Genomic DNA, 112,889 nt, shown 5'->3' on the forward strand with positions numbered 1-112,889 from the left:
TCCTCCGGGCTTTCCCTTCGGTCTTTCGTGTTTCCGACTCTATCAGACTCTTTCGTGTCCGATTCCCCGTCGGAGCGGGGCTTGCCTTCCAGTTCCTCGCTTTCGCGTTTCCCTTTCCGGCGATTCCGACTCTATCAGATCCTTTCGGGCCTGATTCCCAGTCAGAGGGGATTGCCTTTCCGGCTGTTGGGCCGTTCCGACGAGTGAGACTTTAGCGAATCACTGCCCCCGACGCTAATCGGGGGTGCGTCCCTTCGAACGCGGATTCCTCATTTCGCAAAAGCGCACGGAAAGCAGAACGACAACGATGCGTCGTTCGCTTCTGGTGGTCTTGCGGAATGGCTGTCCGGGGCCGACCGGGGTCGGTGCTCACGTCGGACAACTCGGAGAACACTACGGACGGCGGAATCCCGTGTCAACCTGGGGCCTGCCCCGGACCCCCAGGCATGTCAACTGGCTTCTGGGTGACGGAAAGCGGCGCGGTAGTCCCGGGGGCTGGTGGCCAGGTGGGCGGCGAAGTGCTGGCGCATGGTGACGTCGCTCCCGAAGCCCGCCCGGCGGGCGACCTCAGGGAGGGGATGGTCCGTGAGCTCCAGGAGCTTCTGGGCGGCGGCCACCCGCTGGGTGATGAGCCAGTGGAGCGGGGTGGCGCCTGTGGTGGCCTGGAAGTGGCGGGCGAAGGTGCGTGCGGACATGCCGGCGCGTGCGGCGAGCGTCGCGACGGTGTGGGGTTCGTCGAGATGGGCGAGGGCGTAGGCGCGGACGGTGGCGAGCGTGTCGGCCTCGCGGTCGGCGCGTGGCGTGGGGTGCTCGATGAACTGCGCCTGGGTGCCGGAGCGGAAGGGCGCCGTGACCATCGAGCGGGCGATGGTGGCGGCGGCTTCGGCGCCGTGGGCCGTACGGACGAGGTGGAGGCAGAGGTCGATGCCGGCGGCGGTGCCGGCCGAGGTCCAGATGTTCTCGTCATGGAGGAAGAGGGCGTCCGGGACGACGGTGACCTGGGGGTGGTGCGTGCGGAGGAGGTCGGTGAGGTTCCAGTGGGTGATCGCCCGGCGCCCGTCGAGGAGGCCGGCCTGGGCGAGGGTGAAGGCGCCTCCACACAGGGCGGCGAGGGGGGTGCCTCGCTGGTGGGCCGCGCGCAGGGCTTCCAGTACGGGAGGCGGTGCGGGGCTGAGGTGGTCGTCCAGGCCGGGGACAACGATCAGGTCGGCGGAGTCCAGCCAGTCGAGGGTGCGGTCCGGCGTGAGGGTGAGGCCGCCGCGCATGGGGACGGGCCCCCGGTCGACGGCGGCCCTGCGGAGGTCGAAGGAGGGGACCCCCCGGTCAGTGCGGTCGACGCCCCACACCTCGGTGATGACGGAGACGTCGAAGGCGCGGATGCCGGGGAAGGTGAGGAGGCCGATCCGCTGGGGGGCCGTGGGGCGGTTGGACGCGGGCGGTGTCACCGGGGCTGTCGCGGGGGTCGCCATGGTTGGCAGTAAACCATCGGTCGATGGCATCCATACCTCTGGGACGCGGGGCCTCCTGGCGGCACCATCGAGGTATGGAGATCAACGAGAACGCAGCGCTGGTGGTCGTGGACGTGCAGAAGGGGTTCGAGGAGGAGGACTTCTGGGGGCCGCGGAACAACCCCGGCGCGGACGACAACATCGCCGCGCTGATCGACGCGTGGCAGACGAGCGGGCGGCCGGTCGTCTTCGTACGGCACGACTCGGTGAAGCCGAGCTCGCCGTTGCGGACGGGATATGAGGGCAACGGCTTCAAGGAGTACGTGGAGGAGAGGAGAGGGAAGGGCGCGGGCGACGAGCTGTTCGTGACGAAGAGCGTGAATTCCGCGTTCTACGGGACGCCCGATCTGCACGCGTGGCTGCGGGAATCGGGGGTGCGGCAGATCGTGGTGGCCGGCATCCAGACCAATATGTGCGCGGAGACGACGGCCAGGATGGGCGGGAACCTGGGGTACGAGGTGTTCTTCGCGCTGGACGCGACCTACACCTTCGATCAGGCGGGGCCGTTCGGGTGGGCGCTCACCGCGGAGGAACTGGCGCGGGCCACCGCCGTGTCGCTGCACGGCGGTGGTTTCGCACAGGTCGTGGCCACGGAGGAGCTGGTCGGTGCCGCGAAGAAGTGACGACCCGTGCCGCCTCCTGTCTGGCGTCAGCCGTTGCCGGAGGCGAGCTCGCGGCTGCGGTCGCGGGCCGCTTCCAGGGCGGCGATGAGGGCGGCGCGGACGCCGTGGTTCTCCAGCTCGCGGATGGCGCTGATGGTCGTGCCGGCCGGGGAGGTCACGGCTTCGCGGAGCTTGACCGGGTGTTCGCCGCTGTCGCGGAGCATCACGGCGGCCCCGATGGCGGCCTGGACGATCAGGTCGTGCGCCTGGGCGCGGGGCAGGCCGAGGAGGATGCCTGCGTCGGTCATCGCCTCCACCAGGAAGTAGAAGTACGCCGGGCCGGAGCCGGAGAGGGCGGTGGCCGCGTCCTGCTGGCTCTCGGGGACGCGGAGGGTCTTGCCGACGCCTCCGAAGATTTCCTCGGCGTGGGTGAGGTGTTCGGTGGTGGCGTGGCTGCCGGCCGAGATGACGGACATGCCCTCGTCGACGAGTACGGGTGTGTTGGGCATGACGCGGACGACGGGGGTGCCGGTGGTGAGGCGCTCCTCGATGAAGGAGGTCGGGATACCGGCGGCGGCGCTGATGACGAGGCGGTCCGCGGTGACGTGAGGGGCGAGCTCGTCGAGGAGCTTGCCCATGTCCTGGGGCTTCACGGCGAGGATGAGGGTGTCGGCGCGCTTGGCGGCCTCGGCGTTGGTGACGGGCTCGACGCCGTAGCGGGCGCGGAGTTCCTCGGCGCGTTCGGTGCGGCGGGCGGTGACCAGAAGGTTGGCGGGGCGCCAGCCGGCTCGGATCATGCCGCTGAGAAGGGCTTCGCCGATCTTGCCGGTGCCGAGGACTGCGACTGTCTGGGTCATGGCTCTGTTCACCTCGCCGGTGGGGGTACGTGTCGCCATCCTCGCACCGTGGGCGGGGGGCGGGGCGGGGTGTCCGAGGGGCGGTACGGGTCCGGCGGGCCGTACGGCGCCGGTCCGGTCAGGCCGTACGGCGGCGGAGGGTGGCCGCGCCCAGGATGAGGACGAGGACGGCGCAGGCGGCGACCACGAGGGCGTCGCGGATGAAGTCGCCGGTGACGTCGGTGTGCTGGAGGACCTCGTTCATGCCGTCGACCGCGTACGACATGGGCAGGGCGTCGGAGATCGTCTCCAGAACCGGCTGCATGGTGTCGCGCGGGGTGAACAGGCCGCAGAGGAGGAGCTGCGGGAAGATCACGGCCGGCATGAACTGGACCGCCTGGAACTCGGAGGCGGCGAAGGCCGAGACGAAGAGTCCGAGAGCGGTGCCGAGGAGCGCGTCGAGCAGGGCCACCAGGAGCAGGAGCCAGGGCGAGCCGACGACATCGAGGCCGAGGAGCCAGAGGGCCAGGCCGGTGGCGAGGGCGGACTGGACGATGGCGAGGAGTCCGAAGGCGAGGGCGTAGCCGCCGATGAGGTCGCCCTTGCCGAGCGGCATGGCGAGGAGGCGCTCCAGGGTGCCGGAGGTGCGTTCGCGCAGGGTGGCGATCGAGGTCACCAGGAACATCGTGATCAGCGGGAAGATGCCCAGCAGCGAGGCGCCGATGCTGTCGAAGGTGCGGGGGCTTCCGTCGAACACGTACCGGAGCAGGAAGAGCATCACGCACGGCACGAGGAGCATGAGGGCGATCGAACGCGGGTCGTGACGCAGCTGGCGCAGGACGCGGGCGGCGGTGGCGAGGGTACGGGCGGCGCTCATCGGGGGGTCTCCTGGCGGGCGGTCTCCGGGCGGGTGGTGTCCGTGTCCGTGTCGGTGGCGGTGGTGGCCGTGCCGGCGGTTCGGTCGCGGGCGGCGGCCGCGTCGACAAGGTGGAGGAACGCGTCCTCGACGGTCGCGGTGTCGTTGCGGCGGCGCAGGGCGTCGGGGGTGTCGTCGGCGAGGATCTCGCCCTCGCGCATGAGCAGGAGGCGGTGGCAGCGTTCGGCCTCGTCCATGACGTGCGAGGAGACGAGGAGCGCCGCGCCGCGCTCGGCGGCGATGCGGTGGAAGAGGTTCCAGAGATCGCGGCGGAGTACGGGGTCCAGGCCGACGGTCGGCTCGTCGAGCACCAGGAGCTCCGGAGTGCCGAGGAGGGCGACCGCGAGGGAGACGCGGCTGCGCTGTCCGCCGGAGAGGTTGCCGGCCAGGGAGTCGGCGTGGGAGCCGAGGTCGACGTCGTCGATCGCCCGGGCGACGGCGGCGCGGCGGGTGTCGTGGTGCCGGCGGCCGGGCTGGAGGACGGACGCGAAGTAGTCGAGGTTCTGGCGGACGGAGAGGTCGTCGTAGACGGACGGGGCCTGCGTCACGTACCCGATGCGCGAGCGCAGCGACGCGTCGCCCGCGGGGCGCCCGAGGACCTGGAGGGTCCCGGTGACTTTGGCCTGGCTGCCGACGATCGCGCGCATGAGTGTCGACTTCCCGCAGCCGGAAGGGCCGAGCAGCCCGGTGATCTGGCCCGGCGGCACAGTGAAGTCGAGGCCGCGGAGGACGGTGCGGTCGCCGCGGACGACGGTGAGGGCGTGGGCCGAGATGGCGGGGGTGGCGGGACGCGGGCCTGCTTCGGGCGGGGCGGCGGCGCCGGAGCTCCCCGGGTCACCGGAGTAATTCATCATGCGATGAATAGTGCGCCTGGCGGGTGGGCGCGTCAAGGGTGGCGGTGGGTGGGGTTGGGGCTTTGGAGGGTTGGGTGGAGCTCGGCGGCGCTCCTCGCGGACGCCGGCGCGGCGCGGGGGCGTCGACGCGGACGTGCGAGCGCTTCGTCGCGGCCACGCGGGCGCGGGAAGCCAGCCGTCGTACGTCGTCACCCGGGCATGCGGCCGACGAACTCGGCGATCTCAGGAAGGGCACGTCCAAGACGTCTGGAGCACGAGCGCGGTGCGTTCGGCGGCGGGGATGAGCCGTTCCGGGACGGTGAGGACGGCGATACCGATGGACTCGTCGAAGGGTTGCGGGGTCCTCCGGGCCGGTCTCGGTGAGTACGGGTGCGGGGAGCCAGGGGGCGGCGTACCTCTCGGCGGGCACGCACGGATGCCGGCTGGCCGGAGCAGATGCGGGTGACGCGGTCGTCGGAGGGGCGCGCGGGTCGGTGGCGTGGCCCTCGGGCAGTGCCTGCCGGGTCGGCCACGACTCCTGCGCCGGCGTCGTCGGTGGCGGCGACCGAGCCGGTGACGCGGCACGCGACCCCCCCACGGGCGGGGGCGGCACGGCTGAAGACTGCCGGGGCGGCCTGGACGCGCCCGCCTGGCCGTTTGCGGGGCCTACTTGCGCTTCGGCTTCTTGCGGGGCGCCGGTTTGCCCGTTCTGGTCGCCCGGCGCTTCTCGTACCGGGCGCGCGCCGTCTCGTACTCCTCGCGCCGCAGCTTCTCCCCCGGCGCCTCGACGAGCGAGCGGAAGAAGTAGGCGAGGAGCGAACCGATGAAGCCGATCGCCTTGAGGCTGCGCAGCGAGTCCTCGCGCGCGGGGTCGGCCGGGCGGCGCGAGAAGCCCTCCCAGGTCTTGCGGAAGGCGATGGCGCTGCAGACCGCGAACATGACGACGACCAGGGCGTTGACGAAGCCGCCGACCTCGGCGACCTCCAGGCCCTGGTAGGCGAAGCGGAGCACGAAGCAGCCGGCGACTGCGGCGGCGAGCGAGCCGAGGGCGACGGCGGCGCGGCGCAGGCCGTACCGGCCGTCGTGGTCGACCCATGTGGTCCCGAAGAAACGGATCTCCTCGGGGTGGGGGCCGGGGGCCGAGGTCGGTGCGGCGGGCCGGGCCGGCGCCGGGTGCTCGTTCTGGTCGTCGCTCACCCGTCGATTATCCCCGGGGCGCCGCGCTCGCCGACCCCGGCCGGCCGCTGGGCCCGTGGGGCTCGGCCCGGGCAGCCCGCCGCGTCGGGTCGCCCGGTCAGGAGCAGCGCGGGGCCACGTACCCGTCGCTGCCGGTCTTCACGTACGCGTCGGAGACGTACTCCCCGCTCGCGATGTTGTCCCAGAGCGCTGTGGTGCCGTACGGACCGCTGACGCGCTCGCCCGGACGCTGGCAGTGGATCGCGACCGTGGAGCCCTCCGGGAGCGTGCGCACGATCCGGTACTGGGTGCCCGGGCCGCTGCGGACGTTGACGCGGTAGCCGGGTGCGATCGGATAGCGCGTACCGGTGGCGGTCTGCGCGAGCGCCCCGGCCTCTTCGATGGACATGTGGTTCTCCCCCGTGGACATGTGGTGCTCCTGTGTACGACGCGCGCAGGCTAGCAAGCTCCCCCGGGCTTCGACGCACCATGGACTAGGCTCCGTGCGTCGTGCGCGCGCACGAATAAAAGGGGAAAAATACGGGGTGGGGCTATGCCACCGTTGCGCGGTACCGGCAGGAGCCGGGAAGCGGAGGATCCGGAATACGCCGGCACATACCGTCTCGAAGCCTGCCTCGGCTCCGGCGGGATGGGGGTCGTGCATCTGGCCCGCTCCGCCTCGGGACTGCGGCTCGCGGTCAAGGTCGTCCATGAACACTACGCGTCGGACCCGGAGTTCAGGGCCAGGTTCCGGCAGGAGGTGGCGGCCGCGCGCCGGGTGAGCGGCGCCTTCACCGCGCCGGTCGTCGACGCGGACCCCGACGCGGCCCGCCCGTGGATGGCCACGCTCTACGTACCCGGGCCGACGCTCGCCGCGCAGGTGAAGCGGAACGGGCCGCTGGCTCCGGCCGAGTTGCGGCGGCTGACCGCGGGACTGGCGGAGGCGCTGCGCGACATCCACCGGGCCGGTGTCGTCCACCGGGATCTCAAGCCCGGGAACGTTCTGCTCACCGACACCGGGCCGAAGGTCATCGACTTCGGCATCTCACGGCCGGTGGACAGCGATCTGCGCACGGAGACGGGGAAGTTGATCGGCTCGCCGCCGTTCATGGCGCCCGAGCAGTTCCAGCGGCCCCGGCAGGTGGGGCCTGCCGCGGACGTGTTCGCGCTCGGGTCGGTGCTGGTGCACGCCGCGACGGGGTGCGGGCCCTTCGACTCCGACAGTCCGTACATCGTCGCGTACCAAGTGGTGCACGACGAGCCGGACTTGACGGGCGTACCCGAGGACCTGGCGCCGCTGGTGGCGCGCTGCCTGGCCAAGGAGCCCGCGGAGCGGCCCACTCCGGACGAGATCATGTCGGCGCTGCTGCCGCCGTCGTACGAAGCGGCGGCGTTCATACCCGCCCAGCGGCGGCCGGAGAGCGCGCCGGCCCGCGACTTCGACACGCGGGCGCTGATGCCGCCCGGCGGGCCGGGTGCGGGTGCGGGGGCTGGGCCGGGGGTTGGGCCGGGGACCGGTACGGGGGCGGCGCGGAGCGTGCGCCGGCGCCGGTGGCCGTTCGCCGTCGCCGCGCTCGCGGTACTGGCGGCGGGAGGCGTCGTCGCGGTGCAGCAGGCCGGATCCGACGCGCGTACGGCCCGGCCGCAGCAGGCCGGGATGGCGGAGCCTTTCGGCACCTGGCAGACGCCACTGGTGACGCGGGGCGACTCGGCGCCGGTCTGCGACCACACGAACGGCGCGCTCTACTGCACCGCGCGCGGCATCGGCGCCGCCCGGCTCGATCCGGCGACCGGGCGGATCCTCTGGTCGCGGCCCGCCGGGACGGAGGTGGAGATCGAGGCCCCCGCGTTCTCGGGCGGGCTGGTCGGCACGACGACCGCCGACGGGCGGTACCGGACCTACGATCCGGCTCGCGGCACGCCCGGGTGGAGCACGGACGTCTCCGGCTTCCTGGACGGCGTCCACCCCGCGGGCGACACGCTGCTGTTCGGCTCCCGCTCCGGGACGGTGACGGCCGTCGACGCGGCCACCGGCAAGCAGCGCTGGCGGCACGCCCTGCGCGGGCACGCGGAACCGCGCTTCGGCCCGTACGACGCCGGGACCGGGCTCGTCCATGTCTTCGAGGCGTCGGGCAACGGCGGCGGGACGCTGGTCAGCGCGGTACGGGCGCGGACCGGGGAGACCGTCTGGCAGCGGCGGCTGGACGGGACGCTCTTGCCGGTCGGCACGGGCGCGGGCGGCGCGCTGTTCCTGACGTCCTCGCAGCGCGACTCGGGGGCCGACGCTGTGGTCCGCTACGACCCCGAGCGGCGCAGCGCGCGCCGCGTGGCGCTGCCCTTCCGGATGTCGGAGGCGCAGGCCGCCGTGCGCGGGGACACGGTGTACCTCGTCTCCGGTGGCGGCACCCTCCTGGCCGTCGACACGGCCGGCGGGCGCGAACTGTGGCAGCTGGAGATGGGCGGCCGCGTGTCGGCGCCCGCCGTCGGCGAAGGCGACCGCTTGTACGTGTCGTCGGCGGACGGACGCCTCCTGGCGGTGGACACCGCACGCGGCGCGCTCCTGGGCCAGACGAAGCCCAAGCTCCGCGAGGGAAAGCTGGGTTACGCTCCGACTCTGCCCTCCCCGGTCGCCGCCTCGGGCGCCGTCTTCGCGACGGCCCCGGACGGCTCGGTCTTCGCGGTGCCGGCGAGCGACCCGGCGTCGTGGTGAGGGGGCGGTGGAAGCGGCGGGCCCGGGGGCGCCCGACGGCCCGCCACACGGCCCGCCGGCCACGGCACCGCGGCGGGCTCACCGGCCGGGGACTCCGAACACACGGGCACTGACGTAACCCCGCGGGCCGGCGTCAGCGGCGGTGACCCCGCCGCCACGCACACAATCGGGCACGGACCACCCAGACAGTTCCGGCACCGCACCGGGCACAGCCCCGCGGGCCGGCGTCAGCGTCGGTAGCTCCGCCGCCACGCACACGGTCGGGCACGGGGCGCCCTCCGCCGAGCCGATCGCAGCGAACCGGGCGAGGCGCGCCGGGCGGGTGGGGACGCAGCCGCGAGCGGGCGGGGGGCGTCCCACGCCGGGCGCCGCGGCGAGGAAACCGGACACCACTCCCCACCGCGGCCGACCGGCTGCCGTGAACGAGGCCGCCGCGACCGGGCCAGGCGCACCCGGGCCGTGACCCGGGACAGCGCCTCCCACGCGGCCTGGCGTCGCCTCTCGCACAGGAGGCGTACGCCCGTCAGGCCGAAACGCGGGCGTGAAAACACGAAGAAGCGGGGAGGGGCGTCGTCCGCCCTCTCCCCGCTTCGGAAGTCGGTTGTCCGGGCTCAGGCGAGCTTCGACACGTCCCGCACCGCGCCCTTGTCCGCGCTCGTCGCCATCGCCGCGTAGGCCCGCAGTGCCGCCGAGACCTGGCGGTCGCGGTTCTTCGGGGCGTAGACGCCCTTCAGGGCCTCACGACGAGCCGTCAAGTCCTCATCGGAGACGAGGAGTTCGATCGAACGGTTCGGGATGTCGATCCGGATCCGGTCGCCGTCCTCCACCAGCGCGATCGTGCCGCCCGACGCCGCCTCCGGCGAGGCGTGGCCGATCGACAGGCCCGACGTACCGCCCGAGAAGCGGCCGTCCGTCACCAGGGCGCAGGCCTTGCCGAGGCCCCGGCCCTTCAGGAAGGACGTGGGGTAGAGCATCTCCTGCATGCCGGGGCCGCCGCGCGGGCCCTCGTAGCGGATGACGACGACGTCGCCCTCCTTGATCTCCTTGAGGAGGATCTTGTCGACCGCGTCGTCCTGCGACTCGCAGACCACCGCCGGGCCCTCGAACGTCCAGATCGACTCGTCGACGCCCGCCGTCTTCACGACGCAGCCGTCGACCGCCAGGTTGCCCTTGAGGACCGCCAGGCCGCCGTCCTTCGAGTACGCGTGCTCCGCGGAGCGGATGCAGCCGCCCTCCGCGTCCAGGTCCAGGCTGTCCCACCGCTCGGACTGGGAGAACGCGGTCGCGGAGCGGACGCAGCCGGGCGCCGCGTGCCACAGCTCGACGGCCTCGGCGGACGGCGAGCCACCGCGGACGTCCCAGGTCTTCAGCCAGTCCGCCAGGTTCGGGGAGTGGACGGAGTGGACGTCCTCGTCGAGCATCCCGCCGCGGTAGAGCTCGCCCAGGATCGCGGGGACGCCGCCGGCCCGGTGGACGTCCTCCATGTAGTACGTGCCGCCGGGGGCGACGTTCGGCGCGACCTTCGCCAGGCAGGGCACCCGGCGCGAGACGGCGTCGATGTCCTTGAGGTCGTAGTCGAGCCCGGCCTCCTGGGCGGCGGCCAGCAGGTGCAGGATCGTGTTGGTCGAGCCGCCCATCGCGATGTCGAGCGCCATGGCGTTGTCGAACGCGGCGCGGGTGGCGATGTTGCGCGGCAGGACCGACTCGTCGTCCTGCTCGTAGTAGCGCTTGGCGATCTCGACGACCGTGCGGCCGGCGTCCTCGTACAGCGCCCTGCGGGCGGTGTGCGTGGCGAGGACGGAGCCGTTGCCCGGCAGGGAGAGGCCCATGGCCTCGGTGAGGCAGTTCATCGAGTTGGCGGTGAACATGCCGGAACACGACCCACAGGTCGGGCAGGCGTTCTCCTCGATCCGCAGGACGTCCTCGTTCGACACGTTCTCGTTCGCCGCGTCCACCATGGCGTCGATCAGGTCGAGCTTGCGGACCGTGCCGTCCACGAGGGTGGCCTGGCCGGCCTCCATCGGGCCGCCGGAGACGAAGACGACCGGGATGTTGAGGCGCAGGGCGGCCATCAGCATGCCGGGGGTGATCTTGTCGCAGTTGGAGATGCAGATCAGCGCGTCCGCGCAGTGCGCCTCGACCATGTACTCGACCGAGTCGGCGATCAGGTCGCGCGACGGGAGGCTGTAGAGCATCCCGGCGTGGCCCATGGCGATGCCGTCGTCGACGGCGATCGTGTTGAACTCGCGCGGGACCGCTCCGGCCGCCTTGATGGCGTCGCTGACGATCCGGCCGACCGGGGCGAGGTGGGTGTGGCCCGGGACGAACTCCGTGAAGGAGTTGGCGACGGCGATGATCGGCTTCCCGATGTCCTCGCTGGCTACGCCCGACGCCCGCATAAGGGCGCGGGCGCCCGCCATGTTGCGGCCGTGGGTGACAGTGCGGGACCTGAGCTCGGGCATCGTCGCTCGCTCCTTAGACAGATAGGGCTGTCTTCGAGCGTACGCCGCGTCTCCAAGATCTGGACAGTCTGTCCGGCATGCGGGACGGGTGGCTCAGCCTTCGGTCACCGTCCGGGACGGCCCCTGGATCCGGGGTCCGGGACCCCCTCACGCCTCCGTCAGGTAGCGCTGGAGCGTCGGCGCGACCATCCGCACGATCTCCTCCGGGTCCGCCGAGGCCAGCGGCTCCACCTGGATCACATACCGCACGATCGCGATCCCGATCATGTGCGAGGCCGCGAGCTCCGCCCGGAATTTCGGGTCCGGAACGTGCAGGTCAGCCGCCACGCGTTCCAGTAGCCGGCGCAGGACGAACCCCCGCAGCACCTTCGCGGCCGCCTCGTGGGTCAGTGCCGACCGGATGACCGCCACCAGCGGGGCGCGTGTCGTCGGATTCTCCCAGACCCCGAGGAAGTACCGGGCCAGGCGCTCGCCCACGGCGTCCTTCTCCGCCTCCGCGCCGATCAGGGCGGGGATGGTCAGGGCCGGCTCGAAGGAGACCTCGATGGCGGCGGCGAAGACCTCGTCCTTGGTACCGAAGTAGTGATGGACGAGCGCCGGGTCCACACCGGCCGCCTTGGCGATGCCGCGCACCGACGTCTTGTCGTAGCCGCGCTCCGCGAACTGGGCCCTGGCCGCCTCCAGGATCCGCTCACGGGCGCTGGGGCCGCCGTCCTCGGCCGCGCGCGCGGGCCGGCCGCGGCGCCGGGGAGCCGACGCGCCGGTCATGAGCGGCGGGCGCGGGAGGACGAGGCGGACGCGAGGTGCAGACGGGTGAAGGCCAGCGCCTCGGCGAGGTCGGCCTCACGTTCGGCGGCGGACATCGCGCGGCGGGTGTTGACCTCGATGACGACATGGCCGTCGAAGCCGTTGCGGGCCAGCCGTTCGAGGACCTCCGCGCACGGCTGGTCGCCGCGGCCGGGGACGAGGTGCTCGTCCTTGGCGGAGCCCTTGCCGTCGGCGAGATGGACGTGCCCGAGCCGGTCGCCCATGCGGTCGAGCATCGCCAGGGTGTCGGTGCGGGCGGTCGCGGTGTGCGAGAGGTCGATCGTGTAGTGCCGGTAGTCGTCCTTGGTGACGTCCCACTCGGGGGCGTACGCCAGCATCTCGCGGTCCTTGTAGCGCCAGGGGTACATGTTCTCGACGGCGAACCGGACGTCGGTCTCCTCGGCCATGCGCCAGATACCGGTGACGAAGTCCCGGGCGTACTGGCGCTGCCAGCGGAACGGGGGGTGCACGACGACCGTGGACGCCCCGAGCTTCTCGGCCGCGGCCTGCGCGCGCTGGAGCTTCACCCACGGGTCGGTGGACCAGACGCGCTGGGTGATCAGCAGACAGGGCGCGTGGACGGCGAGGATCGGGACCTGGTGGTAGTCGGAGAGGCGGCGCAGGGCCTCGATGTCCTGGCTGACGGGGTCGGTCCAGACCATGATCTCGACGCCGTCGTAGCCCAGGCGCGCGGCGATCTCGAAGGCCGTCGCCGTCGACTCCGGATAGACCGAGGCCGTCGACAGGGCGACCTTCGCATCCGGGATGCGCACCACTGGTTTTGCCACGAGGGACAGCGTACGGGCCGCCGCCGGGGGACGGGGAGGCGGTCCGCACGCCGAGCGGTGGCACGGGCGGGCGCGAAGCGGGGCGGGCCGCGGACCGGCTACGGACCGGGCGGGGAGTCGTACGGGCCGCGCACGGGCCGGGGCTGGTGCGGGCCGACCGGGGGACGGGGCGGAGATGCGTACGGGCCGCGCGCGGGCCAGGCTGGTGCGGGCCGACCGGGGTACGGGGACGGGAAGCGGGCCCGCGCCGACGCCTTCAGCCCGTCGGGGCACGTGGTCCGTGCGGCGCGGGATCACCTTCTCGCCTTCTCGACGATCGCCGAGGACCACCACGTCGCCGGCGGCTGGACCGCCCGAACGACCGGCGGCGCCGCGCGACCTCAGCCCGTCGGCAGGTGGTCCAGGCGGCGCAGGATGACGCCCTCGCGGAGCGCCCAGGGGCAGATCTCCAGCTCGTCCACGCCGAACAGGTCCATCGCCCCCTCGGCCACCATCGCTCCCGCCAGCAGTTGTGGTGCCCGGCCCTCGGAGACACCCGGGAGGCTCGCGCGCTGGCCCACCGTCATGGCCGCGAGCTTGGGCACCCACTCCTCCAGGGCCTTGCGGCTCAGTACGCGCCCCACGTAGAGCCCTTCGCCCGAGCCGGGCGCCCCGGCGATCCGGGCCAGTTGCTTGAAGGTCTTGGACGTGGCCACGACGTGATCCGGCTTTCCGAAGCGGCTGAACTCGCCGACCGTACGCGCGATCTCGGCCCGCACGTGGCGCCGCAGGGCCCGTATGGCGGTGGTGTCGGCCGGGTCCCCGGGCAGCCACGCGGCGGTCAGCCGGCCCGCGCCGAGGGGGAGGGAGACGGCCGCGTCCGGTTCCTCGTCCATGCCGTACGCGATCTCCAGCGAGCCGCCTCCGATGTCGAGGAGCAGCAGCTTGCCCGCGGACCAGCCGAACCAGCGGCGCGCGGCGAGGAAGGTGAGGCGTGCCTCCTCCTCGCCGGTGAGGACCTGGAGGTCCAGGCCTGTCTCGTCCTTCACCCGGGCCAGTACGGCCTCGACGTTGGTCGCCTCGCGCACCGCGGAGGTCGCGAAGGGCAGGACCTCCTCGCATCCCTTGTCCTCGGCGGCCTGCACGGCGTCGGCGAGCGTGGCGATCAGCCGGTCGACCCCGTCGTCCGCGATGGCGCCCGACGCGTCGAGGAGTTCGGCGAGGCGCAGCTCCGCCTTGTGCGAGTGGGCGGGCTGGGGGCGAGCGCCGGGGTGGGCGTCCACCACCAGGAGGTGCACTGTGTTCGAACCGACGTCGAGGACTCCGAGTCTCATGGGCGGAACGCTACTGCGCTCGCGCGCATACGCTTGGCGTGTGCCAAAGACGAAAAAGGCGAAGCCGGGCAAAGCCGATATCTCGACGGTCCCGATGACTTCCAAGGCCTCCAAGAAGCCGATCAAGACCCTCGAACCGGACGAGAAGGGTCTGGATTTCGCGCGCGCGTGGGTCGAGTTCCCCGATCCCGCCGACGACGAACAGGTCTTCCGCTGCGACCTGACGTGGCTGACCTCGCGCTGGTCCTGCATCTTCGGCAGCGGCTGCCAGGGCATCCAGGCGGGCCGCGCGGACGACGGCTGCTGCACGCTGGGCGCGCACTTCTCCGACGAGGACGACGAGAAGCGCGTCGCCTCCCATGTGGAACGCCTCACTCCGGATCTGTGGCAGTTCCATGACGTCGGCACGTCGAGCGGCTGGGTGCAGAAGGACGAGGACGGCGAGCGTCAGACCCGCCGCTGGGAGGGTTCCTGCATCTTCCAGAACCGGCCGGGCTTCGCCGGTGGCGCGGGGTGCTCGCTGCACATCCTGGCCCTCAAGGAGGGCAGGGAGCCGCTGGAGACCAAGCCGGACGTCTGCTGGCAGCTGCCGGTGCGCCGGACGTACGACTGGATCGACCGGCCCGACGACAGCCGGGTGCTCCAGATCTCGATCGGCGAGTACGACCGGCGGGGCTGGGGCCCCGGCGGGCATGACCTGCACTGGTGGTGCACCTCCGCCACCTCGGCCCACGGCGCGGGCGAGCCGGTCTATGTGACCTACCGGCCGGAGCTGACGGAGCTGATGGGCAAGGAGGCGTACGACGTACTGGCGGGGCTGTGCGCTGCCCGCCTGGCGTCCCAGCTGCCGCTGGTGGCCCCGCACCCGGCCGACCCCACCGCCTGAGGCCGGCCTCCGGCCCGGTCCTCCTGAGGTCCGGTTCGGTCCTCCCGAGTCCGGCCTCCGGATCAGTTCGACTGCGATGGTGACTCCGGTTCGCTCGGCGCCGGCGTCGAGTCCGACGGAGTCGGGTCCGGCCCGGGCGGGGTGGGTGTGGGATCCGGCCCCGGTGGCGTGGTCGACGTCGGGTCGGGGTCCGGCGGCGTGGGTGTCGGGTCCGGGTCGGGCGGGGTCGGCGTGGGGTCCGGGTCCGGCGGCGTGGGCGTCGGCGGCCGATCCGGGCCGTATCCGTCGATCTCGACGATCGCACCGGCCGGGTCGATGCCCACCCGCGCGGTCCACGGGCCCTGCGGCTCGCGGCCGTGGTCCACGGCGATGTAGATCGTGACGGACTCTCCGGGGCGGAGCGTGCCCGAGGTCCGGCTCACGAACAGCCAGGACGCGTTCGTCCACAGCGACCAGGCGACCCGGGCGCCTCCCGAGGCGGTGAGCGTGAGGGTCGTCGTGTCGCCGGCCGGGTGCGCCGCGACCGTGATGCGGCCGGGACCCTGCCCGGCGTGGCCGGGAGGAGCGGGAGTACCGGCGCTGATCACCTCGACCGACACGTCCGGGGAACGGCTGCCCTGGGTGAAGCGCGGTTCGGCCCGGGCGCTGGCGTTGCCCGCGTTCTCATAGTGCTGGTAGGGCCGGCCCTCGCCGCCGGGCACGTCCGCCTCGCTCGCCGTGACCGTGGAGCCGTCCCGGCCCTCGCCGGTCAGCGGCGCGCCCCGGTAGGCCGCCCACAGCGCGAGCACCGGCGCGGCGACCACGGCCGCGACGACCGTGGTCGTCACCGCCCGGGCTCTCATCCGGTCGCGGCGCGCGGCGTGGTCCTTGGGGTCCATCGGGAAACCGGTCGGCCCGAAGCGGGGTGCGCCGGCACGAGCCCGGGGGACGTGCAGCATCGCCACGTACACGGCCGCCCTGGGCGCCTCGACCAGCGGGAGCTTCGCCGGGCTGACGGTCGCGCCCGGCCAGGGGGCCGCGGCGCCCGCGCGCTCGGCGGCGCGCCTGCAGCGGGGGCAGTCGTCGACGTGGCGGACCAGCTCGCGGCGCAGTGTCGCGGAGAGCAGGACCCGATGGTCGCCGGTGAGCTGGGCGACGCTCGGGCAGGTGCCCGTCTCGACGACCGCGAGCGCGGCGCGGGTGCGCTCGACCTCGCACGCGGCGGAGGCCAGCAGTTCGCGTGCGGCGAGGGCGCCGAGGCCGAGGACGGAGGCGACCTCCTGGGGGGCGAGCTGGTGGCGTACGGCGAGCTCCAGGGCCTCGCGCTGCTCGGGGGTCGTACCGGCCGCCTCGGGCCAGGCGAGCAGGGCGAGCTCCGCGTGGCGTCGCTCGGCGGTCTCCTCGGAGACCGGGGGGGCATGAGGCGGGACGACGGCGGGGCGGCCGGTGTGGGCGCCCGGACGGTGGCGGCGCTGCTCTCCGAGCGTGCGCAGACAGGCCCAGCGCGCCAGGGCGTAGAGCCAGGCCTTGCGTCCGGAATCGTCCTGCGCCGGACATCGGCCGTGGTGGCGTTCCGCGATGGCGAGTACGTCTCCGAGGACGGTGGTCGCCGTGTCGTGGTCGCACAGCACCGCGAGGCAGTAGGTGAACAGGCCGTCCAGGTGGGCTTCGTAGTGGGCGGGCGGCTGCTGTGCGAGCGTGCGGGGGCCCGCACCGGCCGCCGCGGTCGTGTCCGCGGCGGTGGGAACGCGGTCCTCGACGGCCCGGGGGGCGGCGGCGGACGCGGTGGCCGTCGGGCGCGAGCCGGCCGGGGTGTCCGAGGTCGACCGGGGCGCGCGACGGTGCGCCCGGTGTGCGCCGGTGGTGTGCGTGGGGGGTTCCAGCCTGCTGCTCGTCACCCGGCGACGGTAGGCAGGCGAAGGCACACTCTTCGTACCTCTTCGACTCTTTTAACACTTACGGGTGAACGTATCCCTCAAAAGGGGACAGTCGCGGTTGCCTTGGTCCTGGCCGAGGCGTTATGGGACAACGGTGGCGGACGGGGGCGGAAAGGGACCGTGGGACGGAGTGTCAGTGGGTGCGGCTACGGTTTCCGCATGGCTGCCCGTACTAAATCCGCCAAGGACAGGCCGTCCTACCGCTGCACCGAGTGCGGGTGGACGACCGCCAAGTGGCTCGGCCGATGCCCCGAATGCCAGGCGTGGGGCACGGTCGAGGAGTACGGCGCGCCCGCTGTCCGTACGACCGCCGCGGGCCGCGTTTCCACCGCCGCGCTGCCCATCGGCCAGGTCGACGGCCGCCAGGCCACGGCCCGCAGCACCGGCGTGCCCGAGCTCGACCGGGTCCTCGGCGGGGGGCTGGTGCCGGGCGCGGTCGTGCTGCTCGCGGGCGAGCCGGGCGTCGGCAAGTCGACGCTGCTGCTCGACGTCGCGGCGAAGGCGGCCAGCGACGAGCACCGGACGCTCTATGTCACGGGCGAGGAGTCGGCGAGCCAGGTGCGGCTGCGCGCGGACCGGATCAAGGCGCTCGACGACCATCTGTATCTGGCGGCGGAGACCGACCTGTCGGCGGTACTGGGGCACCTGGACGCGGTCAAGCCGTCGCTCCTGATCCTCGACTCCGTGCAGACGGTGGCATCCCCGGAGATCGACGGGGCGCCGGGCGGTATGGCCCAGGTCCGCGAGGTGGCGGGCGCGCTGATCCGCGCCTCCAAGGACCGCGGCATGGCCACGCTGCTCGTCGGCCATGTCACCAAGGACGGCGCCATCGCGGGCCCCCGGCTCCTCGAGCACCTCGTCGACGTCGTCCTCTCCTTCGAGGGCGACCGTCACGCGCGGCTGCGGCTGGTGCGGGGCGTGAAGAACCGCTACGGCGCGACGGACGAGGTCGGCTGCTTCGAGCTGCACGACGAGGGGATCACCGGGCTCACCGACCCCTCCGGGCTCTTCCTGACGCGGCGCGACGCGCCTGTGCCGGGCACCTGCCTGACGGTCACCCTTGAGGGACGCCGGCCCCTTGTCGCCGAGGTGCAGGCGTTGACGGTGGACTCGCAGATCCCCTCGCCCCGGCGGACCACCTCGGGTCTGGAGACCTCGCGGGTCTCGATGATGCTGGCGGTCCTGGAGCAGCGCGGCCGGATCACGGCGCTCGGCAAGCGCGACATCTACAGCGCGACGGTCGGTGGCGTGAAGCTCTCCGAGCCGGCGGCGGACCTGGCGATCGCGCTGGCCCTCGCCTCGGCCGCGAGTGACACCCCGCTGCCGAAGAACCTGGTCGCGATCGGCGAGGTGGGCCTCGCGGGCGAGGTCCGGAGGGTCACCGGCGTCCAGCGCCGGCTGGCGGAGGCGCACCGCCTCGGCTTCACCCACGCCCTGGTCCCCACCGACCCGGGCAGGGTCCCTCCGGGCATGAAGGTCACGGAGGTCGCCGACATGGGCGACGCCCTGCGGGTGCTGCCCAGGAGCCGCAGGTCGGCCCCGAAGGACTCGGCGGAGCCGAACGGCTGAGGCGGGGACCGGGACCGGAGGAGCGGGCCGGTGCTGAGGCGAGCCCGGGTACGCGCAGGACGGCGACCGCCCGCCCCGGCTCCGGCCCGGTGAGCGCGAGGACCCGACGCCCGGGCCGGACGCAAGTCCGCACGGATCGGATCCCGACCGCCCCTGCCCACGGGCGCAGGGCGGCGCCCGACCCCCCGGCCGGGCCCCAGTCCGCGCAGATCCCGACCACCCCGGCCCACGGGCGCAGGGCGGCGACCCGACCCCCGGCCGGGCCCGAGTCCGCGCAGATCCCGACCACCCGGGCCCCGGGCGCAGGGCGGCGACCCGACCCCCGGCCGGGCCCGAGTCCGCGCAGATCCCGACCACCCGGGCCCCGGTTCGCGGTCCCGCCCCCGGGGTAGGGGCCGCCCGCGGGACCGGGTCCGCAGGGGGCGGCGCGCGGTCCCCCGTCCCGGTCGACGACGTCCTCGGAGCACCCCGCTGTGCCGCGGCGCAGCCCGGGGGCGGGCGGGGTCGCTAGACTTTGCCCTGGTCTCGCCCATCCGTACGAGCCGGAGGAGTGCAGTGGCAGCCAAGGACGGGGCATCAGCTCCCGGAAAGTCCGGCGGAGGCTCCGGCAACGAAGCCCTGATGCGTGCGTCCCTGAGCGCTGTCGCCCCCGGCATGGCCCTGCGTGACGGTCTGGAGCGCATCCTTCGCGGAAACACCGGCGGTCTGATCGTTCTCGGCATGGACAAGACCGTCGAGTCGATGTGTACGGGCGGGTTCGTGCTCGACGTGGAGTTCACCGCGACCCGGCTGCGCGAGCTGTGCAAGCTCGACGGCGCGCTCATCCTGGACAAGGACATGTCCAAGATCCTTCGGGCCGGCGTCCAGCTCGTCCCGGACGCGTCCATCCCCACCGAGGAGACCGGCACCCGCCACCGCACCGCCGACCGGGTCTCCAAGCAGTGCAACTTCCCGGTGGTCTCCGTGTCCCAGTCGATGCGGCTCATCGCCCTGTACGTGAACGGCGAGCGCCGCGTCCTGGAGGAGTCGGCCGCGATCCTCTCCCGGGCCAACCAGGCGCTCGCGACCCTGGAGCGGTACAAGCTCCGCCTCGACGAGGTCGCCGGCACCCTCTCCGCCCTGGAGATCGAGGACCTGGTGACGGTCCGGGACGTCACGGCCGTCGCGCAGCGCCTGGAGATGGTGCGCCGGATCGCCACCGAGATCGCCGAGTACGTCGTGGAGCTGGGCACGGACGGCCGGCTGCTCTCCCTCCAGCTCGACGAGTTGATCGCCGGCGTGGAGCCGGAGCGGGAGCTCGTCGTACGGGACTACGTGCCGGAGCCGACGGCCAAGCGGTCCCGCACGGTCTCCGAGGCGCTCACCGAGCTGGACGCCCTGAGCCACACCGAGCTGCTCGAACTGCCCATCGTGGCCCGCGCGCTGGGTTACAGCGGGTCGCCCGAGACGCTGGACTCCGCGGTCTCGCCGCGCGGCTACCGGCTGCTGGCCAAGGTGCCCCGGCTGCCGGGCGCCATCATCGAGCGGCTGGTGGAGCACTTCGGGGGTCTGCAGAAGCTGCTGGCCGCGAGCGTCGACGACCTGCAGACGGTCGACGGCGTCGGCGAGGCCCGGGCCCGGAGCGTCCGCGAGGGCCTCTCGCGGCTCGCCGAATCGTCCATCCTCGAGCGGTACGTGTAGCGCGGTCCGCAAGGCAGGCGAAGCGCGGCGGGCGCCCGGCCCGCCACCGCCCCGTCCTCGCCGGGCCTAGTCCTTCGCCAGCGTGAACGACGCCGGCAGCACCTTCGCGCCCGGCACCTGCGCCTCGACCAGGTACGTTCCGGGGCCCGCGGCCGCCGCGGGCGGCGTCGCGCACTGCGGCGCGCTCCGCCTGCGGTCCCACTCCACGGTGTACGTGGCGGTCCCGCCCGCGGGAACACTCAGCAGCACGCTGCCGGCGCCGCGCGGGCAGTCCTTGGACGACCACACCTCGTGGCCCTGGTTGTCGCTGATCGTCAGCACGGCGCGGACCGGTCCGAAGTCGGCCTTGCAGCCGACGGTGGACGTGTTGCGGGCGACCAGCTGGAACTGCGGCTTCTCGCCGGACTCGTACGAGACCTTCATGGAGCGCAGGGTGAACTGAAGGCTCGTGGGCGCGCAGTTGGGCAGCGGCGAGTTCGCCGGGACCTGCTGGCCGGTGCCCGCGCCGCCGCCGGTGCCGCCCGTACCAGTGGTGTCGCCGTTCTTGGCGCCGCCGGCGCCGCTCGCCGTGCCGCCCCCGGTGCTGCCCCCGGTGCCGCCGCCGTCGCTCGCGCCGGAATCGCCCGACTCGTCGCGTCCGCCCGGCTGTTCGCTGATCGCGGGTCCCGACGAGGGGGGCCCCGGGGTGATGGCGGGCGGCTTGGGAGAGGCGCCGTTGGCACCGTCGCTGCCCTGCTTCGAGCCACCGCCGATGGTGGAGACGGACCACACCGCGAGCAGGGCCAGCAGGGCGATCAGGCACAGCGCGACCGCCCTCCGTCGCCAGTAGATGGAGGAGGGAAGCGGCCCGACCGGATTGCGCATAGATCCCACGGACGGAACCTTACGAGAGATCGCCGCCAACTCCCGCCCCACCCGCCGCCTCGCGGCCCAAGTTTTACGGATGATCACATCCGAACGTCCGTCAACGGGGCCCGGGGGCCGTCGGGGCGCTTCGGGCGGCCGTCGCGCCGAGGCGGCGCGTGAGGTCCTGTCCTGGCCAGGTACGGTCCATCAGATGAGCCAGGACCTCTATCTCGACATCACCGACTTCGCCCGCACCACCCCCTCGTGGTTCCAGACGCTCGCCGAGCTGTGGACCGAGGCCGGACTGCTCCTGTTCGGACTGCTCTTCGTGGTCGGCTGGTGGCTGGCGCGTTCCGCCGGTTCGCGGGTGATGGCGCTCGCGCTGCTCGCCCCGCTCGCGACCGCCTTCGGCTATGTGGTGAGCGAGGCCCTGAAGTCCCTGGTCGATGAGGAGCGGCCGTGCCGGGCCGTCGCCGGCGCCGGCCGCCCGCTGGTGGAGTGCCCGCCACACGGGGACTGGTCGTTCCCCAGCAACCACTCCGCGATCGCGGGTGCCGCCGCGGTCGCCGTGACCTTCGCCCTGGTCGCCTTCTGGCGGTGGATCGCCTGGCCGGCCGCGGCGATGGCCGTACTGATGGCGTTCTCCCGGGTGTTCGTGGGTGTGCACTACCCGCACGACGTGGCGGCGGGCCTCGCCCTGGGCGCGGCCTTCGCGTTCGTCTTCGTACGGCTGCTGACCCGCCCTGCCCTGGCACTCGTCGAGACGGCCCGGACCAGCCGCAACACTCTCGCCGTGTGGTGCGTGGGTCGCGGGCCGCGCGCACACGCCTCCGTGCGCCCTGAGCGGGTGCCGCACCGGTCGTTGTGAACGTGTCAGGATCGGAGGTGCCATGACTGCCACTGACGCCCCCATCCCGGTCGACGCCCCCCTCGACGTCCCCCTCGACGCCCCCGCGGCTGCCCGCCTCCATGCGCCCGTGCTCGCGTGGTTCGAGCAGCACGCCCGTGACCTGCCCTGGCGCCGCCCCGAGGCGGGTGCCTGGGGCGTGATGGTCAGCGAGTTCATGCTGCAGCAGACCCCGGTGGCCCGGGTCCTGCCGGTGTACGAGCAGTGGCTGGCCCGCTGGCCGCGCCCGGCCGATCTGGCCGCCGCCGCGCCGGGGGACGCCGTGCGCGCCTGGGGCAGGCTCGGCTATCCGCGCAGGGCCCTGCGGCTGCACGGGGCGGCCGTGGCGATAACGGAGCGGCACGGCGGAGACGTACCGAAGGACCACGCCCATCTGCTCGCCCTGCCGGGCATCGGCGAGTACACGGCGGCGGCGGTGGCCTCGTTCGCCTACGGGCAGCGCCACGCCGTGCTCGACACCAATGTGCGCCGGGTCTTCGCCCGGGCCGCGGCCGGGATCCAGTACCCGCCGAACGCCACCACGGCCGCCGAGCGCAGGCTCGCCCGCGCCCTGCTGCCCGACGACGACGCGAGGGCTGCCCGCTGGGCGGCGGCCTCGATGGAGCTCGGCGCGCTGGTGTGCACCGCGAAGAACGAGGACTGCGGGCGCTGCCCGATCTCGGGTCAGTGCGCGTGGCTGCGGGCCGGGAAGCCCGCCCACGACGGGCCGGCGCGGCGCGGCCAGACGTACGCGGGTACCGACCGCCAGGTGCGGGGGCGGCTGCTGGCCGTCCTGCGTGACGCGGTGGGCCCGGTGTCGCAGGCGGCGCTGGACTCCGTGTGGGACGAGCCGGTGCAGCGGGCCCGGGCGCTGGACGGGCTGGTCGCCGACGGGCTGGTGGAGCCGCTGGCGAACGGCGCGTACCGGCTGCCCGCCTCACGGCCCGCCCAGCCGGGAACCGCTCCCGCGTCCCCGCCCGGATCGCGGCCCCGCGAAGCCTGACACAAACGCTGTTACACAACCGATGGGCAGCCGTGCGTCCGCCGACGGCTGCCCCGGACAGCCCCGTGACAACCGCTCCGTAGCTTCAGTGACGCAACGGAAAACGGGCTGTATCACGGGGATCGGAGGCGGTTGAGAATGGCGCACGGCGAGGTGCTCGAATTCGAAGAGTACGTACGCACGCGACAGGAGGCCCTGCTGCGCAGCGCCCGCCGCCTCGTCCCCGACCCGGTCGACGCCCAGGACCTGCTCCAGACCGCGCTGGTCCGTACCTACGGCCGATGGGACGGGATCGCGGACAAGTCGCTCGCCGACGCGTACCTTCGCCGGGTGATGATCAATACGCGTACCGAGTGGTGGCGCGCCCGGAAGCTCGAAGAGGTGCCCACCGAGCAGCTTCCCGACGCGAGCGTCGACGACGCCACCGAGCAGCACGCCGACCGGGCCCTGCTGATGGACGTACTGAAGGTCCTCGCGCCCAAGCAGCGCAGTGTCGTGGTGCTGCGGCACTGGGAGCAGATGAGCACCGAGGAGACCGCCGCCGCGCTGGGCATGTCGACCGGTACGGTGAAGAGCACGCTTCACCGGGCACTGGCCCGTCTGCGCCAGGAACTGGAGAGCCGCGGCATCGACACCGACGCCCGCGCCCTGGAGCGGTCCGGTGGACGACACGACGAAGGGTGGCGGGAGCGGTGCGCGGCCTAGGGTCTGTCTTCTGGATCAGCCCGGCAGGATCCGAAAGACAGGGCCTCGCTGCCAGACGCGAGAGCGACGGCGCGAGCCACACGACGACGAGCCCCGGCCGCACGGCGGACCAGGGGCTCCCGCATGGCGGCGGCAGCCGGCACGGCGGCGGGGTCAGGGCGGCGGGCACCACGGCACTGGCCGGGCTCGCCGCCATCGGTCTGCTCGTGAGCGGATGCTCGTCCGGCGGGACGGGCTCGCGCGACGAGGGCGCGGCGCGGCCCGACCAGGGGACGCCCACGGCTTCCCTGCCCTCCCCGTCGGCCTCGTCGCCCGCGCCCTTCAAGAAGGTCGACGCGGCCCGGCTGATCAAGAGCGACCCGAAGGTCAGCGACCGGGTCAAGGACGATCTGAAGCCCTGCGCGGCGCATGCGTACCCGGTGGACACCTCGTACGGGAATCTGACGGGCGGCTCGTCCCCGGATGTGGTGGTCAACGTGGTGACGTGCGGTGATGCCGTGGGCATCGGCACGTATGTGTACCGCGCGGAGAACGACACCTACAAGAATGTCTTCGCGGTGGAGGATCCGGCGGTCTACGCCACCATCGACCGGGGCGACCTGGTGGTCACCAAGCAGGTGTACGCCAAGGGTGACCCGGTGGAGTACCCCTCCGGCGAGGACGTCGTGACGTACCGCTGGTCGGGGAACAAGTTCATCCAGCACGACTGGGTGCACAACGACTACAGCAAAGCGGTCGGCGACGGCGACGGTCCCGCGCCGTCCGCGCCGAGCGAGAACTGAGAGCGGACGATGGCCGAGACTCATGTCCTGTTCGTCGAGGACGACGACGTCATCCGCGAAGCCACCCAGCTCGCCCTGGAGCGGGACGGCTTCGCGGTCACCGCCATGCCGGACGGTCTGTCCGGGCTGGAGGCGTTCCGGGCGCGGCAGCCGGACATCGCCCTGCTGGACGTGATGCTGCCGGGCATGGACGGCGTCAGTCTGTGCCGGCGGATCCGTGACGAGTCGACCGTCCCGGTGATCATGCTCTCGGCGCGGGCCGATTCCATCGACGTGGTGCTCGGCCTGGAGGCGGGGGCCGACGACTACGTCACCAAGCCGTTCGACGGCTCGGTGCTCGTGGCCCGGATCCGTGCCGTTCTGCGGCGCTTCGGCCACGCGGGCGGGCCGGCGGGCGGCGCGGCGGACGGGGGACAGCCGGCGCGCGACGAGCAGGGCGGTGTGCTGGTCTTCGGCGACCTGGAGGTCGACACGGACGGCATGGAGGTCCGTCGCGGCGGCGCCCCGGTGGGTCTGACGCCGACCGAGATGCGGCTGCTGCTGGAGTTCTCGGGCGCGCCCGGGACGGTCCTGTCACGGGACAAGTTGCTGGAGCGGGTCTGGGACTACGGCTGGGGCGGTGACACCCGGGTGGTGGACGTCCATGTGCAGCGGCTGCGGACGAAGATCGGGCAGGACCGGATCGAAACGGTCCGCGGTTTCGGATACAAGCTGAAGGCGTGAGCTGAAGGCATGAAGCGACACGCGGTACGCGTCGGGGCCCTCCTCGCGGAACGGGACCCAGTCGTATGAGGCCGCTCGCCCTGCGCACCGGGGTCCGCTGGAAGATCGCCATCGCCATCGGGGCGGTCGGCGCGCTGATCGCCGTGACGCTGAGCCTCGTCGTGCACAGCGCCGCCCGTATCTCCATGCTCGACAACGAGCGCGAGGTGCAGATGGAGCGGCTGCTCTTCGCGCAGCGGATGTATGAGACGTCCAAGCCGAAAGAGCCCAAGTTCAACACCGAGATCAACGACCGGGCCCTGCCGCCGCAGCTCCACCGGCTGATGCGGGACAAGCGGCGCGGCACGTTCGTCCAGGAACAGAAGGACGGCGGCCCTCCCGACATCTGGGCGGCCGTACCGCTGGCCAACGGCGATGTCCTGTCCCTGCACACCCGTTTCACCGACCGCAGCACGACGATCATGAAGGATCTCGACCGGGCGCTGATGATCGGCTCGGTGGCGGTCGTCTTCGGCGGCTGCGCGCTCGGTGTTCTGATCGGCGGACAGCTGTCCCGCAGGCTCCGCAAGGCCGCCGCGGCGGCCGGGCGGGTCGCCCAGGGCAACACGGACGTACGGGTACGGGACGCCATCGGCGGAGTCGTACGCGACGAGACGGACGAGCTGGCCCGGGCGGTCGACGCACTGACCGACGCGCTGCAGGAGCGGATCGAGGCGGAGCGGCGGGTCACCGCGGACATCGCGCACGAGCTGCGCACCCCGGTGACCGGGCTGCTCACGGCCGCCGAACTGCTGCCGCCCGGCCGCCCCACGGAGCTCGTACGGGACCGGGCGCAGGCGATGCGCACGCTGGTCGAGGACGTGCTGGAGGTGGCCAGGCTCGACAGCGCGTCGGAGCGGGCCGAGCTCCAGGAGATCTCGCTCGGGGAGTTCGTGGCCCGTCGGGTCACCGCGCTCGACCCGGAGATCGTGGTGCGGGTGGTTCACGAGTCGTGGGTGAGCACCGATCCGCGTCGGCTGGAGCGCATCCTGATCAACCTGCTGGCCAATGCCGCCAAGCACGGCAAGCCCCCGGTGGAGGTGACCGTCGAGGGCCGCGTGGTGCGGGTCCGCGACCACGGACCGGGCTTCCCCGAGGCGCTGCTGCGGGAGGGGCCGAGCCGTTTCCGCACGGGCGCGAGCGACCGGGCGGGGCAGGGGCACGGCCTCGGCCTGACGATCGCGGCGGGCCAGGCCCGCGTCCTCGGTGCCCGGCTGACCTTCCGCAACGCGGCGCCGGAAGGGGCGGAGGGCTCGGCCGGAGCGATCGCCGTCCTCTGGCTCCCGGACCACGCCCCGACGAACACCGGCAGCTTCCCCATCCTCCAGCTCCCTGAGGGGACGCTGCCGTAGGCGCGGAGCTCGCGCCGCCCCCGCTGCACCGGGAAGGCCCCGGGCGCTCGTGCGCCCGGGGCCTTCCCTTGCTGTTCCCTCACGTCCTCGCCGGTCAGACCGTCTCCGCGACCTTTCCGTCGGACGTCGGGCTCGGTGTGGCGGCAGGCTTCGGGCCGGCGCCCCTCAGCGGGACCTCCTTGACGAAGAAGGCCGCGAGGAAGCCGACGATCGCGATGGCCGAGCCGAGCAGGAAGGCCCCGTGCGTCCCGGACGCCACCGCCATCTGGTACGCCTCACGGAGGTCCTCCGGGAGCCGCGCCAGGCTCGCCGCGTCCAGCTGAGCCGACTGCTGCGTCAGCTGACCGCCGCCGTGTCCCGCCATCTCCGACTGGACCCGACTGGTGAAGAGGGCGCCCATGATCGCCACGCCGAAGGAGGAGCCGAGCGTACGGAACAGGGTGGCCGACGAGGAGGCGACGCCCATGTCCTTCATCTCGACGCTGTTCTGCGCGACCAGCATGGTGATCTGCATCAGGAAGCCCATACCCGCGCCGAGCACCGCCATGTAGAAGCCGGAGGTCAGCCGCGAGGTGCCGGTGTCCATCTGGGCGAGCAGGAAGAGCCCGACCACCATCAGCGCACCGCCCACGATGGGGAAGATCCGGTACTTGCCGCTGCTGGTGGTGACCCGCCCCGCGATCAGCGAGACGACCATCATCGACATCAGCATGGGCAGGAGCAGCAGGCCGGAGTTGGTGGCCGACGCACCCTGCACCGACTGCTGGAACAGCGGCAGGAAGAGGACCGCGCCGAACATCACGAAGCCGGTCAGGAAGCCGATCACCGACATCAGCGAGAAGTTGCGGCTGCGGAAGATGTGCAGCGGCATGATCGGGTCGGCGGCGCGGGTCTCCGCGTACAGGAAGCCGGCGAGCGAGACCACGCCGACGGCGATCAGGGCGAGGATCGTGGCGGATCCCCAGGCGTACTCGGTACCGCCCCAGGTGGTGACCAGCACGGTCGAGGTGATGCCGACGGTGAGCAGCGCGGCGCCGAGGTAGTCGATCCGGGTCTTGCCGGTCCGCTCCTTCTTCGGCAGGTGGAGCACGGCGGTGACCATGGCGAGGGCGACGACGCCCAGCGGCAGGTTGATGTAGAAGGACCAGCGCCAGCCCCAGTGGTCGGTGATCGAGCCGCCGACCAGCGGTCCGCCGATCATCGCGAGCGCCATGACGCCGGCCATCATGCCCTGGTACTTGCCGCGGTCACGGGGCGGGATCAGGTCGCCGATGATCGCCATCACGCCGACCATGAGCCCGCCGGCACCGAGGCCCTGCACGGCCCGGAAGCCGATGAGCTGGCCCATGTCCTGGGCCATGCCGCTCAGCACAGAGCCGATCAGGAAGATCACGATCGAGGTGAGGAAGATGCCCTTCCGGCCGTACATGTCGCCGAGCTTGCCCCAGATCGGCGTGGACGCGGCGGTGGCGAGGGTGTAGGCGGTGACGACCCAGGAGAGGTGCTCCAGGCCACCGAGCTCGCCGACTATGGTCGGCATCGCCGTGCCGATGATCATGTTGTCTAGCATCGCGAGCAACATCGCGATCATCAACGCGAGCAGAACCACCCGCACGCTGCGGGGCGCGGCCGAGCCGTCCGCCTCTTTTCCGGTGTCCGTCGCTGTTGCCATGGTCCCTACTCCCCTGTGGTCCCGGTACGTGGTGCCCGCCGGGCACTTACTTGCCGCCCGGCTAGTTGACTACAATGGGGAAGGTAGCCCCGTAACTAGCCGGGCGTCAAGTAAGTTTGTGGGATGTAGGAGAGCAGCATGGCCCGAGGCAATACCCGCCAGCGCATCCAGGACGTAGCCCTCGAACTCTTCGCCGAGCAGGGATACGAGAAGACCTCTCTACGGGAGATCGCCGAGCGGCTCGACGTCACCAAGGCCGCTCTCTACTACCACTACAAGACCAAGGAAGACATCCTGGTCAGCCTCTTCGAGGACCTGACACGGCCCATCGACGAGCTGATCGCCTGGGCCCAGGACGAGCCGCGCACGCTCGAGACGAAGCGGGAAGTGCTGCGCCGCTACAACGACGCGCTCAGCGGCGCGGCTCCGCTCTTCCGCTTCATGCAGGAGAACCAGGCGACCGTGCGCGAGCTGAGCGTCGGGGAGTCCTTCAAGGACCGCATGATCCGGATGCTGGCGCTGTTCAAGGAGCCGGACGCCGCCCTGGTCGATCAGGTGCGCTGCGTCAGCGCGCTGTTCACCCTGCACGCGGCGCAGTTCGCCATGAGGGACGTCGAGGGCGACCCCGAGGAAAAGCGCGCGGCTGTCCTCGAGGTCGCCCTCGATCTGATCACTCAGGCTCACACCCCGTAGGGCCCGGGCCGCGTCAGACCACGACGCCCGCGGAGCGCAGGAAGGCGACCGGGTTCAGCGCGGAGCCGTAGTTCGGGGTGGTGCGGATCTCGAAGTGCAGGTGCGGGCCGGAGGAGTTTCCGGTGTTGCCGGAGCGGGCGATGACCTGGCCGGCCTTCACCTTCGAGCCCACGCCCACGTTGATCTTCGACAGGTGCGCGTACTGCGAGTACTTGCCGTTGGCGTGCCGGATGACGATCGCGTTGCCGTACGCGGGGCCGTCACCGCCACCGTTCGGTCCGGCCTTCACCACGGTGCCGGAACCGGCGGCCTTGACCGCGGTACCGATCGGCACGGCGAAGTCCTGGCCGGAGTGCTTGTGGGACCACATGGAGCCGCCCTGGTTGAAGCTGGCGGTCTTCGTGTACGAGCTGACCGGCTTCACCCACGCCGGGTTCTTCTTGGCCTTCACGACGGCCTTCTTGACCTTCGCGACAGCCTTCGCCTTCGCGACAGCCTTCGCCTTCGCGACAGCCTTCGCCTTCGCGACAGCCTTCGCCTTGGCGGCGGCCTCGACCTTCGCCGCGGACGCGGCGTGGGCCTGGGCGTTCGCCTGGGCGGCGATGGCGGCGGACGTACCGGCCACAGCGGCCCCGGCCTGGCTCTCGGCGGCGAAGGCGTTCCCGGCTCCGGACACGACGGTCGCTCCGAGGCCGGCGGCGATCAGGGAGACGACGGCGGTACGGGCGGGATGCTTGGCGCGCTTCGACATACGGGGGAGACCTCCGGACATGAACGGACCCGACGCGAGCAGTGCGCCGGGCGGTGGTGCCATCCCTTGGTAACCCGAGCCCCCATCTCCGCTCAAACACCCCATCTACGACATCGTGTCGTAGCGATCTCCTCCGAATGGAGGGTCTTGACGCCGCCGGACACGCTTCCCCACATTCGGGCAAAACGCCTGCGAGGACGGGTTTAACCCCATGTCGGGCCTGCCCGTATTCGTCAGCGGGGCGGGCCTGTCGGACCCATGGGGCCCGGGGGCCCGACGACCCCCTCGCGGGTGCGCCAAAAGTCCCGAATCGGTACTTAACATGTCGACTATTCCGGCTAGTACCGCCGAAATCGGCTGTGCGCCTTGTCACGGCCCGCGGGCCGAAAGACCCCCGATCCCGGGTCCTCCGGCCGCGACCGTCGCTAGGCTGGCGACCGGACACACAGGGGAACGGCTTCGGGGGAACGCACGTGGATCCAGCGCTGATCGGCACCCGTCTGGCGTCGAGCGCGATCGGCCCGCTGATCAAGAAGCTGCTGGTCCAGGAGGCCCCCGGCGCCGGGCTCACCGAGCGCCGCATCCGGCTCTCCCGGCTCGTCTCCTTCCGCGGCGAGAAGCGCACCCTCACCGAGCGGGACGTCCGCACGCTCGCCGCGACCCTGGTCCGGGACTCCCTCGCGACCCCTGGCGAGCAGCCGTTCCCGCCCGACGAGGCCGAGGCCGTCGCCGCCGCCCTGAGCCGTACGCTGCTCTCCCTCGGCGACCTCGACATGGACGACGTCCAGGCCGTCCGCCTCGGCCACCGCGAACTGGCGCGCCGACTGCGTACCGCGGGCCCCGGCCCCGACGGCCTCTCCACCGACGCCGCGCTCTACCTGGACTCGGTCACCGAGTGGGCCTGCCTGCACATCCTGCACTTCTTCACCCAGCGCTCGACCTTCGTGGCACGCACCCTGGTCGAGCAGAGCCGCGACCAGGCGGAGCTGATCGCCAAGGTCGACGAGCTGATCGCGCGCACCCCGAGGGCGGACGCGCGCGACGGGAAGTTCGAGCGCCGTTACCTCTCGTACGTGGCGAAGAAGCACGGCAGGCTCACCATCTACGGCATCGACCTGCACCACTCGCCCGACGCGTGGCCACTGGACGTGGCCTACCTGTCGCTGGAGGCGAGTGTTCCGGAGCGCGACCCGGTCCTCAGCCAAGACCAGGTCGCCGACGCGCCCGAAGCCACCGCCGCCTACACCCGTGCCCTTGCCCCGGGAGCGAAACCGGTCCTCGTCCGCCACCAGGGCCACTTCCGGGACATCGGCCACTTGATCCCCCACACCGCCCCGGTCTCCGCCGACCAGGCCCTCGCCCGCCACGACCGCGTCCTGCTGCGCGGCGTCGCCGGCTCCGGCAAGACGACCCTCGTGCAGTGGCTGGCGGTCTCCGCCGCCCGCCAGGACCTCGACGAGCGGATGGCCTACCTCCGCGACCGCATCCCCTTCGTCCTGCCCCTGCGCACCCTGACCCGCCACGGCGGGCGGCTGCCCGCGCCCGACGCCTTCCTCTCCGCCGTGGGCTGCCCCCTCACCTCGCCCGAGGGCTGGGCCGACCGCGTCCTGGCCGCCGGACGCGCCCTGATCCTCATCGACGGCATCGACGAGGTCCCCGAGGCGGAGCGAGACCGGACCCTGCGCTGGCTGCGCGACCTCCTCCTCACCTACGAGGGCAACCGCTGGCTGGTCACCTCCCGCCCCTCCGCCGTCCGCGACGACTGGCTCACCCCCGACGGCTTCACCGAGCTCACCCTCTCCGCCATGAGCACCGCCGAGGTCACCACCTTCGTGCGGCGCTGGCACCAGGCCGCCGGCCCTGCCTCGGAGTCGTACGCACACCCCCTCCTCGACGCCCTGCGCACCACCAAGGACCTCGCCCTCCTCGCCACCAACCCGCTGATGTGCGGCCTCATCTGCGCCCTGCACCGGGACCGGCGCGGGTATCTGCCGCACGGCCGCAGAGCCCTGTACGAAGCCGCCCTGTCGATGCTCCTCAGCCGCCGCGACCGGGAGCGGGACATGGGGGCGCCGTACGGTGTCGAACTGGGCGAGGCCCCCCAGATCCAGCTGATCCAGCGCCTGGCCCACTGGCTCACCGTCAACGGACGGGCGGTGATGGACCGTTCACGCGCCGAGTCGATCGTCCGGAGTGCCGCCCCGTCCATCAGGGAAGCCGCCGCGCACGACGCCGGGGCGGTCTTCGCGCACCTGCTGCACCGCAGCGGCCTGCTGCGCGAACCGGGCCCGGGCCAGGTCGACTTCATCCACCGCACCTTCCAGGACTACCTCGCCGCGAAGCACCTGGTGGACGAGTGGCACATCGGCGTCCTGGCGGAACGCGCCGCCGACGACCAGTGGGAGGACGTCATCCGCATGAGCGTGGCCCACGCCAGGCCCCGCGAATGCGCCGAGATCTTCGAGGAGTTGATGGCGGCCGCTGACCGCGCGAAGGACCGCTCCACGCAGCTGCGCGTCCTGGTCGTCGCCGCGACGGCGCTCGACCACGCGACGGAGGTGGCCCCGGCCGTGGAGCGGGCGCTGCTGGAACGCACCTCGGCGGTGATCCCGCCGAAGTCGGCGGACGAGGCACGGCAGTTGGCGACGGTCGGGCCGCTGGTGCTTGACCTCCTGCCCGGCCCGGACGGCCTGAGCGACGACGAGGCGGAGATGGTGGTCGTCACGGCCTCCCACATCGAGGGCGACGCGCCGCTGCCGTTCCTCGCGCGGTTCACGGGCCATGCGTCGCTCGGCGTGCGGTCCCAGCTGATGTGGGCGTGGGGGCGCTTCGACGCGACGCAGTACGCGGACGAGATCATCGCCCACCTCGACCCGAGGGACCTGGACTTCACGATCCGCGCCGACGACCGGGCCGGTCAGATCGCCCGCCTGGGCCTGCGACCGGAGCGCCTGGACATCCGCAGGGACCTCTCCGACGCCGGGCTGGCCGCACTGCTCGCGGGGCTCTCCCCGACGTCGCTCAGTCTGGAACGCCCCACCGAGCATCCCGACCTGCGTCCGCTCGCCGCTCTCGAACGGCTGGACCAGCTGACCCTGACCCTGTCACCCCGGGCGTCCTGGAGCCTCGAGGCCCTTCCTGTCGCGGCTCCCCTGCGACGGCTCTACTTCCACCCCCGCCCGCAGGGCGGCCTCGCCGGGCTGGCCCGCCACTCACGGCTGCAGGACCTCGACCTGACGGAGGCCGGCGGGCTGACGGCCGACGACTGGCACGAACTGGCTCGGCTGCCGGCCCTGACCGAGCTGAGCTTCAGGTCCCACGGCCTCCGCTCGCGCCCACCGGGACTCACGCTGCCGACCGTCACGCGGGTGTTCCTGTACGCGGCGGAGGACGAGGAGCTCCAGGGCCGCCTGGACGAGGTCTTCCCGTCCCTGCGCCAGCTGGTGGTCCACGAGGGCTGACGCCCGGCCCGAGGGACACCCAGCCCCCGGCAAAGGCCCTGGTTGGCGCACAAACAGAAGGCTGCCCCGGCCCGTACGTCTCCGTACGGGCCGGGGCAGCCCTTCAACCACTCAGCGAAGTGTCACGCGTCCTTCGAGAGGTTCGGCCCGGCTCCGCCGGCCGCCTGCTCGATCGGCGGGACGTCCGGCAGCGCCGACTTCTCCTCGCCGCGGAAGGTGAACTTCTTCGCCTCACCCTCGCCCTCGGTGTCCACGACCACGATGTGACCGGGGCGCAGCTCGCCGAAGAGGATCTTCTCCGACAGCGAGTCCTCGATCTCACGCTGGATCGTCCGGCGCAGCGGACGGGCGCCCAGCACGGGGTCGTAGCCCTTCTTGGCGAGCAGCTGCTTGGCGTCCGCGCTGAGCTCGATGCCCATGTCGCGGTCCTTCAGGCGCTCGTCCACCCGGTTGATCATCAGGTCGACGATCTGCAGGATGTCGTCCTCGGTCAGCTGCGGGAAGACGATGACGTCATCCACACGGTTGAGGAACTCCGGGCGGAAGTGCTGCTTCAGCTCGTCGCTGACCTTGTTCTTCATCCGCTCGTAGTTGGACTTCGTGTCGCCCTGGGCCGCGAAGCCCAGGTTGAAGCCCTTCGAGATGTCCCGGGTCCCGAGGTTGGTCGTCATGATGATGACCGTGTTCTTGAAGTCCACCACTCGGCCCTGGGAGTCGGTCAGACGACCGTCCTCCAGAATCTGGAGCAGGGAATTGAAGATATCGGGGTGGGCCTTCTCGACCTCGTCGAAGAGGACGACCGAGAACGGCTTCCGGCGCACCTTCTCGGTGAGCTGGCCACCCTCTTCGTAACCCACGTATCCGGGCGGGGAACCGAAGAGACGGGAAACCGTGTGCTTCTCGCTGAACTCCGACATGTCGAGGGAGATCATCGCGTCCTCGTCGCCGAAGAGGAATTCCGCGAGCGACTTGGAGAGCTCGGTCTTACCGACACCGGACGGGCCGGCGAAGATGAACGAGCCACCGGGACGCTTCGGGTCCTTCAGACCGGCACGGGTACGGCGGATCGCCTTGGAGAGGGCCTTGACCGCGTCCTGCTGGCCGATGACGCGCTTGTGCAGCTCGTCCTCCATGCGCAGCAGTCGCGAGGACTCCTCCTCGGTCAGCTTGAAGACCGGGATGCCGGTGGCGGTCGCGAGGACCTCGGCGATCAGCTCGCCGTCGACCTCGGCGACGACGTCCATGTCGCCGGCCTTCCACTCCTTCTCCCGCTTGGTCTTCGCCGCCAGCAGCTGCTTCTCCTTGTCGCGGAGAGACGCCGCCTTCTCGAAGTCCTGGGAGTCGATCGCGGACTCCTTGTCCCGGCGCACGCCGGCGATCTTCTCGTCGAACTCGCGGAGGTCCGGCGGCGCGGTCATCCGGCGGATGCGCATCCGGGAACCGGCCTCGTCGATCAGGTCGATCGCCTTGTCCGGCAGGAAGCGGTCCGAGATGTACCGGTCGGCCAGCGTCGCGGCCTGGACCAGTGCCTCGTCCGTGATGGAGACGCGGTGGTGGGCCTCGTAGCGGTCGCGCAGACCCTTGAGGATCTCGATGGTGTGCGGCAGCGACGGCTCGGCGACCTGGATCGGCTGGAAGCGGCGCTCCAGCGCGGCGTCCTTCTCCAGGTACTTGCGGTACTCGTCGAGCGTGGTGGCGCCGATGGTCTGGAGCTCACCGCGCGCGAGCATCGGCTTCAGGATGGAAGCCGCGTCGATCGCGCCCTCGGCGGCGCCCGCACCCACCAGGGTGTGGAGCTCGTCGATGAACAGGATGATGTCGCCGCGGGTGCGGATCTCCTTGAGGACCTTCTTCAGGCGCTCCTCGAAGTCACCGCGGTAGCGGGAGCCGGCGACCAGCGCGCCGAGGTCGAGGGTGTAGAGGTGCTTGTCCTTGAGGGTCTCGGGCACCTCGCCCTTGACGATGGCCTGCGCCAGGCCCTCGACGACGGCGGTCTTGCCGACGCCGGGCTCGCCGATGAGAACGGGGTTGTTCTTCGTCCGGCGGGACAGCACCTGCATGACCCGCTCGATCTCCTTCTCGCGCCCGATGACCGGGTCGAGCTTGGACTCACGGGCGGCCTGGGTGAGGTTCCGGCCGAACTGGTCGAGGACCAGGGACGTGGAGGGGGTGCCCTCGGCAGGGCCGCCCGCCGTGGCGGCTTCCTTGCCCTGGTAGCCGGAGAGCAGCTGGATGACCTGCTGCCGCACCCGGTTGAGATCGGCGCCGAGCTTCACGAGGACCTGGGCGGCGACGCCCTCGCCCTCGCGGATCAGGCCGAGCAGGATGTGCTCCGTGCCGATGTAGTTGTGGCCCAGCTGAAGAGCCTCCCGGAGCGACAGCTCCAGGACCTTCTTGGCACGAGGGGTGAAGGGAATGTGCCCGGACGGGGCCTGCTGGCCCTGACCGATGATCTCCTCCACCTGCTGTCGGACCGCCTCGAGCGAAATCCCGAGGCTCTCCAGGGCCTTAGCGGCGACACCCTCACCCTCGTGGATAAGGCCCAGGAGGATGTGCTCGGTGCCGATGTAGTTGTGGTTGAGCATCCGGGCTTCTTCCTGAGCCAGGACGACAACCCGCCGCGCGCGGTCGGTGAACCTCTCGAACATCGTTAATCGCTCCTCAGAGCGGTCAGTCAGTTAGGGGTCGATCCCCTCCCTGTCCTTCCGCAGCTTAGTCCCGCAAGCGGGGACCGCTCATTCCAACTGCCGACACCGTCCTTGGCCTCCTGACCCCGAACGCCGACATCTGCTCCAACCCGATGGTGCGAGACGATGTTCCCGCAGGCCAAGCAGTTACCCGCGCCTGGTGTACGCCCATGGCGAACGTAAGACGTGGAAGCCTGCGTGTCGCCCCTTCCCACTAGGAATGTCTTACCCGTAAGCACGGACACTCCATGCGGCATACCCGGGTTCCCTCCGCTACGGGCGAACATCCTTGCGCTGCCGAATGCGTTCGCGCACCCCCGTGGCGGACACGCTTCGCACACGCGCGGGAACGCTGTGTAGCGGACCGCGTAACCAAGAGTCCCGCTCGGCAGTTGCCCCGGGTATGGCCATCACTGTTCCGCTCCCCCGGTCGCCCCTCGACGGCGGCAGCGCCCGGTGGTACGAGAACGAGCTCGGCTGGGCCACCCTGAGCGGTCCCCCGGTGCGGCTGCTCACGGGCCTGCGTTTCGATGTGCTGGAACTACCGGCGGCTGCGGGCTTCGCCGTGCTGCGACGGGTGGGCGGCACGGGCCCTGTGGCCCTCTTGGGGCACCGTATGGGGCTGCTGGTTGCCGCGGGGAGCGCGGAGGAGCTGCCGGGGCTGCTCGACTGGCTCGAGTGGGGCGGCATCACCCTCGATCTCACGATCCGCGGCGCGGGCGGCCGGATCACCGCCCCGGTTCCCCCAGGAGAGAGCGGTTCCGGCTCGCGGGGGGCCGCCGTGTGGCTGCGGCCCCCCGAGCCCGGACGCGAGGTCGAGTCGTCCCTGCCCGCCCTGCCCTCGATCGGGGGCGGCGGCGCGCCGCACTGCGGCTCCGGTCTTGTGCGACTCGTGGACGCGGCGGCGACGGAATGCCACCGGGCCCGGTTGCTGCGAACTCAGCCGTTGGCCTTCTCGTAGGCCTCACGCACCGTGGCAGGAACGCGGCCGCGGTCATTCACCTCAAAGCCGTTCGCCTTCGCCCATGCGCGGATTTCGGCGGTGTCCTTGTTCCCGCCGGTGGCGACACGGCCCTTGCCACGGCCGGTGGCGGAACGGCCACCAGTACGCCGGCCGCTCTTGGTGTACGGCTCGAGCAGGCCGCGGAGCTTGTCCGCGTTGGTGGTGGTGAGGTCGATCTCGTAGGTCTTGCCGTCCAACGCGAACGTCACGGTCTCGTCCGCCTCGCCACCGTCGAGGTCATCGACAAGAAGGACCTGAACCTTCTGTGCCACCGGATTTCCTTTCATCGAAAATGCAGTACGCGGAAAGGAAACCGCTTTTCCCTGAAAAACACAAACCCCTGGGAGAGGTTCAGAACCCCGGGAACGCGGGAAACGTGCGCGATTCGGACATAGGGTTCCGCGCGATCGATACGATCACAGGTGCAGAAGCATCCGGCTGTTGCCCAAGGTGTTCGGCTTCACTCGTTCGAGACCGAGGAACTCCGCGACACCCTCGTCATAGGAACGCAGCAGCTCGCTGTAGACATCTCCGTCGACCGGTGTCTCACCGATCTCGACGAAGCCGTGCTTCGCGAAGAAGTCGACTTCGAAGGTGAGGCAGAAAACCCGGCGCACACCGAGCCAGCGGGCCGTGTGCAACAACTTGTCCAGCACCTGGTGACCGACGCCTGCGCCACGGAAGTCGGGGTCCACCGCGAGAGTGCGGACTTCCGCCAGGTCTTCCCACATCACATGCAGTGCGCCGCAGCCGACGACCAGTCCGTCCTCGTCGCGTTCGGCGACCCAGAACTCCTGGATGTCCTCGTAAAGCGTGACCGTCGCTTTGTCGAGCAGGATGCCTTCGGTGACGAACGGATCGACGAGTCGGCGGACCGCCGCGACATCGCTGGTCCGCGCCCGCCGTACGGTGACGGCTTTCGCTGCGGGATTGGGCGTGTGGGGCGTCGGAGGCGGAGGCACGGAGGACGGCATGGGTGGACGCTATCGCCCCGGCTCCGCCTCGCCGTCGGCGCCCTCCGGCGGAAGTGGGGAAGGCTCTCCGGGAGGTTCGGGGGCCGACTCGGTGGGCAGTTCCGGGGCGTCGGGCTGGACCATACGGACCGCGTCGTTGAGTGCCACGCGCTGCTCGGCCGACATCATGCCGAAGAAGGCCACCAGAGCGGCGGCGGGGTTGTCGCTCTGCGACCAGGCTTCGTTCATCAGTGCGGCCGCGTAGGCGGCTCGGGTGGAGACCGCGGTATATCGATAGGCGCGGCCGTCGACTTCCCGGCGCACCCAGCCCTTCTGATGGAGATTGTCCATTACCGTCATGACGGTGGTGTAGGCGATGGAGCGTTCCTGCTGCAGATCTTCCAGGACTTCCCGGACCGTCACCGGCCGGTTCCATTGCCAGACGCGGGTCATGACGGCGTCTTCCAGCTCTCCCAATTGACGGGGCACAGCGCCACCATAGTGGGCGATGTCGGAATGGCCCACTATTGACGTAACAAAAAGGACGTACGACTTGAACGCAGTCGTACGTCCTCGGAGGGGGCGCCCGGAGCTACGGGGTGCCGTCCGCCTGGCGGGTCGCCTCGGCGCGGGCGAGCGCCGCGTCCACGGCGGCGTCCTCCTTGGCCTTGTTCGGGCCGCCCTGGCTCTTGACGATCGTCACGACGAGGCCGATGAAGAAGGCGGCCATCACGACGGGGGGCAGGAGCGCGGATACGTATTCCATGCCGTCCAGGGTAGCTATCCGGCGGCGCGCTGTGCGGGCGGGGGCGCGGGGCGGCGGCGCGGCGGGAAGACCTCGGACGGTTTGGGGACCGGCTTCTCGGTGGGGGCGGGCTCCGGCGGCTTCGGCGCGGGCTTCGGCTTCTCCCCCTCGCCCGACCGGCCGCCCTGCAGGGCGAAGAGCCGGGTGCGGGGCGCCGTGACACGGGCCAGGCGCCCGCGCACGGAGTGCTCGGCGAGGAGCCGGCAGCGATCGAGGAGCGTCGCGGCGACGGGCGTGGAGCGCAGGGTGCGCAAGGCGCCGAGATCCTCCGGCTGGGGGTCGTAGCCGGCGGCCAGGGCGTCCTGGAGCAGCTCCAGGTAGCCGGCGGCGGTGCCGGGCAGGGCGTCGCGGTAGCGGGCCAGATCGGCGAGGAGGAAGGCGCGCAGCCGTCCGGCTTCGCGGACCGCCTCGTCCAGGGAGTCGGCGAGGCGCAGGCAGTCCTGGACGTCCTCGTCCTCGAGGGTGGTCGGGTGGAGGGCAACGGCCAGGGCGCGTCGGAGCACACGCAGCTCGTCTGCGCCGAACGCCATGCCGCCGCGGGATCCGTAGGGCGTGGGCATGGGCCGACGATACGCGCTAATCAGACAAAATTCCCTTAACGGACTTTCCCTGGCGCGCCTCGCCGGCCCGTCCGCCCGCGCGGCCGTCACATCCGGGAGACGTTCCGTTCGTAGACCAGGCGCAGACCGATCAGGGTCAGCCAGGGCTCGTGCTCGTCGATCATCGACGACTCGCTCAGCACCATCGGGGCGAGGCCGCCCGTCGCGATCACCGTGACGTCCGACGGGTCCCCGCCCGGGCCGGTCAGCTCGCGCTTCATCCGCTCCACGACGCCGTCGACCTGACCCGCGAAGCCGAACACGATGCCCGCCTGCATCGCCTCCACCGTGTTCTTGCCGATCACGCTGCGCGGCGGGGACAGCTCGATCTTCCGCAGCTGGGCGCCCTTCACGCCCAGTGCCTCGACCGAGATCTCGATTCCGGGGGCGATGACGCCGCCGGTGTACTCGCCGCGCGCGCTGACCGCGTCGTACGTCGTCGCCGTACCGAAGTCGACGACGATCGCCGGGCCGCCGTAGAGCTCGACGGCGGCGACCGAGTTGATGATGCGGTCCGCGCCGACCTCCTTCGGGTTGTCCGTCAGGACGGGCACGCCCGTCTTGATGCCGGGCTCCACCAGGACGGCGGGGACGTCGCCGTAGTACCGGCGGGTCACCTCGCGCAGCTCGTGCAGGACGGAGGGAACGGTCGAGCAGATCGCGATGCCCTCGATGCCGTCACCGAGCTCCACGCCGAGCAGCGGGTGCATGCCCATCAGGCCCTGGAGCAGGACCGCCATCTCGTCGGCGGTGCGGCGCGGGTCCGTGGAGATGCGCCAGTGCTCGACGATCTCCTCGCCGTCGAAGAGGCCGAGGACGGTGTGGGTGTTGCCGACGTCGATGGTGAGCAGCATCAGACGTTCGCCTCGTTCGCCTCGCGCAGGTCGAGGCCGATGTCCAGGACCGGGGCGGAGTGGGTGAGCGCGCCGACCGCGAGGTAGTCGACGCCGGTGGCGGCGTACGCGGCGGCGTTGTCCAGGGTGAGGCGGCCGGAGGACTCGAGCGCGGCGCGGCCCGCCACCAGCGTGACGGCCTCCTCGGTCTCCAGCGGAGTGAAGTTGTCGAGCAGGATCAGGTCGGCGCCCGCCTCCAGGACCTCGCGGACCTGGTGCAGCGTGTCGACCTCGACCTCGATCGGGACGTCCGGGGTGCCCATCTCGGCGAGCGTCTCCCGGACGGCCTTGAAGGCCTGCGCGACGCCGCCCGCGGCGACCACGTGGTTGTCCTTGACCAGGGCCGCGTCCGAAAGCGACATGCGGTGGTTGACGCCGCCGCCGCAGCGCACCGCGTACTTCTCCAGGGCCCGCAGGCCCGGCGTGGTCTTGCGGGTGTCGCGGACCCGGGCGCCGGTGCCTTCCAGGGCGTCGGCCCACGCGCGCGTCGCGGTGGCGATGCCGGAGAGGCGGCCCAGGATGTTCAGCGCGCTGCGCTCGCCGGTGAGCAGGTCGCGGGTGCGGGTGGTGACGGACAGCAGCTTCTGGCCGGGCTCGACGCGCGCGCCGTCCTCGACGTGCCGCTCCACCTCGAAGGCGTCCGTGCAGACGATGGAGAGCACCGCCTCGGCGACGCGCAGGCCCGCCACCACGCCGTGCTCGCGGGCGGTGAAGTCGGCGGTGGCGACGGCGTCCTCGGGGACGGTCGCGACGGTGGTGACGTCCACACCGCCGTCGAGGTCCTCCTCGATGGCGAGGTGCGCGATGTCCTCGACCTGTACGGGGTCCAGGCCCGCGTCGGCCAGGAGCTGGGCGAGCGCCGGGTCGAGCCCGCACTCGTACACCTCGTCGCCACCGCAGCCGCAGCCGTCACCGCAGCCGGCCTCCTCGGCCTGGGCGCTGGGGGCGCTGATCTGGATCAGCGGTACGTCCACGGGGCGCGGGCGTTCTTCTTCGGGCGTGCTCACGGTTACGGCTCCCTGGGGGCGTCGGCGGCGGTCGGGGGGAAGTCTTGGGTGCCGGTGGGCCGGACGTCCAGGGTCCGGTCGGGGCTGAGGCGTACGACGAGGTGGCGGCGCCAGGTGGTGTCGTCGCGGTCGGGGTGGTCCTCGCGCCAGTGGCAGCCGCGGGTCTCCTCGCGGCGCCGGGCGGCGGCGACCAGGACCCGGGCGACGCACAGCAGGTTGGTGGTCTCCCAGGACTCGACGCCGGGCTCGGAGGACTTGTGGTCGTCGCTGTCCCCGGCGACGGCGTCGGCGTGGAGGTTCTCCAGGGCCTCGGCGGCGGCGGCCAGGCTCGCGGCGGAGCGCAGTACTCCGGCCCCCCTGGTCATGATCCGCTGGATACGGACGCGGGCGCCCGGGTCGGGCAGCGGCAGGGCCACCGGGGCCGGGTGCGGGACCGGCGCGCCGGGGGCGGCGACGGTCGCCGCGGTGATGTCGTCGGCGATGCGCTCGGCGAAGACCAGTCCCTCGAGCAGGGAGTTGGACGCCAGCCGGTTGGCGCCGTGGACGCCGGTGCAGGCCACCTCGCCGCAGGCGTACAGGCCGGGGACGGTGGTGCGGCCGTGCAGATCGGTACGGACACCGCCGGAGGCGTAGTGCGCGGCGGGGGCGACCGGGATCGGCTCGGTGACCGGGTCGATGCCGTGGGAGCGGCAGGCGGCCAGGATCGTCGGGAAGCGGTGCTCCCACATCTCGGCGCCGAAGTGCCGGGCGTCCAGGTACATGTGCTCGGCGTCCTGCTCCCGCATCCGCCGCATGATCGCCTTGGCGACGATGTCCCGGGGGGCGAGCTCGGCCAGCTCGTGCTGCCCCAGCATGAAGCGGGTGCCGGACGCGTCGACGAGATGGGCGCCCTCGCCCCGTACCGCCTCGGAGACCAGCGGCTGCTGGCCCTCGGCGTCCGGGCCGAGGAAGAGCACAGTGGGGTGGAACTGCACGAACTCCAGGTCGCTGACCTCGGCGCCGGCCCGCAGCGCCAGCGCGACCCCGTCGCCGGTGGAGACGGCCGGGTTGGTCGTCGCGGAGAAGACCTGGCCCATGCCGCCGGTGGCGAGGACCACGGCGGGGGCGTGGACGGCGCCGACGCCGTCGTGCTGGCCCTCGCCCATGACGTGCAGGGTGACGCCCGCCGTACGGCCCTCGGCGTCCGTGAGGAGGTCCAGGACCAGCGCGTTCTCGATGGTGCGGACGGAGTCGGCGCGGACCGCCTCGACCAGGGCGCGGGAGATCTCGGCGCCGGTCGCGTCGCCTCCGGCGTGCGCGATACGGCGGCGGTGGTGGCCGCCCTCGCGGGTGAGCGCGATGTCTCCGTCGGGGTCCTTGTCGAAGTCCGCGCCGGTGGCGATCAGCCGGCGCACGGCGTCGGGGCCCTCGGTGACCAGGGTCCGTACGGCCACCTCGTCGCACAGGCCCGCGCCCGCGACGAGCGTGTCGTCCAGGTGCTGCTCGGGGGTGTCGCCGTCGCCGAGGGCGGCCGCGATGCCGCCCTGCGCCCAGCGGGTGGAGCCGTCGTCCAGGCGGGCCTTGGTGACGACGACCGTACGCAGCCCGGCGGCACTGCAGCGCAGGGCGGCGGTGAGTCCCGCGACGCCGGAGCCGACCACGACGACGTCGGCGTCGATGGCCCAGCCCGGCGCGGGCGCGTGCAGCCGTATTCCGGTCACTTGGGGGCTCCGAAGGTCAGGGGGATGTTGTCGATGAGCCGGGTCGAGCCGACGCGGGCGGCGACGGCGAGGATCGCCTCCCCGCTGTGGTCGTCGGGAACCTCGGTGAAGTCGGACGGGTCGACCAGCGCCAGATAGTCGAGGACCAGCGGCGGGTCGGCCTTGGCCGCGTCGTCGAGAACCGTGCGGGCCGCTGCCCGCACGGCGCCGGCGCCGCCGCTCTCGGTGGCCTGGGCGACCGCGTGCGCGTCGGCGGCCGCGCGGGCCTCACCGATCCGGGACAGCGCTGCGGCCCTGGCCTGCGGGGCGGGCAGCGACTCGGCACGCGCGCGCAGTGCCAGCTGGGCGGCAAGCCGGTCCTGGGCGGCGAACAGGGCGCCGGACAGCGCGAGCGCGGTGTGGCGCTCGGCCGGTGAGAGGTAGCGGTTGCGGCTGGAGAGCGCGAGACCGTCCGGTTCGCGCACGGTCGCGACGCCGGCGATGTCGACCGGGAAGTTGAGGTCGTGGGCCATGCGCCGGATCAGGGCGAGCTGCTGGGCGTCCTTCTGGCCGAAGAGGGCGACATCGGGGCGGGTGAGGTGGAGCAGCTTGGCGACGACGGTCAGCATGCCGTCGAAGTGGCCGGGCCGGGAGGCGCCTTCGAGTCGCTCGCCCATGGGGCCCGCGGTGATCCGGACCTGCGGCTCCCCGCCGGGGTAGACCTCGTCGACGGAGGGGGCGAAGACGGCGTCGGCGCCCGCCTCCTCGGCGGTCCTGAGGTCGGCGTCCAGGGTGCGGGGGTAGCGGTCGAGGTCCTCGCCGGCGCCGAACTGGAGCGGGTTGACGAAGACGGTGACGACGACGAAGCCCTCGGGGCCGACCTGCCTGCGGGCGTCGCGGACGAGGGTGGCGTGGCCCTCGTGGAGGGCGCCCATGGTCATGACGACGGCGCGCCTGCCGCCGTTGCCCAGCGCGTGGAGTTCGGCCGCCGTGCGGACCGGTACGAGGCTCATCGGTCGTCCTCCTCGGGCCCCTCGGGCCGCTCGACCAGGACGCTTTCCGCCAGGACGCCCAGCAGGTCCTCGGCGAGCTCGGGCTTGAGCAGGCCGTGGGCGAGCGCCCGGTCGGCGGTCGCCCTTGCCATCGCGAGATAGCCGGCGACCGTGGCGGGCGCGTGCGCGCGCAGTTCGGCGACGTGTGCGGCGACCGTGCCGGCGTCACCCCGGGCCACGGGCCCGGTGAGGGCGGCGTCGCCGGACCTGAGGGCGTTGTCCAGGGCCGCGCCGAGCAGCGGTCCGAGCATCCGGTCGGGGGCGGCGACCCCCGCCGTACGCAGCAGCTCCATGGACTGGGCGACCAGGGTGACCAGATGGTTCGCGCCGAGGGCGAGGGCCGCGTGGTAGAGCGGGCGGGCCTCCTCCTCGATCCACTCGGGCTCGCCGCCCATCTCGATGACCAGCGCCTCGGCGGCCAGCCGAAGTTCCTCGGGCGCGGTGACGCCGAACGAGCAGCCGGCCAGTCGCTGGACGTCCACGGAGGTGCCGGTGAAGGTCATCGCGGGGTGCAGGGCGAGCGGCAGCGCGCCGGCGCGGCGGGCCGGGTCCAGGACCTTGGCGCCGTACCGCCCGGAGGTGTGCACCAGCAGCTGTCCGGGGCGCACGGCTCCGGTCTCGGCGAGGCCCTCGACGAGGCCGGGCAGGGCGTCGTCGGGAACCGTCAGCAGCACCAGGTCGGCGGCGGCCATGACCTGCGCGGGCGGCACGATCGGCACGTCCGGCAGGAGCGCGGCGGCGCGGCGCACCGACGCCTCGGAGACGCCGGACACGGCGACCGGGTGGTGGCCCGCGAGCTGCAGGGACGCCGCGAGTGCGGGTCCGACCCGGCCGGCGCCGACGACGCCGACGGTGAGGCGGGCCGGGCGGGGTTCTGGTGGTGCGTTCACGCTGACGGTGGCCTTCCGTTCCAGTCCGCGGGGGGTACCGGACGATTTCTCGTCATGCTACGCCAGCGTTTCGCGACCTTCCCTGACTGTCCACAGGGTCCGGGCGGCGATGTGATGATCGGTGGATGGACCATGAGCAGGGCGAGGACGAGCGGAACGCGAGGCGACGGAGGATCGAGGCCTGGCGGTCCTCCGGGAGGACGTTGTGGCGGCCCTCGGCGGACCTCCCCCTCGGGGAGCGGCTGAGAGCGCTCGCGGACGATGCGGCCTCGGTCGCCGACGTGGAGGCGCCCGTCGACGTGTACGGCGACGGGGTCGTCGCCGAGGTCGAGCGGCGCGCCGCCGACCTGCTCGGCTTCCCCGCCGCCGCCTTCTTCCCGACCGGGACGATGGCGCAGCAGGTGGCGCTGAGGTGCTGGGCGGGCCGGACCGGGAACCCGGTGGTCGCCCTGCACCCGCTGGCGCACCCGGAGGTCCACGAAGGGGGCGCCCTGGGCGCGGTGAGCGGCCTGCGGACGGTCCATCCGACGGACGCGGCGCGGCTGCCGACGGCCGAGGAGGTCCGGGACCTCGCGGACCCCTTCGGCACGCTGATGCTGGAACTTCCGCTGCGGGACGCCGGATTCGTCCTGCCCTCGTGGCAGGAGCTGGTGGACGTGGTGGAGGCCGCGCGGGAACGCGATGCGGTGGTGCACTTCGACGGCGCGCGGTTGTGGGAGTGCGCCCCCCACTTCGGGCGCGAGCTCGCGGAGATCGCGGCCCTCGCCGACAGCGTGTACGTCTCCTTCTACAAGTCCCTCGACGGGCCGTCGGGCGCGGCGCTCGTCGGACCCGAGGACCTGATCGCCGAGGCGAGGGCCTGGCGGCACCGGTACGGCGGGCTGGTCTTCCAGCAGTCCGCGGCGGCGGTGGGGGCGCTGGCCGGGATGGCCGGGACACTGCCTCGCCTCCCCTCGTACGTGGCGCACGCGCGCGTGGTGGCGGCGGGGCTGCGGTCCGGGTTCGAGGCGGCGGGAACGGCGTGGTTCCGCGTGCATCCCGAGGAGCCGCATACCCATCAGTTCCAGGTGTGGCTCCCGTACGACCCGGACGCCCTGACCGAGGCGTCGGTCCGGCAGGCCGAGGACACGGGCGTCACGCTCTTCCGCCGCTGGTTCTCCCCGGGCGCCGGGGGCCCGCCGGGGGTGGCGGTCACCGAGGTGACCGTGGGCGAGCCGGGGCTGGCGTGGACGGAGGCGGAGGTCGCGGAGGCGGTCGAGGCGTTCCTGGCGCGTCTGCCCTGAGCCGGACACGGCCCGGGGAGGGCCCCCGAGGCCCCGGTCCGCGGGAGGGTCCCCGAGGCCCCGGGGAGTGTCCGCGACGTGGCGTCGTCCGCCCGGAGGCACCCGGGGCTTCACGGCCTAGCGGCAGCCTCTCGCCGACGGCGGGCGGTGCTCCATGCGCGGCAGGGGCAGGGGCAGGAGGCGGGAGAGAGCCGAGAGCCGGGACCCCAGCCGGGTCAGCGCCGGCGCGGTGCGGCCCCCGGCGGGGCGGCCGGCGATGACCGCGGTGAAGCGGTGGTAGTCGCGGGCCGAGGCGAGCGCCGACCAGTCGTGGGCGCCCGGCAGCGGTGGTGCCGGCTCGCCGTGCTGGGCCGAGCGGTAGGCGTCGATCATGTGCTGCTCCATGGCGTTCATGGCATTCACGATGCGCCCGAACGGCCCAGCGCGCTCGTCGATTGACGACCCCCGTCAAACGACGCGACGCCGCACCCCCCGCACCCCCCACCATGGGGGTGTGAGCGTGAGCATCGACATCGCCGGCCTGCCGCCGGAACGCATCGTCTTCGACATCTCCCCCCTCGCCGAGCTGGGCGTCGCCCTCCACGCGCTGGCCGAGCCGGGGCACCACCCCGGGCTGCACGGCTGGGCGACGGCGACCACCGCCGCCCTCAAGCCGGAGCTCGCCGACCGGCTCCACGACGCCTCGTTCCTGTGGACGAGCACCTTCTCCGATGTGTTCATGCCGTACGCCGGCCTGCGGCACGGCACCGGCCGGACCGGTGCGACGCTCGCCGAAGAGCTGGACATGCTCGACGAGCTGGACGAGGACGTGTACGTCGCGGCGGCCCTGGAGTTCACCTGCTCCAGCAGCTACGCCGCCGGCGGCCCCGTCGACGCCGACCGCGCCCTCGATCTCGCCGCCACCCGCGGCCCCCGGGCGCTGGACTTCACCCGGCGGATGCTCGCCGATCCGGCCTCCGTACGCGCCTGGCTCCGCCGCCTCTTCGAGGACTGCGACGAGGCCTTCTTCGCCGACACCTGGCGCCGCGTCCAGCCGGGCCTCGCCGCCGACGCCCGCCACAAGACGGAGCTCCTGCGCCACAAGGGCCTCGCCGAGACGCTGCGGGCGGTCTCACCCGCGCTCTCGCTCAACGAAGCCCTGGGCCGTATCGAGGTGGACAAGCTCGCCGACGGCCGGACCACCGCCGTCGACCCGGCCGTCGGCGCCGGGATCACCTTCGTGCCCTCCAGCTACGGCTGGCCGCATCTGATGGTGCTGCACGCCCCCGGTTGGCGGCCCGTCGTCCACTACCCGGTCGGCGCCCCGGACCTGCCGGGGCAGGCCTCCGTCGAGCTGCTGAAGCTGCGGATGGAGGCCCTCGCCCACCCGATGCGCATGCGCCTGTGCCGCAACCTGGCCCGCGCCCCGTACACGACGGGCGAACTCGCGGACGTCTACGGCATCACCGCGCCGGAGGTCTCCCGGCATCTGGCCGTGCTGAAGAGGGCGGGGCTGATCTCCACGCGCCGCCGCGGGCGATACGTGCTGCACCAGCTGGATGTCGCGGCGGTCGCCCGGATCGGCAGCGACTTCCTGGAGACGGTGCTGCGCTAGGTGCCGTGCCAGGGACGCACCCGGAGACGGTTCCGCACCAAGCGCCGCGCCGGGGACGCACCCGGCCACCGTCCCGAGCGTCGTCGCCGCTCCCGTCCCGGTCCTGGCCGCCGTCCCGGTCGTCGCGTCCCGGTCCTGGCCACCGTCCCTCGTCGCCGTCCCTCGTCGCCGTCCCGCTCCTCGCCGTCCCGCTCCTCGCCTGCGTCTCAGTCGAAGCGGATGTGGGCGAGGCCCACCCGGATGCGCCGCAGCCGGTGGCGCAGCCGCCCGTCCTCGTTCGGCAGCAGTCGCAGACCGGCCGAGCGCGCCACCGCTTCGGCGACCTGGGGGATGCCCAGCCGGTCCGTACGGATGTGCTCGGCGAACTCCGGTCCGCTCAGCCGCTCCAGGCAGTGGTCCAGCTTGCGCACCGCGAAGCTCTCGCGCTTCAGACCGCGCCCCAGACCCCGCTCGGTCAGTCGCCGCAGGACCGTCTCGCGCTCCGCGAGCAGCGCGAAGTGGTGCACTTCGTGCCCCGCCTCGGTGCGCAGCCGCCCGACGATCTCCTGGAAGTACCCGGGGTCCACCAGCGTCATGGGGGCGATCACCGGCCCGCCGCGGTGCTCGCGCAGCGCCAGGTCCAGCACCTCGTACACCCCCTCCCGCCAGGCCCGCAGATCCTGGAAGTCACCGCGCAGTTCGCGCGGCAGCATCCGGTGCAGGCCGAATCCGACGTGCTCCGGATCGCACACGACACTGCCCGGCAGCCGCCGCCGGAGCTCGTACGCGGTCTGGGTCTTGCCGCCCCCGAAAGGGCCGTTGATCCACAGCAGCATCGGACCAGGATGCCCGATCAGGAGGCCGCTCCGCCGCCCGCCCGAACGAGGCCCGTCTCGTAGGCGAGCACGACGACCTGCACCCGGTCCCGGAGATCCAACTTCGTGAGGATGCGCCCCACATGGGTCTTGACGGTCGCTTCGGAGAGGACGAGACGCGCCGCGATCTCGCCGTTCGACAGGCCCTGCGCGACCAGCATCATGACCTCCCGCTCCCGTTCGGTCAGCTTCGCGAGTGACGCGTGCTGGGGCTCCTTGCCACTCGAAGGCAGCATCGGCGCGAAGCGGTCGAGCAGGCGCCGCGTCGTGGACGGCGCGACGACCGCGTCGCCGCTGTGCACCGACCGGATCGCGCCGAGCAGTTCGGACGGCGGCACGTCCTTGAGCATGAAGCCGCTCGCGCCCGCCTTCAGACCCGAGAAGGCGTACTCGTCGAGGTCGAAGGTGGTCAGGATCAGGACCTTGGGGGCGTCCGGCTCGGCGCAGATGCGGCGGGTGGCCTCGACGCCGTCGAGCTTCGGCATGCGGACGTCCATGAGTACGACGTCCACGCTGGTGGAGCGGAGGTTCTGGATGGCCTCGACGCCGTCGCCCGCCTCGGCGACGACCTCCATGTCCGGCTGGGCGGCCAGCACCATACGGAAACCGGTACGCAGCAGCATCTGGTCGTCGACGAGCATCACGCGGATCGTCATGTCAGGGGTCCTCGGGATCGGGTGCGGCGGGGCCGGCCTGGGCTGGCGCTGGGGCTGGGGCTGGGCTGAAGGGTTCGGGCGGGTGCGGCTCCGGGCGGACTAGTGGGCGGCCTTGAGCGGAAGCAGGGCGCTGATCCGGAAGCCGCCGCCGGGCCGCGGTCCCGCGTCCAGCGTGCCGCCGACCATGCCGACCCGCTCCCGCATCCCGATCAGGCCGTGGCCGCGACCGTCGGCGCCGCCGTCCTCGTACATCTCGTGGGTCGCCCCGCGGCCGTCGTCCTCGACCAGGAGGCCGAGTCCGTCGTCGAAGTACACCAGCCGCACGCTCGCGCCCGCTTCCGGGCCGCCGTGCTTGCGGGTGTTGGTGAGGGCTTCCTGCACGATCCGGTACGCGGTGAGCTCGACCCCGCTCGGCAGCGGCCGCGGCGTCCCCTCGATCTTGAAGTCGACGGTGAGGCCCGAGACCCGGACCTGCTCGACGAGGTCCCCGATCTGCTCGACGTCGGGCTGGGGGACGTACTCCCCGGCCTCCTGGTGTTCGCCGGTGCGCAGGATGCCGAGGAGCCGGCGCATCTCGGCGAGTGCCTGCCGGCCGGTGCTGGAGATCGTCTCCAGCGCCTGCTTGGCCTGGTCGGGCGCGGCGTCCAGGACGTACGCGGCGCCGTCGGCCTGCACCACCATCACGGACACGTTGTGGGCGACGACGTCGTGCAGTTCGCGGGCGATGCGGGCGCGCTCGGCGGCCACGGCGACCTTCGCCTGCGCCTCGCGCTCCCGCTCCAGCCGCGAGGCCCGCTCCTCCAGCTGCGCGAAGTAGGCGCGCCGGGTGCGCACCGAGTCGCCGAGCACCCAGGCGAGGGCGAACGGCACGGTCATGATCATGGAGAAGAAGATCTTGGACCCGATGCCCATGCCGCTCTCGTGCCAGCGCAGCTGCGACAGGGTCGCGGCGCTGAGCCCGCCCGCCAGCGCCACTCTCGACGCCCAGCGCGGGCCGTCGTGGGCGGCCACCGTGTAGATGATCACGAGCATCGCGAAGTCCGCGATGGTCGGCACGATGTCCAGCGCGAGCTGGGCGACTCCCACGGCCGCCCCGAGGAGCAGCATCCGCTCGGGCGCGCGGCGGCGCAGGGCGACGACGAGGGAGAGCAGCAGGGCGACGCTCACATGGCCGGCGACGGGTTCGGCCGCGGGAGCCTTCGAGATCACCCACAGCATGGAGAACCCGAGAAGGACGACGGCCCAGAAGGTGTCGACGCCCGTCGGGTGTCTGCGGAGGAAGTCGTAGAGGCTCTGCACGTGACCAAGCGTAGGGAAGGCCGATAGGTGCATGGGTCAACCGGAGGGGCGATCCCGTCACCGGAGGCGTACTCCGCAAGGTGGAGACTGGTGCCCGTGACGGATGATTCGTGTAAGTCCGCGGAGTGGAACGGCTGGCGGCAGGCCGCCGAGACGGCGTTGTACGGGCCTGACGGCTTCTATCTGCGGCCCGAGGGACCGGCCGGCCACTTCCGCACGTCCGTCCACGCGTCCCGGCTCTTCGCCTCCGCCGTCGCCCGGCTGCTGGAGCGGGTCGCGCGGGAGATCGGCGGAGACGAGATCGCGCTGGTGGACGTGGGCGCGGGCCGCGGGGAGCTGCTGACCGGGGTGCTGGCGGAGGTGGACCCCGGACTGCGGGTCCGGGCCCACGCCGTGGAACGGGCCGGCCGTCCCGAGGGCCTCGACCCGCGCATCGCCTGGAGCGACCGGCCGCCCGTCGCGGTGCGCGGGCTGCTCTTCTCCAACGAGTGGCTGGACAACGTGCCGGTGGACATCGCCCAGGCCGACGACGCGGGCGCGCCCCGGTACGTCGAGGTGCGGGCCGACGGCACCGAGCGGCTCGGCGCCCCGATCACCGGCCCGGACGCCCGCTGGCTGGAGAGGTGGTGGCCGCTGGGGGAGCCCGGTGAGCGGGCCGAGATCGGGCGTCCGCGCGACGAGGCCTGGGCGGCGGCGGTCGCCGCGCTGGACGAGGGCCTGGCCGTCGCTGTCGACTACGCGCACGTCCGGGAGGCCAGGCCGCCGTTCGGGACGCTGACCGGTTTCCGGGACGGGCGAGAGGTGCGACCGGTCCCGGACGGGAGCTGCGACCTGACCTCCCATGTGGCCCTGGACGCGTGCGCGGCGGCCGTCGCGCTGCCCGGCACCGAGCTGCTGTCCCAGCGGGAGGCGCTGGCCGGCCTCGGCGTGACCGGGGGCCGGCCGCCCTTGGCGCTCGCCTCCTCCGACCCGGCGGCGTACGTGCGGGCGCTGTCGGCGGCGGGTGAGGCGGCGGAGCTGACGGCGAGGGGCGGCCTCGGGGATTTCACCTGGCTGATGCAACGGGTGTCCGGCGCCCCGGGGGCGTCCAGGGGACCCTCCGCGTCCGGGGCGCCCGCCGCACCCGTCCCACCCGGCACGGAATAGCGCGTACCGGCGAGGGATACTGTCCGGCATGACGGAGACCACGGTCGGCATCGGCGGCGCGGCGGAGAGCACCGACATGGTGCTCAACATCGGCCCCCAGCATCCCTCCACCCATGGCGTGCTCCGCCTGCGCCTGGTTCTGGACGGCGAGGTGATCCGGCACGCCGAGCCGGTCATCGGCTATATGCACCGTGGCGCCGAGAAGCTCTTCGAGGCGCGGGACTACCGGCAGATCGTGATGCTGGCCAACCGCCACGACTGGCTGTCCGCGTTCTCCAACGAACTCGGTGTGGTCATGGCGGTCGAGCGGATGCTGGGCATGGAGGTCCCCGAGCGGGCGGTCTGGACGCGCACCCTGCTCGCCGAACTGAACCGGGTCCTCAACCACCTGATGTTCCTGGGGTCGTACCCCCTTGAACTGGGCGGAATCACCCCGATCTTCCACGCTTTTCGCGAGCGCGAGGACCTCCAGCACGTCATGGAGGAGGTATCCGGCGGCCGGATGCACTACATGTTCAACCGGGTCGGCGGCCTCAAGGAGGACCTCCCGGCCGGCTGGACGGGCCGCGCCCGTGAAGCCGTCGCCGCCCTCCGCTCCCGGATGGACGTGTACGACCGGCTGGTTCTCGGCAACGAGATCTTCCGCGGCCGCACGCGCGGTGTGGGCGTCCTGGCCGCCGAGACCGTGCACGCCTACGGGGTGAGCGGGCCGATCGCCCGCGCCTCCGGAGTCGACTTCGACCTGCGCCGCGACGAGCCGTACCTCGCGTACGGGGAGCTGGCGGACGTACTGAAGGTCGTCACCCGCGAGGAGGGCGACTGCCTGGCCCGCTTCGAGTGCCTGCTCGACCAGACGCACAACGCCCTCGATCTGGCGGACGCCTGCCTGGACCGGATCGCGGAGCTGCCGCCCGGCCCGATCAACCAGCGGCTGCCGAAGGTGCTCAAGGCACCCGAGGGCCACACCTACGCGTGGACCGAGAACCCCCTCGGCATCAACGGCTACTACCTGGTCTCCAAGGGCGAGAAGACTCCGTACCGCCTCAAGCTGCGCTCGGCGTCGTACAACAACATCCAGGCGCTGACCGAGCTGTTGCCCGGCACGCTGGTCGCGGACATGGTGGCGATCCTGGGCTCGCTCTTCTTCGTCGTCGGCGACATCGACAAGTAGCCGGATCCGACGGCGAAGACCCGGAAGTTCCCGGCCCGGACGGCCGGGAGGTTCGGAGGCTGAGGGGCCCGGTTCAGGAGTTCACGGCCCCGCGCAGCTCGACCACGTCGATCTGCTCGGTCTCGTCATGCGCGGTCAGGTCGATGACCTGGCCGACCGCCCGTTCCTCGGAGCGCGTGTGGACGGCGAGGGCCTCCTCGCCCACCACATCGGCGAGGTCCTCCTGCGCCACCGCCTCGATGGCGGCCGCCGCCTTCTTCTGCGTACCGAAGAAGTCGAAGCCTCCCTCCGGGCGCGGGGCGGGACGGCGCTGGGCGGCGTACGGCACGATCGCCGTGGCGGCCGGGACGACACGGACGGCGGGCAGCGCCGACATGGGCCGGGCGTGCTGCTCCGACCCGCCCGGAGCGCTGTGCGCCGAGGCACCGCCCGGCTGTGTCGGGGCGCTGACCGCCGCGTGCTTCCCCTGCGGCTCCTCCGCCTCCCGTGCCCGCTCGGCCAGGTCGCGGCGCCTCGCCTCCTCGGTGGTGCGCCGGGCCTCCTGGGCCGCCGCGTTCCGCGTGAGGTTCTCCAGCGCCTTCGCCGCCTGCAGATACGCGGCCGGCGACGGCGTGGAACCGCCCGCCGTCAGCGCCTTGGCGGGGGCGGCCGCCTCCAGGGCGAGCTGCCTGCGGCCCTCGAGGGCGCTGGCCCGCTCGGTCTCCGCGGTGGCGTACCGGCGCAGCAGCGCCGCGTGCTCCCCGCGCAGCGCGGCCAACTCCACCCGCTTGGCGCGCAGCTTGGCGTCGAGCCTGGCCCGCAGCTCGCGGGACTCCTCGATGTCCGCCTCGAGTTCGGCTATGCGCTCCTCGGTCTTCCACTCGTCGCCGAGCCGCGCGCGCGTCAGCTCCGCGACCTTGCGGCCGGCGCTGCGGTCCCAGCTGCGCATGAGGACGGCGCCGGTGACCGCGGCGCCCGCCGCGGCGGCGACCAGCACCCGGAGCAGGACCGGATCGGCGAACAGCCAGGCGCCGGCGGCACAGAGAACCGAAGCTCCGGCGACCGCGGAGGGCGGCAGGAGCCTGTGGAGAGGTGGGGAATGGCGGTGGCGTCCACGTGGCATGGCCTGAAATTTACCGTGCGTAGGCGCCGTATGGGGTGTCGGCCCGGCATTCTCTTGCTCACTTGTCGGCAACAAGCGGAACGACGGGCAACGAACTGCGTCGCCTCCCCGCGCGGGCCGACTGCTCTTACCCGCGCGGGCCGACTCCCCTTAGCCGCTCCCTTACTTCTTGATCAGCCCCTTGGACTTCAGGTACTCCTTCGCGACGTCCTGCGGCTTGGCCCGCTCCGCGTCCACCTTGCGGTTCAACGCGACGAGATCGGCGGTCGTCAGCGTCTTGGTGAGCTTGTCCAGAGCGGCGGCTATCCCGGGCGCCCCGGCGTCCTTCGCATTGACGACGGGCAGCACATTGTCGGCATTCTGCAGCTTCTTGTCGTCCTGGAGGAACACCAGCCCGAAGGAGTCGAGGGTGGCGTCCGTGGTGGTCGTCAGCACCAGCTGGTCCACCCCGTCCTTGACGGCCTGCTTGGACTGCGGCGTACCGACACCCTTCGGGTCGACTCCTGTGACGTCGATGCCGTACGTCTTCTTGAGACCGGGCGCGCAGTACGGCCGTATCGAGCATTCGTCGGCCGCGGCGATCTTCACCTTCAGCTTCGACCTGCCGAGATCGGAAAGCGTCGTGAGCTTGTTCTTCTCGGCGAATTCCTTGGTCACCGCGAACGCGTTCTGATCGACGGCCTCTCCGACGGTCAGCACCTTCAGACCACGCGGTTCGGCGAGCTTCTTCAGCGCCTCGACGGTGGCGGCCGCGTTACCGGAGGCGACCGGCTTCTCTTCCGGCGCCTTCGGGCCGTTCACCTTCGCGTTCAGGAATTCCGCGATCGTGGCGGCGTATTCCGGTACGACGTCGATGTCGCCCTTCTCCAGCGACGGCTCGTACAGTTCGCGGTTCTTCACCGTGGTGATCGACGTGCCATAGCCGGCGTCGGCGAGGACCTGCGCATACAGCTCCGCCAGGACCTTCGACTCGGTGAAGGCCGCCGCGCCGATGACGAGCGAACCCTTCTCGCCGTCGCCGGTACCGGACGAGCCACCGGACTTCTCCTTCTCCAGGCTGTCGCCGCCGCACGCGGCGAGACCCGCCGTCAGCGCCGCAACGCCCAGTACCGCACCCGCGATACGCGAGATCCTGCTCACGAGCTCACCATCCAGTCATACGTCTCAGCCGCTAGGGCTTCAGCCATCGGTCGTCGGTCTGTCGGAGGGTTCACGGTCCCGCGGTGGGCACCTTGCGGCCGGGTCCCGTCGCAGAGGACCGGGTGGAGGGCCGGCGCGGGGAGGAGAGCGGGCGCGGGGAGGAGCGCACCGGGCTGAAGAGCCGGTCGACCACCACCAGTGCCGCCTCCACCAGGAGGGCGAGCAGGGCCACGAGCACCGCGCCCGCGACCACCTGCGCCGTGTTGTACGTGTTGAAGCCGGCGGTGATGATCCGGCCGAGGCCGCCCTGGCCGACCATCGCGGCGATGGTCGCCGTCGCGACGACCTGGACCGCCGCCGAGCGGAGCCCGGTCATGATCAGGGGGTGGGCCAGGGGCAGTTCGACCCGGAGGAAGAGCTGGCGCCCCGACATCCCCATCCCCCGCGCGGCCTCCACGACCGCCCGGTCCACCTCCCGCATCCCCACGTACGCGTTGGTCAGCAGCGGTGGCACGGCGAACAGCACCAGCGCGATCACCGTGGGCAGATAGCCGGCGTTGCGCAGCGGCGACACCATGAAGAGGGCGAGGACCGCGAAGACGGGTATCGCCCGCCCCACGTTGGACACATTGATCGCCAGTGTGCCGCCCCTGCCGAGATGGCCCAGGAACAGCCCGAGCGGCAGAGCGATCAGACAGGCGACGGCCAGCGCCACCCCGCTCACGTACACATGCTCGCCGAGCCGGTTCCAGACGCCGCCCTCCCCCGACCAGTTGGCGCCGCTGCTCAGCCAGCTCCAGGCCTCGCCCAGGACCCCCATCAGCCGCTCCCCTCGGCGGCACGTACGCGAGTCCAGGGCGTCAGCAACCGCTGGACCCCCAGCAGCAGGAGGTCCGCGACGACGGCGAGCAAAACGCACAGCACCGAGGCGGCCAGCACCTGCGCCTTGAAGAAACTCGGCAGCGCGTCCTCGATGAGATTGCCCAGACCGCCCCGGCCCACGATGGAGCCCACGGTCGTCAGCGCGATCGTCGACACCGTCGCCATCCGGATGCCGGCCATCAGCGCGGGCAGCGCGAGAGGGAGTTCTACCTCCCACAGGAGCCGGGCGGGCCCATAGCCCATCCCGTGCGCGGCCTCCCGCGCCTCGGCGGGCACCGCCTCCAGGCCCGCCAGCATGTTCCGCACGAGAATCGTCAGCGAATACAGCACGAGGCCGGTCACCACGAGCGCCGCCGAGAGCCCGAAGAACGGCAGCAGCAACGAGAACATCGCCAGCGAGGGAATCGTGTAGAGCACGGTCGTCAGGCCCAGGACCGGTCCCGCGAACCGCGGCCGCGCCCGGGCGACGAGCGCGAGCGGCACGGCGATCACCAGCCCGATCAGCACCGACACCACCGTGATCCCGACATGCTGGAGCGTCGCGTCGGTCAACTCCTGGCTACGGGTGCGGAGGTACTCCCCGCAGATCCAGTCGTTCGTCGCCAGACAGCTCATGTGCCCACCCCCCCACCACGGACCGATCCGCTGTTCGACTGGAAACCGACCCTATCCCCGACCACTGACAATCGCCGAGGCCCGCCACGGTGCGGCAACATGGCCTTCACACACTCCCCCGTCCCACCGGCCACAATGGGGAACCATGATCCGATTCGAGAACGTGACGAAGCGGTACGCCGACGGCACGACCGCCGTGGACGACCTCTCCTTCGAGGTCGCCGAGGGTGAACTGGTCACGCTCGTCGGTCCTTCCGGCTGCGGCAAGACGACCACGATGAAGATGGTCAACCGCCTCATCGAGCCCTCCGAGGGCCGCGTATACCTCGGTGGCGAGGACATTGCCGCCATCGACCCGGTACGGCTGCGCCGCCGGATCGGCTATGTCATCCAGCAGGTCGGCCTCTTCCCCCACAAGACCGTCCTCGACAACACCGCGACCGTGCCGCATCTCCTCGGCGTCAGCCGCGCCAAGGCCCGCGAGCGCGCCGCCGAACTCCTCGACCTGGTGGGCCTCGACCCGAGGACGTACGGCGACCGCTACCCCGAGCAGCTCTCCGGCGGCCAGCGCCAGCGCGTCGGTGTGGCGAGGGCGCTGGCGGCCGACCCGCCGGTCCTCCTCATGGACGAGCCGTTCGGCGCGGTCGACCCGGTCGTCCGTGAGCACCTGCAGAACGAGTTCCTGAAACTCCAGTCCCAGGTCAATAAGACCGTCCTCTTTGTCACCCACGACATCGAGGAAGCCGTCCGGCTCGGCGACCGCATCGCCGTATACGGCCACGGCAGGATCGAGCAGTTCGACGCCCCCGCCACGGTGCTCGGAGCGCCCGCCACCCCGTATGTCGCGGACTTCGTCGGCGCTGACCGGGGGCTCAAGCGCCTGTCCGTCACCCCGATCGAGACCGGCGACCTCGAACAGCCCCCCGTCGTCCATCTCGACGACCCGCTGCCCCGGGACCTCGGCTCACGCTGGGCGGTCGTCCTCGACGCCGACGACAATCTGCACGGCTGGATCTCCGCCGAACAGGCCGCGGCCGCCCCCTCGGGCGGGACCGTACGCGCACACGCCCGTCGCATGGAGGCCTGGCTGCCCGTCGGCGCGTCCCTCAAGCAGGCCTTCTCGACCATGCTCCAGCACGACGCGGGCTGGATCGCCGTCATCGACCGCGAGGAGACCGGCCGCTTCCTTGGCGTACTGACCCCGGCCCGGCTCCACGAGGCGCTGCGCCGCTCCATCGACGCGGACGCCCAGGACATCGCCCGCGCGGAGGTGGCGCTGGAATCAGTCAGCTCGCGCTGAGCCGGCCGCTGATCCACTCGAGTGCCGGCGGGATCTCCCGGTTCCAGGTGTTGAAGTTGTGACCCCCGCTGTCGAGGGTGATCGAGGAGACGCGCGCGGGCTTCCTCACCTTGGAGACGAAGGCCAGGGTCCCCTTCAGATTGCCCTCGCCCTGCTTCGACGTGGTGACCAGGAAGGACGACGGGCCCTGGGGCAGGTGGTCCAGGGACCACAGCAGGTTGGCCCGGTTGCGCTTCTTCCTGTCGCCGTGGAAGAGATCGCCGGTGGTCACGTCCTCGGCGGCCTTGTAGTACGCGGAGAGCCCGACGCCCGCGGTGAACTGCTCCGGGTGGTGCAGGGCGATCTTGAGCGCGCAGTAGCCGCCGGTCGAATTGCCGATGAAGCCCCAGTTCCGCGCCGCCCTGCCGATCCGGTACGACTCCGAGACGGCCTTCGGCAGGTCCTTCGCGAAGAACGTCTCGGTCTGCGGGCCGCCGGGGACGTCCACGCACTCGGTGTCGCGCGGCGGGGCCACCGTCGGCCGCATCATGACCAGGATCATCGGCTGCGTCTTCCCCGCCTTGGCCTGGTGGAAGGCGGTCTTCGGATACTTCAGGCCCTTGAGCAGGTTCTCGGCGGTGCCCGGGTAGCCGGTCAGGACGACAGCAGCCGGAAAGGTCCTCTTCGCGTACTGCGGCTGGAAGTACTCCGGCGGCAGATAGACGTACGCGGGGCTGTCGATCTTCGACTTCTCACCCGCTATGACGACCTTCTGGATCTGGCCGCCGGTCGCCGGCCGGCCGCCCCCCGGCACGTCGACCTTCTGCGTGGCCACCACCTTGACGTCCCTGGCCCCCGCCGAGTGGTCCACGACCACGCCCAGCTCCTGCTCCTGGCCGAAGAGGTCGGCCCACGACCCGTAGAAGAGGAACGAGTTGTTGGCCGCGAAACCGACCGAGGCGAACAGCGCCACCTGGGTCGCCAGCAGCAGGCCCACCCGGCCCAGCACCGCGCGCCAGGTGCGGCCCGAGAGCCGCGGCCAGAGCCAGATCGTGGTGGCGAAGAGCACCACGGCCAGCACGATGGCCAGCGCCAGGACTGTATTGCTGGTGAGACCCATGAGTCGATTGAGCTTTCTGCCTTGAGTTGCTTGAGAATTTCCTGAGAGCGAGTGAACCCACTCCCCGGAAGTGCCGTCCTAGAGAGCGCAAAACGTCCGGTTCGGCCCCTGCCACGCACGGCGGCCGGTGGGCCGGACTCCAAGAATTCTCTCGCGGAGCCACGGGAAGCGATGTCTGTCACGGTAGATGGGGACAAAACAGGATTGGTTCCGGATCAGGTGCGCCGGATACTGCGCGGACCGCGACCGGAAGTGGTCCCCGCACTGGTCGGGACGGCCTGCACTTTCATCGGCCTGATCGACATCGCGGCCGGGGTCTTCCCCCGCTTCCGCGCCAGCCGCATGCACGCCTTCGCCGAAGTGCTGCCGGGGACCCTGAGCCCGCTCTCCGCGGCCCTCTCCCTCAGCGCGGGCGTGCTGCTCCTGCTGCTCGCCCACGGCCTCAAGCGCCATAAGCGCCGCGCCTGGCGCGCGGCCGTGATCCTGCTGCCGGCGGGGGCGGCGGCCCAGTTCATCTACCGCCACTCGATCATCGGCGCCCTGTTCTCCCTCGTCCTCCTCACGCTGCTGCTGCGGCACCGCGGCGAGTTCGCCGCCCTGCCCGACCCGCGCAGCCGCTGGAAGGCCCTCGCCAACTTCGTCCTCATGGGCGCCGGATCGATCTCCCTCGGTCTGGTCATCGTCAGCGCGCACCCGCGCCGCGTCGTCGGCAACCCCGGCATCGCCGACCGGCTGGAGCACGTCCTGTACGGGCTCTTCGGAGTCGAGGGCCCGGTCAGCTACTCCGGCAACGTCGACTGGACCGTCGGCTACTCGCTCGGCGCGCTCGGACTGCTGACCGCCGTCACCACCATCTACCTGGCCTTCCGCCCCGAGCACCCGGCCGCCCGGCTTACCGAGGACGACGAGACCCGACTGCGCGAACTGCTCGCCAAGCACGGCGGCCGCGACTCCCTCGGCCACTTCGCGCTCCGCCGCGACAAGGGCGTCGTCTTCTCCCCGAGCGGCAAGGCGGCCGTCTGCTACCGCGTCGTCTCCGGCGTCATGCTCGCCAGCGGCGACCCGATCGGCGACGTCGAGGCCTGGCCCGGAGCCATCGAACGGTTCATGGACGAGGCCAAGGCCCACTCCTGGACCCCCGCCGTCATGGGCTGCTCCGAGACCGGAGGCGAGGTCTGGACCCGCGAGACCGGCCTGGACGCGCTGGAACTCGGCGACGAGGCGGTGGTCGACGTCGCGGATTTCTCCCTCTCCGGGCGCGCCATGCGGAACGTTCGCCAGATGGTGAAGCGCATCGAGCGCAATGGTTACGAGACGCGGGTCCGGCGCGTCCGTGAACTCTCCGAAGGAGAGCTGGAGCGGATACGGCGCGCGGCCGCCGACTGGCGCGGCACCGACACCGAGCGGGGCTTCTCCATGGCCCTCGGCCGGATCGGCGACCCCGGCGACGGCGACGCCGTCATCGCGACCGCGCACAAGGCGGACGACGAGGGCACGAACTCCCCGTACGGCGACCTGAAGGCGATCATCCACTTCGTTCCCTGGGGCAAGGACGGGATGTCGCTGGAGCTGATGCGCCGCGACCGCTCCGCCGACCCCGGCATGAACGAGCTGCTCATCGTCGCCGCCCTCCAGGAGTCCCCGCGCCTCGGCATCGAGCGCGTCTCCCTGAACTTCGCCATGTTCCGCGCGGCCCTGGCACGCGGCGAGAAGATCGGCGCCGGACCGGTCCTGCGCGTCTGGCGCGGCCTGCTGGTCTTCCTCTCCCGCTGGTTCCAGATCGAGTCGCTGTACAAGTTCAACGCCAAGTTCCAGCCCCGCTGGGAGCCGCGTTTCGTGGTCTACCGCAAGAGCCGTGACCTGCCCCGCATCGGCTTCGCCGCCATGCAGGCCGAAGGGTTCGTCACCCTCGCCCTGCCCCGCCCGTTCGCCCGCCGCAGCGCCCCCGTCCAGTCCCGCCCCTGCGCACACATCGTCCCCGCGCAGGCCGTCGACCACGAGGCGCGGGCAGCCTGACCGGGGCCGCCGGCCCCCGCCCGCGGAGTGATCCGGCCACCGACGGCCCTAGGCTGGACATATGAGTACGTTGCGCGGACGGGGTACGGCCTGGGGCCTGCCGGAGTGGGATCGCTGTGCGGTCATGGGAGTCGTCAATGTGACGCCGGACTCCTTCTCCGACGGCGGCCGCTGGTTCGACACCACGGCCGCCGTCAAACACGGCCTCGACCTGGTCGCCGAGGGCGCCGACCTGATCGACGTCGGCGGCGAATCGACCCGGCCCGGCGCCAGCCGCGTCGACGAGGAAGAGGAGCTGCGCCGCGTCGTACCCGTCGTACGCGGCCTGGCGGCCGAGGGCGTCACCGTCTCCGTCGACACCATGCGCGCCTCCGTCGCCGCCCAGGCCGTCGCGGCCGGGGCCCTGCTCGTCAACGACGTCAGCGGGGGCCTCGCCGACCCCGGCATGGTCCCGGCCGTCGCCGCGGCGGAGGTCCCCTTCGTCGTCATGCACTGGCGCGGATTCAGCCAGGACATGAACAAGCTCGCCGTCTACGACGATGTCGTCACCGAGGTCGTCGGCGAACTGCGCACCCGAATGGAGGCCGTCATCGACGGCGGCATCGCCCCCGAGCGGCTCGTCGTCGACCCCGGCCTCGGCTTCGCCAAGCAGGCCGCGCACGACCTGGCCCTGGTCGCCCACCTCCGCGAGCTGCGCGAACTGGGCCGGCCGCTGCTCGTCGCCGCCTCCCGCAAGCGCTTCCTCGGTCACGTACTCGCAGGTCAGAGCGGCCCGCCCCCTGCCCGGGAACGCGACGCCGCCACCGCCGCCGTCTCCGCCATCGCCGCCCACGAGGGCGCCTGGGCCGTCCGGGTCCACGAAGTCCGGGCCACCGCCGACGCCGTACGCGTGGCCCGAGCAGTCGAGGGAGCCGCGTGACCCGGCCGACCGACACCGAGGCCGTCGAGGCCGCCAACACCGCCTTCTACGAGGCGATGGAACGCGGCGACTTCGAGGCGATCTCCGACCTCTGGCTGGACGACAACGGACATCTCGCGGGCGAGATCTCGTGCGTCCACCCCGGCTGGCCGGTGCTCACCGGCCGCGGCGAGGTCCTGCGCTCGTACGCCCTGATCATGGCGAACACCGAGTACATTCAGTTCTTCCTCACCGATGTCCAGGTCTCCCTCGCCGGGGACACCGCCCTGGTCACCTGCACCGAGAACATCCTCAGCGGCGGCCCGGCCGAGGACGGCGCCGAGCTCGGCCCGCTCGTCGGACAGCTCGTGGTCGCCACCAATGTGTTCCGTCGCACACCCGACGGCTGGCGGATCTGGTCCCACCACGGCTCGCCCGTACTGGCCGAATCGGGTGACGAAGAAGGCGACGACACGGCCGCCTGAGTGGGTAGGCGGCCGGTAGACGCACCCCATGGGCGGGCAGTGTCAGTACCCGCAGGTAGATTCGAAGTGGTCACAACGCCGTCCGCACGCGGCCGCGTGCCCGCAATTCCTACGAACAGCAGGAGTGATTCGCGTGGATCGTGTCGCGCTGCGCGGCCTCAAGGCCCGCGGGCACCACGGCGTCTTCCCCCGGGAGCGCGAGGAGGGTCAGACCTTCATCGTGGACCTGGTGCTCGGCCTCGACACCCGCCCCGCGGCGGCCGACGACGACCTGGCGAAGACCGTGCACTACGGCGTGGTCGCGGAAGAGGTCGTCGACGTGGTGCAGGGCGAACCGGTCGATCTGATCGAGACGCTCGCCGAGCGGATCGCCCAGCAGTGCCTCAAGCACGAGGGCGTCCAGCAGGTCGAGGTGGTCGTGCACAAGCCGGACGCACCGATCACCGTCCCCTTCGACGACGTGACCATCACCATCACCCGGAGCCGAGCATGAGCGACCCCACCGTCCAGCCGGTCCCCGCGTCGGTGATGGAGACGGTCGACGCGGCGGACATCACCCTGTCCAACCCCAAACGGGCCGTGATCGCCCTCGGCTCCAACCTCGGCAACCGGCTGGAGACGCTCCAGGGCGCCATCGACGCCCTGGAGGACACGCCCGGCCTGCGGGTCAAGGCGGTCTCCCCCGTGTACGAGACGGAGCCCTGGGGCGTCGACCCCGGCTCCCAGCCGTCCTACTTCAACGCGGTCGTCGTGGTGAAGACGACCCTGCCGCCGTCCTCGCTCCTGGAGCGCGCCCACGCCGTCGAGGAGGCGTTCGACCGCGTGCGCGACGAGCGCTGGGGTCCGCGGACGATCGACGTCGACATCGTCACGTACGCCGATGTGCTCTCCGAGGACCCGACCCTCACCCTGCCCCACCCGCGCGCCCACCAGCGGGCCTTCGTCCTCGCCCCCTGGCACGACGTCGACCCGGAGGCCCAGCTGCCGGGCCACGGCACGGTCGCCGAGCTGCTCGCGGAGGTCGGCACGGCCGGGGTCGTCCCCCGCGCCGATCTGGAACTCCGTCTGCCCGAGTAGTCGTTGGTCCCAGCGACAGCCACGACGTGAAAGGCACCCGGTGAAGCAACTGAGGCTCAAGGTACTGGCCGGACTCTTCGTCGCCGCCGGCGTCCTCTCCTGGGGAGGCGCCCGGCTCTGGGAGTCCTTCGCCACCCTGCCCAGCGTGCCCCTCGCCGCCCCGATCGTCCTGGCGGCGATCGCCGTGGTCCTCACCGCGACCGCCCTGTCGATCCGCGGGCGCCTGAAGGCCCAGCGGGAGCGCCGACCCGGCGCCAAGGGCGTGGAGCCCCTGATGGCGGCCCGCGCGGTCGTCTTCGGCCAGGCCAGCGCCCTGGTCGCGGCCCTGGTCGCCGGGATGTACGGCGGCACCGGCGTCTTCCTGCTCGGCTCGCTCGACATCCCGGCCCGCCGCGACCAGGCGATCTACGCGGGCTTCTCGGTCCTCACCGGCATCGCGGTGATCGCGGCGGCGTTCTTCCTGGAGCGCGTCTGCAAACTCCCGGAGGACGACGAGCCGGCGGGCACGGCAAGGGCGTAGGCAGGCCGGCCCGCGCCACTACCAGGGCTCCCGAACCAGATGTCCGTTGACCAGGAACGTCGGGTGCGGGGCCAGGCGGTAGCTGTAGAACGTGAACGGCTTCCGCTCAGCAGCGCGAGGTCGCACCTCTCTCACCTGGACCCACTCCGACTCCCTGACTTCCAAGGGATGCAACTCGGGCCGGAACGTACCCCGCTCGAACCAGCGGTCCACGATCACCAAGTGTGAAGCCCTGCCGTTCGTGCGCGCTGTGAATCGCGCGCCGATAATCCGTGCCATCTCGGCGAGGAAGGGCACGTTCGCACTGACGACGAGACGCCCCTGCCATGTCTTCGACCGGAAGCCGTCCCCCTCGACATAACCATCGAGGAAGCCCTCGAAGACCTCGCGGTCCCGGAGCACCACTCTGGGGAAGCGCTGCCGCATGTGATGCGCGTCGCCACCCAGACACTGGCGCAGGAAGTCCGCCAGGTAGGAGGAGACCACTCTGACGCGGAACCCGGGAGCGTCGCGCTTCAGGTAACCGGACGGCCTGGTGACCGCCTCCAGGCGGCCGGCCAATCCCGTCGAGGCGGTCAGCGCCGTCGCATAGCGCCGGGCGAAGGCCTCATCGTTGACCACCAGGGAGACATAGTTGGTGCCGACGGTCCCGTCCGAGCATGTGGCGCCCATGAGGTACCCGAAGTCGTAGCCCGGTCGAATGCTCAGCCTCTCGCGGCACAGCTTTCGGGCGTGGGTCCAGGCCAACACCGTACCGGCCGCGTCACGGGCGTGGACCCACCCGTCGGGGGTGCCGAGCAGCACGTCAGGTGCCACGGTGAAGGTGGTATGGCTGGTCACGACGTCCACCGCCTCGCGGGAGACGTCAGCGACTGCGCCCAGAACCTCCGTCTGTACGGTGCGTTCCCCGTCCAGCGTCCATAACCTGTCGCCGGCAACGACACTCCCCGCGCGCGTGCGCCCGACGACCCCGTTCACCGTTTGCCTGCTCGGAAGCCCATACACCATGACGATCCCCTGATCAGCAGCCAAATCCACTGATCGGAGACCGTATCGGGCGCTACTGACAGTCCGGCTATCGCGCCATGATCAGGCTCATCGCCTCATTGCGCGTAGCGAGGTCGCGAAGCTGGCCGCGCACCGCGGAGGTGATCGTCTTGGCGCCGGGCTTGCGGATACCGCGCATGGACATGCACATGTGCTCGCACTCGATCACCACAATGACGCCGCGCGGCTCGAGGATCTCCATGAGTGAGTCGGCGACCTGGGTGGTCAGCCGCTCCTGCACCTGGGGGCGGCGTGCGTAGACGTCCACCAGACGGGCCAGCTTGGACAGACCCGTGATCTTCCCGGAGCTCGAGGGAATGTACCCGACATGGGCCACACCTCTGAAGGGGACGAGATGATGTTCGCAGCAGCTCGTCACTTCGATGTCCTTGACCAGGACCATCTCGTCGTGGCCCAGGTCGAACGTCGTCGTCAGGACATCCTCCGGACGCTGCCACAGCCCGCCGAATATCTCCTTGTACGCCCGCGCGACGCGCGCCGGCGTCTCCCTCAGTCCCTCGCGGTCCGGGTCCTCACCGACCGCGATGAGGAGCTCCCGCACGGCATTCTCGGCGCGCTTCTCGTCGAATTCGCCGATCGTGCCCTCGCCGTCAAGCGTCACCGGGTCGGTCATCTGTGCCTCGTTCCGTCTGCTTGGTACGCGAAATGCCGCGCCCCCACAGGCTAAAACCTGGGGGGCGCGGCATCCATTCCGGGGCTGCCGGGAGGGCAGCGGGCGGCCGTCAGGCCTCCGGGCGGTCCTCCGGGGCCACCTCGATGCCGGGCGTCGCCGGGGCGGCGTCGGCGGAGGTGGTCGCGTTGGAACCGTTGGCGCCGTTGGTCAGCGCCAGCTCCTTCGGGGAGAGCACCGGCGGGCGCGTGGAGGGAGTGCGCCGGGAGGAGCCGGTCCACGCCGGGCGGGCCGGGCGCTTCACGATCGGGGCGAAGACCTCGGCGATCTCCTCCTTGCCCAGCGTCTCCTTCTCGAGGAGCTGGAGGACCAGGTTGTCGAGGACGTCGCGGTTCTCGACGAGGATCTCCCAGGCCTCGTTGTGCGCGGTCTCGATGAGCTTCTTGACCTCTTCGTCGACCAGCGCCGCGACCTCTTCCGAGTAGTCGCGCGGGTGCGACATCTCCCGGCCGAGGAACGGCTCGGTGTTGTCGCCGCCGAACTTGATCGCGCCGAGTCGCTCGGTCATGCCGTACTGCGTGACCATGGCGCGCGCCGTGGCCGTGGCCTTCTCGATGTCGTTCGCCGCGCCCGTGGTCGGGTCGTGGAAGACGAGCTCCTCGGCCGCGCGCCCGCCCAGCATGTACGCCAGCTGGTCGAGCATCTCGTTGCGCGTGGTCGAGTACTTGTCCTCGTCCGGGAGGACCATGGTGTAGCCCAGGGCCCGGCCGCGGGACAGGATGGTGATCTTGTGGACCGGGTCGGAGTTCGGCGAGGCCGCCGCGACCAGGGCGTGACCGCCCTCGTGGTACGCGGTGATCTTCTTCTCCCGGTCGGACATGATCCGGGTCCGCTTCTGCGGGCCCGCGACCACGCGGTCGATCGCCTCGTCCAGGGAGTGGTTGTCGATCAGCTTCTTGTCGCTGCGCGCCGTCAGGAGCGCCGCTTCGTTCAGCACGTTCGACAGGTCCGCGCCGGTGAAGCCGGGCGTGCGCCGGGCGACGGCGCCCAGGTCGACGTCCGGGGCGACCGGCTTGCCCTTCTGGTGGACCTTGAGGATCTCCAGACGGCCCTGCATGTCGGGACGGTCGACGGCGATCTGCCGGTCGAAGCGGCCCGGGCGCAGCAGCGCCGGGTCGAGGATGTCGGGCCGGTTGGTGGCGGCGATCAGGATGACGCCGCCCTTCACGTCGAAGCCGTCCATCTCGACGAGCAGCTGGTTGAGCGTCTGCTCGCGCTCGTCGTGGCCACCGCCGAGGCCCGCACCGCGGTGCCGGCCGACGGCGTCGATCTCGTCGACGAAGACGATCGCCGGGGCGTTCGCCTTGGCCTGCTCGAAGAGGTCACGGACCCGGGAGGCGCCGACACCGACGAACATCTCGACGAAGTCGGAACCGGAGATCGAGTAGAACGGCACCCCGGCCTCACCGGCGACGGCGCGCGCGAGGAGCGTCTTGCCGGTGCCGGGCGGGCCGTAGAGCAGCACACCCTTCGGGATCTTGGCGCCGACGGCCTGGAACTTCGCCGGCTCCTGGAGGAACTCCTTGATCTCGTGGAGTTCCTCGACCGCCTCGTCGGACCCTGCCACGTCGGCGAAGGTCGTCTTGGGGGTGTCCTTGGTGATGAGCTTGGCCTTGGACTTCCCGAACTGCATGACCCGGGAGCCGCCGCCCTGCATCTGATTCATCAGGAACAGGAAGACCACGACGATGAGGACGAAGGGCAGCAGCGAGAGCAGCACCGAGATGAACGGGGACTGCTTCGACGGCGAGACCGTGTAGCCCTTGTCGATCTCACCCGCCTCGAACTTCTTCTGCAGCGTCGTGGCCAGATCGGAACCCTGGGTGCCGATGTAGCTGGCCTGGATCTTGTCGCCGCCGTACTTGGCCTTGTCGGCCCCGTCCTTCAGCTCGACCTTGATGATCTGTTCATCGCCGGTGGTCAGCTTGACCTGATCGGCCTGATTGTCGTCGATCGCCTGGACGACCTTGGCGGTGTCCACCGTCTTGTAGCCGCCGGACGAGCCGACGACCTGCATCAACACGACCACGGCGAGGACGGCCAGCACGATCCACATGACCGGCCCACGGAAGTATCGCTTCACGTCCATCCATACGGAGCGAGAACGCCCCGTCCCTCCTGCCCGTAGGTAAATGCTGCTGTGAGAAAAGACTGTTCTTCGGACGGTACCCCAGCATTGTCACCCGTGGCCGTCTTCCCTTGCTCCAACGGCGGGAAGGGGCTGTGGGTTCCCGTGCGGTCCGGCGGGTTCAGCCGCCGTAGACGTGCGGGGCGAGCGTGCCGACGAAGGGAAGGTTGCGGAACTTCTCCGCGTAGTCCAGGCCGTAGCCGACGACGAATTCGTTGGGGATGTCGAAGCCGATCCACTTCACGTCGATCGCGACCTTGGCGGCGTCGGGCTTGCGCAGCAGCGTGCAGACCTCGAGGGACGCCGGCTCGCGCGAGCCGAGGTTCGACAGCAGCCACGACAGGGTCAGGCCGGAGTCGATGATGTCCTCGACGATCAGGACGTGCTTGCCCTTGATGTCGGTGTCGAGGTCCTTGAGGATCCGTACGACGCCGGAGGACTGGGTGCCCGCGCCGTACGACGAGACGGCCATCCAGTCCATGGTGGCGGGGGTGGACAGCGCGCGCGCCAGGTCCGCCATCACCATCACGGCGCCCTTGAGGACACCGACGAGGAGCAGATCCTTGCCCGCGTACTCCGCGTCGATCTTCGCGGCCAGCTCGGCCAGCTTCGCGTCGATCTCTTCCTTGGTGATGAGCACCGACTTGAGGTCGGTGCCCATGTCCTTCTCGTTCACCCGGGTCACTTTCGTTGCAGCGTGCGTCAGCCTTGCCGAATGACCAGTCTGCCACCCTGCCGACGTGCCTCGACGCGGCCGGGCAGATTGATGGCCCCCTGGCCGCGCCAGCTCGTGATCAGCCGGTCGACTTCTTCGATGTGGCGGGCGAAGAGGGAGCCCGCGGGGGCGCCCTCGGCGATGACCGCGCGGCGCAGCACGCGGCGGCGGACGGCGGGCGGCAGTCCGAAGAGCTTGGCGCACTCGAGGTGGCCGGCTTCGTCGCGTACGGAGGAGTCCGCCTCGGCGGCCCAGGAGTCCAGGGCGTCGGCGTCGTCGCGGGAGAGCCGGGCGGTCCGGGCGAGGGCTTCGACGACGCCCTTCCCGAGCGCCTTCTCGAGGGCGGGCAGGCCCTCGTGGCGCAGCCGGGAGCGGGTGTAGGCGGGGTCGGTGTTGTGCGGGTCGTCCCAGACGGGCAGCTGCTGGACCAGGCACGCCTTGCGGGCGGTCTGGCGGTCGAGCTGCAGGAAGGGCCGCCGGTAGCGGCCGGCGGCGCCGGAGACGGCGGCCATGCCGGAGAGCGAGCGGATGCCGGAACCCCTGGCGAGACCGAGAAGGACGGTTTCCGCTTGGTCGTCGCGGGTGTGGCCGAGGAGGACGGCGGCGGCGCCGAGCCGGTCGGCGGCCTCGTCGAGGGCGGCGTAGCGGGCATCGCGAGCGGCCGCCTCGGGGCCGCCTTCGCGGCCGACGCGGACGGCGATGGATTCGACGGGGTCGAGCCGCAGCGTGTGGAGGCGTGCGACGACCTCGGCCGCGCGGAGGTCGGAGCCGTCCTGGAGGCCGTGGTCGACGGTGATGCCACCGGCCCGGACGGAGAGTTTGCGGGACTCGAAGGCCAGGGCGGAGGCGAGCGCCATCGAGTCGGCGCCTCCGGAGCAGGCGACCAGCACGAGGGGGGCGAGCGGCTCGCCCTGCGCGGAGTCGGGGTCGGTGTGCTCGGTGATGTCGTTCAGTACGTCGTGGAGTACGCGGCGGACCGCCAGGCGTATCGCCGCGACCGCAGGATGGGGACCCATGTCCGGTGCCCTTCGTGGAAGTTGGGGTGCCTCGGTCGGAGTCTTAACGGTCGTAACAGGGGGTTCGGTCACTCAGAGTGCTTCGATGGTGACAGAACACGGCCGTTCCCCGAGCATTGCACGCCTACCCATGCCCCACGGTCCCTCGGATGGGTGATTAGGGGGGCGTTCCTGTGCCGTTCGGCCGTAATGGGCTCATGAGTCCGTCCTACGGTGCACCCGCGCGATCCAGTCCGCCGGTTTGGCGATCTCCGCTTTGGTGGGCAGCGTGTTGGGGGAGGTCCAGACGCGGTTGAAGCCGTCCATGCCGACTTCCTCCGCGACGGCTCGCACGAACCGCTCGCCGTCGCGGTACTGGCGCAGCTTGGCGTCGAGGCCGAGCAGCTTGCGCAGAGCCTGGTCGAGGCGGGAGGCGCCGCGGGCCCGGCGCTGCTGGAACTTCTCGCGGATCTCGGCGACGGAGGGCACGACCTGGGGGCCGACGCCGTCCATGACGTAGTCGGCGTGGCCTTCGAGCAGGGACATGACGGCGGTGAGGCGGCCGAGGATCTCGCGCTGCTCGGGGGTCTGCACCAGTTCGACGAGGGAGCGTGCCTCGTCGCCCTCCTCGGCCTCGGGGCGGCCGCCGGCGAAGGCCTGGACGGCCTCGCGGAGGCGTTCCAGCACGGTCGTGGGGTCGATGTCGGTGGCGTTGAGGAATGACTGGATTTCGCCCTGGAGGTGGTCGCGGAGCCAGGGGACGGCGGTGAACTGGGTGCGGTGGGTCTCCTCGTGGAGGCAGACCCAGAGGCGGAAGTCGTGCGGGTCGACCTCGAGTTCGCGCTCGACGTGGACGATGTTCGGGGCGACGAGCAGGAGGCGGCCGCCGCCGTTGCCACTGCCGGGCAGTTCGCGGGTGACGGGGGCGAAGGTCTCGTACTGCCCGAGGACGCGGGAGGCGAGGAAGGACAGCAGCATGCCCAGCTCGACGCCGGTGACCTTGCCGCCGACGGCACCGAACACGGCGGCGCCGGGGGTGCCGGAGCGCCGTTCGCGCATCTTGTCCAGGAGGGGCGAGAGCAGTTCGCGGAAGCCGGCGACATTGGCCTTCACCCAGCCGGCCCGGTCGACGACCAGGACCGGGGTGTCGTCCGGTTCGTGGCCCTCGGGCACCATCCGCGTGTAGGCGCGGACGTGCTCCTCGGCTGCCTTCGCGTGCCGCCGCAGCTCGGCGACGACCTCGCGGGCCTCTTCGCGGGTCACCTCCGGCCCGGGACGCACGAGTCGGATCGCGGTCGCGACCGCGAGGTTCCAGTCGACCATCTCGGCACCACCGATGCTCGTCATGCGTCAACCGTACGTGGTGACGACCCCATCGGTGAGGGTCATGCGGGACGCGGCGGTCAGCTGTTCGGGGCGAGTGCGGCGGAGAGCCGGTCGAGGGCGGGCTGGGCGGTGTACGGGGAGGGAGTGCGTCCGGCGAGGAACGCGAAGGCGAGGAGGCGGCCTTCGGCGGTCACGACGGTCCCGGCGAGGGCGTTCACGCCGGTGAGGGTGCCGGTCTTGGCGCGTACCAGTCCGGCTCCGGGCGAGTGGGCGTCGAAACGGGTCCTGAGGGTGCCGCTGAAGCCGCCGACCGGGAGGCCGGTGAGCACGGGCCGCAGCTCGGGGCGGGCGGGGTCGGCGGCGCGGGTGAGCAGTGAGGTGAGGAGGGCGGCGGAGACCTGGTTCTGCCGGTCCAGGCCGCTGCCGTCGGTGAAGCGGGCGCCGGTGAGGGGCACCTTGAGCTTGGCGAGGGTGGTCCGGACGGCCTTTCCGGCGCCTTGGAAGCTCGCGGGCCGGCCGGTGGCCAGGGCGGTCTGGCGGGCCAGGGCCTCGGCGAGGTCGTTGTCGCTGTAGGTCAGTGTGCGCTCGACGAGGGCGTCGAGCGGGCGGGAGTGGGTCCGGGCGATCGGGGAGCCCTTGGGGGCGCGTCCGGGCACGGAGGCGGAGTCGGCGGAGACACCGGCCTCGGCGAGGGCGCCCGCGAAGGCGGCCGCGGCGTCGCCGGCCGGGTCGCCGCTGCGGGGGGCGGGGCCGCTGGTCGACGTGTCGAGGCGGCCGGCGTTGAGCATCAGGGCGCTGACCGGGGCGATGTTGTCGTTGGCTCCGACGCGGTGGAGCGCGGGTCCCTTGTAGAGGGTGGTGTCGTGGCTCAGCCGGACGGTGGTGACGCCATGGTCGCGCAGGACGCGGGCGGTGTCGGCGGCGAGGGCGCGCAGCCGGGTCCGGTCGAGGGTGGGGTCGCCGCCGCCGACCAGGGTGATGCTGCGGTTGTCCGGGGACGCGACGACGGTGGTGGCGATGCGGTGGTCGGGGCCGAGCGCGGTGAGCGCGGCGGCCGCGGTGGCGATCTTGATGGTGGAGGCGGGGGTCATCGGGGCGGTGTCGCCGTTCCCGTACAGCCGCTCGCCGGTGGTGACGTCGACGACGGAGGCCGTGCGCAGCGGTCCGAGTCCGGGGTCGTTCAGCAGGGGACCGAGGGTGGCGGCCAGGCGGGCCGGGCCGCGGTGCGAGGTGCCGAGGGCGGTGAGCACCCGGGCGGCGCTGGGTGCTGGGGCGGGGCGGTGGGCGGAGGGGGATTCTTCGTGATGTGCGCCACCTGTTCGGCCCTGGGCGGCTGCCCAGGACCGCTCGGCCTTACGCTGACCGGAGTCCCAGGGCCCGGCCGTGGCCACCGCTCCGGTCGCCAGGACCAGGCCGAGTACGGCTGAGCCTGCCGTGAGCTGCCACAATCTCGGCTCCGGCATCGCTGACCAGCCCCTTTCGCGATCACACACATGCGTGAGGGACACTTAATCACTGCGCCTAGTCGCAAGCAGACATATGTGTTGATCAGGAGGAGCCACCCGTGGAGTTCGACGTCACCATCGAGATCCCGAAGGGATCGCGGAACAAGTACGAGGTCGACCACGAGACGGGTCGGATCCGCCTGGACCGTCGCCTCTTCACCTCGACCAGCTACCCGGCCGACTACGGCTTCGTGGAGAACACCCTCGGCGAGGACGGCGACCCGCTGGACGCGCTGGTGATCCTGGACGAGCCGACCTTCCCCGGCTGCCTGATCAAGTGCCGGGCGATCGGCATGTTCCGGATGACCGACGAGGCGGGCGGCGACGACAAACTGCTCTGCGTGCCGGCCTCCGACCCGCGTGTGGAGCACCTGCGGGACATCCACCACGTGTCCGAGTTCGACCGCCTGGAGATCCAGCACTTCTTCGAGGTCTACAAGGACCTGGAGCCGGGCAAGTCGGTCGAGGGCGCCAACTGGGTCGGCCGCACCGAGGCCGAGGCCGAGATCGAGGCCTCCTACAAGCGCCTCGAGGCGCAGGGCGGCGCCCACTGAGTGGGGCCCCATTGAACGTCTGACGGGCGGTGCACCGATACGGGTGCGCCGCCCGTTGCGCGTGGGACGGTCTGCTCGTGCCCATACTGGGCAGACAGTTCGAATGGGAGCGAGGGTATACACAGTGGTGGCGGAGCCGGACGGCCCGGAAGACCGGAAACCGCAGTCGGACGAGGCGCGCAGCGCGTTCACTCCGCCGACCGGGGTGGAACAGCCGGTCGTGCCCGAGGAGGAGCATCCGACCTCGGAGTTCGCCGTTCCGGACGGGCTGTCCCCTGAGCCGCCGAGCGAGGCGGAGGGCTCGGCCTTCGCGCCGCCGTCCACGTACTCGGCACGGCAGTCGCCGCCCGCGTTCACGCCCGCGCACGGCATCCCGATGATCAGGCTGTCGAAGGACGCGCCGTGGCAGGACCGGATGCGCACGATGCTGCGGCTGCCGGTGAGCGAGCGGCCGGTGCCGGAACTGACGCGCAAGGACGACGAGGCCGGGCCGCCGGTGGCGCGCGTGCTCGACCTCACGCTCCGTATCGGCGAGCTGCTGCTGGCGGGCGGTGAGGGCGCGGAGGACGTCGAGGCGGCGATGTTCGCGATCTGCCGTTCCTACGGCCTCGACCGGTGCGAGCCGACCGTCACCTTCACCCTGCTGTCGATCACGTACCAGCCGTCCCTGGTGGAGGACCCGGTCACCGCGAACCGGACCGTACGGCGCCGCGGCACCGACTACACCCGGCTGGCGGCGGTCTATCAGCTGCTCGCCGACATCAATGCCGAGGACCACGACGTGTCCCCGGAGGAGGCCTACCGGCGCCTCGCTGAGATACGGCGCAACCGGCACCCGTACCCGGGCTGGGTGCTCACCCTGGCCGCGGGCGTGCTCGCCGGGGCGGCGTCACTGCTGCTGGGCGGCGGACTGACGGTGTTCCTGGTGGCAGCGCTGGGCGCGGTGCTGGGTGACCGGCTGGCCTGGTTCTGCGCGGGGCGCGGGCTGCCGGAGTTCTACCAGTTCCTGGTGGCGGCGATGCCGCCGGCGGCCATGGGTGTGGCGCTGACGCTGCTGCACGCGGATCTGCAACCGTCCGCGGTGATCACTGGTGGACTGTTCGCGCTGATCCCGGGGCGGGCGCTGGTCGCGGCCGTGCAGGACGGTCTGACCGGCTTCTACATCACCGCCTCGGCGCGGCTGCTCGAGGTCGGCTACTTCTTCGTCGCCATCGTCATCGGGGTGCTGTCGGTGCTGTACGTCGCCGTGCAGTTCGACGCGAACCTGAACCCGGAGGGCGTGCTGAACCCGGTGGAGCGGCCGGTGGTGCAGCTCCTCGCGTCGATGGTGCTCTGCCTGACCTTCGCGATCCTGCTCCAGCAGTCACGCGACACGGTGCTGTTCGTGACCCTGAACGGCGGCGTGGCCTGGGTGATCTACGCGTCCATCGCGGTGACCGCCGACGGCTCGGCGGTGATGGCCACGGCGGTGGCGGCCGGTCTGGTGGGACTGTTCGGGCAGCTGATCGCGCGCTACCAGCACACGTCGTCGCTGCCGTACGTGACGGCGGCGATCGGGCCGCTGCTGCCCGGTAGCGCGACGTACTTCGGAGTCCTCGCGATCGCCCAGAACAACCTGGACCAGGGCTTCGCCTCGCTGGCCAAGGCATCGGCGCTGGCTCTGGCGATCGCGATCGGGGTGAACCTGGGCGGCGAGCTGGCCCGGTTGTTCATCCAGGCACCCGGCTCGGGCGCGGGCCGCCGCGCGGCCAAGCGGACACGCGGCTTCTGACGCTCCTGGCGGCTCTCTCAGCGCTTGGCGTGGCGGCCGCGGGGGGCGGCAGGGGGCTCCTCGATGCCGTCCGCCGGTGCCTGCTCCTTGCTCTTGTTGCCCTTGGAGCGGGCACGCAGGAACTCGATGGCGATCGGAACGACCGAGATCAGCACGATGGCGACGAGGATCAGCTCGATGTGCTTGTGCACGAAGTCGACCTTGCCGAGCGAGGCGCCGAGCAGGGTGACGCCCGCGCCCCAGAGCAGGCCGCCGATCACGTTGAACGTGATGAACGAGCGGTAGTTCATCCGGCTCACACCGGCGATGATCGGCGTGAACGTGCGCACGATGGGCACGAAGCGGGCCAGGATCAGCGACTTGGGTCCGTGCTTCTCGAAGAACTCGTGCGCCTTCTCGACGTTCTCCTGCTTGAAGAGCTTGGAGTCGGGGCGCTTGAAGAGCGACGGGCCGACCTTGCGGCCGAAGAGGTAGCCGACCTGGTCGCCGATGACCGCGGAGAGCACCACCAGGGTGCACACCAACCACAGCGGGGTGTCCAGCACTCCGGTCGTCACCAGCAGACCGGTGGTGAACAGCAGCGAGTCGCCGGGCAGGAAGAAGCCGATGAGCAGGCCCGACTCGGCGAAGACGATGACCAGGACGCCGATCAGCCCAAAGGTCTCGATCAGATAGTCGGGGTCCAGCCAGCTCGGTCCGAGCGCAAGCGTATTCACGGGTTCCGGGCTCCAGGGTCGGGGGGCGGGACGGCTGCCCAAAGCTATCAACGGTTGCCGTCGGCGCCGCGTTCCACGGTTTCCCCCAGGATGCGCTGTGCGGGCACCGGGGCAAAGCTGTGCGCCAGGAGGTACGTGCCCATGAGCATCGATGACTACGGCGGCGGGCAGGGCCCGCAGTCGGATGTGCTGGTCGTCACCACGAATGACGTGCCCGGCTATCAGGTGCAGCAGGTGATCGGGGAGGTCTTCGGGCTCACCGTGCGCTCGCGGCATCTGGGCAGCCAGGTCGGCGCGGGGCTGAAGTCCATGGTCGGTGGAGAGCTGAAGGGGCTGACGAAGACGCTCGTGGAGACCCGCAACCAGGCGATGGAGCGGCTGGTGGAGCAGGCCCGGTCGCGCGGGGCCAACGGGGTGCTGATGTTCCGCTTCGATGTGACGGAGGCGGCGGGCGTCGGCACGGAGATCTGCGCCTACGGCACGGCGGTGGTGCTGGCCCGCGCCTGACCGCGCCGGGGTGGCGAGGAGCACGGGAGAGGGGTGGGGAGGCGCCTTCCTCCCCCGCTCCCGTACCCCCTCACCCGATCAGGCGTGACGGGCCGCGTTGGCGAGGATCGCGTCCCGCAGGTGCTCGGCGAGCCCGGGGCGCAGGGAGTCGTAGAACGCCTTGAAGCGTTCGTCCGCCACATACATCTCGCCGAGACACTGGTGCATCTCGAAGGGGCATTCGTAGAACCACCTGTCGATGTGCTGCCGGTGCTCCTCGGCCATGTCCATGGCCCGCTCGCCGGAGGACGGTTCGCCGGCCGCCACCAGGGCGGCGTAACGGACGCCCCAGTCGTCCACCTCGGCCTTCATACGCTTCCAGTCGTCCTTGGTGTAGCGGGCGGCCCTGCGCTGCGACTCGGCGTACGCCTCCGTCCCGCCCCAGCGCTCCTCGACCTCTTCCGCGTACTGCTCCGGGTCCTTGTCCCCGAAGACCTCGAACCTCTCCTCGGGCGTGAGGTTGATGCCCATCTTCTTCGCCTCCATGGCGTGCTCGACGGCCTCGGCCATCTTCTGCAGCTCGGCGATCCGTGCGGACAGCAGCTCGTGCTGGCGCCGCAGGTGCTCCTGCGGGTCCACTGACGGGTCGTCGAGCAGGGCCGCGACCTCTTCGAGCGGGAAGCCCAGCTCGCGGTAGAACAGGATCTGCTGCAGCCGGTCGAGATCGGCGTCGTCGTAACGCCGGTGGCCCGCGTGGCTGCGGCCGCTCGGGGAGAGCAGCCCGATCTCGTCGTAGTGGTGCAGCGTGCGCACCGTCACTCCGGCGAAACCGGCGACCTGTCCCACGGAGTAGCTCATGCTCCCCGCTCCCTTCTTCTCGGTACGCACATCAGCCTGAGCCCTCACGCAACGGGAGGTGCAAGCCCGAATCTCGGGATGTTATGCGTCATTTGCCCACTTATGGTGGGCGCGTGGCCACCGAAGCTCCCCCGTCGCCGCCTTCACCGCCGGCCGCCCCAGCCCGGGCGCTGCTGCCCGTGATCCTGCCCGCTCTGGTGGTCGGGGTGGGCGCGAGCCTGCTTCTGCTGGGGGTGAGCGTGGCCGCCGAGAAGCTTCAGGATGTGCTCTGGGAGACCGTCCCGGACGCGCTGGGGATCGGCCGCTACTCGTCCCTGTGGATGATCACCGTCCTGACCACGACCGGGCTGGCCGTGGGTCTCGTCGTCTGGAAGGTGCCGGGACACGCCGGGGCCGACCCGGCCACCACCGGGCTCGTCGATCCGCCGATCCCGGCCCGCGTGGTGCCGGGGCTGCTCCTCGCCGCCGGCCTGGCGCTGGCCGGCGGGGTCAGTCTCGGCCCCGAGAACCCCGTCACCGCCGCCAACGTCGCCCTCGCCTACTGGCTCGGCCGCAAGGCCTTCCCTCGCGCACCCGCCGAACTCTGGGTGTCGCTGGCCGCCGCGGGGACCATCGGGGCCCTGTTCGGAACACCCGTCGCGGCCGCGCTGATCCTCACCGAGACCCTCACCATGCGGCCGGGGCCCGGTCTGCTCTGGGACAAACTCTTCGGGCCGCTGCTCGCGGCGGGCGCGGGCGGGCTGACGACCGCACTGATCGCCACCCCCAGCTTCGACATCTCGCTCCCCGACTTCTCGGGACCGCGCTGGGGCGATGTCCTGGCGGCGTTGATCGTCGCCTCCCTCGGCGCCCTGCTCGGCATGGCGGCCGTCTACGCGCTGCCTCACGCCCATGCCGCCTTCCGGCGTCTGAGGCATCCGGTACTGATGGTGACGTGCGGGGGACTCCTGCTGGGGCTCCTCGGGGCGCTCGGCGGGCATCTGACGCTCTTCAAGGGCCTGGACGAGGTCAAGGTGCTGGGCGCCGACCCCGACGGCTGGTCGTGGGACGAGCTCGCCCTGATGGCGGTGGTGAAACTGGCCGCGCTCACCATCGCCGCGTCCTGCGGCTTCCCTGGCGGACGAATCTTCCCCGCGGTCTTCGCCGGGGTGGCCCTCGGGCTCGCCTGCCACGGCCTCGTACCCGCCGTCCATCCCACCCTCGGTGTGGTCTGCGCCGTCCTCGGCGTCCTGCTCGCGGTCACCCGCCAGGGCTGGCTGAGCCTGTTCACAGCGGCCGTCCTGTCCCCCGACCCCACCGTCCTGCCCCTGCTGTGCTTCGCCACGCTTCCCGCCTGGCTCTTGGTCACCGGCCGTCCGCAGATGCAACTCGACCCCGCCGGCGCGCCGTTGCGCTGACCTCCCACCCCCTTCCGAAGGAGTTTCCATGCCGCTGCACCAGGGGCCGGCCGAGCCCGACCGCCAGCTGACGTTCAACCCCTTCTTCGGCGAGGCGAACCCGGTCGGCGGCATGACCTCGGCACCCCCCAAGCACCGCCTCCCGGACGGACCGCTTCCTCCGACGAGCGCGTACCAGCTCGTCCACGACGAGCTGATGCTCGACGGCAACTCCCGGCTCAACCTCGCCACTTTCGTCACCACTTGGATGGAACAGCAGGCCACGGCCCTGATGGGCGAGTGCCGGGACAAGAACATGATCGACAAGGACGAGTACCCGCGCACCGCCGAGCTGGAGCGACGCTGTGTCGCGATGCTCGCCGACCTCTGGCACGCCCCCGACCCGTCCACCGCCGTCGGCTGCTCGACCACCGGCTCCAGCGAGGCGTGCATGCTCGCGGGGATGGCCCTCAAGCGCCGCTGGACACGGGCCAACAGCGACCGTTATCCCGGCGGCGCCCGGCCGAACCTGGTAATGGGCGTCAACGTCCAGGTCTGCTGGGAGAAGTTCTGCAACTTCTGGGAGGTCGAACCCCGGCTGGTCCCGATGGAGGGGGACCGCTTCCACCTGGACCCGCAGGCCGCCGCCGCGCTCTGCGACGAGAACACCATCGGGGTCGTAGCCGTCCTCGGCTCCACCTTCGACGGGTCGTACGAACCGGTCGCCGACATCTGCGCGGCCCTCGACGTCCTTCAGGAGGTGACGGGTATCGACGTCCCCGTCCATGTGGACGGCGCGTCGGGTGCGATGGTGGCGCCGTTCATCGACGAGAAGCTGGTCTGGGACTTCCGGCTGCCGCGGGTCTCCTCCATCAACACCTCCGGTCACAAGTACGGGCTGGTCTATCCGGGCGTCGGCTGGGCACTGTGGCGCTCTCCCCTCGAACTCCCCGAGGAGCTGGTCTTCCGGGTCAACTACCTGGGCGGCGACATGCCCACCTTCGCCCTGAACTTCTCCCGGCCCGGGGCGCAGGTCGTGGCGCAGTACTACACGTTCCTGCGGCTGGGCAGGGAGGGCTTCCGGGCCGTCCAGCAGACCACCCGGGACGTGGCCCTCGGACTGGCCGACCGGATCGAGGACCTGGGCGACTTCCGGCTCCTCACCCGGGGCGACCAGTTGCCGGTTTTCGCCTTCACCACCGCCCCCGGCGTACGGAACTTCAACGTCTTCGACGTCTCGCGCCGGCTCCGGGAAGCCGGCTGGCTGGTGCCCGCCTACACCTTCCCGGCCAACCGCGAGGACCTCTCCGTGCTGCGCGTGGTCTGCCGCAACGGCTTCTCGAAGGACCTCGCCGCGCTGCTCGTCGAGGACCTGGAGCGGCTGATGCCCGAACTGCGCGGCCAGTCCGCCCCCGTGACCCACGACAAGGAGGCGGCGACCTCCTTTCACCACTGACGCGGGCTCCGCACCCATGCGCGGGATGCGCACAGGTCCGGTGAGCCCGAAGCCCGGGCTCAGGACGTGGACCCGCAGGCCAGCCGGAAGGCCGTCCAGTGCGTTCCGTCGACCGATATGCCGTACTCGCACCCGGAACCCGGATCGTGAAGCAGGCCGAGCGGCGTCCGGCGGACATGGCTCAGACGGCGGTCCGAAGGGCTGAAGGTGCGGCCACCGTCCGCACTGGTGAAGGTGCCCGCCTCGCCATGGAGGGTGACCCGCCCGCCAGGGCCCGGCACCGGCAGGCCGAGCAGCGTACGCGGCTCGTCCGCCGGACCGGTCGTCCACATCCTGCTCCAGCTGCGCCCGCCGTCCAGCGAGCGGTGCAGGGCCCGCAAGGGATTCTTGACGGGCTCCCCGCCCTTCAGCTCGCCCATCTCCGCCGCATAGACGGCGTCCTGCCCGACCGCGACGGCGACATGCCACCCCGGCTCGGCGGTGGGGCTCGGCAGGACGCTCACCCTCCAGCTCCGGCCGGCGTCCCGGGATACGGCGACCGCGGCCCGGCCCGACGCGGGGTCGGTGCCCGAGGCCCACCAGGAGCCGTCGGGTTCGGGGTGCGAGGCGGGCAGCGGGTGGGCGCCGAGCGCCGGCCCCCGCGCCAGCACCCTCCTCCGCCCGTCCTCCGGCGAGTACGTCACCAGCCGGTGCCGGGCGCAGTCCTCCGCCACCGGCGCCGGCGGGCCGGCGCACTCGGTGGACAGCAGGCCCCCGGCCGGTATCGCCGTGACCGTGCCGACCGCTTTCATATCGCCCTCCCGCCAGGACCGCCCGCCGTCCCGGGTGAACCAGGTCCGCAGCGGATGCTCCTCGCTCGACTCCTGGATGAGGGCCCTGCCCGGCCCGACCACCATGAGTTGCGCCGAGACGCCGTGCGAGCCCCGCACCTCCGGAAGCGGCGACCTGCGCACCTCCCAGCGGGAGGCGCCCTTGTCGAGGACGGCCACCTGCTGGCGGCAGAAGCTGTTCTCCGGCTTCGCCTCGTCCTCGGCGCAGCGCGCGAGGAGGGTGAATCCGCTTCCGTCCGCGGCGAATCCGAGGCTGTGGGACCAGCCGGGCAGATCCGGTGCCGAAGGGATCCGCGGGAGCGCGACCCCCGGCGAAGCGGTACGACCGGGCGCCCGCGCCCGCGCCCCGGCCCCGGTCCCGGTTCGCGAGCCGGACTCGGACCGGCCCACCCCGGTGCCCCCTGACGACCCCCCGCCCCCGCCGCCGGATACACCCGACCCCGACGACGACCCCGCCGCACACGCGGCCGTGGACCCCACCATCAGCAGCGCCACGACAACACCCGCCATGCCCCTTCGCCCACGCATCGCGCTCCCCCTGCCCCTCCGCCGGTCCGCGGTGAACCGTGCTGCTTCTGGTACACCGCTCACCGGCTTCGGGTTCCACATCTCACCGCATCAATTTCTCCACGCCGTCGATTCCTCAGCGGCGGCGACAGCCGAGCGGCGCCAATCCCTCGGCGGCATCAACCTCCCGGGAGTGCCAACCCCTCAGGTGCCTCACTCTCCCGGCTGCCTCACTCTCCCGGCGCGGCGATCTCCCAGCGGTCGCTCAGCGGCTCAGCCCCCTGAACCTCCGTACCGCCAGCGGGAAGAACACCGCGACCAGCACCAGCGGCCACACCACCGCCGCCGTCAGATGTCCCGGCTCGCCGCCCGGGTTGCCGAACAGGTCCCGTACCGCCGTCGCCGTGGCCGACATCGGGTTCCACTCCACCACCGTCCCCAGCCACCCCGGCATCGTCTCCTCCACCGCGAACGCGTTGGAGAGGAAACCGACCGGCCAGACGAGGATCTGCACGGCCTGCACGAGCTCGGGACGGCCCGCCACCATCCCCAGGAAGATGCCGATCCAGAGCATGGCAAACCGCAGCAGGAGCAGCAGCCCCACCGCTCCCAACGAGGCCGTCGGGCCGCCGTGCGTGCGCCAGCCAATCGCGTATCCGACACCGATCATCAGCGCGAGACCCACGGCGGACTGGAGCATGTCGGCGGCCGACCGCCCCACCAGGACCGCGGAATCGGCCATCGGCATGGACCGGAACCGGTCCACGACGCCCTTGTTGAGGTCCTGGCTGACGGCCGTCATCGTGCCTTCCAGGCCGAAAGCCATCGTCAGCGCGAGCATCCCCGGCACCAGATAGTCGACGTACTTTCCCTCGACCTCCCGGCCGCCGCCCATGAGGTAGCCGAACATCAGCAGCAGCATCACCGGGAAGACCAGCCCGACGGCGAACTGCACGGGCTGCCGGGCCCAGTGGGCCAGTTCGCGCCGGGTCATGGTCCAGCTGTCGACGACGACGTACGGGAGCGCGGGACGGCTCACTTCACTCGTCGCACTCATACCGCTCATGCCACTCGTGCCGCTCATGCCGCCACCCCATCCTGGCCCCGGCCCCGGCCCTGGCTCTGGTCCTGACCCCGGCCCTGGTCCGGGTCATGCGTCTGCTCCTGCTCCTTCTGCGGACCCGTGAGCCGCAGGAAGACCTCGTCCAGCGTCGGCCTCCGCAGGGCGATGTCCTCGGCCTCGATCCCTGCCTGCTGGAGCGCCTCCACGGTCCGGGCCAGCGCCGCCATCCTGTCCGTCACCGGGGCGCTCACCAGCCGCCGGTCCTCGTCCACGGCCGCCTCGCCCGGCAGCAGCGCCGCGGCCCGCCCCAGCTGGGACGCGTCCCGCAGCACCACATCGATCCGGTCGCCGCCGACCTCGGCCTTCAGCTCGTCCGCCGTCCCGCCCGCGATGACCCTCCCCCGGTCGACCAGGGAGATGCGGTCGGCCAGTTGATCGGCCTCTTCGAGGTACTGGGTGGTGAGGAGCACCGTCGTGCCGCCGCCGACCAGGGAGCGCACGGCGTCCCACACCTCCGCGCGGCCACGCGGATCGAGGCCGGTCGTCGGCTCGTCCAGGAAGAGCACGGCGGGCTCGGTGCCGCCTCCCGCGCCCATGAGCGAGGCGGCCAGGTCGAGCCGGCGCCGCATCCCTCCGCTGTACTGCCCGACGGCCTTGCGGCCGGTGTCCGCGAGTCCGAAGCGTGCGAGGAGCTCGTCCGCCCGCGTGCCCGCCCGCCTCGCGCCCAGGTGGTGGAGGCGCCCGAACATCTCCAGGTTCTGCCGGCCGCCAAGCTCCTCGTCGACGGCCGCGTGCTGGCCGAGGAGCCCGATCCGGCGGCGCACCTCGCGGGCCTGAGTACGTACGTCGTATCCCGCCACCCGCACCACGCCCTCGTCATGGTGCAGCAGCGTGGCGAGGACGCGGACCATGGTCGTCTTTCCCGCCCCATTGGGGCCGAGCACGGCGTGCACCGTGCCGCCGCCGACCACCAGGTCGAACCCGTCCAGCGCCTGCTTCCTGCCGAATCTCTTGCGCGCGCCCTCGACGACGATGGCGTCAGTCATCCCGCTCCTCCCGGCCCAGTAGTCAAACTTGACCACTCGATCGAAGGTAACCGGGGTTCCCGCATTGGTCAAACTTGATTAGTGAAGATCTCCCTCATGCGGGACACCCGTGGCGTACGGGTTCTCCTCGTCGTCGGCGAGCACCCCGACGAAGGGATCACCGGCCTCACCGGCGAAGACGTACGCGCCCCCCTCGATCCGCTCGATGAGGCCGCGCGTCCACTGCGCGCCCGCGTCAGCCGAGTGCACCCACATGTGCATGATCTCCCCGATGTGGCCCAGCTGTTCGGGGCCGCCCTCGGGCGTGTAGTGCTCGGTGACGGCCGCCCGCCACTCCTCCAGCTTGCGCACCCGCTGCTCGAGCAGGGCCACGGCCTCCTCGCGCGGCAGGTCGACGATGAAGCCGATCCCCGCCGACAGGACGTCCATCTTCTGGTCGTAGGTGGTCAGCGCCTCGCGCAGCAGCGCGAAGTACTCGGCCGTGCCCTGCTCCGTGACCTCGTACTCGGTTCGCGGGGGCCCGCCGGCTGTGCTCGGGGCGGTCTCGTAGGCGTACAGCAGTCCCTGCTTCGCCATCTGCTTCAGCGCGTGATAGATCGAACCCGGCTTGCCGTTGGACCACTCATGAGCGCCCCAGTACTCCAGGTCGTTGCGCACCTGGTAGCCGTGCGCCCGCCCGTGGCGGCGCACGGCACCGAGAACCAGAAGCCGGATCGCTGACATCGCCGCACTCTCCCTGATCAATCTGATCAATTCCGACCAGGGTACGGCGGCCCTCAGCCCTGTTCGAGCGCGATCAGGTCGAAGGCACCCTTGCCGTCCAGCGACTCACGGATGATGTCCGCGTGCCCGGCGTGCCGGGCGATCTCCTCGACGAGGTGCATCATCATCCACCGCATCGACACCGCGCCGTCCTTCGGGAACCAGGGAGCGGGAGGGAGCGGGAAGGTGTCGTCCAGGCTCGGCACCGCGCGGATGAACTCCTCCGTCTCCTTCGCCACACCGTCCCAGAAGGCGAGAACGCCGAAGATCGTCTCCCCGTCGACCAGCCGGAAGCTGTCGCCCCAGGTCTCCCGGGTGCGCTCCTTCTCGTTGGGCAGCTGCTGGGCCATGCGCAGCCAGTTCAGCTCCGTCTCGGCGACGTGCTTCAGCAGGCCGGACAGCGACAGCTCGCTGGCGCTCGGACGGCTCGCCGCCTGCTCCTCGGTCAGGCCGAGGACGGACCGGCGGACCGCGCCGCGCTGCGCCTCGACGAATCCGATCAGCGCGCCGCGCTCGTCGCCCCTGTCCTCCGCGGGAACGTGAGTGACCATGGTGTCCGCCTTCCGGTCCTGTCAGGGAGGCCCTGCGCCGCCCTGACACCTCATAAGCTACGGACCCTTCAGGTCAGACTCTGTCCGCAATCCCGTACGGATCCGCAACTGCCACGAGAAGTCGCAACCACGGGCACGTACGGGCGACTTCCGCACGGACAAGGGCTCTCCGCGCCGGCTCAGAAGGGGAAGTGCGTCCGCCCGTGCTGCACGGAGATCCACTTCTGGGTCGTGAACGCCTCGATCATCGCCTCGCCGTTCAGACGCCCGATGCCCGAGTGCTTCTCACCGCCGAACGGCACGATCGGCTCGTCGTTCACCGTGCCGTCGTTGATGTGGATCATCCCGGTGTGAATGCGCCGCGCGAGTCGCACACCCCGCTCCACATCGCCGGTGTGCACGGCCCCGCTCAGCCCGTACGGCGTGTCGTTCGCGATCCGGACGGCCTCGTCCTCGCCGTCGAACGGCACGATCAGCGCCACCGGCCCGAAGATCTCCTGCGCCAGGACGGGCGAGTCCGGGGCGATCCCGCTCAGGACGGACGGGGAGACCAGGGTGCCCCGCGCGTCGCCGTGCAGCAGCGCCGTCGCTCCCGCCGCGACGGTCTGGTCGACCAGCGACGTGACGGCCTCCGCCTGCTGGGAGTTGATCAGCGGGCCGATGTGGGTGGTGGGCTCGGCCGGGTCGCCGACGTTCAGCGTCTTCACCTTGGCCACGAACTTCTCGGTGAACTCCTGCTCCACCTCGCGGTCCACCAGGATCCGGTTGGCGGCCATGCAGACCTGCCCCTGGTGCACGAACCGGCTGAAGACCGCCGCGTCCACCGCGTAGTCGACATCGGCGTCGTCGAGGACGATCAGCGCGCTGTTGCCGCCCAGCTCCAGCACCACGTGCTTGAAGTTCGCCGCGCACACCGTGGCGACATGCCGTCCGACGCGATCCGAGCCGGTGAAGGAGATGACCTTCGGCACGGGGTGCTCGATCAGCGCGTCACCGATCTCGGCGATGTCCGTGACCACCACATTGAGCAGACCCGCGGGCAGCCCCGCCTCCTCCAGCACCTTCGCCACCAGGGTGCCGCCACAGATCGGCGTGTTCTGGTGCGGCTTGAGGACCACGGCGTTGCCCAGGGCCAGCGCCGGCGCGACGGACTTGATCGACAGCAGGAAGGGGAAGTTGAAGGGGCTGATGATCCCGACGACGCCGACCGGCAGCCGGTAGACGCGGTTCTCCTTGCCGTCGACCGGTGACGGCAGGATGCGCCCCTCGGGCCGCAGCGCCACATGCACGGCCTCGCGCAGGAACTCCTTGGCCAGATGCAGCTCGAAGGCGGCCTTCAGCCGTGTGCCGCCCAGCTCCGCGATGATCGTCTCGCTGATCTCCTGCTCGCGCTCCTCGACGATCCGCAGCGCCCGCTCGAATACCAGCCGGCGGGCGTACGGGTTGGTCGCGGCCCAGGCGACCTGTGCGCGCTCCGCCGCCCGGTAGGCCTGGTCCACCTCGTCGGCCGTGGCCACGGTGATCGACGCCAGCTTCTCCCCGCTGTACGGGTTGAAGTCGATGATGTCCCAGGAGCCGCTGCCGGGCTTCCACTCACCGTCGATGTACTGATGGGCCAGGTCGGTGAAGTAGGACATGAGACGAGACCCCTCATCGCCAAGGCGCAGCAGGCCGGTCCGACCGCTCACGCGAGCTCACAGCTGATGTCACGTCATCCTACTTATGAGTCAGGAGAGTTGAAGGAGACCCCTCAGAAGATCCCGGCTTTCGGCCGGATCGGGACTGTCCTCCTGGAGCCGCTCCATGACCCGCTCGTACTGGGCGACCTCCTCGCGCTTGTCGAGATAGAGGGCGCTGGTGAGCTGCTCCAGATAGACGATGTCGGAGAGGTCCGACTCGGGGAAGCGCAGCATCGTGAACGCGCCGCTCTCACCCGCGTGGCCGCCGAAGCTGAACGGCATGACCTGGAGCGTGACGTTGGGATGCTCCGAGATCTCGATCAGATGCCTCAACTGGCCCTGCATCACCGACCGGTCGCCGTACGGACGGCGCAGCGCCGCCTCGTCGAGCACGGCGTGGAAGCGCGGAGCGCGCTCTGACACCAGTACCTTCTGGCGTTCCAGGCGCAGCGCGACCCGGCGCTCGATCTCGGCGCGCGGGGCGTCGGGGATGCCACGGGTCACGACGGCGTGGGCGTACGCCTCGGTCTGCAACAGGCCGTGGACGAACTGGACTTCGTAAATCCGGATGAGCGAGGCGGCGCCTTCGAGGCCGACGTACGTCTGGAACCAGCCGGGGAGCACATCGCCGAAGCTGTGCCACCATCCGGCCACATTGGCCTCGCGCGCGAGACCCAGCAGCGAGGCGCGCTCCGTCTCGTCGCCCACGCCGTACAGCGTGAGAAGGTCCTCGACGTCCCTGGCCTTGAAGCTCACCCTTCCCAACTCCATACGGCTGATCTTGGATTCGGATGCGCGGATCGAGTAGCCGGCCGCCTCGCGCGTGATGCCGCGCGATTCCCGCAGCCGCCTCAGCTGGGACCCCAGAAGGATCCGCCGCACCACAGACCCTCCTCCTGGGCCCTCGCCCCGGGGGTATCCCCAGGATTCACCTGCGGTCACGACTCCAGCCCTCCCCTTCGCGTCGGTGTGTTCACGTCTGCACGCCTGTCTCACGTCGGTGTGACGGAGCACCCCCGAACTCCGAGCCCCGGATTCTGCCACCAAAACGCTTCAGCCCGTACTCATTCGGTTACGGAAAGAGGAAGCGCCCGGCAACCCTCTGAAAGTAGTCCAGGGAAGATATGAGCAAGAAACGGCACGGGCGGGGACAGGTCCGGCGCGTGCACGTGCATCTGCCCTTGCATCCGCTCGGCGCATTCGGAACCATGGTCCTCGCGCACCTGCGTGCTCGTTCGTGTTGTAGCGTCACAGCCGCGATTCCCGGGAGTGCCTCGCATGGGGACGAATGGATCGACCATGCTCGAGCCGTTACGGCAGGGCCTTCCGCCGATCGATCCCGCGGCCGTCTCCACCTCCGCCTCCTGCGCCCTGCCCGCCCGCTTCGAAGCCGTCGGCGGTGCGCGGAAGTTCACGAGATCGACACTCTGTCAGTGGGGTCTCGACGACCGTTTCGACGATGTCGCCCTCGTCGTCTCCGAGCTCGTGACGAACGCCTTGCGGCACGCCGTACCGGCCGACGAGAGCGCCCACGCATCAGCCGGCCAGGGAAGCGCGCAGGAGTCTCCCGTACGGCTGCATCTGATGCGCTGGACGACACGGCTGGTGTGCGCGGTGCGCGACCCCAGCCACTCCGGGCCGCAGACGCGCGAGTCCGAGGAGGACTTCGCCGCCGAGTCGGGCCGGGGGCTGTTCCTGGTCGATTCCTTCAGCGACAGCTGGGGCTGGCACCCGCTCGCCGGGACACTGCACGGCAAGGTGGTCTGGGCGCTGTTCCGGCTGGGCTCCGAGCCGAGTGCGGCGGGGCACGCGTAGCCACGAGCGGGTGGCACGGTGAACGGTGCGGTGGGTGACGCGAGGGACCTGCGAGGCGGCTGACCGGTGTCAGCCGCCTATGAGGTGGTCGAACTCCCCGTCCTTCACACCCAGCAACAGCGCCTCTATCTCCGCCGGCGTATAGACCAGAGCGGGTCCGTCCGGGTGCCGGGAGTTGCGCACCGCCACGTCCCCGCCGGGCAGTTTGGCGAACTCCACGCACGAGCCCTGTGAGTTGCTGTGCCTGCTCTTCTGCCAGACGACCCCATGAAGTTCCGTGGCCGCCATGCCGTTGTACGCGTGGTGCACAGGAAGCTCCCCGAGATGCTTGGTGCAGGTGTCAACTTTCCCGGATCATAGCTGTGTTCATATGCCAATGCATGTGCAGATGCACGTGCACGACAGGGGCGCGATGACTACAGCTACTGGGAAACGCACCTCGGGGGCAGGCCGTTCCCTGGGAAAGAGACGCAGGGAAAGCCCTTCCGGATCCCTCGCGGGCTAGCGGGTTACCGACACGTACGGAAGCAGGGCCATTTCCCGTGCGTTCTTGATGGCGCGCGCGAGCCGACGCTGCTGCTGGGCGGTCACCCGCGTCACCCGGCGAGCGCGGACCTTGCCGCGGTCCGAGAGGAACCTCCGCAGCAGGTCGGTGTCCTTGTAGTCGATGTACGTGATCTTGTCCCGGTCCAGCGGGTTGGGCCGGGTCCTGGGCGCGGGCCGGCGCGGGGGCTTGGGCATGGGTCAGACCTCCAGGAGGGTGTCGAAGGCGGGCGGCAGCAGCTTCCAGGCGGCGCGCCCGGCGGCGTACTCCGCGTCGGTGAGCAGGCAGGAGTCGAGCAGGTCGGCCAGCCCCTCGCGGTCGAGGCCGGGCGAGGTGAAGACCAGGTGCTGGCAGCGGTCCCCGTGCTCGGGGTTCCAGTCCAGAGCGGCCGCGGCCCGGCGCACCGGCGGGACCATCTCCCAGGCGGCGTCCGGCAGGGAGGCGAGCCAGGGCCCCGCGCTCTCCACGCAGAGCGCGCCCCCCGCCGCGTCCCACGCCAGCAGCGTGTCGGGACGGTCGGCGAGCCAGAACCGGCCGCGACTGCGGGCCGCGGCGCAGGTCAGGTCCTCGAGCGCCGCGTACAGCCGCTCGGGGTGGAAGGGCCGGCGGCGGTGCCACACGAACGTGCCGACCCCGCTCGCGTCGGCCTCCTGCGGGAGCAGCGCGCAGGCGGGGTGCTGGGCGGCGGCGGCCGCCTCGACGTCGAAGCCGGCCTGCGCGGCGGCGGCCAGGTCCCCGCCGCCGGCTCCTCCGACGTCGATGCGTACCTGACGGGCGGTGGGGTGCAACTGCGCGAGCAGGGCGCGGTCCTCGTCATCCGCCTCGCCGTGGTCGAGCAGGGCGAGGACGGGGGCGTACTCGAGCTGGCGCGCCCAGGTGTCGGCGACCGTGCGCTGATCGGTGGGGGCGGCGGCGAGCCCCGCGTCCATGAGGTCGTCGCCGTTGCCGAGGTAGGGAAGCAGCAGCGCCGGGTCGACCGCCGTGATGACGGCGGTGACGCGGAGTCCGGCGGACGCCACGACTTCGGCCATCGCCTTGGGCTCCACGGAGTCCCACAGCTCGACGACCGCGAGACGCGTCGGACCGCCTTCCGCGAGACGCTCCAGCTCCGGAACGAGATCCTCGCGCAGCGCGCAGCAGGCGCAGTCGTTGACGAGAGGCGCCTCGCCGGTCGAGAGCACACCGGTCGCGTCCCGGATCGTGCGGACGACGGTGCCCCGTACGGCCGTCGACAGATCGTGGTGGAGCGCGACGCTGCCGGGGACCTCGGCGAGCAGCCGGTCGACGGCGGCTCGGCGGGCGTCCGAATGGAGCCCGCCGACGAGGGCGATGTTCATCGCTTGCCGTACCGCCGCTCGAACCGCTCCACCCGGCCGGCCGTGTCCAGCACGCGCGCTGTGCCGGTGTAGAAGGGGTGGCTCGCCGAGGAGATCTCGACGTCGATGACGGGGTAGGTCCGCCCGTCCTCCCACGCGACCGTCTTGTCGCTGGTGGCGGTGGAGCGGGTGAGGAAGGCGAAGTCGGCGGCCTTGTCGCGGAAGACGACCGGGCCGTACGCGGGATGGATGCCGGACTGCATGGTGATCAGCGCTCCTCTCGGAAGTCGACGTGCCGACGCGCGACCGGGTCGTACTTGCGCAGGGTCATGCGGTCGGGGTCGTTCCGGCGGTTCTTGCGGGTGACGTAGGTGACTCCGGTGCCGGCTGTGGACCGGAGCTTGATGATCGGGCGGAGCTCGTTGCGGGCCATGGGGCTAGAATAAATGGAAATGGTTTCCATTGCCAATAACAAACTCCGAGAGGTAGGTCACCTTGTCCGCCCACTGCCAGCTCACCGGCTCCCAGCCGGGCTTCGGCAACCGCGTCTCCCATTCGCACCGGCGCACCTCGCGCCGCTTCGACCCGAACGTCCAGCGCAAGCGCTACTGGCTGCCGAGCGAGGGCCGGCACGTCCGCCTCACACTCAGCACCAAGGCGATCAAGACCGTCGACACGATCGGGATCGAGGCAGCCGTGGCCCGGATCCGCGCACGAGGGGTGAAGGTCTGATGGCGAAGAAGAGCAAGATCGCTCGCAACGAGCGGCGCCGCGAGGTCGTCGCGCGGTACGCGGCCCGGCGGGCCGAGCTGAAGGAGATCATCCGCCGGCCCTCCTCGACGGAGGCCGAACGGCTGGCCGCACAGGGCGAGTTGCGTCGTCAGCCGCGTGACGCGAGCGCGACGCGGGTCCGCAACAGGGACGGCGTGGACGGCCGACCGCGGGGGTTCCTGCGGAAGTTCGGCCTGTCGAGGGTCCGTACGAGGCAGCAGGCACACGCCGGCTTCCTGCCGGGCGTACGCAAATCCTCCTGGTAGCTTGACGCGGTCTGTCGATCAACCGTTGTTTCACAGGGGGACTTTCCGTGCTCAAGCGCGTACGTATCTGTGTCGCCGCCGCGGGTGTCGCGGCCGCTCTCGTCGTCACCGGCTGCTCCAGCGGCGGTGACGACGGTGGAAAGAAGGACCGCGCCGGCAGCGCCGGTGCCGAGAGCGGTGGCGGCCAGGGTGGTTCCACCGGCGGCACCGACAAGGACGCCGGAGCCGACGTCAAGGACGGCAGCCTGGAAGGCGGCTGGATCTCGATGACGACTCCGGGCAAGGGTGTCGTCCTCAGCGTCAAGGGCAAGATCGCGATCCTGGTGGAGACCGGTACCGGCAAGAGCTGCCAGGGCAGCGCCGAGAAGGGCACGATCACGCTGTCCTGCCCGAACGGCGGTGAGCGCACCTCCGGTCGCGTGGAGTCCGTCGACGCCACGAGCCTGAAGGTCGCGTGGGACGGCGTCGGGACCGACACGTTCCAGAAGAGCGAGCCGGGCAAGCTGCCGACGGGTCTGCCCCACTCCTAGGGGCCGGGGCGACGGGCCCCGTCGCCGCTGATGGGTCGCGGTCCCGCAGGGGGCCGCGGCCCTTCCTCGTCCAGGGCGGCCGAGAGGTCTTCAAGCGTCGCCAGGAGGAGCTCCCGCGGCCTGGCGGAACACGGGATCGGGCACGCCCTCCGCCTGCCCCGCCCCCGTGGCCGGGCGAGCACCTCGCGGACCTCGTCCCCACGCGGGGTCCTTCTCTGCCGACGTCCTTCGCCGCCCGCTCCGTGGCCCGGCGCGGCGGCTCCGCCGGCGCGCCGGCTCCCCCTCCGGGCAGTCCCGGGTGGGGCCGGGCCGTAAGCCGCTCCGTGGCCCGGCGCGGTCCCGGGGCAACCGGTCCCGCCGGCCGCCGAAGGCCACCTGCCCCTTACGACCCGATCGGCCGGTGCCGCCCCGGCATCCGCGCGCTGTCGGCCGCCGCTCTGCCGTCCTCCCACCCCGCCAGGTCCGTCGCCCCCCGCACCCGCGTCGCGACCGTCTCCGGGAACATCTCCTGGGCCCTGTCCACCACGGCGACGTCCCTCGCCGCGAGGACCGGCAGCAGGTCGTCGGAGGCGACGACGGTGTCCGCCGCGGCGGCGAGGCGGTCGCCGATCCTGGTCGCGTACGCCATCAGGAAGGACTGCCGGAAGGTCTTCGTCCGCTTACGGCCGCCGGCCCGCTGCCCCGCCTCCGCCTTCGTCATCGCGGCCGTGCCCTGGACCAACAGGGACGTGTGGAGGAGCTCGACCGCCTCCAGGTCGGCCTCGAAGCCGACGACCGTGGAGAAGCCGAGGGCGCTGTTCCACACGGCCCGGCAGCGGTTCGCCGCGGCGATGGCGTCCAGCAGGATCGCCTTGGCCGTCTCGTACGGCGCGTCGATGCCGATCCGGCAGGCGCCGGGGACGTCGTGGGCGTGCGTCCGGTGGGCGAGCGCCGCCTCGTCGAGGCTGTGGCGGGCCATCAGTTCCTGGGCCTTGGCCGTGAGCGCCTCGGCCTCCTCCGGGTAGCCGGTCGCCTCCGCCTTGGCCAGCAGCGCGCGGACGCGGCTCAGCATGCGCGGCTCGCCGGGGGCCGGCGGCGCGTGGAGCGACGCCCCGGGGGCCGGCCCGACGGGCTCGATCGCGGGGAGCCGGGCGAGCAGGCGGTACAGCTCCAGGACGGCCGAGGCGTACGAGAAGCGGTCGGTGCGCCACGGTTCCGCGGTGAGCTCGGCGAGTTCGGCCAGCTGGGCCTCCCAGCGGGGCGGCAGCCGCTCGTACCGCCGGGTCTCGGACTCGATCAGGCCGGCGGCGAGACGCACATGACGCTCGTCGAGGTCGCGGCGGACGATCCGTACGACGTCGGCGGGCTGCCAGCCCCGCTGCCAGGCGCGGCGCACGAACTCCTCGCCCCGCCGGGAGAGTTCGGCGTCGGCGCCGGGATCGGCGGCGAGCAGCGACGCGCCGGTGTCGAGGGCGGCGTCGCCGTCGATGTACAGCGCCGCTGCCAGGGCTTGTTCGGTGGTGCTGCTCACGTCTGCTTCTCGTCCCATTCCCGGCGGGATTCGGCGATCTCGGCGCGGTGGTCGAGCGACCAGTCGATCAGCGCCTTGATCAGGTGGGTCATGCTGTGGCCGGTCCCGGTCAGCTCGTACTCGACCTGGGGCGGGATGGTGGGGTGCACGGTCCGGGTGACGAGACCGTCGCGCTCCAGCCGGCGCAGGGTCAGCGTGAGCATCCGCTGGGAGATGCCCGTGACAAGCCGCTGCAGCTCCTTGAAGCGCTTGACCCCGTGGGCGAGCTCGACGACGACGTGCACGGTCCACTTGTCGCCGAGCCGGTCCTGGACGTCCCGTACCCCGCACTCCTCGGCGCAGCTGACCAAGGGATCGGTGGTAGGGGTGGTTACCCCGGTGTGCCCCACGGACATCAAAGTGCCTCCTTCTGCGATCACGCGCTGCCCCACAAGATGGTCCCAGCCATCGAACAGAACCACGAACACGGACCGGCCCATGGTGTGTGGCCGGTCACTCAGGGGGACCCTTCCATGCTGCTCATCACCGGTGTCTCGGGCGGACTCGGCAAGCTGATCGCGGAGCGCGTAGCCGGACGCGACGACGTCGTCCTGGGCACCCGGGGCGACGTCGTGGGCGCCCGCCGCGTCGACTTCGACGACCCCGCGTCCCTGCCCGACGCGCTGACCGGCGTCGACACACTGCTGCTGATCTCGGCGGGGTACGGAGAGGACGACACGGTCGTCGCCCGCCACGAGGCCGCCATCTCCGCCGCCGAGAAGGCGGGCGTCGGCCACATCGTCTACACCTCCCTCTCGGGCGACGGCGACCACCTCACGTACGCCCTGCCGCACCGCTGGACCGAGCGCCGGCTGTGGCGGTCCTCCGTGCCGTGGACGATCCTGCGCAACGGCCTGTACGCCGAGATGCTGGTGTGGCTCGCCACACCGGACGCGGACGGGCGGATCACCGCGCCCCTGGGCGACGGGCGCCTGGCGGCCGTGGCCCGCGAGGACCTCGCCGAGATCGCGGTCCGGGTGGCGACGGACCCGGCGCCGCACGCGGGCAGGATCTACGAACTGCTCGGCGAAACCCCCCTGGGCGGCGCGAACCTGGCGGCCGCGCTCTCGGCCAGCTACGAGCCCTCGACCCTGGCGGAGGCCCGCGCCTCGATCGCCGCGTCGGGCGCGGAGCCCTTCCAGGTCCCCATGCTGACCAGCACGTACTCGGCGATCGCCCATGGCTTCCTGAACGGCGGGGACATCGAGAACGACCTCCGGAGGCTGCTGGGCCGGGAGCCGCTGTCGGCGCTGGAGGTGTACGCGAAGGCGGTCCGTGGATAGGTCCGGGGTCGGCTAACCTCGCGCACACATGTACGAGGGGGAGGACCCGCGTTGCGCAAGAGCAGCAGATTCATCACCGCCGCATTGGTGCCCACGCTGACCCTGGGGGTCGTCGGTCTGGGCACCGCCGCCACCACCGTCCTGGCGACGGCGACGGTGGCCGCGGCGGCACAGACCGGGCCGTGGAGTGCGCCGACCGCGCTGACCGGTCTCGGGGACTTCGTCACCGTCGTCGACGTCCGGACGACCACGGACGGCAGGACGGTCGCCGTCTGGGAGCGCGCGTTCCAGGACACGGCCGACTCCGAGCTGTGGACCGCCGTCCGCCCGGCGGCAAGCACCGCGTGGGGCGCGGCGCACCGGCTGAGCCTGCTGCCGGAGGGGCGGCGGGGCATCGAGGTGGTGCCCGCGGCGGACGGATCGGTCACCGTCACCTGGGTGAACGAACTGCAGTCCGGCATGGTCCTGCGCACCTCGACGCTTCCCAAGGGCTCGACCACGTGGTCCGCCGCCGACGACATCGCGACGAGCACGAGCATCGGCGAAATCGCCTACGCGGGAAGCCCGTCCGGCAAGAGCGTGGCGGTCTGGCGGGGCAGCGGCGGCAGGGACGGCACGCTGTACGTCTCCGAGCGCACGGGTCCCGGTGGGACCTGGTCGGCGCCGGCCGTACTGGTCGCCGGCGACGGATGGTGGCCCCAGGCCGCGGTCGCGGCCGACGGGGCGGTCACGGTCGTCTGGAACCATTCGGTCGAGGCCGGCCAGACGGTGAAGACCGTCCACAAGGCAGCCGGCGCCACGGCGTGGACCGCGCCCAAGGACCTTTCCGCCGTCAACGACGGAGGCGTCCCGCTGCTGTCCCTTGCCGCCGACGGCACCGCCTCCGTGGCCTGGGTCTCCATCAAGGAGGGCGAGTCCACGGACATCGACGTGGTGTCCGTCGTACGCCCCGCGGGAAGCACGGCATGGGGGGCGCCCGAGAGGATCCAGTCCTCCGACACTGCGCAGCTCCGCGCGCCGCTGATCGCGCCGAACGGCGAGATCACGCTCGCCTGGGTCGACTACCGCGAGGCCGGCGGCGTGGGCGTGCGCACCTCCACGCGCTCCGCCGCGGGTGCCTGGTCCCCGGTCAAGACCCTCTCCACCGGTTACGTCCCCGAGCAGTTCGACGCCGCCATCGGCGCCGACGGGACGGTCCAGGTGGGCTGGGCGCAGGACGCCACGACGGAGGAGAACAGCCCCCGGGTCTTCAACACCGCCGCACGGATCAACGGCACATGGACGGCTCCCACCAAGCTCAGCAAGGCCCCTTCCGGCTACGCCGAGGGCGCGGTCGCCGTCGGCCCCGACGGGAACGCCACCGCCGTCTGGGCGCAGGACGACCAGCTGTGGACGGCCGGCACCGGCCTGACGACGACCCCGCCCACGCCGACTCCGGCCAAGCGCCGGGACTACGTGGGCGCCGACGGCTTCCCGGACGTGTACGCGAGGACGTCGACCGGGGGTCTGTCCGTCTACAAGGGCAACGCCTCCCAGACCGTCTCCGCGAAGGTCAGCGGCGGCACCTGGCCCACCACCTCGGTCCTCATCCCCTTCGGGGACCTGAACGGCGACGGCTGCAACGACACGCTCGTGCGCGACAGCGCGGGCGAGATGCGCCGGTACAGCCCCACGTGCGGCGAGGCAGTCACCCCCCAGTCCCCCGCGCTGAAGCTCAGCACCGGCTGGAACGCCTTCGACGGCTTCTCCTACTCCGGGGACTTCAACCGTGACGGCCTGCCGGACCTGATCGCTCGGCAGACAGCCACGGGCGACCTGTACATGTTCGCCGGGACGAAGGCCGGGACTCTCACGCGTACGGGAAGGGTGGGCACCAGCTGGAAGTCCCTGACCATCGTGGGCGCCGGTGACCTCAACGGCGACAAGGTGGGCGACCTCCTCGCGCGGACGACCGGCGGATACCTCTACCGGTACTACGGCACGGGCACCGGCACCATCGGGTCCGGGGCAAAGATCGGCAGCGGCTGGGGCGGCATGGTCGACTTCGTCGGCGTCGGCGACCTCACGGGCGACCGCAAGGACGACATCCTCGGCCGCACGACCGGCGGTGACCTGTACCGCTACGCGGGCAACGGCACCGGCGGGATCGGCTCAGGCGTGAAGATCGGCACCGGCTGGAAGGCGTTCGCCGCCATCGGCTGACGCCGCCCGCCCGGCTGTCACAGCCCACTGTTACGTTGGCGCACACGTGTACGTAGGCATAGGTGCGCAGGCACGTGTGCATAAGGGGGAACTCGTGTTGCACCGCAGGGGGTTGGTGACAGCCGCGCTGGTACCCGCGCTGGCTCTTGCGGGCGTCGGCGCGGGTACCGCGGCCGCGACGGTACTGGCCACGGCCTCGGTCGCCGCGGCCGCGGACGCCGGTCCGTGGAGCACGCCGACGGCCCTGACCGGTACCGAGAAGTTCAGCCAACTGGCCGATGTCGCGACCATGGCCAACGGGGACACGGTCGCGCTGTGGTACCGGACGCTCGGCGTCCCGTCCTCGGACGAGGAGGTCTGGGTCGCCGTGCGGCCCGCCAAGAGCACCACGTGGGGTCCTTCACGGCTGTTGGGCCATATCGCGGTACCCGAATACCACGGCGCCCGACTGGCCCCCGCGGACGACGGCTCGGTCACGGCGATGTGGATCGAGCGGCCCGACGCGACCTCCGTCCTTCGCGAGATCCGCACCACGGTGCTGAAGCCCGGCGCCACCTCATGGGCGCCCACGGTGACCGTCGGGACGGCGACCCCGATTCAGGACCTGAGCCTGTCGGTGACCGCCAACGGCCGTGCCGTGGCGGTGTGGCACGGGAACTCGAGCGACGGCACCGGGTACGAGATCCTCGCCGCCGAGCGGGCCCACACCGACGCGAGCTGGTCGCAGCCGGCGCGGGTCGCGTTCGGCGAGACGGGGACCGTCTCCGAGCCCCAGGCCGTGGTGGCCCGTGACGGCGCGGCCACGGCGACATGGACCGAACACGGCGCCGCCGCACGATCGGTGAAGACGGCCGACAAGACCGGAAGCGGCTCGTGGAGCGCCCCTAAGACGATCGGCGACCCGGCGCGGGGCGGGCACTCCGCCACTCTCGGCGTGACCGGTGACGGCACCTTCGTCGTCGCCTGGCAGCAGTCCGGGGCCTCCACCTCGGAAAGGGTGCTGATCTCCGCGCGGCGCAAGGCGGCCGACCGGGACTGGGTGCTCGCCGAGGCCGTCGCGACCCGCACGCGCGACTTCCGTACCTCGTCCCCCTTGATCGGCCCGAACGGCGACGTCACGCTGGTCTGGTCGGACGCGGGCGGCTCCGGGCCGTACGGCGTCCACACCTCGACCCGCTCCGACACCACCGGCGCGTGGTCCCCGCCGCGGGCGCTGTCGACGGACGCCGCACGGGACGGGTTCGACGCGGTCATCGGCGCCGACGGGACCGTGAGGCTGGGCTGGGCGCAGAACGCGCCGGGTCTCACGGGCGAGGTGTTCGTCACCGCCTCGCTGGCGGCCGGCACCTGGTCCGCGCCGAAGACCCTCAGCGTGGCCGCCTCCCACTACGCCGGCGGCCGCGTCTCCGCCGCCTCCGACGGGAACGCCTCCGCCGTGTGGAACCAGGGCGGGCAGCTGTGGGCGGCGGGAACGGGACTGACCGCACCCGGTTCCCCGAAGCCGCCGGCCGAGCGCCGCGACTACGTGGGCGCCGACGGCTTCCCCGACCTCTTCGCGCAGAGCCCCTCCGGCGCGCTGCTCCTCTACAAGGGCAACGCGAGCAAGGTCGTGTCCGCGAAGGTCGAGGGCGGCACATGGCCGACGACCTCGACACTCGTCCCCTTCGGGGATCTGGACGGAGACGGCTGCAACGACACCCTGGTGCGCGACGCGGCCGGGGAGCTGCACCGGTACACCCCCCGGTGCGGTGAGCCCGTCACACCGCAGACCCCTGCCGCGAGGATCGCCACCGGCTGGAGCGGGTTCGATTCCTTCGCCTTCTCCGGTGACCTCACCGGTGACGGCCTCCCGGACCTGGTCGCCCGGCAGACGAGCACCGGTGATCTCTTCCTGTACTCGGGCACGATCGACGGCGGCCTCAGCCATGTCGGGAAACTCGCGTCCGGGTGGAAGGCGGTGACCGTCGTCGGCGCCGGCGATCTCAACCGAGACCGCCACGGCGACCTGCTGGCGAAGGACGCCTCCGGGAACCTGCTGGCGTACTACGGCACCGGCAAGGGCACCATCGGCTCCGGCACCAGGATCGGCACCGGCTGGGGGAGCTTCACCGACGTCGTGGGGATCGGTGACCTCACCGGGGACGGCAAGGACGACATCGTCGGCCGCCACACCAGCGGCGATCTCTACCGGTACGCCGGAAACGGCACCGGCGGGGTCGGTTCCGGAGCCAGGATAGGCACCGGCTGGAAGGGCTTCGCCAGCATCCGCTGACACGGACAGGGCCTCGGGCACGACCCTTGGGGCACAACCCTGAGGGTCCCCGGGGTAGGGCAGGCCCTACCCCGGGGACACCCCTCAGCGGTCGTGATCCGCGCGACGACAGACGGTTCGCTGGGGGCATGACCTCAACAGCCGTACGCCTCACGCACGTTCACCGCACGTATCGCGACGTGCACGCACTCGACGGTGTCGACCTCGACTTCCGTACGGGAACCTTCACCGCCGTCATGGGGCCCTCCGGGTCCGGGAAGTCGACCCTGCTGCAGTGCGCGGCCGGGCTCGACCGGCCCAGCTCGGGGTCCGTGGAGGTCGGCGGGGTCGAGCTGAGCGGGCTGAGCGAGCGGCGGCTGACGCTGCTGCGGCGGGACCGGATCGGGTTCGTCTTCCAGGCGTTCAATCTCCTGCCCTCGCTGACCGCCGCGCAGAATGTCGCGCTGCCGCTGCGGCTGGCCGGCCGGCGCCCGCCCCGCGGTCAGGTCCGGGCGGCGCTGGAGCGGGTGGGCCTCGGCGAGCGGACCGGACACCGGCCCGCGGAGATGTCGGGCGGGCAGCAGCAGCGCGTGGCGCTCGCACGGGCGCTGATCACCCGTCCGGCGGTGCTGTTCGGGGACGAGCCGACGGGTGCGCTCGACTCGGTGACCAGCCGGGACGTACTCGTCATGGTGCGGGAGTTGGTGGACCGCGACGGCCAGACCGTCATCATGGTCACGCACGATCCGGTGGCCGCGTCATACGCGGACCGGGTCGTCTTCCTCGTCGACGGCCGGGTCGCCGGCGAGCTGACCGCCCCCACCGCCGCACAGGTCGCCGCGCGCATGACCGGCCTGGAGCGTGCGGCGTGCTGACTCTCGTACTGAGCTCCCTGCGGGCCCGCTGGGCCACCTTCACCGGAAGCTTCGTCGCGCTGGCGCTCGGCGTCGGGCTGCTCGCGACGATGGGGCTCGGGCTGGCCTCCACGTTCGACGCCCCGGAGCGGGCGCCCCAGCGGTTCGCGACGTCGCCCGTCGTCGTCAGAGGCGTGGACACGATCACCGCGGACGGCCTGTCCCGCGAGCTCGACCATCCACAGCCTGTGGATATCGAACTCGTACGCGAGCTCCGCGCCCTCGGCGCCGTCCACCAGGACGGAGAGTCCGACGCCGTCGGCGTCGACGCCCCCGCCGAGCGCGTACGTGAGGTCGTCCGCGACCGTGCCCAGGTCCTCACTGGCGACGAACGACGCCGCGCCGACCCCGGACCGGAGCGGGACGCCGAAGCGCTCATGACCGTGAACGCGCTCCTCGGCACCGCTGGAGGCGTCACCGCCTTCGTCTCCGTCTTCGTCGTCGCCTCGACGTTCGCCTTCGCCGTCGCCCTGCGCCGCCGCGAGATCGGACTGCTGCGCACCGCCGGCGCGACACCCGGCCAGGTGCGGCGGCTCCTGCTCGCCGAGGCGACGGGGGTCGGCACCCTCGCCTCCACGGCCGGCTGCGCACTCGGCGCGTGGGGCGCGCCGCACCTCGCCGCCGCACTCGTGGAGGGCGAGGCCGCGCCGGAGTGGTTCGCCATCAGGTCCGCGATCCACTGGCCGTTCCATCTGGCCTTCTGGACCGGCCTGTTGGTCGCGGTCACGGGCGCGTTCGCCGCGTCTCGGCGCGCCGGACTCATCGGGCCCGTCGACGCCCTGCGCGAGGCGGACGTGGACAGCGGCGTCCTCCCCCTCGGCCGCCGCGTCGCCGGGATCGCGCTGCTGCTCACCGGGGCGGGACTGCTGCTCTGGACGCTCGCGACCGACCCGTCCGACCTGCTGAAACGCAAGACGTACACCACCCAGCCGATGGTCCTGATCACCGCGGTCGCCCTGCTCGCCCCGCTGCTCGTACGGCCGGCGGCACGCGCCCTGCGGCTGCCCGGCGCCACCGCGATGCTGGTCCGCGAGAACACCGCGGCAGCACTGCGCCGTACCACCGCCGTCGCCGCTCCCGTCCTGGTCACGGTCGCGCTGGCCGGCTCGCTGCCCGGTTCGGCCGCCACCGTGAAGGAGGCCAAGGCGACCGAGGCACGGGAACAGACGGCGGCTCACTTCATCGTGACGGGAAGCGGGTTGCGGGCCCCGCGGCTTCCGGCTGCCACGGTTTCCGCGACCGCGTCCACCGCGGTCTACGTGCGCGAGGAGGGCAGCGCCTTCGTCCGGTCGGACGCCCGCGCGGTCGCCGACCCGGCCGCCTTCTCGGACATCGCACGGTTGCCGGTGGTGGCGGGAGACGTACGCGATCTCGACGATCGGTCGATCGTCGTCAACGAGGAGTGGGAACGGCACGGCGTCGGCGAGCGAGTGGACGTGTGGCTCGGCGACGGACGCCCGGTCTCCCTGCGGATCGTCGCCGTTCTGGCGACCGGAACGGGCAGCAACGGCGCGTACGTCACCGCGGCCAACGCCGGCGGGGCGACCGTCGACCGGATCGACGTCCGCACCGACGGGTCTCCGGGGGAGGCGCGCCGGGAAGGGCGGGCAGGGGCCACGGCGGAAGCGCTGCGTGCCACCGGTGGCGAGGTGCGCACCGCCGACGAGTGGGCCGCCACCACCCACACCCGCACCAGCCCGAAGACCCGACTCGGTCTGATCGTCGTGCTGGGCATCGCCCTCCTCTACACGGCGATCGGTCTGGCCAACACCCTGCTCATGGCGACCTCGTCGCGTGGCGGAGAGCTGGCCACGCTCCGGCTGACGGGCGCGACCCGGGCGCAGATCCTGCGTGTCGTGGCAGGCGAATCGCTGCTCGCGGTCGCGATCGGGGCCGTACTCGGAGCGGCGGTCGCGGCCGTCAACCTCACGGGCCTGGCCACGGCTCTCGCCTCGCTGTCCGCCCCGGTGACTCCGGTGGTGCCATGGTCCATGGTGGGCGCGGCGGCAGGCGCCTGCGCGCTGATCGCGATGGTGGCGGCGCTGCTGCCGGCGTGGCGACTGACGCGTGGCGGCTGACAGGGTCCCAGGAGAGGACGGACATGGGTGAGAACAAGCAGCGGATGCTGGCCGGCGAGTGGTACCTGCCGGACGACCCCGAGCTGGGGGCGGACACCGAACGGCGCTTCGCGCTCTGCGCCGCGTACAACGCCGACGGCGGCGCCCCGCGCGCCGAACGGTCCGGAATCCTCGCCGAGTTACTGGGTTCCGTGGGCGAGGACGTGCACATCCGGCCCCCTTTCCAGTGCGACTACGGCCAGTACATCTCCGTCGGAGACCGTACGTTCGTGAACTTCAACGCCGTCTTCCTCGACGCCGCGCCGATCACCGTCGGAGCCGATGTACAGATCGGCCCGAACGTCCAGCTCCTCACGCCCACCCACGAGCTGGACGCCGAGCGGCGCCGGGCGGGCTGGGAGAAGGCGGAGCCGATCACGATCGGGGACAACGTCTGGCTGGGAGGCGGGGTGATCGTCTGTCCCGGAGTGACGATCGGCCCGAACACAGTGGTGGGCGCCGGCGCCGTGGTCACGAAGGATTTGCCCGGAGGCGTACTGGCGGTGGGCAACCCGGCGCGAGTCGTGCGGGCCCTGGGCTGATCCAGGGGGCGGGAGGAGATGTGGCGCCCACCCCCGTGGGGCGCCACCCTCCGCCCAGGACCATCAGGGCGACCAGGAGCGTCAGGACCGCCGTCAGGGCCACCAGGATCGTCAGGACCGCCGTCAGGTCCATCAGGGCTGGATGATCAGCTTGCCGCGCGCGTGTCCGGACTCGCTCAGCTCCTGTGCCTTGGCCGCGTCCGCCAGTTCGAAGAACTCCGCGATCCGGACGTCCAGTCGGCCCTCGGCTGCCAGCCGGGCGTGCTCGGCCAGACCCGTGACGACCGCGGCCGGGTCCGTGGCGCCGCCGGAGAAGACGACTCCGTGCGCGGCGGCGTCGGGGTCGGCGATGGTGACGACGCGCTCGGCGGAGCCCGCCAGCTCGATGGAGAGCGGCAGGACGCCCTGGCCGGCGGTGTCGAACACCGCGTCCACCCCCTGGGGCGCGGCGGCCCTGATCCGTTCGGCGACCCCGTCCCCGTACTCGACCGGGACCGCCCCCAGCGAGCGCAGGTAGTCGTGGTTGGGGAGCGAGGCCGTGCCGACGACGGTGATCCCCGCGGCCACCGCGAGCTGCACGGCGACCGATCCGACCACGCCCGCCGCGCCGTGCACCAGCAGCGTCTCGCCCTCCTTCACCCGCAGCAGATCGAGGACGCGCTGGGCGGTCTCGCCGGCCACCGGAAGGGACGCGGCCCGCTCCCAGGACAGCCCCGCGGGCTTGTGGACGATGTCACCGGCGATGGCGTACTCGGCGTAGGCGCCGGTCCTGGTCCAGCCCAGGACCTCGTCGCCGACGGCGACCCGGGTGACGCCCTCGCCGACGGCGTCCACGGTTCCGGCGAACTCCAGGCCCGGGATCATGGGGAACGTCGACGGATAGAACTCCTCGACCCAGCCGTTGCGCCGCTTGTAGTCCAGCGGGTTGACGCCCACGGCCACCACCTTGACCCGGACCTCACCGGCTGCCGGCTGCGGCTTCTCGGCCTGCTCGTGGCGCAGTACCTCCGTGCCGCCGAACTCGTCGTAAACGATCGCTTCCATGTCGGTCTCCCCGCTGTGACGTCTGGTTGGTGCTTGTCCAGGCCCTGTTGAGGGCTCTTCGATGGCTCAAGCGTCGTGCGGATCGACCAGTGAACCGGCCAGTCTTTGGTCCAGTGTGACCTGGCCGAAAGGCCAGTCGGGGTGGGGACAGTCCTGGTTAGGCTGGCCGCATGGAGCTGATCGGAACCGTCGCGACCCTGCCCACGGCCGCCCCCGCGTCCCCTGTGTCTTGCGCGTCCCGCGCGCCGGCTCCGCACGCCTCGGTCCCGCCGGACTCTCCCCAGGCACCTCGTACGCCGGCCCTCGCGGCGGCCCCCGCCCCATCGGCCATGAGCGCTGCCGCGGCCTCGCCCGCCTCCGCGACCGGTCCCGTCACCGCGCTCGCTCCGGGGGACGCGACGGTCACCGCGCTCGCCGCCGGCTACGACATCATCCGGCAGCCGCTGGGACAGATCCTGCCCCGGCTCTCGGCGACCCTCGCCGACCTGGTGCCGCACCGGGCCGCCGCCGAACTCTCCACCCACTGCGCCCACTCGCCGTTCAAGACCGTCGGCGACGAGGAGTACGTGGCCCGGATCAGCACGGCCGACCTGGAGCCGCTGTTCCTGTCCGGTGTCCCCGGAGAGCCCTGGCAGGGCACGGTCAAGATCGCCGGCGCCCAGCGGCCCGTCGTCGCGGTCGCGACCGACGCGACCCCGAGGGGCGCGCTCCTGGTGCTCGTCCTCGACGAGGGCGCCGCCCCCGTCGAGGACTCCGTCCTCGCCGTCGTCCAGATCCTCTGGTCGCTGGTGACCAGCCACTTCGACCGGCTGGCGGCCGAGGCGGCCCCCGGGGCGCTGGCCCGCTCGCGAGCCGCGGCGGACACCCGCGCCCGGGTCACCGCCGAGCTGAGCGCCCGGTATTCGGCCACTCTGGCCGGCCTCCTCGGCATCCTGCGCAGCCGCGGCCTGGACGACGCGGCCGCCCGCTCGACCGCCACCGAGCTCGCCGTGTCCTCGATGATCGAGCTGCGGGCGGAAGTGGAACGGGACCGCACCATCGCCGAGGAGCGCGTCGACGAGGCCTTCGCCCGGCTCGCGGACTCCCTGCGTCCACTCCTGCGCCACAGCCCCGTACGGCTGGAGCTGGGCGCGCCGGACTCGACCCGCAGGGTCGCCGCGGACGTGGTGCACGCGGGGCGGGTGATCGCCCGCGAGCTGGTCCTCGCGGTCCTGGAGCAGGAGCCGGTGAGCCGCGTCCACGTGGGGTGGCAGGTCACCGAGCAGGAGCTGCGCGTGACCGTGCGGGACGACGGGCCGGGCGGAGTGAGTTACTGCGGTCTCGGCCCGACGCGGATCGCGGACCGGCTGGCGGTCCTGGGCGGCCGGCTCGACATCGACGCGGTGCCCGGCTGGGGCACGACGGTCACCGCTGTCGTCCCCCTGGCCACACCCGACGCGCCGGCCGCGACCGCCATCGATCCGCTCGGTTCCCTGGGCGCGCGGGAACTGGAAGTACTGGCCCACCTCGCGCTCGGTCATCGCAACCGGGTGATCGCGCAGGAGCTGCACATCAGCGAGTCGACGGTGAAGTTCCATGTGGCGAAGATCCTGACGAAGCTGGGTGTCGGCTCCCGGGGCGAGGCGGCGGCGCTGTTCCACGCGGCGGCCTAGGTCAGCCCCGCGAGATCCCGAAGACCGCCCCCGGGTCCCTTCGGTGAACGGCCCCGGGCGCCCACCGGCTTGCCGGCCCGCATGCCTCCCGGCCTGGTCATCCCCCTTTGTCAGTGCCGGATGCCACACTCGCACCCATGGGCGAAAGGTGGGCTCTGGCCGCTGCGGAGGGGGACGGGGCACTGCTCGTCCCCCTCGGCCCCGGCGGTCTGCCCTCCGGCCCCGTCCTCCACGAACCGGACCTCGTGGAGGCCGTCCGGTCCCGCCCCGGCGTCGCCCGCTGGGTGTGGCGGTCCACCGGCGAGATCTACCCCCGGCTGCTGGCCGCCGGGGTCACGGTCGAGCGGTGCTACGACATCGAGGACGCGGAGCTGCTGCTGCTCGGCCACGAGGGACGGCTCGGGGAGCCCCGGTCGGCGGCCGCGGCCTGGGCACGGCTGCGGAACGCCCCCGTACCGCCCGACCCTCCGCAGCGCGCCGCCGAGCCGGGCTCGCAGTCCTCGCTCTTCGAACCGCAGCCGACGACCATGCCCTTCGAGGCCCTCCTCGAGGTGTACGCGGAGCAGCAGCGAAGACACGAGGCCGCCGAGCACCCCGGCAGGATGCGGCTGCTCACCGCTGCCGAGTCGGCCGGGATGCTGGTTGCCGCCGAGATGAACAGGGCCGGGCTCCCCTGGCGCGCGGACGTCCACCGGGCGATGCTGCACGAACTGCTGGGCGAGCGGTACGCGGGCGGGGGCGAGCCACGCCGCCTGGCGGAGCTGGCGGACGAGGTGTCGGCGGCGTTCGGGCGCAGGGTCCGCCCGGATCTCCCGTCGGATGTGGTGAAGGCGTTCGCGCAGGCCGGAATCCGGGTGAAGTCCACCCGCCGCTGGGAGTTGGAGGAGCTCGACCATCCGGCCGTGGAACCCCTGATCGCCTACAAGAAGCTGTACCGGATCTGGACGGCCCACGGCTGGAGCTGGCTCCAGGACTGGGTGCGGGACGGCCGCTTCCGCCCCGAGTACCTGCCGGGAGGCACGGTGTCCGGGCGCTGGACGACGAACGGCGGTGGGGCGCTTCAGATCCCGAAGGTCATACGCGGGGCCGTCGTCGCCGACGAGGGCTGGCGGCTGGTGGTGGCGGACGCCGATCAGATGGAGCCCCGCGTCCTGGCGGCGATCTCCCGCGATCCGGGCCTGATGGACGTCGCGGGTCACCCCGACGACCTCTACACGCGCCTGTCCGACCGGGCGTTCTCCGGTGACCGGGCCCACGCCAAGCTCGCGCTGCTCGGCGCGATCTACGGCCAGACGAGCGGAGACGGCCTGAAGAACCTGGCGGCACTGCGCCGCCGCTTCCCCCTGGCCGTGGCCTACGTCGACGAGGCGGCGAAAGCCGGCGAGGAGGGCCGGCTCGTGCGGACCTGGCTGGGGCGGACGAGCCCGCGGGCGGCAGGTGCGGGCGACGCCGACGAGGCGGGCATCCCGCAGGAGAGCGACGAACCGGCCGCCGGGGACGGCGCGTTCACCCCGGGCTACGCGTCGGCGAACGCCCGGGCGCGTGGCCGATTCACCCGTAACTTCGTGGTGCAGGGAAGCGCCGCCGACTGGGCGCTGCTTATGCTGGCCGCGCTGCGCCGGGCGACCGCGGGGATGCGGGCGGAGCTGGTGTTCTTCCAGCACGACGAGGTGATCGTGCACTGCCCGGCGGAGGAGGCGGAGGCGGTCACGGAAGCGATCCGCGCGGCGGGCGACGAGGCCGGGCGGATCGCCTTCGGGCAGACGCCGGTGAGGTTCCCGTTCACGACGGCGACGGTGGAGCGGTACTCCGACGCGAAGTGAGCGCCCGATGGCGCGGCCCACTTCGCGCCCGGGTCGGAGTGGCACTCCGAGGCGAAGGGGGCACGGGAGGCGGAGTGGGCGGCGCACGCGGCGCGGCCCACTCCCCTCGCAGGCGCTGCTACTTCCCGGCCTTCAGCCACTCCGGGCTCCGACCCGGGCGATGGTGCTACCCCACCGCGTCGGCGGCCCCTGTTCGCTCAGGCGGCCGAGCTGCTCTCCATGTCCGGGATGGTCGTCAGCAGTTCACGGAGCAGATCGATGGTCTCGTCCTCGGCGTCCGTGCCCAGCTCCTCGTTGAGACGGTTGAGCTTGTCCGCGGCCTCGATGATGGCCGAACGGTCGCCCTCCGCCGCATAGGCACGGAAGAGATCGCGGCAGAGCAACTCGCTCTCCGGCGAAGCGGCCAGCCCCTGGCTGGCCGCCGCGAGGGCGCCGGCGTGGTCGTGCGCCGCGAGACGGCGGGTCGCGAGTTCGTGAGCCACATCCACGATGGCGGAGAGCATGTCGTGGAAGAGGGCGTCCGCCCAGATGTAGTGGCGCGGATTCGTCTCGGCGAACGGGCAGCCACGGACCAGTGCCAGGGCCTTCGCGAGAGCCGTGTCGGCTGCCTCGCCGGTGGCGTGCATACCTTGCCGGTAGAGCTCCTGAAAGTCCCACCAGTCGCACCGTACGGGTGATGCGAAGGCATAGCGGCCGTCCGTGACGAACGGGAGGTACGACTGCCCGCCCACCCACGCACGCAGCTTGCTCATATTGGAGTTGCGCAGCGAGTGTCCAACCGGGCGTCCGGGCCAGATCGCCTCATCGAGGGCCTGGTGCTCCAAGCCCGGGTTCAGGACGAGCCATGCGGCGATCTCGGTGAGCCGGCCGCGGCGGTTCGGTTCCACCGGGCCTTGCGCGCCCACCAGTTCGACCTGACCGAGCACCCGCACGTACGGCATGGCCGGGGCAGGCGGCGGTGTTGCGATCACCTCGGCGACGGGGACGCTCGCCGACTCTTCGCCCGGCTCGGACTCCTGGGTCGTTTCCATGTCCGGGACCACCGACACAGCGAGGGCCACGCGAGGGTCCTCGCGTCTGGCCCAGGTCGGCGTCGGTTCGTCCGTCGTCCGGTCGGCGACCTCCAGGAGCTTCAACAGGCTCTTGTAACGGGCAGGTTCGAGACGCTGGAGCTCGACCTCCAGGTCGCAGCCGGGGATCTCGGCCAGGACTCCGGGTTCCGTCGGCACGGTCCACGCACCGGGAAGGACGAAGGCGTCAGCGGCGCTCGTCACAGCGGCCAGCGCGGTACGGGGCTGCGCCGCCACCAGGTCGAGGAGGTCCATGGCGTCCTCATCCGCTTCCCCGAGAGGTAGGGAGCACAGCACGATCTGTGGCGCCCACGCGTCCGCACCGGCACCGTGCAGCCGCGCCTCAGGCAGGCTCTCGGCACCGGACTGCACAAGGGCGCGGCGCTGGGCCTCGTCATGCGCACGCACTGCGGCGACTGCCGCGGCGACCGTCGCATGGTGGACGACACGGCCGGGGAACGCTGCTTTCAGCTCCCGCCCAAAGCCGACAAGCCGGACGGTGTGCTCGGCGTGGAAGGAGTCGGAGGCCAGCTCGACCGCCAGGGCCAGGAGTACGTCCCGGACGTCACCCTCGGCACCGTCGAGCCGCAGCATGCCGATGCGCTCGAGGTCCACCAGCACCGGGTGGCCTTCGGTACTCGTACCGAGGCTGACCAACGCCGGGTAAGGCAGCGCTGCCCGGGACACCTCCTCGGCCGGGAGGAGGGCGTCCGTGCCCTTCGGGCACCACCAGATGCCGTCTCCACCAGTCACTGGGACGAAGGGAGATAGCGCGGGATCCGGAGCGGAGAGGTGGAGAGCGGTCCCTTCCGGCGTGATGACCGCGGCCATCAGGGGCGGCAGCTCGGACCCGGCATCAGCCTGTCCGACGGCGAGTGTGCGCAGCGCGCGGTCCAGCAACTCAAGGCCCTCGGGCGCGTCCGCGGCGGTCAGGCGCAGATCGCGCTCCAGGCCGGCCGCCTCACCCTCCGGCAGCGTAATCCGGCGACGGGGCCGGCGCCGACGCTGCTGCGTGATGCGCCGGGCACCGAGTATGCCGAGCACGCCTGCGGCGAGCAGTGCCCCGACACCTGCCACGGTTCGGAGGGTCACGCCCTCTTCTTCGTCCTCGGCCACGGCGGCGGGCTTCTGGCTCTCCTGCGGTGACGTCTCCGACGGCTCAGCGCTTTCGTGGGGCCGTGCGGTTTCCGAGGGGCGGGACGTCTCCGTCGGCTGCGGAGTGGGCCGGGCGGTCTGCGACGGACGCGCGGTCTCCGTCGGGGGCACGCTCTGGGCCGGCCCTGCGCCACCGGCGTCACCCCGGTCGCCGGGGGCCTCCGGCTTGCCCGGCTTCTCGTGCTCAGCGGGCTTGGACGGCTTGCTCGGCGTCTCCGGCTTGCTCGGCGTCTCCGGCTTGGCCGGCGTCTCCGGCTTGCTCGGCGTCTCCGGCTTGCCCGGCTTCTCCGGCGCGACGCCAGGCTTGTCCCCGGCCTCGGGGGTATCTGCGGGCAGGCGCAGTTTCTGCCCAGGGACGATGACGTCGGGGTCGGTGAACGTGCCTCCGTCCGGCTGAGCAGCGCCCCGGTTCAGATCGAAGATCTCGCCGTAGCGAGCGGGATCACCCAGTTCGCGGTCCGAGATGGATACCAGGCTGTCTCCGGGACGCACCGTCGTCATGCCGCCGGTGGTCCCCGTGGTGGTGCCGCCGGGCATACGGAGCTTCCAGCCGGGCTGGATGAACGTCTGGGCGTGGAAGACAGTGCCGTCAATCATCACCCGCCCTTCGTTGAGTGCGGCGATCTCCTGCCATCGGCTGCCGTCGCCCAACACGCTCTCGGCGATGCTCCACAGGCTCTCCGCGGGCCGGACGTCCCGCACCGTGTAGCTCTGCCTCTGATCCTCGCTCCTCGCGCTCCTGTCCTGCAGCGTGCTCGCCGACTCGGAGTCATGGGCCTTGGCGTGCGGCTGGGACACGGAGCTGGGTGCGACCGCCGGCGCCGCGAAGGCCGCCCCGGCCGTCGGAAGCAGCACCAGAATGCCGCCGATCAGTGACGCAGCGGCCCGCTGACTCATGCCGAGGCCGCTGAGGCGCCGGGCCGTCCGACCGCGCAACTGGGCGGGAATCTCCAGCAGTACGGAGAACGCGAAGGCTGCCCAGCCGATCCACCCGACACCGGCAAGAAGCAGGAGGAAGGCCCCGCCCGTGTCCTGGCGGGAGAACAGATGCGCCAAGTCGTCGAGACCGCTTTCCACGACGAGCCCACTGGCCCACCACAGAAGCATGGGCAGGCCGAAGAGCAGGGCGACCAGTACCGCCAGGCTCAGAACGGCCCGCAGGAGATTTCGCAGTCTTCGCACGGAGATCACGTTCCTTCCGGGGCGACAACACCGTGGAGCAAGGTGGCCTGCCCCTCTCCGGTGACGCCCATGGAGCCAATGCCGACCACACTCAGGAAACGAGTGGAGTAGGTGGTGTTCACGCGTACGGCAAGCGTCTTACCGTCACCGGAGACCCTCACCGAGCCGCCGACGCCGGCGGTGGAAAGGTAGGTGAGAGCGGCAGCGCGTGCACCCTCCGGATCGACGACCACTGCCTCGCCGGGGATGGCCTTGCCGGGATCGATGGCTTGACCACCCGCCCTCGCGGCTTCCATCGCGATGGCATCGGCCCGCTCTGTGGCGCGTAGCTTTCCGCCACCATCGACGACGATCCCGATGATGGCGAGCAACGCCACAGTGAGGATGGCGCTGTAGACGGCTATTCCGCCGCGGTCGTCGTAGGTACGCATCAGTTGCGCTCCCGGAATGCGTCAACCGCCGAGGTGAAGGTTGAACTGAGGGTATGGCTGCCCGGTGCTCCGGGCAGCAGCAGATCGGACAGCGGCACGGTGCAACGCACGGTCACCGTGACCGTACCGACCGAGCCGAGCGGGGCGTTCAGACCTGAGGCGTCCACGGAGACGCCGGTATTGGCGCAGCGGATGCCCTGGTCGGACAGCGTCTCCGTTGCGGCTGCGTAGGCATTGGCCTGGGCCGAGGCGGCGGTGCGCGCGATCGACGCCTCGCGTGCGGCGTCCTCGGCAGCGGCGTCCAGCTTGCTGCCCGAGGTCACCACACGGCCGGCCGCGAGCGCCATGCACAGAAACATGATCATCAATGGGGTGACGATCGCTGCCTGGATCGCCTCACTGCCCCGGTCGTCCCAGTTCACCTATCCCCCGGCCGTCCAGCGCTCCACCGGTCCGGACGCGCTCTGTGTAATGGTCAGGCCCGGAACCCCCGGCAGCATCGACGGTGCGGTACCGGACACCTGGATGCGAATGCGCTCGCCGTCGCTGCCGGCCGTCGACACCGACGAACCCTGCAGGTTGTTGCCGGCGATACGGCTGAGCACGGCTCGGGCACGGGCCGCGCCGGCGCCCGGATCCGACTCGTAGATCCGGGCGGTGGCCACCCCCTCCCGTGCTGCGGTGAGAGCCACGTTGCGCGCGTAGTACCACATGGACACCTGCACCACGGCGATCGTCAGCAGGATGACGAACGGAAAGACGATCGCCATCTGGATCGACGAGTCGCCGCGGTCGTCCGGGGCCCGGCGCACGGAACGGGGGCGACGCACTAGATGCCTGCCAGCTGGCCGTTGTACCTCGCGACGATCACACCGATGGTCCCGGCGATCAGCAGGGCGCCGGCGACGGCCGCGACCCAGATGATGACCGTGGTGATGCTGATGTCGCCGCGCTCGGGATTCCGCGTACCACGCTCGATGCGCTCCGTCAGCACACTCAGAACCATGGCCAGGGATGCGTTGGTCCGGATCGCCAGCTTGTTGAACATGTCCATAGTGAAGACAGCCCCCTTGTACTTTCGTTGCGTCATATCTGTTGGTTGGTTGGTCACGCCGGCTGCACCGGGTCAGGTGGTCAGGATGTTGACCACGGCGGGAAAGGCGACAAGCAACATCACGAGCACCGCGAGCAACGCGCCGGGGGCGGTCATCTTCTCGCTGTTCTCGTTCGCTTCGGTCGCCTGCTTGGAGAGCAGTTCGATGCGGAGCGACTTGGCCCGTGCCCGAAGTGTCGTGTAGACCGCCGCACCGTCGTGCGCGGACATCCGCATGATCTCGGCGACGTCCTCCAGGACCGGCAGGTCGAGCTCTTCGGTCAGCTGCACCAGAGCCTCCCACGGTGGGATCTTGTCGACCCGCGCCCTGAGCATTGCTTCCTGGAGCCTGGAGAAGGCCCAGCCCTTGCCGATCGCCGCGGCCCGCTCCAGCGCTTCGGTGGGGCCCGAGTCGGCTGCTCGCTTGAGTGCGACCAGATCGAGGTATGCCGCGACGGCGTGGGAGAACTCCTCGCGGGCCCTCCTCGCCTGGTCCCGCACGGACAGATCGGGAATGAACCACAGCAGCGCTCCCAGACCGAGCCCCACGGCCGCCGGGATGTAGAACGGCACGCTCAGGCCCATCAGCGTCCACGCGCCCACGAGCAGCGGCGGAATCAGCAGCCCGAAGCCGGCCAGTGCGGACTTGAGCAGCAGGAACCGCTCGGCCGACTGTCCGACGAGTGCCAGGTCCTTGCGCGGAATGGTGACGCCGGGAAGGCCCTGCAGATTCTTCAGCAGCCACTCGCCCCACACATCGTCGCGGGAGGCCGAAGCGGCGCGCTCCTCCTCTGGCGCGGCGTTCAGACGGCGCAGCGAGGAGGCCAGATCCGGCTGCGGCCGGACCAGTTCGCGTACGAGCAGGGCGACACCCCCGCCGACGGCGAGGCCGGCGAAGATCGCGGCAGGCGGGATCACGAGACCTCCTGGGGCGTTTCTGGCAGTTGCGCGATCTTGACGCGGCTGCGTGGGTCTGCGATCAGGAACCTGGGCACCGGCTTGTGGTCGGCCAGCGAGCGCATCCACACCAGGACACCCGCGAACCCTGCGGCCAGCAGGCCCAGCACAAGCTGCCCGAGGAGGGTGCCGTACGGAGCCGTGTAGCTGGGGATGAGGAAGCCGGCCGCCACCACGCCCAAGGTGATGATCGTCATCCACCGCACTGTCGTACGCGGCTTTGCCCGGTCGGCCTCGATCTGCCTGCGCTTGCCCACCTCTTCCCGCAGGGCCTCGGAGAGGTCTTCGAGTGCCTGGGCGAGCCCCGGTCCGCGGTCCGAGGCGCACAGGATGAGGGCCGCCAGGACCTTGTCGGCGGTGACGTCGTCAAGTGCGTCCGCGAAGGATTCCAACGCCTCGGCGGGCCGCCAGCCGACCTGCAACCGGTCGGCCAGGTCGGCGACTTCCTGTTCCAGCTCGGTGGGCGCGCCCCGACGGCTGGCGATCATCGCCTGTTCCAGGCCCATGCCGAGGCGCAGCACATCGGCCAGGCGCTGGGTCCACTCGCCGAGCGCCTCGAGCTTGTCGATGCGTACGGTGGCGTTCTTCGTCGGGGACAGCAGCCACGGCACACCGACGACAGCGAGCCCGGCGAGGCCGCCGCCGACGAACACGCCACTGATCAGCCATATGCCGAGGCCTACGACGGCCGCGGCGGCCC

Annotated in this window: 107 protein-coding genes (1 of these 107 running past the window's edge); 42 read left to right on the forward strand and 65 right to left on the reverse strand. The window is 71.6% G+C overall.

All coding sequences use genetic code 11. The features are described from left to right. Positions 1-449: 449 nt before the first annotated feature. On the reverse strand, positions 450-1,469 hold the full coding sequence (locus tag ACZ7J0_RS14800) for a GlxA family transcriptional regulator (protein ID WP_470887345.1): 1,020 nt from the start codon (positions 1,467-1,469) through the stop codon (positions 450-452). A 74-nt stretch (positions 1,470-1,543) separates the two neighbouring features. On the opposite strand from ACZ7J0_RS14800, the gene ACZ7J0_RS14805 reads away from it, so the two are divergent. Further along, complete coding sequence (locus ACZ7J0_RS14805; RefSeq protein ID WP_470887347.1) at positions 1,544-2,131, forward strand: cysteine hydrolase family protein; 588 nt, start codon at positions 1,544-1,546, stop codon at positions 2,129-2,131. A 26-nt stretch (positions 2,132-2,157) separates the two neighbouring features. Here ACZ7J0_RS14805 and proC read toward each other — a convergent pair whose 3' ends face one another. From proC to ACZ7J0_RS14830, 5 genes are all read right to left on the reverse strand, one after another. After that, positions 2,158-2,967, reverse strand: a complete 810-nt coding sequence (proC, locus tag ACZ7J0_RS14810) for a pyrroline-5-carboxylate reductase (RefSeq protein WP_470887349.1) — start codon at positions 2,965-2,967, stop codon at positions 2,158-2,160. A 118-nt stretch (positions 2,968-3,085) separates the two neighbouring features. Next, positions 3,086-3,823 carry an ABC transporter permease gene (locus tag ACZ7J0_RS14815; protein WP_470887351.1) on the reverse strand — a complete coding sequence of 246 codons (738 nt, stop codon included), beginning with the start codon at positions 3,821-3,823 and terminating at the stop codon, positions 3,086-3,088. Beyond that, a complete protein-coding gene (locus tag ACZ7J0_RS14820) occupies positions 3,820-4,716 on the reverse strand; it encodes an ABC transporter ATP-binding protein (RefSeq protein ID WP_470887353.1) in 897 nt (298 codons plus the stop codon). The genes ACZ7J0_RS14815 and ACZ7J0_RS14820 overlap by 4 nt, the downstream gene beginning before the upstream one ends. Before the next feature lie 645 nt (positions 4,717-5,361). Then, on the reverse strand, positions 5,362-5,892 hold the full coding sequence (locus ACZ7J0_RS14825) for a hypothetical protein (RefSeq protein WP_470887355.1): 531 nt from the start codon (positions 5,890-5,892) through the stop codon (positions 5,362-5,364). Positions 5,893-5,989: 97 nt separating this feature from the next. After that, positions 5,990-6,280, reverse strand: a complete 291-nt coding sequence (locus ACZ7J0_RS14830; RefSeq protein WP_470887868.1) for an SH3 domain-containing protein — start codon at positions 6,278-6,280, stop codon at positions 5,990-5,992. Positions 6,281-6,424: 144 nt separating this feature from the next. Here ACZ7J0_RS14830 and ACZ7J0_RS14835 point away from each other — a divergent pair, with 144 nt between their 5' ends. Next, positions 6,425-8,581 carry a protein kinase domain-containing protein gene (locus tag ACZ7J0_RS14835; RefSeq protein WP_470887356.1) on the forward strand — a complete coding sequence of 719 codons (2,157 nt, stop codon included), beginning with the start codon at positions 6,425-6,427 and terminating at the stop codon, positions 8,579-8,581. A 611-nt stretch (positions 8,582-9,192) separates the two neighbouring features. Here the strand turns inward: ACZ7J0_RS14835 and ilvD are convergent. From ilvD to ACZ7J0_RS14855, 4 genes are all read right to left on the reverse strand, one after another. Then, positions 9,193-11,043 (reverse strand): dihydroxy-acid dehydratase, encoded by a 1,851-nt coding sequence (gene ilvD, locus ACZ7J0_RS14840; protein ID WP_470887358.1) that lies wholly within the window; start codon positions 11,041-11,043, stop codon positions 9,193-9,195. A gap of 147 nt (positions 11,044-11,190) precedes the next feature. Next, on the reverse strand, positions 11,191-11,811 hold the full coding sequence (locus tag ACZ7J0_RS14845) for a TetR/AcrR family transcriptional regulator (protein ID WP_470887360.1): 621 nt from the start codon (positions 11,809-11,811) through the stop codon (positions 11,191-11,193). Continuing rightward, positions 11,808-12,638: a sugar phosphate isomerase/epimerase family protein gene (locus tag ACZ7J0_RS14850; protein WP_470887362.1), complete on the reverse strand. Its 831-nt coding sequence runs from the start codon at positions 12,636-12,638 to the stop codon at positions 11,808-11,810. Before ACZ7J0_RS14850 ends, ACZ7J0_RS14845 begins: the two co-directional genes overlap by 4 nt. A gap of 380 nt (positions 12,639-13,018) precedes the next feature. Next, positions 13,019-13,951, reverse strand: coding sequence for a Ppx/GppA family phosphatase (locus tag ACZ7J0_RS14855; RefSeq protein WP_470887364.1), 933 nt, complete (start codon positions 13,949-13,951; stop codon positions 13,019-13,021). 94 nt (positions 13,952-14,045) lie between these two features. Between ACZ7J0_RS14855 and ACZ7J0_RS14860 the strand changes: the two genes are divergently transcribed. After that, positions 14,046-14,837, forward strand: coding sequence for a DUF3109 family protein (locus tag ACZ7J0_RS14860; protein WP_470887870.1), 792 nt, complete (start codon positions 14,046-14,048; stop codon positions 14,835-14,837). Positions 14,838-14,899: 62 nt separating this feature from the next. On the opposite strand, the gene ACZ7J0_RS14865 is transcribed toward ACZ7J0_RS14860, so the two are convergent. Beyond that, entirely contained in the window at positions 14,900-16,714 is a 1,815-nt protein-coding gene (locus ACZ7J0_RS14865; protein WP_470887365.1) for a BACON domain-containing protein, read from the reverse strand. A 198-nt stretch (positions 16,715-16,912) separates the two neighbouring features. On the opposite strand from ACZ7J0_RS14865, the gene radA reads away from it, so the two are divergent. Together radA and disA are read left to right on the forward strand one after the other, a co-directional pair. Then, entirely contained in the window at positions 16,913-18,322 is a 1,410-nt protein-coding gene (gene radA / locus ACZ7J0_RS14870) for a DNA repair protein RadA (protein ID WP_470887367.1), read from the forward strand. A gap of 555 nt (positions 18,323-18,877) precedes the next feature. Further along, entirely contained in the window at positions 18,878-20,002 is a 1,125-nt protein-coding gene (gene disA, locus ACZ7J0_RS14875; RefSeq protein ID WP_468711360.1) for a DNA integrity scanning diadenylate cyclase DisA, read from the forward strand. 66 nt (positions 20,003-20,068) lie between these two features. Here the strand turns inward: disA and ACZ7J0_RS14880 are convergent, their stop codons facing one another. Next, positions 20,069-20,875 (reverse strand): hypothetical protein, encoded by an 807-nt coding sequence (locus ACZ7J0_RS14880; RefSeq protein WP_470887369.1) that lies wholly within the window; start codon positions 20,873-20,875, stop codon positions 20,069-20,071. Between the two features lie 184 nt (positions 20,876-21,059). Here ACZ7J0_RS14880 and ACZ7J0_RS14885 point away from each other — a divergent pair, with 184 nt between their 5' ends. From ACZ7J0_RS14885 to cseC, 6 genes are all read left to right on the forward strand, one after another. Further along, positions 21,060-21,716, forward strand: coding sequence for a phosphatase PAP2 family protein (locus ACZ7J0_RS14885; protein WP_470887370.1), 657 nt, complete (start codon positions 21,060-21,062; stop codon positions 21,714-21,716). Between the two features lie 22 nt (positions 21,717-21,738). Beyond that, positions 21,739-22,737, forward strand: coding sequence for an HhH-GPD family protein (locus tag ACZ7J0_RS14890; RefSeq protein WP_470887372.1), 999 nt, complete (start codon positions 21,739-21,741; stop codon positions 22,735-22,737). 138 nt (positions 22,738-22,875) lie between these two features. Next, complete coding sequence (locus tag ACZ7J0_RS14895; protein ID WP_468711366.1) at positions 22,876-23,442, forward strand: SigE family RNA polymerase sigma factor; 567 nt, start codon at positions 22,876-22,878, stop codon at positions 23,440-23,442. Positions 23,443-23,618: 176 nt separating this feature from the next. Next, on the forward strand, positions 23,619-24,224 hold the full coding sequence (locus ACZ7J0_RS14900; RefSeq protein WP_470887872.1) for a hypothetical protein: 606 nt from the start codon (positions 23,619-23,621) through the stop codon (positions 24,222-24,224). Between the two features lie 9 nt (positions 24,225-24,233). Then, a complete protein-coding gene (gene cseB, locus ACZ7J0_RS14905; RefSeq protein ID WP_470887375.1) occupies positions 24,234-24,947 on the forward strand; it encodes a two-component system response regulator CseB in 714 nt (237 codons plus the stop codon). A gap of 65 nt (positions 24,948-25,012) precedes the next feature. Next, the gene (cseC, locus tag ACZ7J0_RS14910; protein WP_470887376.1) at positions 25,013-26,338 is read left to right on the forward strand and encodes a two-component system sensor histidine kinase CseC; all 1,326 of its coding nucleotides are present in this window, start codon (positions 25,013-25,015) and stop codon (positions 26,336-26,338) included. 94 nt (positions 26,339-26,432) lie between these two features. Here the strand turns inward: cseC and ACZ7J0_RS14915 are convergent, their stop codons facing one another. Beyond that, entirely contained in the window at positions 26,433-28,010 is a 1,578-nt protein-coding gene (locus tag ACZ7J0_RS14915; RefSeq protein ID WP_470887378.1) for an MDR family MFS transporter, read from the reverse strand. Between the two features lie 138 nt (positions 28,011-28,148). Here ACZ7J0_RS14915 and ACZ7J0_RS14920 point away from each other — a divergent pair, with 138 nt between their 5' ends. Beyond that, positions 28,149-28,703 carry a TetR/AcrR family transcriptional regulator gene (locus tag ACZ7J0_RS14920; RefSeq protein ID WP_470887380.1) on the forward strand — a complete coding sequence of 185 codons (555 nt, stop codon included), beginning with the start codon at positions 28,149-28,151 and terminating at the stop codon, positions 28,701-28,703. Positions 28,704-28,716: 13 nt separating this feature from the next. On the opposite strand, the gene ACZ7J0_RS14925 is transcribed toward ACZ7J0_RS14920, so the two are convergent. After that, positions 28,717-29,454: a M23 family metallopeptidase gene (locus ACZ7J0_RS14925; protein ID WP_470887382.1), complete on the reverse strand. Its 738-nt coding sequence runs from the start codon at positions 29,452-29,454 to the stop codon at positions 28,717-28,719. Between the two features lie 473 nt (positions 29,455-29,927). On the opposite strand from ACZ7J0_RS14925, the gene ACZ7J0_RS14930 reads away from it, so the two are divergent. Next, on the forward strand, positions 29,928-32,915 hold the full coding sequence (locus ACZ7J0_RS14930; RefSeq protein ID WP_470887384.1) for an NACHT domain-containing protein: 2,988 nt from the start codon (positions 29,928-29,930) through the stop codon (positions 32,913-32,915). Between the two features lie 122 nt (positions 32,916-33,037). Here the strand turns inward: ACZ7J0_RS14930 and ACZ7J0_RS14935 are convergent, their stop codons facing one another. After that, complete coding sequence (locus tag ACZ7J0_RS14935; protein WP_468711378.1) at positions 33,038-35,563, reverse strand: ATP-dependent Clp protease ATP-binding subunit; 2,526 nt, start codon at positions 35,561-35,563, stop codon at positions 33,038-33,040. 442 nt (positions 35,564-36,005) lie between these two features. On the opposite strand from ACZ7J0_RS14935, the gene ACZ7J0_RS14940 reads away from it, so the two are divergent. Further along, positions 36,006-36,563 (forward strand): SCO3374 family protein, encoded by a 558-nt coding sequence (locus tag ACZ7J0_RS14940; protein ID WP_470887386.1) that lies wholly within the window; start codon positions 36,006-36,008, stop codon positions 36,561-36,563. Here ACZ7J0_RS14940 and ACZ7J0_RS14945 read toward each other — a convergent pair. The 10 genes from ACZ7J0_RS14945 to ACZ7J0_RS14990 all read right to left on the reverse strand — a co-directional run bounded on the left by ACZ7J0_RS14945 (position 36,542) and on the right by ACZ7J0_RS14990 (position 44,483). Further along, on the reverse strand, positions 36,542-36,877 hold the full coding sequence (locus ACZ7J0_RS14945; protein ID WP_468711381.1) for a histone-like nucleoid-structuring protein Lsr2: 336 nt from the start codon (positions 36,875-36,877) through the stop codon (positions 36,542-36,544). The genes ACZ7J0_RS14940 and ACZ7J0_RS14945 overlap by 22 nt on opposite strands. A 144-nt stretch (positions 36,878-37,021) precedes the next feature. Then, positions 37,022-37,579, reverse strand: coding sequence for an amino-acid N-acetyltransferase (locus ACZ7J0_RS14950; protein WP_469120768.1), 558 nt, complete (start codon positions 37,577-37,579; stop codon positions 37,022-37,024). A 9-nt stretch (positions 37,580-37,588) separates the two neighbouring features. Next, complete coding sequence (locus tag ACZ7J0_RS14955) at positions 37,589-38,047, reverse strand: BlaI/MecI/CopY family transcriptional regulator (RefSeq protein WP_470887388.1); 459 nt, start codon at positions 38,045-38,047, stop codon at positions 37,589-37,591. Positions 38,048-38,150: 103 nt separating this feature from the next. Continuing rightward, positions 38,151-38,324, reverse strand: a complete 174-nt coding sequence (locus tag ACZ7J0_RS14960) for a hypothetical protein (RefSeq protein ID WP_470887390.1) — start codon at positions 38,322-38,324, stop codon at positions 38,151-38,153. Positions 38,325-38,338: 14 nt separating this feature from the next. Beyond that, entirely contained in the window at positions 38,339-38,893 is a 555-nt protein-coding gene (locus tag ACZ7J0_RS14965; RefSeq protein ID WP_470887874.1) for a hypothetical protein, read from the reverse strand. 116 nt (positions 38,894-39,009) lie between these two features. Further along, positions 39,010-39,816, reverse strand: coding sequence for a type III pantothenate kinase (locus ACZ7J0_RS14970; RefSeq protein ID WP_468711385.1), 807 nt, complete (start codon positions 39,814-39,816; stop codon positions 39,010-39,012). Beyond that, positions 39,816-40,862, reverse strand: a complete 1,047-nt coding sequence (gene nadC, locus ACZ7J0_RS14975; RefSeq protein ID WP_470887392.1) for a carboxylating nicotinate-nucleotide diphosphorylase — start codon at positions 40,860-40,862, stop codon at positions 39,816-39,818. The genes ACZ7J0_RS14970 and nadC overlap by 1 nt, the downstream gene beginning before the upstream one ends. A gap of 2 nt (positions 40,863-40,864) precedes the next feature. Further along, a complete protein-coding gene (locus tag ACZ7J0_RS14980) occupies positions 40,865-42,562 on the reverse strand; it encodes an L-aspartate oxidase (protein WP_470887394.1) in 1,698 nt (565 codons plus the stop codon). Then, positions 42,559-43,554: a pantoate--beta-alanine ligase gene (panC, locus tag ACZ7J0_RS14985; RefSeq protein WP_470887396.1), complete on the reverse strand. Its 996-nt coding sequence runs from the start codon at positions 43,552-43,554 to the stop codon at positions 42,559-42,561. Before panC ends, ACZ7J0_RS14980 begins: the two co-directional genes overlap by 4 nt. Next, a complete protein-coding gene (locus tag ACZ7J0_RS14990; RefSeq protein ID WP_470887398.1) occupies positions 43,551-44,483 on the reverse strand; it encodes a Rossmann-like and DUF2520 domain-containing protein in 933 nt (310 codons plus the stop codon). Before ACZ7J0_RS14990 ends, panC begins: the two co-directional genes overlap by 4 nt. A 125-nt stretch (positions 44,484-44,608) precedes the next feature. Here ACZ7J0_RS14990 and ACZ7J0_RS14995 point away from each other — a divergent pair, with 125 nt between their 5' ends. Further along, positions 44,609-45,766: a threonine aldolase family protein gene (locus tag ACZ7J0_RS14995; protein WP_470887400.1), complete on the forward strand. Its 1,158-nt coding sequence runs from the start codon at positions 44,609-44,611 to the stop codon at positions 45,764-45,766. Positions 45,767-45,883: 117 nt separating this feature from the next. Here ACZ7J0_RS14995 and ACZ7J0_RS15000 read toward each other — a convergent pair whose 3' ends face one another. Next, positions 45,884-46,159, reverse strand: coding sequence for a hypothetical protein (locus ACZ7J0_RS15000; protein ID WP_470887401.1), 276 nt, complete (start codon positions 46,157-46,159; stop codon positions 45,884-45,886). 106 nt (positions 46,160-46,265) lie between these two features. Here ACZ7J0_RS15000 and ACZ7J0_RS15005 point away from each other — a divergent pair, with 106 nt between their 5' ends. Further along, positions 46,266-47,360: a DUF5937 family protein gene (locus ACZ7J0_RS15005; protein ID WP_470887876.1), complete on the forward strand. Its 1,095-nt coding sequence runs from the start codon at positions 46,266-46,268 to the stop codon at positions 47,358-47,360. 206 nt (positions 47,361-47,566) lie between these two features. Here ACZ7J0_RS15005 and ACZ7J0_RS15010 read toward each other — a convergent pair whose 3' ends face one another. The 3 genes from ACZ7J0_RS15010 to ACZ7J0_RS15020 all read right to left on the reverse strand — a co-directional run bounded on the left by ACZ7J0_RS15010 (position 47,567) and on the right by ACZ7J0_RS15020 (position 50,169). Then, on the reverse strand, positions 47,567-48,175 hold the full coding sequence (locus tag ACZ7J0_RS15010; protein WP_470887402.1) for an AAA family ATPase: 609 nt from the start codon (positions 48,173-48,175) through the stop codon (positions 47,567-47,569). A 17-nt stretch (positions 48,176-48,192) separates the two neighbouring features. Beyond that, a complete protein-coding gene (locus ACZ7J0_RS15015) occupies positions 48,193-48,870 on the reverse strand; it encodes a response regulator transcription factor (protein ID WP_470887404.1) in 678 nt (225 codons plus the stop codon). A 99-nt stretch (positions 48,871-48,969) separates the two neighbouring features. After that, complete coding sequence (locus ACZ7J0_RS15020) at positions 48,970-50,169, reverse strand: sensor histidine kinase (protein ID WP_470887406.1); 1,200 nt, start codon at positions 50,167-50,169, stop codon at positions 48,970-48,972. Between the two features lie 96 nt (positions 50,170-50,265). Here ACZ7J0_RS15020 and ACZ7J0_RS15025 point away from each other — a divergent pair, with 96 nt between their 5' ends. Together ACZ7J0_RS15025 and ACZ7J0_RS15030 are read left to right on the forward strand one after the other, a co-directional pair. Continuing rightward, the gene (locus ACZ7J0_RS15025; protein ID WP_470887408.1) at positions 50,266-51,315 is read left to right on the forward strand and encodes an SAM-dependent methyltransferase; all 1,050 of its coding nucleotides are present in this window, start codon (positions 50,266-50,268) and stop codon (positions 51,313-51,315) included. 28 nt (positions 51,316-51,343) lie between these two features. Next, a complete protein-coding gene (locus ACZ7J0_RS15030) occupies positions 51,344-52,486 on the forward strand; it encodes an NADH-quinone oxidoreductase subunit D (RefSeq protein WP_468711396.1) in 1,143 nt (380 codons plus the stop codon). A 73-nt stretch (positions 52,487-52,559) separates the two neighbouring features. Here the strand turns inward: ACZ7J0_RS15030 and ACZ7J0_RS15035 are convergent, their stop codons facing one another. From ACZ7J0_RS15035 to ACZ7J0_RS15050, 4 genes are all read right to left on the reverse strand, one after another. Next, on the reverse strand, positions 52,560-53,588 hold the full coding sequence (locus ACZ7J0_RS15035) for a coiled-coil domain-containing protein (protein ID WP_470887410.1): 1,029 nt from the start codon (positions 53,586-53,588) through the stop codon (positions 52,560-52,562). A 162-nt stretch (positions 53,589-53,750) separates the two neighbouring features. Continuing rightward, positions 53,751-54,728, reverse strand: a complete 978-nt coding sequence (locus ACZ7J0_RS15040; protein WP_470887412.1) for an ABC transporter substrate-binding protein — start codon at positions 54,726-54,728, stop codon at positions 53,751-53,753. Positions 54,729-54,798: 70 nt separating this feature from the next. After that, positions 54,799-55,548, reverse strand: coding sequence for an ABC transporter permease (locus ACZ7J0_RS15045; RefSeq protein WP_470887414.1), 750 nt, complete (start codon positions 55,546-55,548; stop codon positions 54,799-54,801). Further along, positions 55,548-56,225, reverse strand: a complete 678-nt coding sequence (locus tag ACZ7J0_RS15050; RefSeq protein WP_470887415.1) for an ABC transporter permease — start codon at positions 56,223-56,225, stop codon at positions 55,548-55,550. Before ACZ7J0_RS15050 ends, ACZ7J0_RS15045 begins: the two co-directional genes overlap by 1 nt. 145 nt (positions 56,226-56,370) lie before the next feature. Here ACZ7J0_RS15050 and ACZ7J0_RS15055 point away from each other — a divergent pair, with 145 nt between their 5' ends. Continuing rightward, positions 56,371-57,525: an ABC transporter ATP-binding protein gene (locus ACZ7J0_RS15055; protein WP_470887417.1), complete on the forward strand. Its 1,155-nt coding sequence runs from the start codon at positions 56,371-56,373 to the stop codon at positions 57,523-57,525. On the opposite strand, the gene ACZ7J0_RS15060 is transcribed toward ACZ7J0_RS15055, so the two are convergent. Then, complete coding sequence (locus tag ACZ7J0_RS15060) at positions 57,512-58,624, reverse strand: alpha/beta hydrolase (protein WP_470887419.1); 1,113 nt, start codon at positions 58,622-58,624, stop codon at positions 57,512-57,514. The two genes, ACZ7J0_RS15055 and ACZ7J0_RS15060, sit on opposite strands and share 14 nt — an antisense overlap. Positions 58,625-58,795: 171 nt before the next feature. Between ACZ7J0_RS15060 and ACZ7J0_RS15065 the strand changes: the two genes are divergently transcribed. The 6 genes from ACZ7J0_RS15065 (at position 58,796) to ACZ7J0_RS15090 (ending at position 63,620) form a co-directional block, all read left to right on the forward strand. After that, positions 58,796-60,640, forward strand: a complete 1,845-nt coding sequence (locus ACZ7J0_RS15065; protein ID WP_470887421.1) for a phosphatidylglycerol lysyltransferase domain-containing protein — start codon at positions 58,796-58,798, stop codon at positions 60,638-60,640. A gap of 61 nt (positions 60,641-60,701) precedes the next feature. Beyond that, on the forward strand, positions 60,702-61,559 hold the full coding sequence (gene folP, locus ACZ7J0_RS15070) for a dihydropteroate synthase (protein ID WP_470887422.1): 858 nt from the start codon (positions 60,702-60,704) through the stop codon (positions 61,557-61,559). Then, positions 61,556-62,023, forward strand: coding sequence for a nuclear transport factor 2 family protein (locus ACZ7J0_RS15075; RefSeq protein WP_470887424.1), 468 nt, complete (start codon positions 61,556-61,558; stop codon positions 62,021-62,023). The genes folP and ACZ7J0_RS15075 overlap by 4 nt, the downstream gene beginning before the upstream one ends. A 133-nt stretch (positions 62,024-62,156) precedes the next feature. After that, positions 62,157-62,516, forward strand: a complete 360-nt coding sequence (folB, locus tag ACZ7J0_RS15080; protein WP_469120746.1) for a dihydroneopterin aldolase — start codon at positions 62,157-62,159, stop codon at positions 62,514-62,516. Further along, the gene (gene folK, locus ACZ7J0_RS15085) at positions 62,513-63,100 is read left to right on the forward strand and encodes a 2-amino-4-hydroxy-6-hydroxymethyldihydropteridine diphosphokinase (RefSeq protein ID WP_470887426.1); all 588 of its coding nucleotides are present in this window, start codon (positions 62,513-62,515) and stop codon (positions 63,098-63,100) included. The genes folB and folK overlap by 4 nt, the downstream gene beginning before the upstream one ends. A gap of 40 nt (positions 63,101-63,140) precedes the next feature. Beyond that, entirely contained in the window at positions 63,141-63,620 is a 480-nt protein-coding gene (locus ACZ7J0_RS15090; protein ID WP_470887428.1) for a DUF3180 domain-containing protein, read from the forward strand. Between the two features lie 18 nt (positions 63,621-63,638). On the opposite strand, the gene ACZ7J0_RS15095 is transcribed toward ACZ7J0_RS15090, so the two are convergent. From ACZ7J0_RS15095 to dacB, 7 genes are all read right to left on the reverse strand, one after another. Further along, on the reverse strand, positions 63,639-64,460 hold the full coding sequence (locus ACZ7J0_RS15095) for a hypothetical protein (RefSeq protein ID WP_470887430.1): 822 nt from the start codon (positions 64,458-64,460) through the stop codon (positions 63,639-63,641). A gap of 235 nt (positions 64,461-64,695) precedes the next feature. Then, positions 64,696-65,301, reverse strand: coding sequence for a GTP cyclohydrolase I FolE (gene folE / locus ACZ7J0_RS15100; RefSeq protein WP_470887431.1), 606 nt, complete (start codon positions 65,299-65,301; stop codon positions 64,696-64,698). A 109-nt stretch (positions 65,302-65,410) separates the two neighbouring features. Beyond that, a complete protein-coding gene (gene ftsH, locus ACZ7J0_RS15105) occupies positions 65,411-67,447 on the reverse strand; it encodes an ATP-dependent zinc metalloprotease FtsH (protein ID WP_470887433.1) in 2,037 nt (678 codons plus the stop codon). Positions 67,448-67,607: 160 nt separating this feature from the next. Beyond that, positions 67,608-68,147, reverse strand: coding sequence for a hypoxanthine phosphoribosyltransferase (hpt, locus tag ACZ7J0_RS15110; protein WP_468711626.1), 540 nt, complete (start codon positions 68,145-68,147; stop codon positions 67,608-67,610). Positions 68,148-68,188: 41 nt separating this feature from the next. Further along, complete coding sequence (gene tilS / locus ACZ7J0_RS15115) at positions 68,189-69,217, reverse strand: tRNA lysidine(34) synthetase TilS (RefSeq protein ID WP_470887434.1); 1,029 nt, start codon at positions 69,215-69,217, stop codon at positions 68,189-68,191. Positions 69,218-69,412: 195 nt separating this feature from the next. Beyond that, entirely contained in the window at positions 69,413-70,543 is a 1,131-nt protein-coding gene (locus ACZ7J0_RS15120; protein ID WP_470887436.1) for a zinc-dependent metalloprotease, read from the reverse strand. 56 nt (positions 70,544-70,599) lie between these two features. Further along, the gene (gene dacB / locus ACZ7J0_RS15125) at positions 70,600-71,985 is read right to left on the reverse strand and encodes a D-alanyl-D-alanine carboxypeptidase/D-alanyl-D-alanine endopeptidase (protein ID WP_470887438.1); all 1,386 of its coding nucleotides are present in this window, start codon (positions 71,983-71,985) and stop codon (positions 70,600-70,602) included. Positions 71,986-72,086: 101 nt separating this feature from the next. On the opposite strand from dacB, the gene ACZ7J0_RS15130 reads away from it, so the two are divergent. After that, positions 72,087-72,581 carry an inorganic diphosphatase gene (locus tag ACZ7J0_RS15130; RefSeq protein ID WP_108151010.1) on the forward strand — a complete coding sequence of 165 codons (495 nt, stop codon included), beginning with the start codon at positions 72,087-72,089 and terminating at the stop codon, positions 72,579-72,581. Between the two features lie 124 nt (positions 72,582-72,705). Then, a complete protein-coding gene (locus tag ACZ7J0_RS15135) occupies positions 72,706-74,352 on the forward strand; it encodes a threonine/serine exporter family protein (RefSeq protein WP_470887879.1) in 1,647 nt (548 codons plus the stop codon). Between the two features lie 17 nt (positions 74,353-74,369). On the opposite strand, the gene ACZ7J0_RS15140 is transcribed toward ACZ7J0_RS15135, so the two are convergent. Continuing rightward, positions 74,370-75,068: a DedA family protein gene (locus tag ACZ7J0_RS15140; protein WP_470887440.1), complete on the reverse strand. Its 699-nt coding sequence runs from the start codon at positions 75,066-75,068 to the stop codon at positions 74,370-74,372. A 141-nt stretch (positions 75,069-75,209) separates the two neighbouring features. Between ACZ7J0_RS15140 and ACZ7J0_RS15145 the strand changes: the two genes are divergently transcribed. Further along, positions 75,210-75,575 (forward strand): YbjQ family protein, encoded by a 366-nt coding sequence (locus ACZ7J0_RS15145; RefSeq protein ID WP_470887442.1) that lies wholly within the window; start codon positions 75,210-75,212, stop codon positions 75,573-75,575. A gap of 78 nt (positions 75,576-75,653) precedes the next feature. Here the strand turns inward: ACZ7J0_RS15145 and ACZ7J0_RS15150 are convergent, their stop codons facing one another. Continuing rightward, the gene (locus ACZ7J0_RS15150) at positions 75,654-76,412 is read right to left on the reverse strand and encodes a MerR family transcriptional regulator (protein ID WP_470887444.1); all 759 of its coding nucleotides are present in this window, start codon (positions 76,410-76,412) and stop codon (positions 75,654-75,656) included. 83 nt (positions 76,413-76,495) lie between these two features. On the opposite strand from ACZ7J0_RS15150, the gene ACZ7J0_RS15155 reads away from it, so the two are divergent. Together ACZ7J0_RS15155 and ACZ7J0_RS15160 are read left to right on the forward strand one after the other, a co-directional pair. Beyond that, entirely contained in the window at positions 76,496-77,809 is a 1,314-nt protein-coding gene (locus tag ACZ7J0_RS15155; RefSeq protein ID WP_470887446.1) for an ion channel protein, read from the forward strand. Positions 77,810-77,837: 28 nt separating this feature from the next. After that, positions 77,838-79,244: a glutamate decarboxylase gene (locus ACZ7J0_RS15160; RefSeq protein ID WP_470887448.1), complete on the forward strand. Its 1,407-nt coding sequence runs from the start codon at positions 77,838-77,840 to the stop codon at positions 79,242-79,244. Positions 79,245-79,303: 59 nt separating this feature from the next. Here ACZ7J0_RS15160 and ACZ7J0_RS15165 read toward each other — a convergent pair whose 3' ends face one another. The 7 genes from ACZ7J0_RS15165 to ACZ7J0_RS15195 all read right to left on the reverse strand — a co-directional run bounded on the left by ACZ7J0_RS15165 (position 79,304) and on the right by ACZ7J0_RS15195 (position 86,624). Further along, positions 79,304-80,464: a WD40/YVTN/BNR-like repeat-containing protein gene (locus ACZ7J0_RS15165; protein WP_470887450.1), complete on the reverse strand. Its 1,161-nt coding sequence runs from the start codon at positions 80,462-80,464 to the stop codon at positions 79,304-79,306. 382 nt (positions 80,465-80,846) lie between these two features. Beyond that, positions 80,847-81,638, reverse strand: a complete 792-nt coding sequence (locus ACZ7J0_RS15170; protein ID WP_470887881.1) for an ABC transporter permease — start codon at positions 81,636-81,638, stop codon at positions 80,847-80,849. A 23-nt stretch (positions 81,639-81,661) separates the two neighbouring features. Then, positions 81,662-82,690 carry an ATP-binding cassette domain-containing protein gene (locus tag ACZ7J0_RS15175; protein WP_470887452.1) on the reverse strand — a complete coding sequence of 343 codons (1,029 nt, stop codon included), beginning with the start codon at positions 82,688-82,690 and terminating at the stop codon, positions 81,662-81,664. 78 nt (positions 82,691-82,768) lie between these two features. Beyond that, entirely contained in the window at positions 82,769-83,413 is a 645-nt protein-coding gene (locus ACZ7J0_RS15180; protein ID WP_470887454.1) for a PadR family transcriptional regulator, read from the reverse strand. A gap of 53 nt (positions 83,414-83,466) precedes the next feature. After that, positions 83,467-84,003 carry a DinB family protein gene (locus tag ACZ7J0_RS15185; protein ID WP_470887456.1) on the reverse strand — a complete coding sequence of 179 codons (537 nt, stop codon included), beginning with the start codon at positions 84,001-84,003 and terminating at the stop codon, positions 83,467-83,469. A gap of 179 nt (positions 84,004-84,182) precedes the next feature. Continuing rightward, entirely contained in the window at positions 84,183-85,640 is a 1,458-nt protein-coding gene (locus ACZ7J0_RS15190; protein ID WP_470887458.1) for an aldehyde dehydrogenase family protein, read from the reverse strand. A 90-nt stretch (positions 85,641-85,730) separates the two neighbouring features. Beyond that, a complete protein-coding gene (locus ACZ7J0_RS15195; RefSeq protein WP_470887460.1) occupies positions 85,731-86,624 on the reverse strand; it encodes a helix-turn-helix domain-containing protein in 894 nt (297 codons plus the stop codon). Positions 86,625-86,960: 336 nt separating this feature from the next. On the opposite strand from ACZ7J0_RS15195, the gene ACZ7J0_RS15200 reads away from it, so the two are divergent. Beyond that, complete coding sequence (locus ACZ7J0_RS15200; protein ID WP_470887461.1) at positions 86,961-87,497, forward strand: ATP-binding protein; 537 nt, start codon at positions 86,961-86,963, stop codon at positions 87,495-87,497. Between the two features lie 69 nt (positions 87,498-87,566). Here the strand turns inward: ACZ7J0_RS15200 and ACZ7J0_RS15205 are convergent, their stop codons facing one another. The 5 genes from ACZ7J0_RS15205 to rpmG form a co-directional block, all read right to left on the reverse strand. Beyond that, positions 87,567-87,806: a DUF397 domain-containing protein gene (locus tag ACZ7J0_RS15205; RefSeq protein ID WP_468711434.1), complete on the reverse strand. Its 240-nt coding sequence runs from the start codon at positions 87,804-87,806 to the stop codon at positions 87,567-87,569. A gap of 192 nt (positions 87,807-87,998) precedes the next feature. Continuing rightward, a complete protein-coding gene (gene rpsR / locus ACZ7J0_RS15210) occupies positions 87,999-88,238 on the reverse strand; it encodes a 30S ribosomal protein S18 (protein WP_470887464.1) in 240 nt (79 codons plus the stop codon). A 3-nt stretch (positions 88,239-88,241) separates the two neighbouring features. Then, positions 88,242-89,378 (reverse strand): CobW family GTP-binding protein, encoded by a 1,137-nt coding sequence (locus tag ACZ7J0_RS15215; RefSeq protein ID WP_470887466.1) that lies wholly within the window; start codon positions 89,376-89,378, stop codon positions 88,242-88,244. Next, positions 89,375-89,620 (reverse strand): type B 50S ribosomal protein L31, encoded by a 246-nt coding sequence (locus tag ACZ7J0_RS15220; protein ID WP_470887467.1) that lies wholly within the window; start codon positions 89,618-89,620, stop codon positions 89,375-89,377. Before ACZ7J0_RS15220 ends, ACZ7J0_RS15215 begins: the two co-directional genes overlap by 4 nt. 5 nt (positions 89,621-89,625) lie before the next feature. Beyond that, complete coding sequence (gene rpmG, locus ACZ7J0_RS15225; protein ID WP_470887469.1) at positions 89,626-89,790, reverse strand: 50S ribosomal protein L33; 165 nt, start codon at positions 89,788-89,790, stop codon at positions 89,626-89,628. Between the two features lie 62 nt (positions 89,791-89,852). On the opposite strand from rpmG, the gene rpmB reads away from it, so the two are divergent. From rpmB to ACZ7J0_RS15240, 3 genes are read left to right on the forward strand one after another with little or no spacing between them, the layout of a single operon-like run. Continuing rightward, complete coding sequence (rpmB, locus tag ACZ7J0_RS15230; RefSeq protein ID WP_470887471.1) at positions 89,853-90,089, forward strand: 50S ribosomal protein L28; 237 nt, start codon at positions 89,853-89,855, stop codon at positions 90,087-90,089. Then, on the forward strand, positions 90,089-90,394 hold the full coding sequence (rpsN, locus tag ACZ7J0_RS15235) for a 30S ribosomal protein S14 (RefSeq protein WP_470887472.1): 306 nt from the start codon (positions 90,089-90,091) through the stop codon (positions 90,392-90,394). Before rpmB ends, rpsN begins: the two co-directional genes overlap by 1 nt. A 47-nt stretch (positions 90,395-90,441) precedes the next feature. Next, on the forward strand, positions 90,442-90,924 hold the full coding sequence (locus ACZ7J0_RS15240; protein ID WP_470887474.1) for a hypothetical protein: 483 nt from the start codon (positions 90,442-90,444) through the stop codon (positions 90,922-90,924). Between the two features lie 382 nt (positions 90,925-91,306). Here ACZ7J0_RS15240 and ACZ7J0_RS15245 read toward each other — a convergent pair whose 3' ends face one another. Both ACZ7J0_RS15245 and ACZ7J0_RS15250 read right to left on the reverse strand, forming a co-directional pair. Beyond that, on the reverse strand, positions 91,307-92,434 hold the full coding sequence (locus tag ACZ7J0_RS15245; RefSeq protein ID WP_470887476.1) for a DUF2786 domain-containing protein: 1,128 nt from the start codon (positions 92,432-92,434) through the stop codon (positions 91,307-91,309). Beyond that, positions 92,431-92,829: a winged helix-turn-helix transcriptional regulator gene (locus ACZ7J0_RS15250; protein WP_470887478.1), complete on the reverse strand. Its 399-nt coding sequence runs from the start codon at positions 92,827-92,829 to the stop codon at positions 92,431-92,433. The genes ACZ7J0_RS15245 and ACZ7J0_RS15250 overlap by 4 nt, the downstream gene beginning before the upstream one ends. Before the next feature lie 117 nt (positions 92,830-92,946). On the opposite strand from ACZ7J0_RS15250, the gene ACZ7J0_RS15255 reads away from it, so the two are divergent. The 6 genes from ACZ7J0_RS15255 (at position 92,947) to ACZ7J0_RS15280 (ending at position 101,782) form a co-directional block, all read left to right on the forward strand. Further along, positions 92,947-93,756 (forward strand): NAD(P)H-binding protein, encoded by an 810-nt coding sequence (locus ACZ7J0_RS15255; protein ID WP_470887480.1) that lies wholly within the window; start codon positions 92,947-92,949, stop codon positions 93,754-93,756. A 51-nt stretch (positions 93,757-93,807) separates the two neighbouring features. Further along, a complete protein-coding gene (locus tag ACZ7J0_RS15260; protein ID WP_470887482.1) occupies positions 93,808-95,958 on the forward strand; it encodes an FG-GAP repeat domain-containing protein in 2,151 nt (716 codons plus the stop codon). Between the two features lie 94 nt (positions 95,959-96,052). Beyond that, positions 96,053-98,230, forward strand: coding sequence for an FG-GAP repeat domain-containing protein (locus ACZ7J0_RS15265; protein ID WP_470887484.1), 2,178 nt, complete (start codon positions 96,053-96,055; stop codon positions 98,228-98,230). A 128-nt stretch (positions 98,231-98,358) separates the two neighbouring features. After that, the gene (locus tag ACZ7J0_RS15270; protein ID WP_470887486.1) at positions 98,359-99,084 is read left to right on the forward strand and encodes an ABC transporter ATP-binding protein; all 726 of its coding nucleotides are present in this window, start codon (positions 98,359-98,361) and stop codon (positions 99,082-99,084) included. Further along, positions 99,078-101,201, forward strand: coding sequence for an ABC transporter permease (locus ACZ7J0_RS15275; RefSeq protein WP_470887488.1), 2,124 nt, complete (start codon positions 99,078-99,080; stop codon positions 101,199-101,201). Before ACZ7J0_RS15270 ends, ACZ7J0_RS15275 begins: the two co-directional genes overlap by 7 nt. Positions 101,202-101,224: 23 nt before the next feature. After that, positions 101,225-101,782 (forward strand): sugar O-acetyltransferase, encoded by a 558-nt coding sequence (locus ACZ7J0_RS15280; protein WP_470887490.1) that lies wholly within the window; start codon positions 101,225-101,227, stop codon positions 101,780-101,782. Between the two features lie 132 nt (positions 101,783-101,914). Here the strand turns inward: ACZ7J0_RS15280 and ACZ7J0_RS15285 are convergent, their stop codons facing one another. After that, positions 101,915-102,826 carry an NADP-dependent oxidoreductase gene (locus ACZ7J0_RS15285; protein WP_470887492.1) on the reverse strand — a complete coding sequence of 304 codons (912 nt, stop codon included), beginning with the start codon at positions 102,824-102,826 and terminating at the stop codon, positions 101,915-101,917. A gap of 329 nt (positions 102,827-103,155) precedes the next feature. Between ACZ7J0_RS15285 and ACZ7J0_RS15290 the strand changes: the two genes are divergently transcribed. Together ACZ7J0_RS15290 and ACZ7J0_RS15295 are read left to right on the forward strand one after the other, a co-directional pair. Beyond that, on the forward strand, positions 103,156-104,478 hold the full coding sequence (locus ACZ7J0_RS15290; RefSeq protein ID WP_470887494.1) for a helix-turn-helix transcriptional regulator: 1,323 nt from the start codon (positions 103,156-103,158) through the stop codon (positions 104,476-104,478). A 137-nt stretch (positions 104,479-104,615) separates the two neighbouring features. Continuing rightward, positions 104,616-106,301 carry a bifunctional 3'-5' exonuclease/DNA polymerase gene (locus ACZ7J0_RS15295; protein WP_470887496.1) on the forward strand — a complete coding sequence of 562 codons (1,686 nt, stop codon included), beginning with the start codon at positions 104,616-104,618 and terminating at the stop codon, positions 106,299-106,301. Positions 106,302-106,498: 197 nt separating this feature from the next. Here the strand turns inward: ACZ7J0_RS15295 and ACZ7J0_RS15300 are convergent, their stop codons facing one another. The 7 genes from ACZ7J0_RS15300 to ACZ7J0_RS15330 all read right to left on the reverse strand — a co-directional run. Continuing rightward, complete coding sequence (locus ACZ7J0_RS15300; protein ID WP_470887498.1) at positions 106,499-109,708, reverse strand: BTAD domain-containing putative transcriptional regulator; 3,210 nt, start codon at positions 109,706-109,708, stop codon at positions 106,499-106,501. A gap of 5 nt (positions 109,709-109,713) precedes the next feature. Continuing rightward, positions 109,714-110,139, reverse strand: coding sequence for a hypothetical protein (locus tag ACZ7J0_RS15305; protein WP_470887499.1), 426 nt, complete (start codon positions 110,137-110,139; stop codon positions 109,714-109,716). Beyond that, positions 110,139-110,561, reverse strand: coding sequence for a TadE/TadG family type IV pilus assembly protein (locus ACZ7J0_RS15310; RefSeq protein ID WP_470887501.1), 423 nt, complete (start codon positions 110,559-110,561; stop codon positions 110,139-110,141). The genes ACZ7J0_RS15305 and ACZ7J0_RS15310 overlap by 1 nt, the downstream gene beginning before the upstream one ends. Then, on the reverse strand, positions 110,562-110,951 hold the full coding sequence (locus ACZ7J0_RS15315; protein ID WP_470887503.1) for a TadE/TadG family type IV pilus assembly protein: 390 nt from the start codon (positions 110,949-110,951) through the stop codon (positions 110,562-110,564). Positions 110,952-110,968: 17 nt separating this feature from the next. Further along, entirely contained in the window at positions 110,969-111,187 is a 219-nt protein-coding gene (locus ACZ7J0_RS15320; RefSeq protein WP_470887505.1) for a hypothetical protein, read from the reverse strand. 78 nt (positions 111,188-111,265) lie between these two features. After that, positions 111,266-112,150, reverse strand: coding sequence for a hypothetical protein (locus tag ACZ7J0_RS15325; protein ID WP_470887506.1), 885 nt, complete (start codon positions 112,148-112,150; stop codon positions 111,266-111,268). Beyond that, positions 112,147-112,889, reverse strand: partial view of a type II secretion system F family protein gene (locus tag ACZ7J0_RS15330; protein ID WP_470887507.1) — the 3' portion only. The gene runs 169 nt beyond the window's last position; only the last 743 of its 912 coding nucleotides appear in the window; its start codon lies off the right edge, out of view; the stop codon is at positions 112,147-112,149. Before ACZ7J0_RS15330 ends, ACZ7J0_RS15325 begins: the two co-directional genes overlap by 4 nt.

Source organism: Streptomyces sp. NPDC038280, from assembly GCF_055600045.1.

Coding starts and splice junctions, on each gene's coding strand:
- ACZ7J0_RS14800 (WP_470887345.1), bottom strand. CDS start 1,469: ATGGCGACCCCCGCGACAGCCCCGGTGACACCGCCCGCGTCCAACCGC.
- ACZ7J0_RS14805 (WP_470887347.1), top strand. CDS start 1,544: ATGGAGATCAACGAGAACGCAGCGCTGGTGGTCGTGGACGTGCAGAAG.
- proC (WP_470887349.1), bottom strand. CDS start 2,967: ATGACCCAGACAGTCGCAGTCCTCGGCACCGGCAAGATCGGCGAAGCC.
- ACZ7J0_RS14815 (WP_470887351.1), bottom strand. CDS start 3,823: ATGAGCGCCGCCCGTACCCTCGCCACCGCCGCCCGCGTCCTGCGCCAG.
- ACZ7J0_RS14820 (WP_470887353.1), bottom strand. CDS start 4,716: ATGATGAATTACTCCGGTGACCCGGGGAGCTCCGGCGCCGCCGCCCCG.
- ACZ7J0_RS14830 (WP_470887868.1), bottom strand. CDS start 6,280: ATGTCCATCGAAGAGGCCGGGGCGCTCGCGCAGACCGCCACCGGTACG.
- ACZ7J0_RS14835 (WP_470887356.1), top strand. CDS start 6,425: ATGCCACCGTTGCGCGGTACCGGCAGGAGCCGGGAAGCGGAGGATCCG.
- ilvD (WP_470887358.1), bottom strand. CDS start 11,043: ATGCCCGAGCTCAGGTCCCGCACTGTCACCCACGGCCGCAACATGGCG.
- ACZ7J0_RS14845 (WP_470887360.1), bottom strand. CDS start 11,811: ATGACCGGCGCGTCGGCTCCCCGGCGCCGCGGCCGGCCCGCGCGCGCG.
- ACZ7J0_RS14855 (WP_470887364.1), bottom strand. CDS start 13,951: ATGAGACTCGGAGTCCTCGACGTCGGTTCGAACACAGTGCACCTCCTG.
- ACZ7J0_RS14860 (WP_470887870.1), top strand. CDS start 14,046: ATGACTTCCAAGGCCTCCAAGAAGCCGATCAAGACCCTCGAACCGGAC.
- radA (WP_470887367.1), top strand. CDS start 16,913: ATGGCTGCCCGTACTAAATCCGCCAAGGACAGGCCGTCCTACCGCTGC.
- ACZ7J0_RS14885 (WP_470887370.1), top strand. CDS start 21,060: ATGAGCCAGGACCTCTATCTCGACATCACCGACTTCGCCCGCACCACC.
- ACZ7J0_RS14890 (WP_470887372.1), top strand. CDS start 21,739: ATGACTGCCACTGACGCCCCCATCCCGGTCGACGCCCCCCTCGACGTC.
- ACZ7J0_RS14895 (WP_468711366.1), top strand. CDS start 22,876: ATGGCGCACGGCGAGGTGCTCGAATTCGAAGAGTACGTACGCACGCGA.
- cseB (WP_470887375.1), top strand. CDS start 24,234: ATGGCCGAGACTCATGTCCTGTTCGTCGAGGACGACGACGTCATCCGC.
- cseC (WP_470887376.1), top strand. CDS start 25,013: ATGAGGCCGCTCGCCCTGCGCACCGGGGTCCGCTGGAAGATCGCCATC.
- ACZ7J0_RS14915 (WP_470887378.1), bottom strand. CDS start 28,010: ATGGCAACAGCGACGGACACCGGAAAAGAGGCGGACGGCTCGGCCGCG.
- ACZ7J0_RS14920 (WP_470887380.1), top strand. CDS start 28,149: ATGGCCCGAGGCAATACCCGCCAGCGCATCCAGGACGTAGCCCTCGAA.
- ACZ7J0_RS14925 (WP_470887382.1), bottom strand. CDS start 29,454: ATGTCGAAGCGCGCCAAGCATCCCGCCCGTACCGCCGTCGTCTCCCTG.
- ACZ7J0_RS14935 (WP_468711378.1), bottom strand. CDS start 35,563: ATGTTCGAGAGGTTCACCGACCGCGCGCGGCGGGTTGTCGTCCTGGCT.
- ACZ7J0_RS14940 (WP_470887386.1), top strand. CDS start 36,006: ATGGCCATCACTGTTCCGCTCCCCCGGTCGCCCCTCGACGGCGGCAGC.
- ACZ7J0_RS14950 (WP_469120768.1), bottom strand. CDS start 37,579: ATGCCGTCCTCCGTGCCTCCGCCTCCGACGCCCCACACGCCCAATCCC.
- ACZ7J0_RS14960 (WP_470887390.1), bottom strand. CDS start 38,324: ATGGAATACGTATCCGCGCTCCTGCCCCCCGTCGTGATGGCCGCCTTC.
- ACZ7J0_RS14965 (WP_470887874.1), bottom strand. CDS start 38,893: ATGGCGTTCGGCGCAGACGAGCTGCGTGTGCTCCGACGCGCCCTGGCC.
- ACZ7J0_RS14970 (WP_468711385.1), bottom strand. CDS start 39,816: ATGCTGCTCACCATCGACGTCGGCAACACCCACACCGTCCTCGGCCTC.
- panC (WP_470887396.1), bottom strand. CDS start 43,554: ATGAGCCTCGTACCGGTCCGCACGGCGGCCGAACTCCACGCGCTGGGC.
- ACZ7J0_RS14995 (WP_470887400.1), top strand. CDS start 44,609: ATGGACCATGAGCAGGGCGAGGACGAGCGGAACGCGAGGCGACGGAGG.
- ACZ7J0_RS15000 (WP_470887401.1), bottom strand. CDS start 46,159: ATGAACGCCATGGAGCAGCACATGATCGACGCCTACCGCTCGGCCCAG.
- ACZ7J0_RS15010 (WP_470887402.1), bottom strand. CDS start 48,175: ATGCTGCTGTGGATCAACGGCCCTTTCGGGGGCGGCAAGACCCAGACC.
- ACZ7J0_RS15015 (WP_470887404.1), bottom strand. CDS start 48,870: ATGACGATCCGCGTGATGCTCGTCGACGACCAGATGCTGCTGCGTACC.
- ACZ7J0_RS15030 (WP_468711396.1), top strand. CDS start 51,344: ATGACGGAGACCACGGTCGGCATCGGCGGCGCGGCGGAGAGCACCGAC.
- ACZ7J0_RS15035 (WP_470887410.1), bottom strand. CDS start 53,588: ATGCCACGTGGACGCCACCGCCATTCCCCACCTCTCCACAGGCTCCTG.
- ACZ7J0_RS15045 (WP_470887414.1), bottom strand. CDS start 55,548: ATGGGGGTCCTGGGCGAGGCCTGGAGCTGGCTGAGCAGCGGCGCCAAC.
- ACZ7J0_RS15050 (WP_470887415.1), bottom strand. CDS start 56,225: ATGAGCTGTCTGGCGACGAACGACTGGATCTGCGGGGAGTACCTCCGC.
- ACZ7J0_RS15055 (WP_470887417.1), top strand. CDS start 56,371: ATGATCCGATTCGAGAACGTGACGAAGCGGTACGCCGACGGCACGACC.
- ACZ7J0_RS15060 (WP_470887419.1), bottom strand. CDS start 58,624: ATGGGTCTCACCAGCAATACAGTCCTGGCGCTGGCCATCGTGCTGGCC.
- ACZ7J0_RS15065 (WP_470887421.1), top strand. CDS start 58,796: ATGTCTGTCACGGTAGATGGGGACAAAACAGGATTGGTTCCGGATCAG.
- folP (WP_470887422.1), top strand. CDS start 60,702: ATGAGTACGTTGCGCGGACGGGGTACGGCCTGGGGCCTGCCGGAGTGG.
- folK (WP_470887426.1), top strand. CDS start 62,513: ATGAGCGACCCCACCGTCCAGCCGGTCCCCGCGTCGGTGATGGAGACG.
- folE (WP_470887431.1), bottom strand. CDS start 65,301: ATGACCGACCCGGTGACGCTTGACGGCGAGGGCACGATCGGCGAATTC.
- ftsH (WP_470887433.1), bottom strand. CDS start 67,447: ATGGACGTGAAGCGATACTTCCGTGGGCCGGTCATGTGGATCGTGCTG.
- hpt (WP_468711626.1), bottom strand. CDS start 68,147: ATGGGCACCGACCTCAAGTCGGTGCTCATCACCAAGGAAGAGATCGAC.
- tilS (WP_470887434.1), bottom strand. CDS start 69,217: ATGGGTCCCCATCCTGCGGTCGCGGCGATACGCCTGGCGGTCCGCCGC.
- ACZ7J0_RS15120 (WP_470887436.1), bottom strand. CDS start 70,543: ATGACGAGCATCGGTGGTGCCGAGATGGTCGACTGGAACCTCGCGGTC.
- dacB (WP_470887438.1), bottom strand. CDS start 71,985: ATGCCGGAGCCGAGATTGTGGCAGCTCACGGCAGGCTCAGCCGTACTC.
- ACZ7J0_RS15145 (WP_470887442.1), top strand. CDS start 75,210: ATGAGCATCGATGACTACGGCGGCGGGCAGGGCCCGCAGTCGGATGTG.
- ACZ7J0_RS15150 (WP_470887444.1), bottom strand. CDS start 76,412: ATGAGCTACTCCGTGGGACAGGTCGCCGGTTTCGCCGGAGTGACGGTG.
- ACZ7J0_RS15155 (WP_470887446.1), top strand. CDS start 76,496: ATGCGTCATTTGCCCACTTATGGTGGGCGCGTGGCCACCGAAGCTCCC.
- ACZ7J0_RS15160 (WP_470887448.1), top strand. CDS start 77,838: ATGCCGCTGCACCAGGGGCCGGCCGAGCCCGACCGCCAGCTGACGTTC.
- ACZ7J0_RS15170 (WP_470887881.1), bottom strand. CDS start 81,638: ATGAGTGCGACGAGTGAAGTGAGCCGTCCCGCGCTCCCGTACGTCGTC.
- ACZ7J0_RS15175 (WP_470887452.1), bottom strand. CDS start 82,690: ATGACTGACGCCATCGTCGTCGAGGGCGCGCGCAAGAGATTCGGCAGG.
- ACZ7J0_RS15180 (WP_470887454.1), bottom strand. CDS start 83,413: ATGTCAGCGATCCGGCTTCTGGTTCTCGGTGCCGTGCGCCGCCACGGG.
- ACZ7J0_RS15185 (WP_470887456.1), bottom strand. CDS start 84,003: ATGGTCACTCACGTTCCCGCGGAGGACAGGGGCGACGAGCGCGGCGCG.
- ACZ7J0_RS15190 (WP_470887458.1), bottom strand. CDS start 85,640: ATGTCCTACTTCACCGACCTGGCCCATCAGTACATCGACGGTGAGTGG.
- ACZ7J0_RS15200 (WP_470887461.1), top strand. CDS start 86,961: ATGGGGACGAATGGATCGACCATGCTCGAGCCGTTACGGCAGGGCCTT.
- rpsR (WP_470887464.1), bottom strand. CDS start 88,238: ATGCCCAAGCCCCCGCGCCGGCCCGCGCCCAGGACCCGGCCCAACCCG.
- ACZ7J0_RS15215 (WP_470887466.1), bottom strand. CDS start 89,378: ATGAACATCGCCCTCGTCGGCGGGCTCCATTCGGACGCCCGCCGAGCC.
- ACZ7J0_RS15220 (WP_470887467.1), bottom strand. CDS start 89,620: ATGCAGTCCGGCATCCATCCCGCGTACGGCCCGGTCGTCTTCCGCGAC.
- rpmG (WP_470887469.1), bottom strand. CDS start 89,790: ATGGCCCGCAACGAGCTCCGCCCGATCATCAAGCTCCGGTCCACAGCC.
- rpsN (WP_470887472.1), top strand. CDS start 90,089: ATGGCGAAGAAGAGCAAGATCGCTCGCAACGAGCGGCGCCGCGAGGTC.
- ACZ7J0_RS15250 (WP_470887478.1), bottom strand. CDS start 92,829: ATGTCCGTGGGGCACACCGGGGTAACCACCCCTACCACCGATCCCTTG.
- ACZ7J0_RS15255 (WP_470887480.1), top strand. CDS start 92,947: ATGCTGCTCATCACCGGTGTCTCGGGCGGACTCGGCAAGCTGATCGCG.
- ACZ7J0_RS15270 (WP_470887486.1), top strand. CDS start 98,359: ATGACCTCAACAGCCGTACGCCTCACGCACGTTCACCGCACGTATCGC.
- ACZ7J0_RS15280 (WP_470887490.1), top strand. CDS start 101,225: ATGGGTGAGAACAAGCAGCGGATGCTGGCCGGCGAGTGGTACCTGCCG.
- ACZ7J0_RS15285 (WP_470887492.1), bottom strand. CDS start 102,826: ATGGAAGCGATCGTTTACGACGAGTTCGGCGGCACGGAGGTACTGCGC.
- ACZ7J0_RS15290 (WP_470887494.1), top strand. CDS start 103,156: ATGAGCGCTGCCGCGGCCTCGCCCGCCTCCGCGACCGGTCCCGTCACC.
- ACZ7J0_RS15295 (WP_470887496.1), top strand. CDS start 104,616: ATGGGCGAAAGGTGGGCTCTGGCCGCTGCGGAGGGGGACGGGGCACTG.
- ACZ7J0_RS15305 (WP_470887499.1), bottom strand. CDS start 110,139: ATGCGTACCTACGACGACCGCGGCGGAATAGCCGTCTACAGCGCCATC.
- ACZ7J0_RS15320 (WP_470887505.1), bottom strand. CDS start 111,187: ATGTTCAACAAGCTGGCGATCCGGACCAACGCATCCCTGGCCATGGTT.